We start from the raw sequence: 115343 nt of genomic DNA on the forward strand, positions 1-115343 counted from the left end.
ACAGACGGCTTTCTGATTTTAAAGTTTATGTTTGACGACCATAGCGAGTTGGTCCCACGCCTTCCCATCCCGAACAGGACCGTGAAACGACTTAGCGCCGATGATAGTGTGGATTACCCATGTGAAAGTAGGTCATCGTCAAACGCCCCATTTAAAGCCCTGATGCAAACGCATCAGGGCTTTATTCATTCTTAAAGATAGCTTTAAATATAATACACATTCATATAAACAAGCGTCCTGTAAACTTTACAGGACGCTTGTTGGTTTATAAGCCTTAATATTAAGTTGCCGTAAAGCCTTAATTACATACCATTAAAATGGGTATTAATTTTAATTGATGTAGTAAGCATATAATTCTTATAATGGAAGAATTATTATTAGGGGTGGTGTGTTATGGCTAACATAAAGAAAAATGTGTTATTAATGGTTCCGATTGTGGGGAGTGTTTTAACAATCAATATGGCCTATGCCGCTACCAGTGTTTCTATAGGTAATCAGCCATTATCTGGTATTACTATGGAATCCAAGTCTAATATTTTCTTGGCACTGTCGGTGGAATTCCCAACGGCGGGTGCTGCTTATAATGATAATCAATTGGATCCAGTAGAGTTAACGACCCGATATTGGGGGTATTTTGATCCAGCCAAATGCTATGTTGTATCAGGAACAAATACGGGTCGTTATTTTGAGCCCAAAGGCTTGGCTGTATTGAAAAGTGGCATTTATGAGTGTAATCAAGGTTCGACTACTAATGAATACAGCGGCAATGTTTTAAACTGGGCAACCATGTCGGCATTGGATGTTTACCGATCTGAAATGACAGGTGGTAATAGAGCATTAGGTGTGGGTACCAGTAATTCAGCATATGAAGATGGTGATACCAATGCTTTGACTTATTTGCGTCGCGCCAGAGTTTACGATGGTCAAAATCGAAATTCAGGTGGCTATGGCAAATTTCCTGATCGTCGTGTAGTAGTTGGGCGTGATCAAATGAAGCGTTTGGTGCCACATGATGTGATTTATAATTTGAGCGGTGGTCAGGCAAGTAGTTTGCGAACCGTTATTTTTGACAGCAAAGATTTTTATGTGACTGTAAAGCATTTGGGTCAAAATAATGCAGTGGTGAGTCGCATTACGAATCTTCCAGTGGTGGTACAAGTTTGTAAGCCGAGTTTATTAGAAAACAATTGTGTTGCTTATGCTGCTTCAGGACGCTCTAAGCCTGAAGGTTTGATGCAAAACTACCGTGATAAGATGAATTTTGCCTCTTTCGGTTATTTGAATATTGCCGGCAATAATATTAATGGTGGTGTATTGCGTTCTAAATTGGCTTCGATTGTGAATGAATACAATCAAAATACAGGGCAATTTGTGATTAATCCTTTTCCAAGCGCAGACAGCTTTGGTGCTGAGGTGACCAATAGTGGTTCTATCAATTATCTGAACAAATTTGGTGATGAAAATGGCTATAAGACCAATGACCCTGTGGCCGAACTGTATTATACGGTTTTGCGTTATATCCGTAATAAAGGCTATGTTGGTGGAAACACGCGCAGTACAGCATGGTTACCTAATAATTTAACCAAGCAGCAAAAAGACAATTTCCCAGTCATTGATTTTTTTGGTCCAAGTAACGATCCGTTTAAAAATGCCAATGGAACATTGAATCCTGATACCGTTTGTAGCCCTAATACCATTATGGTGATTGGTGATACCAATACACATGCTGATAGGGATTTGCCTGGTATGGGTCAAACTAATTCACCAACAGATGATGATATTCCTACTCCCGAGTTTATCGACAAGTTGAAGAAGGCTGAGTTGGCTTACATTGGGGCTGCGGCAAATGCTACATTTATGGACAATGCTTATAATACGGGCATGGGTTCCTCAAACAGTGGTGCTGGTTTGCCTGCTTTGGCTTATTGGGCTAATACCGAAAATGTGCGGCCTGATTTATTAAGCAATTTGCGTAAGCCATTAAATTTAAAAACCTTTATGATTGACGTTTTGGAGAATGGATCTTATAAGGCTGAGAATGGTAATGGTCCGCAATGGATTCGAAATTCTTATTATTTGGCAGGTAAATACGGTGGATTTACAGATCAAAATGGCGATAAAGTTCCCAATCGAGATCGTTTGACTGAGTGGACGAATGATACGCCGCCGGGAGATTTGAGTATTTCTCAATATACCTGGGGAACACCAAAAAACTTTGCATTAGCCAATGACCCAGATTCGATGGTGGAGGCTTTGCAAAAAGCATTTAATTCTGTTCAAGGCTCGGAAGATGCATCGCAAACCGGTGTTGCTACCAGTGTGGGTGCTGATTTGTTTGATATTGACAATGATCGCGTTGTGCGTGCGTCATATAAAGACAGTAATTGGTCTGGTGATGTAGTTGGTTTTCAATTGATGAGAGGTGGTAATGGTTCGTTGGAAGGGAATAATGCTACTGAATGGAGCGCCAATAGTTTATTGAGGGATAATAACAATCGTCGCATCTTTGCCAATAATGGTAGTGGTGTTTATGAATTTACCATTGCCAATGCAGGCCAATTCAATACGCAGTTAAATACAACCAATGCGGCTAATTTGATTGGCTATATGCGAGGTGAAACTACTAATGAAGGCAGTGCTGCTGGTCAATTACGCCCGCGAAGTGGTGATAAATTGGGTACAGTGGTGAATTCACAAGTGGTATCTATTCCAACACCTAAAGCCGCACCAACGGGCTGTACCTATGCGGATACTGCGACATTGGCTCGTACAGGTATGTATGGTTTCGCATCTAATGATGGCATGTACCATATGCTAGATGCTGATGGTCGTGAAATTTATGCTTATATTCCATCAACAGCATTGTCAAAATTAAATGCATATGCAACAAATGGTTATCAACACCAATATATCAATGATGGTTTGAGTACTTATGCTGAGGTATGTTATGCCTCTGGTGACGGTGGTGCGCGCAGTGTGGTTGTCGGTTCTACTGGCCGTGGTGGTCGTTCGATTTATGCATTAGATGTCACCAATTTATCTAATCCAGGTGCCAATAATACTTTGTGGGAATTCAGTGCAACCCATGACAGTGATTTTGGTCACTTTATAGGTAAGCCTGTTTTGACCAAAGATCGCAGCGGTAAACCTGTGGTTGTGGTGACGAGTGGTTATAATGGCAACAGTAACAATGGTTATTTGTATGTGTTAGATGTGAATAAAACCGGCTCTTGGGTAGAGGGCGTGAATTATCAAAAAATTGCTTTAGGTACTGGAGGTGTCGGTTCGCCATTTGTCTATGATGCTGATAACAATGGGATTGCGGATGCTGTGTATGTGGGTGATTTGGATGGTAAATTATGGAAGGTAAATTTGACGGCAGATAACAGTTGGGTCAAAGCATTTAACGGTTTGCCATTGTTCAGTGTTCCTAATAGTGATGCCAATAACCCAGGTACGGGTATTACGGCTACGCCATTTGTACAAGTCACCCGTGGTCGTTTGACTGTATTTTTTGGTACAGGACGCTATTTGGATGAAACTGACTTTAATTTGAGTTCGCAGAATTACGCATATGGTATTTTTGATACTGGTGAAGCGATTACCAACCCTGATACCCAGTTATTGAATCAAACCATTGATACGACACCTGTAGCAGGACGTAATGATTTGTGGTTATTGTCGAGCAATGCTTTAGAAGGCCATCATTTAGGTTGGAGAATCACTTTAAGACAAGGGCAAATGATTGTCGATCAAGCCAATGTTCAAAGCAAACGAGCTGTGTTCTTTAATGTCTTTACACCAATGCCTGCTGCCAACTGTTTGGTGACCAGTACCACGTTCTTATTGGGCGCTGATGTGCGCAGTGGTGCACAATATGAAGAGCCATTGTTTGACGTGAATCGCGATGGTGTTGTGGATGAGAATGATGCGGTAGGTGGATTTTTTCAATTAGGCGAAATGTTAGGACCTGTTGGCACGATGATCCAAACAGAAGATGGTCGAGTGTTGTATATTGTGATTGGTTCAGATGGTCAATTACATGTACTTGATTTGAATCCATTGGCAGTTCCACCAAGTAACTTGAAATACAAGCGTTTATCATGGCGTGAAATCTTCTAACGCTGCGGCAAAAAAAGCCACCTTGAAAATAGGGTGGCTTTTTGATTGCTTAAAATCTGTAAATTCAGTAAAATAGCTTGCTTCTAAGGCATGTCGACCATGCCAAAAAAGCACGTAACACAATTTTTGAACAATTGTGGGGCGTGTTTTTTTTTAGCCTCAGTTTGCCTTGCTTCAAAAGAATACAATACAAACAATATATTATGTGTTTGTGATGAATAAGAATGGAATCAAACATGACAACGACCGCTGCAATTTTGGTTTTGGCTGACGGTAGTACTTTTCATGGTCAATCGATTGGCTATGAAGGTAGTACTGTAGGTGAGGTGGTATTCAATACTGCTATGACCGGCTATCAAGAAATTTTAACTGACCCATCCTATACCAAACAAATGGTCACTTTGACCTATCCACACATTGGCAATACTGGTTGCAACAATGAAGACACTGAATCTAAAGAAGTGTATGCAGCTGGTTTGATTATTCGTGATTTGCCTATTGTGGCCAGTAATTTTCGCTCAGAAATCAATTTACAAGACTATTTAATTGCGAATAAAACCGTCGCAATTGCTGATATTGACACGCGTCGTTTGACGCGTATTTTGCGTGATAAAGGCGCACAAGCGGGCTGTATCATGACGGGTCATGATTTGGATGAAGCCAAAGCGTTGGAATTGGCAAAATCATTCGGCTCTATGGCGGGCAAAGATTTGGCTAAAGAAGTCACTTGTAACCAATCATACGAATGGACACAAGGCGAATGGACTTTGGAACAAGGCTTCACCCAGCCTGAAAGCCAGCCTTACCATGTGGTGGCGTATGATTTTGGTGTGAAAACCAATATTCTGCGTATGTTGGCTGAGCGTGGTTGTCGTTTGACTGTGGTGCCTGCACAAACGCCTGCCAAAGATGTGTTGGCTTTGAATCCAGATGGCGTGTTCTTATCTAATGGTCCAGGCGACCCTGAGCCATGTGATTATGCGATTGCGGCGATTCAAGAAATTTTGGCGACTCAAAAACCTGTATTTGGCATTTGTTTGGGTCACCAATTATTGGGTTTGGCAGTTGGTGCCAAAACACGCAAAATGGCTTTCGGTCATCATGGTGCTAACCATCCAGTACAAGACATTGATGCTGGTAAAGTGATGATTACCAGTCAGAACCATGGTTTTGAAGTGGATGAATCTAGTTTGCCTGCCAATGTGCGTGTGACGCATCGCTCGTTGTTTGATGGTTCAGTACAAGGTATTGAATTGACCAATCAAGAGGCATTCTCTTTCCAAGGTCACCCAGAGGCTAGTCCAGGTCCACATGATGTGGCTTATTTGTTTGACCGTTTTATTGCAGCTATGGCTGCGAAATAAGATAAGAGCGTCCTGTAACCATGAATACGGTGTCTGCGTTATTGGCTTTAAGTGATTATGCTTTTGTGTTGGTGAATGTGTTTGCACCCAACCATTTTGCAGGCAACCCCTTGGCGGTCTTTCCACATGCCGATGGGGTGAGCGATATGGACATGCAAGCTTTGGCCAAGCAAACGAATTTGGCTGCCACAGTGTTTGCTTTTAACAGCACTTCTGCTGCTGCCAAATTGCGTATTTTTACGCCAGATTGCGAATTGCCATTTGCAGGACACCCTGTGATTGGCGCTGCACGGGTTTTGGATCAGCTCAAACGCCTGCCCGCTCAATTTCAGTTTGAAACCGAAGCAGGGTTGGTGCAAATTGAACGTCATAAAATGCGTTATACCTTTACGTGTGCGCAAGGCAGTTGTGATGAGGTGCAAACGCAGGCAATTCCTGAATTGCTAGCGGCATTGGGCATGGATGAATTGGCTTTATCTAGCAGCCCATGTTGGGTCAATACAGGCAGCGAACAGCTTTTATTGGAAGTGAGTCAAACGGCAGTTTTAGACGGTCTGAAACCTGATGTTGAGAAATTGTCCACTTGGTTTGCACAACAAGGCAAACGTGTAGCGGTGTATTTGTGGCACGAGAAAAACCGTTATGTCAGAGTGCGTTTTTTCAGTGTGACCAAAAACCAATTGATAGAAAACATTGGAGCAGGTACAGCTTGTGCCAATTTGGGTACTTGGTGTTTGATGCAAGGCTTGAATGATGTGAATTGGAATGTGTTGCAAGGCGATTATCTAGGTCGCCCCAATCGCTTGTTCTTGCGCACAGATGAGGCCAATTGTATTCACGTCGGCGGCGAAACCATCATTGTCGGTCACGGCAGTATGAGCGTGCCACAGACTAAAAACGAGGATTATTGAGATGTTGGGTGTGGTGGATTTACCGACTTATGTCTTGGGTGTGATTGCAATTATTTTGCTACCTGGCCCCAATTCCATGTTTTGTTTGACTGTGGGCGCACAATACGGTGTTGCCAAAGGTTATCAAGCGATTGCTGCGGTCTTTTTGGGCGATTTGGTGTTGATGACATTGGCAGCTTTGGGTGCTGCATCTGTGATGGTGCAATATCCTGCTGTGTTCAATGTGGTGAAATATGTTGGTGGTGCTTACCTAGCTTATCTGAGCATTCGCATGATGATTGGTGCTGTAAAAGGTTGGATGAAACCTGCCAAGCAACTGGACGAGCCTATTGAGCCTGCTTTGTCTTCACCGAATGTCTTTGGTCGTGCTTTGATTTTGAGTTTGCTGAATCCCAAAGCGATTTTGTTTTTCATTTCTTTTTTCGTGCAGTTTGTTGACCCTAATTATCCACATCCCGTGGTGAGTTTTGCGGTGTTGGCTTCGATTTTACAAATCGTGAGTTTGACTTATTTGACAGTCTTGATTTTTGCGGGTGCGCATTTGGTGCGTTGGTTCCGCAGCCGTCAAAAAGTGGCCGCAGCAGGATTGGCATCGGTAGGTGCTTTGTTTATGAGTTTCGCAGTGAAATTGTGGACTGCCACAATTGCTTAATGAGATTTTGAAAATGTACAGGACGCTTGAAGCGTCCTGAAAGATGATAAGAGATTACTATGCCTAAACGTACCGATATAAAAACCATTTTGATCATTGGCGCAGGTCCAATTGTGATTGGTCAAGCGTGTGAGTTTGACTATTCTGGCGCACAAGCATGTAAAGCTTTGCGTGAAGAAGGTTATAAAGTGGTGTTGGTGAATTCTAATCCAGCGACCATCATGACCGATCCTGAAATGGCTGATGTGACTTACATCGAGCCGATTCGTTGGCAAACGGTTGAGCAAATCATTGCCAAAGAGCGTCCTGATGCGATTTTGCCAACAATGGGCGGTCAAACAGCATTGAACTGTGCTTTGGATTTGGCTCGCAATGGCGTGTTGGCGAAATACAATGTGGAATTGATTGGCGCAACAGAAGATGCCATCGACAAAGCCGAAGACCGTGGTCGCTTCAAATTGGCGATGGAAAAAATTGGCTTAAAATGTCCTAAATCTTTTGTGTGTCACACCATGGAAGCGGCATTGGCAGCGCAAGCAGAAGTGGCTTATCCTACTTTGATTCGTCCATCGTTCACCATGGGTGGTTCGGGTGGCGGTATTGCTTACAACAAAGAAGAATTTTTGGAAATTTGTGAGCGTGGTTTTGATGCGTCTCCAACGCACGAATTGTTGATTGAGCAATCGATTTTGGGCTGGAAAGAATACGAGATGGAAGTGGTACGCGACAAAGCGGACAACTGCATCATCATCTGTTCGATTGAAAACTTCGACCCTTGTGGTGTACACACAGGTGACTCTATCACGGTTGCGCCTGCACAAACTTTGACCGACAAAGAATACCAAATCATGCGTAACGCTTCTTTGGCGGTATTGCGTGAAATCGGTGTGGACACTGGCGGCTCTAACGTACAGTTTGCGACCAATCCTGAAACAGGCGAAATGATTGTCATCGAGATGAACCCACGCGTGTCACGTTCATCTGCTTTGGCGTCTAAAGCCACAGGTTTCCCAATTGCCAAAGTCGCTGCCAAATTGGCAGTAGGTTTTACTTTGGATGAATTGAGCAACGACATTACAGGCGGCCGTACGCCTGCGTCTTTTGAACCATCAATCGACTATGTTGTGACCAAAATCCCTCGTTTTGCATTTGAAAAATTCCCAGCAGCCGATGACCGTTTGACCACACAAATGAAATCTGTGGGCGAAGTGATGGCGATGGGTCGCACGATTCAAGAATCGATGCAAAAAGCATTGCGTGGTTTGGAAACAGGTTTGTGTGGTTTCAATCCTCGTTCGACTGACAAAGCAGAAATCATGCGCGAAGTTGCGGTGCCTGGTCCTGAGCGCATTTTGTTTGTGGCTGACGCATTCCGTATTGGCATGAGCTTGGAAGAAATTTTCGAAATCAGCAAAATCGACCCTTGGTTCTTGGCGCAATTGCGTGATTTGATTGAAGAAGAAAACAAAGTGGCGGCAGGTTCTTTGCAAGACTTGGATTATGCTAACTTGCGTCGCTTGAAACGCAAAGGCTTCTCAGACCAACGTTTGTCACAATTGTTGAACGTGTCTGAAACAGCTGTGCGTGAACACCGTCATGGTTTGAAATTGTACCCTGTGTACAAACGTGTGGACACATGTGCTGCTGAGTTTGCAACCGATACCGCTTACATGTACTCAACTTACGAAGAAGAGTGTGAAGCCAATCCAAGCGACCGCAAAAAAATCATGATTTTGGGCGGTGGTCCTAACCGTATTGGTCAAGGCATTGAGTTTGACTACTGCTGTGTGCATGCGGCTTTGGCTTTGCGTGAAAGCGGTTTTGAAACCATCATGGTTAACTGTAACCCTGAAACGGTTTCAACTGACTTTGATACTTCAGACCGCTTGTATTTCGAACCGTTGACTTTGGAAGACGTGTTGGAAATTGTGAAAGTCGAACAACCTTATGGTTTGATTGTACATTACGGTGGCCAAACACCATTGAAATTGGCGAACGCTTTGGTTGAAAACGGCGTGAACATCATTGGTACATCTGCTGACAGCATTGATGCTGCCGAAGACCGTGAACGTTTCCAACAAATCTTGAAAGATTTGGGTTTGCGTCAACCTGATAACCGCACGGCACGTACCAACGAAGAAGCGATTGTGTTGGCTGAAGAAATTGGTTATCCATTGGTCGTGCGTCCATCGTATGTATTGGGTGGTCGCGCGATGCAAGTGGTGAGCAATGCTGATGAATTAGGCCGCTACATGCGCGAAGCGGTGAGCGTGTCTAATGACAGCCCAGTGTTGTTGGATTTCTTCTTGAACAATGCTATTGAAGTGGATGTGGATTGTATTTCTGACGGTGAACAAGTGGTTATCGGTGGCATCATGCAACACATCGAACAAGCAGGCGTGCACTCTGGTGACTCAGGTTGCTCGATTCCACCTTACTCATTGCCACAAGACATTCAAGACGAAATTCGTCGCCAAACCAAAGAAATGGCTAAGGCTTTGAATGTGGTTGGTTTGATGAACGTGCAGTTTGCGGTTCAAGATGGCGTGGTGTATGTGTTGGAAGTGAATCCTCGTGCTTCTCGTACTGTGCCGTTTGTGAGTAAGGCAACAGGCGTGCCATTGGCAAAAATTGCAGCGCGCGCGATGGCTGGCATTACTTTGAATGAGCAAGAAGCCACCACAGAAGTGATTCCTGACTATTACAGCGTGAAAGAAGCAGTCTTCCCATTCATCAAATTCCCGGGTGTCGACACCATTTTAGGTCCTGAAATGCGCTCAACAGGCGAAGTGATGGGCGTGGGTGTGGATTTCTCTGAGGCGTATTTGAAAGCACAATTGGGTGCTGGTGAGCGCATTCCAACTGTGGGCAAAGTATTCTTGTCTGTGCGTGAGCAAGACAAACAATACGTGGAAAAAACCGCACGCAATTTCCAAGAATTGGGTTATGGTTTGTGTGCTACACGTGGTACAGCGGCTTATTTGAAAGAAAAAGGTTTCATCGTGCAAGTGGTGAACAAAGTCTTGGAAGGTCGCCCGCACATTGTTGACATGATTAAAAATGGCGACATTGCGGTCGTTGTGAACACCGTTTCTCACGAGGCACAATCGATTCAAGACAGCCATTCTATTCGTCGCACCGCTTTGAACAATCGTATTCCTTTGTATACGACGATTGCAGGTGGTGAAGCGATGAGTGAAGGTGTGAAATCTTTGAATGATACCGATGTGTACAGCGTTCAAGAATTGCACGCCCGTTTGCAAAAATAAGTGTTGAACTGATTTGAATCATCACAAGCGTCCTGTAAAAGTTTACAGGACGCTTTTTTCAATGGTTAAAGGAAAGATAGCATGAATGAATGGTTGGCTTTTTTGTGGGCGCCTTATCAAACTTACAGTCGTATTGAAATTTCGGTAGAAGCGTTGGCGGCGGTGTTTGGCGTGGTATCGGTATTACTGGCGCAAAGACGCCATATTTGGGTTTATCCTGTTGGTTTGGTATCGACCATTTTATACAGTTATTTGTTTTTCAAATGGGGTTTGTATGGAGAAGCTCTTATCAATGCTTATTACACCGCCATGTCGGTTTATGGTTGGATTTTATGGCGCCAACACAGTGAGCAAGACCATGTTCATGTGGCAGTGCAATGGGCTAATTTCAAAGATGCGGGCATTGGTGGCGTGATTTGGTTGTGTAGTTTCTTGTTTGTGTTGGCTATTTATTATTTCAGACCATGGATAGAAAGTGGATTTTCTGTGTGGGACATGAATCAACATAGCATACACCATTTGGGTGGCATCGATTTTTTAGATGCATCTATTGCAGCAACGTGTTTTGTGGCGATGTGGTTGCAAGCGCAGCGACGCATCAATCATTGGTATTTGTGGACCATAGCCAATGTGGTGATGGTGCCATTGATGTTTTACAAAGGTTATGGCATTACTGCTTTGCAATATATGGTGTTTGTGGTGTTGGCATGGATTGGTTTGCGTTTGTGGAAACAATCATTGCAAGCGTCCTGAAAAGATTTAAATGTTGCGCTGCAAAAATATTTTTCATTGAGTATAAATTCATTTATAAATATGTTATTTTAATTAAAAATCAAAAATTGACATATCACTGTCAATACCGACATGCTTTTTTTCAAGACTGATGGGACGTAATGAATACGCTAGACAATCAAGAAATACACTGCAAAGACGATGATCAATCTGCGGCAACCGAATTGGTGGCTATTTTGGTCGCTGTAACCAATGGACAAGCACGGGTGTTGACAACCAATCATGGCAATCATTTGCCATCAGGACCTTTGTCACCTTTGCACCGTTCTTTACAAAAAGGGGTGAAAGTTTGGGTAGAAGAACAAACGGCGCAACCTTTGGATTACGTGGAACAGTTGTACACATTTGTCGATACGGCACGTGGTTTGGAGGCGGGGCAATATTGTTTGATGGTCAGCTATTTGGGTCTGGTGAAGGAAATGGATGCCAGCAGCTTAAGTTTGGAAGCCAAATGGTTTGATTGGTATGTTTTTTTTCCATGGGAAGATAGACGCAGCCGTGAAAATGAAGCGCGTTGTAGCCATATTGTTGCGGCGTTGGATGCGTGGATAGAAGCTGCCGAAGACGAAAGCAGCCGCCAATTTCGCCAACAGCGTGTGGACATGTATTGGGGGCGTGGTGAGTGGAATTGGTCGGAAGAATTGGCTTTGCAACGCTATGAATTGATGTATGAAATTGGCTTATTACCAGAATCACCACAATTTCAAGGCGAAGAAATCCCATTTACAGGGCAAAGCATGCAAGGCGATCATCGCCGTATTTTGGCAACAGCTTTGAGTCGTTTGCGTGCGAAAATCAAATACCGTCCGTTGATTTTCGATTTGATGCCACCAACATTTACCTTGTTGCAATTGCAACAAAGCATTGAGGCTTTGGCGGGCTTATTGTTGCACAAGCCTAATTTCCGCCGCTTGATTCAACACCAAGATTTGGTTGAGCCAACAGGCGAAAGCATCATGCAAGACCGTGGTCGTCCTGCACAAATGTACCGTTTCAAACCGAATATTTTGAAAGAACGGGCTTTGGCGCGCGGTAAAATGCCTGTGAATAAGTGAATGATTGATTCAAAATGTTAGCAAACCCCAAGAGTCTATTGAAAGCGTGGTGGTAATAGCCCAAATACAATAGAGAATCAGGCGGTTTGTACAAATTAGGATGTGAGGCGGTAGGCGCAATCACATCCTATTTTTGATGGTTTGAAGAAGGGAAAAGGACAAACATGGATTTGGTCTCACGGGTACAAAGGCTACCCATAGGAAAGTTTCATTACCGTTTGTTGGTGGTAGTCGGCTTGGGTTGGATGTTCGATGCGATGGATACAGGCTTGATTGCTTTTATCATGACACGTTTGGCAGAAGATTGGCAGTTGGCACCAAGCGACAAAGGTTGGATTGTCAGCGTGGGTTTTATTGGCATGGCTTTGGGGGCAGTGATTGCCGGTGCCATTGCCGATAAAGTAGGGAGAAAAACCGTATTTGCAGGGACTTTGGTGGTTTATTCGGTGGCCACCGCTTTGTGTGGTTTGGCACCGAATCTAACGTGGTTATTGGTGTTTCGTTTTATTGTGGGCATTGGTTTGGGTGGGCAATTGCCTGTAGCGGTGACTTTGGTCAGCGAATACGTTCCTGCGCATGTACGAGGACGCTTCATTGTATTGTTGGAAAGCTTTTGGGGCTTAGGTTGGTTGGTGGCGGCTTTGATTGCTTATTTCATCATTCCCAATCACGATTGGCACACGGCTTTTTTGGTCGGTGGATTGCCTGTGTTGTATGTGTTGGTATTGTGGAAATTGGTGCCTGAATCCATTCCGTATTTAATCCATAAAGGACGCTTGGAAGAAGCGCACGCAATTGTATCCAAATTGGAAAAAGAAGCAGGCGTTGAGGTCGTGAAGACAATTGAAATTGCGCCTGTGGCTGAAAAAAAGAATATCAGTTTTGGGCAATTGTGGTCTAAAATCTTTGCTCGTCGTACTTTGATGTTGTGGTTAATTTGGTTTGGTATCGTTTACTCTTATTACGGTATTTTCACATGGTTGCCGAGCTTGTTGGTGCAAAAAGGCTATTCGATTGTGCAATCATTTGAATACACTTTGATTTTGATTTTGGCACAATTGCCAGGCTATGTCGTGGCAGCTTGGTTGGTCGAAAAATGGGGTCGTAAAACCACGTTGGCGGCATTTATGGCAGCGTGTGCGGTGTGTACATTTTTCTTCAGCAGTGCCAATTCTGAAGCGGCTATCATCACTTGGGGTTGCTTGTTGTCTTTCTTTAATTTGGGTGCTTGGGGCGTCCTGTATACCTATACGCCAGAACAATATCCAACCAATATTCGTGCTTTCGGCTCGGGTTGGGCTTCGGCTGTGGGGCGGATGGGCGGTATTTTAGCGCCTATGGTTGTCACCAGCATGATGGTATCACCCAATGGTTTTAGCAATGTGTTTATGATGTTTACAGGTGTTTTGTTTGCAGTAGCGGTGGTAGTGGCTGTGTTAGGCGAAGAAACCAAGGGACGCACTTTGGAATCTATCAGCCAATAAATACCATCATGAAAAAACGGAAAGGTCGTTAAAAATGGCGTGGATTTTTTTGCTTATCGCAGGCTTGCTAGAAGTGGTATGGGCGACATCGATGAAATATTCAGATGGTTTTAGTCGTTTGTGGCCGAGCGTGTTGACGATTGTGGCGATGATTGCCAGCTTTGCTTTGCTGTCTGCCTCGATGAAAACCTTGCCATTGGGAACGGCTTATACCATTTGGACAGGCATCGGTGCGGCGGGGGCTTTCATTGTTGGCATTTTGTTCTTAGGCGAACACTTGAGTATGATGCGTGTGTTGGCTGCTGTCTTGATAGTCAGTGGTTTGGTTTTGATGAAATTGTCTTCTTGATGGGGATATATGAAAGCGTCCTGTAATATTACAGGACGCTTTTGAATGAATTTTGTTAATCAGATAAAGCCTCTTGCTTTTGTTGCAAAGCGATTTCAGCTTGTTGGATATGGGTAATGGCGTGTAAAAACAATTCCTTGGTTTCAGGTGTTGGAATGTATGCCTGCCCTTGCTCATCATAAACTTGATAGGTAAAACCCTCTTTATTGGTTGCATCTGCATTTAGACGCATCAAAATGCGACCATCGGGCAACAAATAATCTTCGTGAGTGGCTTCGTGTTGTGCGTTGAAAAATTGTTTTTTAAACACTTCACCGCTGGCGTAATACGTTTCTTTGGTGCCAATGGCTTGTCCTTTTTGCAGATGCACCGTGGATTTTTTGCTGCCATCAGGAAAATAAAAAACCACAGTGCCATCGATAAAAGGCAATGTATCCCATTCGTATAGTCCACGTTCATCAAAAATGATAAAAGCATTGGTTTGCGGTGTGTGAGTGTGTTGGTAGAAGTCTTGCACCACCCAATAATGCTGGGCAGTTTTGCCATACAGGGTGCGTCGAAAAGCCGCTTGGTTGTTTTGGGCGGAGTATTGACCATTTTTCTGAAAATACGCCAATGTTTTTTCTTCTGTTTTGACAACTTGTTGTTTGGCATCGGGCGCAACATGGCTTTGACATGCACTTAAAGCCATGACAATCAGGCTTAACAATAAGGCTTTTGAGTACAAATAAAGCATGTTCATTCCTTTCATTGATTCACCATCATTTCAAATACCTATTTTAAGCAATGTGATTTGAAAGACAAACATTTGAGTGTCATGTTTGCTGATGGTTTCTTGATATTGACATGGCTGATTAAAATTAATCTTTTTGAGTGCAACACGATGAAAACTGATTCAAACTGCCTAAACCGGTTTTGCGTACAATGAAAAGCGTCCTGTAAAGTTTACAGGACGCTTGATAATATGTATGGATGGGGGCTTAATTGTATTTCTTTTGACCTGCTTCGCAGCTGTCTTTTTTAGAACCTTTGAATACTTGGTCTAATTGCTGATTGGCTTCGTTGAGCAGTTTGTTTTTGTCGGCGCCACTCAAATTTTGAGCACATTCTTGTTTGAGTTTGTCAGACAAAACTTTGGTTTGTTTTAATTGGTAAGCACAACGTTGTTGATAGCCTTGAGCGGTGTATAAATCACGAGCGATGTCTTGGCAATTGGCCATTGCCATTTGACTGCTACCAATCACTGCTACAGTTAAAATCGCGCTAAATAAAGCTTTCATGGATGTCTCGATGGTTAAAAATGATGGTTAATCAATGATCAAGTTAACGGCGATTGGCATATTTAGAACAAAATTGTTGTGCGCCAATACGCTGATACTCGTTTTTCAATTCATTGCTTTGTAAATTTTGCTGTTCTTGAATGGCTTCTTTGCTGCCTAAAGCTGCTTCACAAGATTGGTCATTGATGACATCTTGATAGGTTTGGCTTGCTGTGCCACCACACAATTGGCTGATGGTTAATTGAAATGAATTGGCATGAGCATAGCGTTTACAGCGGTTGGCAGGGCTGTTGGGATTGGCGATGGCTAAGGTGCTTAACGCCAATAAAGATGCCGCTAAAATCAATTGTTTCATGCGCTTATCCTCTTTAAAAACAGCAAATTTATTTAATGCTATTATACGCGACATTAATGAGCATCTAAATAAAGTTGGGTAAAAATACTATAATTCAATATTATAACGTGTACATTCAGCGATATTAAAAATACAAAAATCAATATGAAAGTGGTTGGACAATGAAGTTAATGGCAGTGTGTGTGGCGGCAATGGTGATGGTTTTAAGTGCTTGTGGTGAGCCTAAAGTCACGCCACAGCTCAAGGTACAAGATTTGGATGGTCAATATGTGACGTTGCAATCTTTGCAAGGCAAGCCAGTCGTGATCAATGTATGGGCCACGTGGTGTGCGCCTTGTCGTCGTGAAATGCCTTTATTGCAAGAGGCGCAACAACAAAATCCCGATGTGACTTTTGTGTTGATCAATCAAGGTGAAAAAGTCGATGCCATTGAACGCTATTTGGCGCAAGAACAGTTGAACTTAAAAAATGTGTGGCAAGATGAAAATTTATTGACCCAAGAGGCTTTGGGTTATCAAGCTTTGCCAAGCACGTATTTTTTGAATGCCAAAGGTCAATTGCTTGCTCAATCGGTTGGTGAGCTTGAAAAGTCACATTTAGAACAATATTTAAAAGACATTCGTTAAGTCTTATTGTAAGCGTCCTGTAAGGTTTACAGGACGCTTGTTTATGCATGGCAAGAGGATTGATTGACTGTCAAAGTGATGGTTTCTTGATTGCGAAATATATAATTAAAATGCATTTTGTAACCTGCTGCTAAAAATTTCTTGGTGTCTTTTTCAGCGCACAATTGCTGTATGGCGGCTTGTTTGTTGCTGTCTAAGCTTAATATTTGTGGCGTGATGGCTTCGCTTAAAATGGTGAAATTGTAATGAATGTCTTTACCTGTGCGTTTTAGCGAGGATATTTCCATAAAGTTGCCCGCTTGATAAGGCAGTTGTGCTTGCATGTGTTTGAGAGTGGTGTCAATTTCTTGATCGTAATTGTTGCTGTGGCTGGTTTGATTTTGTATGACTTGAGTCAGATCAGCCGATTCGGTGTCTTTGGTTTGATGGCCACAGGCGCTGATGGACAAGACTGCACAGCAGACTAAAAAAGAGAGTTTCAACATGATAAGTCCTTATTTTAAAAGCATGATAACCATCAGCTCGTTATCGTAAGGCCATGTTTTACAACCATTGTTCCAATGCAAGCAAAGCTTTTTGTTTGCCCCACCAACATGCTTCTTCAAAAACTGAATAACCAGACAAATCACTGTGAGCAAACTGCAAGCGTCCTGTATGCTTTTGCAAGGCTTGTAAACCTGTGTTGCTCAAATAATCTGGTGTCGGTACTGCCATGGCATGCCCTCGTACGGTGATGCGTGCTTGTACCATTTGGCGGCGGATGTCGACACCATAAATGCTTTCTAATTCGGCAGCGGCATGTTGGTAAATGGTTTCAGGACGGCTGTTGATGAGCCAATGGCGAACATTGGCAGGTGTGTCATGATTGAGCGCATTGTATGCGGTGAATGAAGTATACGGCGGTTGACCTCGCCACAATTCTTGATGTGTGGACACGACATAGCCCAAACCTTGCCCTTGATAGGCGACATTGTCCCAAGCCAAAGGCGTACCACTGTATTCAGCAGGCATGCCTTTAAAAATAAAATTGCTCACCAACCACGGCGCATATTCAGGCATGTGTTCGCGTGGATTAAATCCGTATTGAGAAATACCATTCACCACGCGCGCGGCAATGTACAACGGCATGGCACAAATCACCGTTTGAGCGTGCAAATACAACCAACCTTGTTGTCCATCGTAGACCAATACTTTCACGCCATCTTTGGTTTCTTCAATCTTCATGGCACTGGCATTCAAAGACACGGCTTGATGCTGAGGCGTCCTGTAAGCAGCAATATCGGGATAAGTTTGTAAGCGACAATATTGGCGTATGCGCTCGCTCAAATGGTTCAAACCATCAGACCAAGTCAATACTTGGTGGCTGTGTTCGTGTTCATCGTCCAAACGGGTGCGCGCGCAAAAATAATGCAAGCCTGCCCAAGCCGACACTTGGTGTATGCCTTGTCCATAATCATCGCGACAACAATAATCGGCATACCACAGCAAACTTTCATCGTCATAATGTTCTTGCTTGAGCCAAGTGGCAAAAACCATTTGGTCGAGTTGGCGCCATGTTTGATCCAAGCTAGAGGCGGCAAGTGGCATGGCAAACACACGTTTGTTGTCCGTACCATGTTGCAAACTCAAGCGATGCATGTGTTCAAAAAAACGTTCGCTTTGAGCGTTTTTGTGTGGCGCAATGGTGTTTTGCCAATGTTCATCAAAATACAAACGCTCGGTTGGCGCATGCACCAAAGCTTTTTCATCGTATTGACCGTCCTGAAAAACCTTTAAGTCGCGTAGCAATTCTTCGATATGAGTCGATTCGAGCGAAGGCAAAGGCAGATAATGCGCCCCCGTTGGATAATACACCTCGCCATGATGTTCGCCACGATTGTTGCCATTGCGTTCAGGACCATCGAGTAAAACATAATCGTGCATGCCATGTTTGGCAAATTGCCACGCCGCCGACAAACCCGCACCGCCGCTACCAACAATCACCGCTTTAACCTGTTTGACAGGGATGTTTTGAGGCAATGCATGCATGGCGTCGCGCATGGCATGCCCCAAAGCCATGCCGGGATAATCAATGCTAATGGGTGGCGTTTGAGGATTGAACCGACGGTAAGAGCCCAAACCAGTAGCACCAAGCAAGCCTGCACCCAATACATGTCCTAAAAAACGGCGGCGGCTGAGTTTCATCATCGTGTTGCAGCTCGCCAATCGGATTCAAAATATTCGACCAAACGTTGCGTGTTCAAATGATTGGCTTCCACGTTCAAGCGAGGCATGTCTTTGGGAAATGAAAACATTTGTGCTGTGGTTTGTGCATCTAAAAATTGTGTAGGTACTTGATAGGTTTTGGGGATGTGGAACTCGTCCTGTAGCGATGCCATCACAAAACCCCATTCACCAAAAGAAGGCACATAAGCATGGTAAGGCAAAGTTCTTAAGCCTGCCGCTTCCAAGGTGGTGACGATGCACCAAAACGCTTGTGGCGCAAAATAAGGCGAAGTCGATTGCACCACGACATTGCCGTTTGGGTTGAGATGGCGTTTGACCATGCGATACATCGGTACAGAATACAATTTGCCCAATGAAAAATTGGATGGATCAGGCAAATCGATGATAATCGCATCAAAAGTTTGGGTGGCTTGTTCTAGCCATTTGGCCGCATCGTTGTTGACGATGGTGACTTTGGGATGGTTTAAGGCGTTGGCATTGAGTTGGGTCAAGGCAGAAGAAGTGCGAAACAGCTTGGTCATTTCAGGATCCAAATCGACCAAGGTAATGTGATTGACTTGTGGGTATTTCAACACTTCGCGTGCCGCAAAACCATCGCCACCACCCAAAATCAATACATCTTTCACGGTGTTTTTTTGTTCCATAATCGGCAAAACCAAGGCTTCGTGGTAACGGGCTTCGTCAATCGACGAAAATTGCAAATTGCCGTTGATGAACAAGCGCGTGTCATTGTGCCAACGTGTGACCACCAAACGCTGGTAAGGCGAGGCGCTCGAATACACAATCGGATCGCCAAAATAACTTTGTTCGGCTTTGTAAGTGATTTGGTCTGCATACCAAAAACAACACAATAAAACCAACATGATGATGTTGCCACGAAAACGCAGGCTTTTATAAGATGGTAATTCGTGTTTGAAAATTTTGGCAGTGATTAAAGCCACGCCCACATTCAAAATACCAAACAACAAAGCGCTGCGAGCCATGCCTAATTTGGGTGCCAAAATCAATGGAAATAACAAAGACACCGCCAAGGCGCCCATGTAATCAAACGTCAGTACACGACTGACAATTTCTTTGAATTCGGCTTGATGTTGATGTAAAACCCGCATCACCAAAGGAATTTCCATACCCACAACCGTACCAACAATAATGACTAAACCATATAAAATGATGCGAAATGGCGCGGCAGAAAAACCAAACAAAACAAACAGTGCCAAAGCCGATATGCCGCCGATGATGCCGACAAGCATTTCGGTTTCAATAAAACGGGTGAGAGCATGCTCGTCTGAGATGTAGCGGGTTAAATGCGAACCGATGCCCATTGAGAACAAATACAGGCCGATGATGGTGGAAAATTGTAAGATAGAATCGCCTAACAAATAGCTGGCCAAAGCAGCCATGATGAGCTCATAGGCCAAACCACAGCTTGCGACAATGAAAACAGAGATGATTAAAGCGGGATTCACAGGTTTTTCCACCAAGAAAAGTGCAGGCATGCTAACACAAATTTTGATGTAAATAGCATGTAAAAGCGTCCTGTAAAATTAAAAATGTTTGAAAATTACGTATGATATGTTCATGTTTGGAATGATTGTTTTGTATACAATTGGATGTTTTTAGGCTACATTTAGTGCCAATATACTGAAATGGATGCAACGATGGAAATCGCAATTTGGCAATATTTACTGTATTTGAAATATTTTGGCGTCGCCTTAATCATGTTGGTGGTGTTTGCGGCGGTGTATACACGCATCACGCCGATTCGGGAATTGGCTGCCATCAAAGAAGGTAATGTGGCGTGTGCTTTGTCTTTCAGTGGGGCGCTGATAGGTTTTTGTATCACTTTGATTTCAAGCATGATGCAATCTGTTGGCATGCTCAGTTTTGTGATTTGGGGTGCTGCTGCGGCCGTGATTCAAATTTTGGTGTATTTTGTGGCGACGCGTTTGATACCAGATGCCGATGAACAATTGCGCAATAACAATGTGGCTGTGGGTATTTTGTTTTTGGGCTTGTCGGTATCCATCGGTATTTTAAATGCCGCTTCATTAAGTTAAAAGGAATGACATTATGGTTTTTAAATCCATTTTTGGCGGTGCGGATGTAGGTGGTTTCATCAAGAAACAATTCATTGATGTCATTCAATGGCCCAATCCTGAACCTGAAGTCTTAATGTGGCGTTTTCCGATTCAAGATGAGGAAATTCAAAACGGCGCTAGCTTAACAGTACGAGATTCGCAAGCGGCGATGTTTGTGGACGAAGGCGTGACAGCCGATGTATTTACAGCGGGTACTTATAAACTCACCACACAAAACTTACCCATTTTGACCAACTTGAAAAACTGGTCAAGAATGTTTGAGTCGCCGTTCAAGTCGGATGTGTATTTCTTCAATATGCGCCAACAATTGTCACGTCGTTGGGGCACGTCTCAGCCTGTCACCATTCGTGACAGTGATTTTGGTGCGGTGGCGGTGCGTGCGTTTGGCATGTATTCATTCCGTATTGCTGACCCTTCTTTGTTTTTCCGTGAAGTGACAGGCGTGACAGTAGAATATCGTGGCAATCAATTAGAAGAACAATTGCGCAATTTGGCTGTGACCAATTTGGCTTCGGCGTTTGGTACTTCAGGCATTCCATTTTTGGACATGGCGGCCAATCAAGTTGGTTTGTCACACAAAATGACAGAATTGCTGCAACCTTTGTTTGCACGCATTGGTTTGTTGCTAGAAAGCTTTACCGTTGAAAGCGTGACCTTGCCTGAAGCTTTGCAAAAACGCATGGACGAGCGCATGGGTATGGGCATTATTGGCGATATGTCACGCTATACCCAATTTCAAACTGCCCAAGCCATTCCCATGGCAGCACAAAATGAGGGTGGGATTGCAGGTATTGGCGCAGGCATTGCCGCTGGTATGGGTATGGGTAATGCCATGACTCAAGCGATGATGCCCGGTATACAACAGCCTCAAATGCCTTATCAACAGCCTTATCAACAACCAACGCTACCTCAACAAACCGCAGCAGTCGGCGCGGGTGCCGCAGCAGGTGCGGCGACGGTAGGAACAGGCGGTGGCGAAGATTTAGCGAGTAAATTGATGCAACTGAAAACTTTGTTAGACCAAGGTTTGATCAGTCAGGATGACTTTGATGCTGCCAAGGCGGAAGTCATTAAAAAAATCACGGGATAACGGTAAAGGTTCAGCGTGGCTAGTTTGTTTCATACGTCTTGTCCTCAATGTGGTGCCAATGTCGAGGTGCAATCTGCTACTGCCGTTACGGTAGTGTGCGGCTCTTGTCATTCGATGTTGGTGCGAAGCGGGGAGCAATTGGCCGCTTCAGGTCGCCATTCGGTATTGTTGCAAGACTTTTCGCCTTTGCAAGTGGGCACCAACGGTTCTTACAAAGGCATGTTGTTCACTTTGGTGGGACGCTTGCAAGTGCAATACGAAGGTGGCAGTTGGAATGAATGGCATGCTTTGTTACATGACGGGCGCAGCACGTGGTTGTCTGAGTCTGCTGATTTGTTTGTGTTTACCGAACTCGAAACCGCCGCGCAAATTGGCGAATTGCCCAAATTTGAAGACATTCAAATTGGCGCCACTTGGTTTTCTTATGGACCCAAGTCTTATGCTGTGGCAGACATCCGCGAAGCCAACCGCAGCCGTTATGCTGCGGAAGGTGAATTGCCGTATATCGTGCCTGAAAATGAAGTGGCGAAAGTGGTCGATTGTCGTAGCACCGACACTTTCATGACGTTAGACTATACCAATGACAATAAGCGGCCTGAAGTATTTATTGGGCAAGGTGTTGAATTATCGGTTTTGGGTTTGCAAAATTTGCGTACCAAAGACCAAATTCAAGAAAGTGCAGGCCGCTTAAAAGGCAGCGCACAAGGCAGTAAATGTCCCAATTGCGGTGGTACGGTGCAATGGGTGACAGGTGTGGCCACGCATGTGGTGTGTCATTATTGTCAAAGTCAGATTGATTTCAGTGCAGAACAAGCGGTTGTGGTGGAAACGCGCAACATGCGCATGGAACAAGACAACGCTTTTACATTGAATCTGGGCAGCCAAGCGACGATTATGAGGCAACAATGGTGGGTCATTGGTGCGATGAAACAATCGGAAGTGGCGGGCAATGCGGCACGTTCGACTTTGTATCCTGGTAATCAACCTAAAATCTTAGTCCCTGAGGGCGATCCTTGGTGTGAGTATTTATTGTATGCGCCTGAAAAAGGTTTTTTGTGGTTGACTGAAATGTCAGGCAATCGTTGGGCCATTGCCAAGACTTTGAATACGTGGCCACAGTTACAAATGCCTTTGCGTCCTATTAACGATAACAAGCGTCCTGTAAACTTATTGTACGATTATGGTGGACAAGTGCAATATGCCGCGGGGGCATTTTATTGGAATGTGGCACCGAAAGACGTTACATATTACACAGATTTTGGTACTGAAAAGAAAAAACTGTCAGCTGCTTTGACCGCATTTGAGCAATCTTGGTCGGCTGTGACTGAAATTCCTGCTGCGGCAGTGGCTGCATGGTTTCAAAACAATCAAATTGCCAAGCCAATGGAGTTGGGTCAAGCCAATCAATTGGCACAAAATGCCTTGCGCGTTGAGGCGAGTCATTTTAATGCTGGTGCAGGAGCTGCGGCTGTCAATACGGCTTCTAATGCCGTAGGCTCTAACAAAGCCATGATTTGGCTCTTGATTTATTTGGTCTTGAATTTTCCTGCCATGCTGATGGGTTTGATGGGGGACGGCTTATTTGGTGTCATTATTGTGACCTTGATAGTGCATTGGATTTTGAAAATGATTTTTAATAAAAATACCTGAGGTCAAATAAGGAATCAATATGAAGGGATTTTTTTCTTGGGCTGCGGTAGCATTGTTGGTTGCCAGTACCAGTATCAATTATTCTATGGTTTCTACCAGTAGCACCGCTTCAAAGTCTGGTAACAGTTCAGTGGTACGCACGCCAAGCAGTGGTGGTTGGCACAAATAAGGTTGATTTATGCAGTTAGCAGGGCAACACTGCTTACTTGATGTAAGTGGTATCGATATTGAATGGGCAAAAGATGCTGTACGCATCGAAGCTTTGCTGCGAGAAGTTGCACACGCAGCAGGAGCGACCATTATCAACAGCCATTTTCACACTTTTGGTGCGGGTGGTGGCGTCACTGGCGTTTTGCTATTAGCAGAATCTCATATCAGTATTCACACATGGCCAGAGCATGCTTATGCGGCTTTGGATATCTTTATGTGTGGGTCACATCAAATTGAATTGGCATTGTGTTTGCTTAAGAGCAAAATGCAGTCTGATTTCATTAATATCAATATGATTAATCGCGGTCTTCCAACAAACTTAAATTAATTTTTTTATGACATTAATATTTAATTAATAAGATGATTAGATGATTAGATGATTAGATGATTAATTCTTGAATAAAAACAGATGGTGATGTGAATTATATGGCCGAAATTTGACTATTTTTAATTGATTTAAGTCATATTTTGAAAAGGCTATTTTAGAAAGTTGTTTTTCAGTCAAAATGCCAATGGTTTTAAAAAATTAAATATGCATATAATATAAATTATTTGTCAATTAAAAACAATAAGTTGCATTTATTTTGGAACTTTTAAGTGCGATTTTTCAAAAGTGTTGATATGTTGTTAATGGGTAATCATCTGTAAATTATTTGATATAAATCAAATTTTTGCCTATGATTCATCGCTCTTGTATTGTTCATATATGCATAAGTTTTTCGAGCTAGAAAAATCATAAAGAATCCAAATGGCCCCATAGATGAAATGGTTGAATCCATTTTATCGAATGCCGACAAGTGTAGATTAAAAACACCCACAAAAAAATAGTAATGACACTGATGTATTGAGTGGCTAAGTGTCTTTGCTTTTTCTTGAAACTATGATTGCGTATGAATTTTAAACAAGTCTTTGTTTTTTATAAATTATGGAGTAGTCATGAAAAGTGTCTCGGGTAATGTTTATCATTTAAAGTGGAATGAGTTAACACAAGATTGGGTTGTGATTCACACAGTGGATGTGGACTCTGCTCATGGTATGACTTTATCTAAAGCATCTGTGGTTTCTGCAATGGTCATTGGTTTGGGCAGTCCTGTTGCCTATGCCTCTTCTAGTTATCAGCAAAAATCTTTATTAGAGCGTCAAGGCATTAATGGTCGTGGTGTCACGGTAGCATATTTGGATACTGGTACCAGTTTTGACAATGCCATGTTTGCATTGGGAAATCATCGCAATCAAATTACACAAGGTTTGGCGGTGAATGCGGTTGTCGCTCAAAACAGTGACGGTCGTTTGTATTTCACCGATGACATCCGAACCAGTCAGAGCGAACATGGTACTTGGATGACTTACACCATTTTAAAGCAAGCGCCTCAAGCCAATGTTTTGGTGGGCATGTTGCAAGGTGAAGGTTTTAATGGACGTTTGGAAGACTATTACAATGCAGTGGTCAAAATCTCAAGTGAGCGTCCTGTAAAAATCATTGGCACCAGTACTGCTTGGGGCAATTACAACGATGCGTTGGTGCCTTTTAATTCATACAAAAAACAATATGATCAAATCAAAGCCAATAATGCTTTGGTTGTGTCTGCGGCAGGCAATGATTGGCCAAGCACGTTTGCATATGCGCCTTTAATTGAATACACCGCTTCTATCAACAAAAATGAAGCTTTGAAGTACCAAGGGCAGTATTACGGCCATTGGATTAATGTGACCGGCCTAAATCAAACAGCGACTGATGCGGCGGATGATATTCAGCATTGTAATATCAGTATGTATTACTGTGTTGCTGCGCCACAAGGACCAGCACTGCGTGATGAGCAAGGAGATTTCTTGCGTGATGAAGCTAGCAATATTCGCTATGGTGAATATTATGGTACGTCATGGGCGGCGCCGAATGTTACAGCGATTGCAGGTTTGGTTGAGCAGCGTTATCCATGGATGAGTGCGAAGAACATATTTGAAGTGGTGCTCGGTACTGCTGATGATATTGGTGCTGCAGGCATTGACGAGCAAACAGGTTGGGGTGCGGTAAACCGTGATGCTGCCATCGGTGGTTATGGACAATTTGCTTGGGGTCAAAGTGAATTGGACATTCCCCAAGAACAAACGGCATATTTTGACAATAACATTGGCGATGACCGCTCAGTCAGTAGGGCTGCGGGTGGTTTTGATAAAAAGGGTCGCGGTGTCTTGGTGCTCAATGGCCACAATACCTATCGCGGCAACAGCAATGTGCATGCAGGTACGGTGGTGGTCAATGGTAGCAATGTGAATTCTAGTTTTCATGTTTACCAAGATGCCAATTTGGTCGTTGGAGACGTGAAAGCTTCGGTTAAAAACTTGAACAATGCAGGCCGTGTTTCTTTGGCACATGTGAACAGTGAGCTGGATGTTTTAGGCAACTATCATGGTGAAACAGGCAGTCACATGGATGTGTATGCGCATTTGTCTGTAGCAGATCAAGTACAAATGGGTTCTGTGAACATTCATGGCAATAGCAGTGGCGAGAGTGCGGTGTCTGTGCGCCAAGCGGGCGGTGCGAATGGTTTGATTGCCAATCGCCAAGCCGAAGCCGATGGTTATTTGTTGATTGCGGTCAAAGGTGATTCCAAAGCGCAGTTTAAACAAGTCGGTCGGATTACTGCAGGAGCGTATGAATACCAATTACAACGAGGCCAAACCAATGCCAATAATTGGTATTTGAAAACAGAAGTCACCAAACCTGAAACACCTGTGGCAACCAATAGTCCATTGACACCTGAAGCCGATGAGTCGTTAGATTCTCAACCACAAACGCCACCATTGCAAAACAATGGCTCTTTGACATCCAAACCAACGGAAAGTCAGCCAGCTCAACCTGAAATCGATCAATTGCAAGATACTCAACCGCAAACACCGCCAGTGCAAAACAATGGTTCTTTGGGGTCTAATTCAGTTGCCAATGAGCCTGTGCTACCACAGACAGAAAATAAGCCTAATCAGCCTGAAAGTGGTTTGGTGGAAGCGGTGCCAAATGTTACGGATACTGATACAGAGACGGTGACAGGTAATCTTGCGCAATCGAATCAGCCGAGTCAGCCAGTACCGTCTGCCATAGTTGCTACGCCTGTATACCGTCCTGAAGCGGCGACTGTCATTGGTCATCAAGTGGCAGTGCATCAATTGTTTGATATGCATACTTTGGGTGCGCGTCGCCAATTTCAGCAGCGCAATGTGAATAATTTAGGCAATCAAAAAGACGTTTGGGTGGCTTATCGCCGTGATGATGAGCATTATGATGTGGGTGGCAAACAAGTGCGTTTGGATGCGACGTATGATGCGGTGCAAACAGGCGTGAAAATCATTGGTAATGATCATTTTCAAGTGGGCGTGACTGCCGCTTATGGTCAATATGATTCACGCAGCCGCTCTAAAATTACGGTGTATGAATCCAAAGGCAAAACCACAGCTTATGCCGCTGGTGCGTATGCAGAGTATGCACAACAACCTGATTCAGGCAAAGGCTTAAAAGTGAGTAGCCAAATTTTGTGGAATCAATTTGATTATGAACTCAATGGTGAAAATGCCGCAGCGGTAAAATATGCTGCCAAAGGCGTGAGTGTGCAAAACAAAGTATCTTATGGTTTTGAACATACCAATGCCAAGGGTTCACGCTTTAGCATACAGCCACAAGTGATGGTCGATCATCACAATATCAAAGCCAATAGCGTGACTTTGAGCGATGGGACTGAGGTGAAAACCAACAATAAGGCTTTATGGCGTGTGGGTGCGGGTGTGAAAGTACAGGCCGATATGGCTGTGGGTCAGAATTCACGCATCAAACCGTATGCTGAAGTCAATGTATATCAGCAAAATCGAAATTTATCGGTTGAAATGGACCATCATCGTGTAATATTTGATGGTCAACGTAAAGTAGTAGATACGCAAGTCGGTGTAGTGGCACAAGTAGGGGCGCAAACAGAAGTTTGGGCTGGTGCTGGTATGCAATGGGGTGACTCAGGTTATCGCAAAGCCAGCGGACAGATAGGTGTTCGTTATCATTTTTAGTCGTACAATAAATTGAGCCCATCCACTGTGGGCTCAATTTACAAAAATATATATTATTAATATCATTATGAAACATTTAGATCAAGCTTCTATTTTTGTATCCATTGCTGCATATCGGGATCCACAATTGCCCACGACTGTACGGTCTTTGTTGGAAAATGCAGATCACCCAGAACGTATTTTTATTGGTATTTTTAACCAAGTACACTTACAAAAAGACAAGGATTGTCTGGTACACAACCATCCACAAGTGTTGCAACACATTTTGGACTATACAGAGGCACAAGGCGCTTGTTGGGCGCGTGGTTATGTGTGGAATAAATTGTTAGGCGACCAAGATTTTGCCTTGCAAATTGACAGTCACAGCCGTTTTGCCGAAGGTTGGGATACGACGGTTTTAAATATGTACGCCAAATTGAAGGATGAAAATGCCATCATTACCCATTATCCTATGGGTTTGGATACGGAGAAAAATTCGTTGGATCCGCAAATGTACACGTATTTTAATGTACAAAGCTTCCGCAACACCCAATTGCCTGATGTCACTTCAGGTGCGATTGATTTGCGTCACGCGCCTGAAACGTGTTCTAAAACAGCATTTGTGGCAGCAGGTTGTATGTTTGGTGCGAGCCGTATTTTCAAGCAAGTACCATATGATCCTTATATTTATTTTCATGGCGAAGAAATTACCTATGCCGCACGTTTGTGGACGCATGGTTATAATTTGTATTTACCGAATCAGCCATTTATGTGGCATGACTATAAAAATTTAAATAAACGCCCATTGCATTGGCAAGACCACAAAGAATGGCGTTTGAAAGACATGTTGGCACAACAGCGCTGTCGTCATTTGATGCGCATTAAGGCCGTTGATGACCCACGCGCATTGCAGTATTTAGAGCATTATGGCATGGGTTTTGAGCGCAGTTTGGATGAATACCAATCTTTTTCAGGCATTCATTTTAGACGTCAATTGCTCACCGAGCGAGCCAGAAGCGGTAAGCAATACGGTTGATATTGAGTCCATAAATAAGCGTCCTGTAAACTTTACAGGACGCTTATTTTGTCTGCTCAGTTGATTAGCTGTTGACTGGTGCAAAAGCTGCATCCACTGCATCGGCAAATGCTGCCAAAGATGGAAACGCCAAATCAGGTGTGACTTCGGCTTTTGGGTCAGGTGTTGCGCCCCAACCGGGTTTGTCATGGCGGCGATTGATCCAAATTGTGTCTAAATCGACGGCTTTGGCAGGAACATGGTCGTGAAATAAAGATTGCGCCACATGCAATAATTGCGCTTTTTCAACCTCTAAATCGGTAATGCGTTCCAATAAAAATTGAAAATTGCGTGCGCTTGGCTTGTAAGAACCAATGGCTTGAGCGGTATTGATTTGGTCAAAATCCACTTGCAAATGTTGGATGCTGCCGGCAACACCTTCTTCATGCACATTTGATAAAATGATGAGTTTGTAATGTTGTTTCAAACGCTGCAAAGCTTCAGCCGAATCTGCAAACGCAGGCCATTGTGGTACGGAACGTCCTAAAGCTTGGACATCGGCATCGTTAATAGGCAAATTCAAGGTTTTGGCGGTGCGGCGAAAAGCGGCCTGTAACACTTCAGGATAAGCCAAACTTGGGTACTCAGCTTCTACAGCGGCTTCGTGATCGGCATAAGCCAATAACAAAGCCTCATCATCCAAATCGGAGCCTTGTTTTTTCGCCCAAGCTGACAACACAGCGGCAATGCCTGCTTCCCAATCAATCAACGTACCGTAAACATCAAAACTCAATGCCGAGTAAGCGGTTAAATCTAACATAAACAACCTTTCTAAATGTGTGTGAAAAGTGTTGCTGCGACAAAAAAGCCCATTCATATAGAATGGGCTGAAAAAGTTTTAACCTGTGTTGCGTAAGCCTTGGGCAATGCCGTTAATCGTGCCGTGCACCAAATTCAACGTATTGGTGCGTTCAGGCTCTGCTTTGAGCTGGTGTAATAAATGAATTTGCAGCCAATTCAAAGCATTCAAAAATGGCATGCGCAACGCCAAAGAGCGAGCCAAAGAGCGATTGTGTACCAACAATTGTTGTGAGCCCAAAATGTCTGCCAAAGCTTGGCGGCTGCGTTGGTATTCTTCTTCAATCAAGCCGAAAATGACTTGTGCTTGTTCTGCATCTTGACCCAATGAAATATACGAACGGGCAATGTCCAAATCGGTTTTGGCCAATACTTGTTCCATGTTGGATAACATCGCTTGGACGAATGCCGAATGTTTGGCTTGGTGGCGTAAAATGTTCAAAGCGTCGGGATTTTGTTCGCACACGGTTTGTACGGCGGTACCAAAACCATACCAAGCGGGCAAAATCAAACGGGTTTGCGTCCAAGAGAATACCCAAGGAATCGCACGCAAATCTTGAATGCGCGCCAAGGTTTTGCGCGAAGCGGGGCGGCTGCCAATATTCAACGAGGCAATTGCTTCAATTGGTGTGATTTGTAAGAAGAAATCAATGAAACCTGAATGGGTAATCAATTGACGGTAATGCTTGAATGCTGCATCTGACAAGGCTTGCATCAATTCAGTATCAGGGTTTTCAGTGGTATGCGGCAATAAGCTCGCTTCCAAAGTTGCCGCCACAAACGCTTCTAAATTGCGCTGCGCATTGCCTTCATCGGTGTATTTGGCAGAAATGACTTCACCTTGTTCGGTAATACGAATTTGGTTTGCCACCGAGCCAACAGGTTGCGCCAAAATCGCTTGGTAAGAGGGACCACCACCACGACCCACGCTGCCACCACGACCATGGAACAAGCGCATTTTGACATTGTGTTTGGCAAATACTTCGACCAATTGCGCTTCGGCTTGGTACAAACACCATTGGCTGGTGACGTAACCGCCGTCTTTATTGCTGTCTGAGTAGCCAAGCATGATTTCTTGGCGATTGTCACGGCTTTGCAGCAAAGCTTGGTACCAAGGCAAGCCAAACAAATCGTCCATCACCACAATACAACCTTCTAAGGCTTCGATGGTTTCAAACAAAGGCACGATGTTTACGCGTGCGCTTGGTTTGCCATCATCGTCTACCGACAATAATCCCGATTCTTTCAACAACAAAGCCAAGCACAACATGTCGCTGACGGTTTCGCAGTTGGAAATAATCGATTGGTTGATGGCATTTTCACCAAAGCGGTTTTTAATCTCGTAAGCGGCCTGAAAAATCGCCAATTCACGCTGGGTTTCGGCACTGTAAGTGACAAAGCGGTTGAATAAAGGGCGTTGATTCGACAATTCACGCAGTAATACTTGGCTGCGCTGGGCATCGTCCAAACTTAAAAAATCTTCCAAACCTGCATGTTTGAACAAGTCGGCAACTGTATCTGCATGGTGTGCAGCGTGTTGGCGCAAATCCAATGGCATCAAGTAAAAACCAAACACCGATGCGGCACGAATCAATTGTTGCAAGCGACCTTGAGCCAGCAAACGGCTGCCGTTTTGTGTGAGTGAGTCGGCGATGGCTTCCAAATCTGCAATAAAATCTTCCACTTGTGCATAAGGCTCTAACAAGCCCACGCGCGAACCCAAAGTCAAACCCAATGAGCGTCCTGAAGCTACGAGGCGCGCCACCACGGTTGCAAGGGCTCTGCGATAAGGTTCTTCATGACGGGCACGTTCCAAATCAGGAGAGGCATCTGACAATGCACGCACCGCAGGGCTGACACGCACACGGCGGTCTGATAAAGGCAATTCTTTGTAGAGTTCAGCCAATTCATCACGGTAATGGTGAAAAATCACATCGGCTTGTTTTAAAAATGCAAAGCGCAAAGTATCGGCACTGACATTCGGATTACCATCGCGGTCGCCGCCAATCCAACCGCCAATATTCAAAATATTCGGCAATTGAATATCAGGATAAGCGTCCTGTAAGGTGCGTTGCATATTGCGATAAAGCTTGGGTAAGGCTTGTAAAAAACTCAAATTGAAATAACCCAAACCATTGCTGATTTCGTCTTCCACCGTGATTTTGAACCAGCGCGTTTCATTGGTTTGCCATAATGTTAGTAAAGTGGCGCGGATGTTCCATTCCAAATCTTCCAAATCGTGGTTGCTTAAGGTGCGAGAGCGTTGGTCTAAAATGGTGCGAATGTGGCGGTTGATGCCCAAAATGGTTTGGCGCTGTACTTCGGTAGGATGCGCTGTCAAAACCGCAGAAATTTGCGTTTCATTCAAAGCGTCCTGTAATTGTTGGCGGCTTAATTTGGGTTTTAAAGCCGCTACGGTGGCGCGCAAACTGCCAGAATGTTGCAAATCGCCTTCTTGTTCGTGGCTTAAGCGGCGGCGTTCGTGATGGGTATCTTCAGCGATATTGAACACTTGCGCAAACAAACTACATGCACGAATCAATTGTTCGGTTTGGGTGTCGTTCAGCGTCGGCAACCATGTTTTCAAAGTGCTTGCTGCGTCTTGTGTGCGCAATAACTCATTTACCACTTTTAAGACCGTGGCATCGGTTTCATGCTCTAAAACATGCAATAAAGCGCCACTTAAGAAAGACACATCGGCTAAAAGCGGTGCGTCTTTAGGGTTGCTGAGCAACGAGTGTAACAACATACCAACCATTCCTTTCAAAACGAATTGAGTCCTACAACTGATATCATCAAATTATTGTATTGATTTCAGTCTATTAGCATCTAAATTAGTGTGTTTTATCAAGGCTTAATTGTTAATTGTTTGAAATATTAAGGAATTTTTTTTTAAGGCAAGCACTTGAATTTGTCTATATCAGCCTTATCTCGTGCATCAGAGGTTGTTGCAAGTATTCTCATCAAATATGAAATATGAGAATGGCGCACTTATCATAGATTATGATTCAACGCGGATAATCCGCACTCGTTTATTTTGGAGAGTTACACATGGCTATTCGTCCTTTACATGACCGCATTGTTGTTAAACGTGTTGAAGCTGAAGAAAAAACCGCTTCTGGTATCGTATTGCCAGGTGCTGCGGCTGAAAAACCAGATATGGGTGAAGTTGTGGCTGTTGGCGCGGGCAAACGCAATGACAACGGCGAACGCCAAGCTTTGGATGTGAAAGTTGGCGACAAAGTGATTTTTGGTAAATATTCAGGCCAAACCGTGAAAATTGACGGTCAAGAATTGTTGGTAATGAAAGAAGACGAAGTCTTCGCTATCATGGGTTAATCATCATGGCAAAACGAGCACCTGCGGCTAAAAAAGCCGTTGTCACAGACACTGCGCCACGCCCATTACATGAAAATGAACAAACTGCGACTTCGGTCGCTGGTGAAAGCCAAGATACGTTTGTGTTTCGTTTTTGGGAGTTAGGTCAATTAGACGGTGGTAAGCAAGGCGTGGAAATTGGACATGACGGCGCGCCGATAGATTTGTTCGTTTTTGATGAGACCAATTTTGAAGCTTACAAAACAGGTCAACAGCATCAATACTTAGGTGGCTTTGGTATCACGGCGGCTCGCCATTTGTTCCAAATCCCATTCGATGGCAAATGGTTTTTGGCGGCTCGCCCAGTCAATCCGGATGACCAATACGAAGTCGCTTATCGCATTATGAATTTCAATTGAATATAGATTAATTTTTGGAGACGCACCATGGCAGCAAAAGAAGTTAAATTTGGCAACGACGCCCGTCAAAAAATGGTTGAAGGCGTAAACGTTTTGGCCAACGCAGTAAAAGTGACTTTGGGTCCTAAAGGCCGCAACGTGGTATTGGACCGTGCATTCGGTGGCCCACACATCACCAAAGACGGTGTATCTGTGGCCAAAGAAATCGAATTGAAAGACAAATTCGAAAATATGGGTGCGCAATTGGTGAAAGAAGTCGCTTCTAAAACCAACGACATCGCAGGTGACGGCACTACTACTGCAACAGTATTGGCTCAAGCGGTTGTGGCTGAAGGCATGAAATACGTGACTGCGGGCATGAATCCTATGGACTTGAAACGCGGTATCGACAAAGCGGTCAACGCTTTGGTTGAAGAATTGAAAGTGATTGCCAAACCAGTTCCAGAAAAATCAAAAGAAATTGCGCAAGTGGCGTCTATTTCTGCTAACTCTGACACTTCTATCGGCGACATCATCGCTCAAGCGATGAACGAAGTAGGCAAAGAAGGCGTGATCACTGTTGAAGATGGCAAATCTTTGGAAAACGAAGTAGAAGTGGTGAAAGGCATGCAGTTTGATCGCGGCTATTTGTCTCCTTACTTCATCAACAATGCTGAAAAACAAATCGCTGAATTGGATGCGCCATTTGTATTGTTGTACGACAAAAAAATCAGCAACATCCGCGAATTGTTGCCAGTTTTGGAACAAGTGGCTAAAACCAGCCGCCCTTTGTTGATCATCGCTGAAGACGTTGATGGCGAAGCGTTGGCAACTTTGGTGGTGAACAATATCCGTGGCATTTTGAAAACCGTTGCTGTTAAAGCACCTGGTTTCGGTGACCGTCGCAAAGCCATGTTGCAAGACATCGCGATTTTGACCGGTGGTACTGTGATTGCTGAAGAAGTAGGCTTGTCTTTGGAAAAAGCCACTTTGGAAGATTTGGGTCAAGCCAAACGCATCGAAGTGGGCAAAGAAAACACCACCGTGATTGATGGTGTGGGTGGCAAAGAAGTGGTTGACGCACGTGTGAAAGAAATCCGTCAACAAATCGAAGTTTCAACCAGCGAATACGACAAAGAAAAATTGCAAGAGCGTGTTGCCAAATTGGCAGGCGGCGTTGCAGTGATCAAAGTTGGCGCAGCAACTGAAGTTGAAATGAAAGAGAAAAAAGACCGTGTGGACGATGCGTTGCATGCGACTCGCGCTGCGGTTGAAGAAGGTGTGGTACCTGGCGGTGGCGTTGCTTTGTTGCGCGCTCGTTCGGCTTTGGTTGAATTAAAAGGTGACAACGCTGAACAAGATGCGGGTATCAAAATTGTATTGCGCGCGATTGAAGAGCCTTTGCGCCAAATCGTTCAAAACGCAGGCGACGAGCCTAGCGTGGTGGTAAACGAAGTGTTGAAAGGCGAAGGCAACTTCGGTTACAACGCTGGCACGGGCGAATACGGCGACATGTTGGAAATGGGTGTATTGGATCCTGCTAAAGTGACACGTTCTGCATTGCAACACGCAGCGTCTATCGCTAGCTTGATTTTGACCACTGATGCGATGGTAGCTGAAATCCCTGAAGACAAACCTGCAATGCCTGATATGGGTGGTATGGGTGGCATGGGCGGCATGATGTAATTCATGTAGCTATATGTTTAAAAAAACCTCGCTTAGGCGGGGTTTTTTATTTGTCAGTTATAATGCGTATTGAAAATCAAGCGTCCTGTAAGGAGAAGACAATGCAACGCAATGAATTGATGACGTGGATACACAACCAATTACAGGTCGATGTATTCAAAGATTACGCCCCCAATGGTTTGCAATTGCAAGGCAAAGCCGAGATTGGGCATATCACTTGTGCGGTGACAGCGAGCTTGGCGGCAATTGAAGCGGCAGTGGCTAATGGTTCGGATTTATTGCTTGTGCACCACGGCTGGTTTTGGAAAAGTGAACCGACAGTGATTACCGATTGGAAATTCAAACGCATTCAAACGGCGATGCAAGCAGGTTTGAACATTGCAGGCTACCATTTGCCTTTGGATGCGCATCCGCAATGGGGCAACAATGCACAATTGGCGCATGTTTTGGGTTTGAAAATGCAAGCACAATTTGGACATCAAAATTTGTTGGCGCAAGGCGTGTTACAGGACGCTTTGAGTTTGGCGGATTTTAATCAGCAAATTGAAACGGCTTTGCAGCGCCAACCTACTGTGATTGGGCGTCCTGAAAAACCAATCCAGCGTGTGGCTTGGTGTACGGGTGGGGCGCAAGGCTTTTTTCAGGACGCGATTGATGCGGGCGTGGATGCTTATATCACGGGCGAGATTTCGGAAGCGCAATACCATTTGGCGAACGAAACTGATGTGGCGTTTATTGCCGCAGGACACCATGCTACCGAGCGTTACGGCATTCAAGCTTTGGCTAGCGCGATTGAAGTTGAGTTTGGCATAGCGCATCAATTTTTTGATGAAGCCAATCCTGCTTAAGCAAAGCCTCAGTCCAATCTTCATCACACCGCTTTATGGCGGCGTTATTGGCTTGAATGTCTAAAAAAAGGAATCAACATGCGTTTGTGGCACCATGATTTGCTGCCGTATTTACCGCGCAGCCAGCTTTTAGCACAATGGCGTGAGTTAAACAGCATTTATGCCAAAGAAGACCAACATGTGTTAATCAATTATGTTTACGAATATCCGAAAGAGGATTTGTATGCATACAGTTTGATGGTGGTTGCGCAAATGCAAGCGCGAGGCTTTCAGATTCGGGCTTGGGACAAGTATGAGGCATATTTTGCAGTTTACAGGACGCTTAAACCATCGCAATTACCTCGTCAGCCTTTTGCCAAACACCATGACGGTGCATATTTGAATGTGTGTTTTTTCAATTTGTATGAAAAGTGGGTGTGTGGGCAAAAAGATTATCCTATTGAATTGTTTGAATCTTTAAAAAATTTTTGGTTGACGAAGACCGCAGCGCAAAACAGCGATAAAGAAGTTTTTTTAAACAGCTTGCTCCGAAGTATATCTTGATTGGATTCAATGGCTTAAACTCTTAAACTGGCTTTTTTGATAAAAATTTCTTATAATACAAAAGATTAACTTTTTTAGTAGGAGTGCTCTTTATTATGATGATTTTATATTCAGGTATTACTTGCCCATTTAGCCAACGTTGTCGCATCGTGTTGTTTGAAAAAGGCATGGACTTTGAAATCAAAGACGTGGACATTTTCAATAAGCCAGAAGATTTGGCTTTGATGAATCCTTACAACCAAGTACCTGTTTTGGTAGAGCGTGATTTGGTTTTGCATGAGTCTAACATCATCAATGAATACATTGATGAGCGTTTCCCACACCCTCAATTGATGCCAGCCGATCCGATTCAGCGTGCGCGTGGTCGTTTGTTCTTATACCGTTTGGAACGTGAATTGTTCAGCCATGTACAAGTGTTGGAAAATGCAGCCAGTACCAAAAAAGAGCAAGAACGCGCGCGTGATGCGTTGACTGAAGGTTTGACTTTGATTGCGCCTGTGTTTGCCAAACAAAAATACGTTTTGGGCGAAGAGTTTTCGATGATTGATGTGTCTTTGGCACCATTGTTGTGGCGTTTGGATCATTACGGTATCAAATTGGGTAAATCGGCAGCGCCTTTACTCAAATATGCAGAGCGTTTGTTCCAGCGTGATGCCTTTATTGAAGCATTGACGCCAGCTGAAAAAGCGATGCGCCGTTAAGGAAACATCATGACGACTTCAACCAAACCTTATTTGGTACGTGCTTTGTATGATTGGTGTGTGGACAATGGTTTTACGCCACACATTGCGGTTTGGGTGAACCATTACACCCAAGTGCCGCGCCAATTTGTGCAAGATGAGCAAATTATTTTGAATATCAGTCCAAGTGCCTGCAAAGGCTTGTTGATAGACAATGAGTGGATTCATTTTGAAGCACGTTTTGGTGGTAAAGCAGAAGACATTTGGATTCCTGTTGGACATGTTTTGGGCATTTTTGCACGCGAAAACAATGCGGGCATGGGTTTTGATGTGGAAGCATATGAGCCTGAAGAGGCACAACAGCCCACAGAAGAGACCACGCCTGAAATGGCATTGTTGTCCAAATCAGAACATGCAGAAGTCACAGATGCACCACATGAGGATACAGAAAAACCTGCAAGCAGTTTCTTGAAAATCGTCAAATAAGTCAAAGTCAAAGCCGCTGATTCAGCGGCTTTTTTGATGTCTGTTAAATCATTTTATAAGTGTGGTTGCAGTTTTTGCAAAGTTTCCCACGCGCTGCGTTTGATGGCAGGATTGCGCTGCATTTTAGAAGGGTGGGGAATGCGGAACAAGCGTTCGCTACCGCACCATTCTTGCAAACGTTGCCACAAGCGTTCTTGGTTTTCAGCCAATAACAATACAGGTACTTTAGGCAACAATTGCAACTCACGTTCTAAATACGAGCGACATTGCGCAGCATGGTGTTGCTTGGCGACCAATTCTAAATTCGGTGAGCATTTGATGGCACTGGTCACATACACTTGCTGCGATGTCAGACCGATGGCTTTAATCAATTTTTGCCACATTTCCATAATCTCACCACTGAGCAAATGCCCATGGATGTCATCTTCCAAAGACGGCTGCGGCAAGACCACAATCAAGCGACAATCGCTGATTTCGTGCGCAACCAACGCTTGGCGACGATTGGCAGACAAATCACACAATTGGCAATGGCGAATTTTGTGTGTCAAGCTGGTCAATGTGTCTTGGCTGTAATCGGCTTTGGTGCTGGTCGTTGGAGTTTTTGCGGCTGTGGTGGTGGTTTTGGGATTTTGATGCTGCGCTTGGGCAATGATGGCCAATAAATTGGCAGCACGTTGCGTGACTTTGCGTTGTACGGCTTCCGCTGGCACAGGCTTGGTTTGCGGTGCAGGTGTGGGTGCAGGTGTTTGGATGGGAATGGCTTGGGCAGCTTTGGGAGTAGGACGCTGCTGTAAAGCGTCCTGTAACACCGAAGTGGTCTCGATTGCTAACACAGGTGCAGCAGTAGACACAACAGTCATCGCATGCTCAGGCGCATCGCAAACATAAGCCTCATGACTGAGCCACATTGGACCTAAACCCAATGCTTGGTGCAAATGTATGTGTTGCCCACTTAACATGACCACTCCAAAATCAAAGCATCTTCACGCCCTTCGTCACAAACATAATATGCGCGGCGAATGGCAATTTGTTGAAAGCCTAAAGAGGCATAAGCGCATTGAGCGGTGCGATTGCTGGCGCGCACTTCCAAGAAAATGCGTTGGTTGTGTTGCTGCAAATAGGCAATCAATTGCTTGGCCAAACCTTGGCGGCGAAAAGTGACAGCGGTATTGATTAAATAAATTTCCGCTTCTGCAAACAAACTTTTGCTCACTAGCATAGCGACAATGTGACCATCGTGTTCTATGACATCGATGCTGTCTTGCGCTAAGCTTTGTTGCAATTGCTTGAGCGTCCATGGATGTGGGTTACAGGCCGCTTCTAATGCCGCCAATTGTGGCAAATCATCACCGTTTGCAGGGCGCATCAACATGTTTTGCGAGCAGCTTGTTCGATGGCGGTTAAGGCGACTTTGTTGCGCACATAACGCAAATGCACGGCGCTGGCGTCGGTGGCTTCAAAACGACCGCTCAAAGCCAAATTCAAATAATCAACTGCCGTTGGCATGTCTGAGCGTCCTGTAACAGGCAATTGTTCGGCATACACATTATAAGCATTGCCGATGCCTGTGGCGGTCGTGATGCCTTCAGGCAAGGCAATGTCTTGGGCTTTACCGACCATGTCTTCGCTTAAACGCGTCAAGTTTTGCGTATTGAACCAAGCATAAAATACTTCGCCCATGCGCGCATCGCTGGCAGCCAATACATACGCTTCGTTGGTTGCCAATGAAGCGATGGCTTCCAAACAGTCGATGCCGATTAAAGGCAAATTTTGTGCCAAAGCCAAACCTTGCGCTACGCCCAAACCAATACGCAAGCCCGTGAAAGCACCAGGACCTTGTGCATACACGATGCAACCTAAGTCTTGGCGACTTAAGGATGCTTGTTTTAACAAAGCGTCTAAAGCGGGTAAAATCAAGGCAGATTGTTTGGTACCGACTTCTTCATGATGTGACCATGTTTGACCTTGTGCATAAATGGCCAAAGAAAGGTAAGAAGTGGAGGTGTCTATTGCCAATACGGGGCGGGAAAAATCAGCATTCATTGCAAGTTATCAGCACTACATTAAAGACATGATTATAACAGACTCAAAACCATATATAGGCAGATTTGCACCCAGTCCTACAGGACGCTTGCACATTGGTTCATTATTGACTGCGGTGGCATCATTTTTAGATGCCCGTTCCAAGCGAGGCATTTGGTTGGTGCGCATGGAAGATTTGGATCCGCCGCGAGAAATGGCAGGCGCTGCCGACGATATTTTGCGTACTTTGGAAGCGTTTTCGTTAACGTGGGATGGGGCGGTGATGTACCAACACCAGCGCCATGCAGCGTATCAAGCTGTGTTGGAACAATTACAACAGCAAGATGTGGTGTATCCTTGTTTTTGTAGTCGCAAAGACATTGCAGCTGCCAAGCCTGTGATGGGTGTGGATGGTTGGGTGTATCCGCGTCGTTGTGAAGATGCAAGCTGGCGTATCGCCAAAGCCGACAAACAAGCTGCTTGGCGGGTGCGGGTGCCTGATGCGGTGTTCGGGTTTGACGATGCGATTGTGGGACATTATGAGCAAAATTTGGCCAAGCAAGTAGGCGATTTTGTGTTGAAACGAGCCGATGGTTGGTGGGCGTATCAATTGGCGGTGGTGGTGGACGATGCCGAGCAAGGCATGACGCATGTGGTGCGAGGACAAGATTTGTTGGTATCCACACCAAGACAATTGCATTTGCAGCAATTATTGGGTTTTTCAACACCACATTATGCACATCTGCCGTTGCTCACTAATGCAGAAGGACAAAAATGGTCTAAGCAAACCTTGGCACCTGCTTTGAATTGGTCAGCAAAAGAGGCTTTGATGAACCAAATCTTGGATATTTTGGGTTTACCCAAGCGTCCTGAAAGCCAAATGACGTGTGAGCAATTGTTACAATGGGCGACCTTGTATTGGGATATTAACCAAGTGTGTCCTGAAGCCCAAGTGGTGGTGTAAAATTGCGTCATGGAACTTGAAAGCGCGTGGGCATCTCTCATATTCTATTGAATACAAGCAAATTGATTTTTGTGTGAGGAGTGGGTAAATGAGCAAATTGGCGATGTTATTGCATGCGATCGGTCGCAATTCTGAATCCAAAGCGGCGGCCTTGGCTACTGCTGCCACAACAGGCATAGCGGTGGCTAAATTTTTAGGGCGGCGTTCGATTTATGGTGCGGTCGCTGGCGTAGGTGTGAGTTTGATTGCGAAAAAAATGGCTAAAAAAAGCTTAAAGCGCAAGCAATCTGATTCTGCCAAAGATGTCATCATAGATCATGCGCCTTTACAGCCTGATCCAAATGCGCCCAAACGCAAGCCTTAAGGATGTAACACATACAAAAAAAGCCGCCTGAATCAAGCGGCTTTTTTAGATTATCCAAATAACCAAGGAATCAAATAAGGCGCAATGGCTGCACTCAAAATGCCATTGAAAATCAAACCTAAGGTGGCGTAAGCTGCGTATTCAGGGCCTTTTTGCCAAGCGGCATTGATGCCTAATGCGTGCGACGCTGAACCCAAAGCCAAGCCTTGTGCGCTAGCGCGGCGAATGCGGGCGATTTCTAATAATTTAAAACCGATGATTTGCCCTACCAAGCCTGCAAAAATCACACCCACCGCCGTAATGGCAGGAATCGCGCCCAAGCTTTGGGTAATTTCCAAGGCAATTGGATTAGTCACGGACTTGGCAGCCAATGACAGTGCCACGATGTCGGATGCGCCAAACATTTTTGCCAGCCACACGCCTGACACCAAACCGACCATTGCACCGACAAGTTGTGAAATGGTGATAGGCAGCCACAGCTTGATGATTTTGTCGCGCCTTTGGTACAAAGGCACTGCCAAAACGACAACAGCAGGCTTGAGCCAGAACGCCACCATGTCCGCTCCAGCTTCAAAATGGCTGTAATCAATATTGAGTAATTTCAAATAAGCAATCAAGACCACTGTACAAGTCAAAATCGGTGGCAACCACACGCTGCCTGACGTTTTGCGCAGCCACAAAGCAAACTGATATACCGCCAAAATGGTGAACAACATCCACAACGGTTGGGTTAAGAAGCTCATGAACGCTCCTTAGGTGCCAATAATTGTTCTATCCAACCCACGACCCAAATCAGCAACACCGAGCTTAAGACGCTTGCGCCCAATAGTGCGAAAAAATCTCGTTGAATCAAGTCCAAATGGGTAATCAATGCCACGCAAGGTGGAATTAAAAACAAGGCCAAATGTTGCATTAAAAAGTCGGTGATGGCGGTCAATTCTTCTATTTTGACCCACTTCAATTGCAAAGCCAAAAATAACGCAATCAATCCCAAAACACTGGCAGGCAGTGGCCATTGGGTCAGATAAACAATGGCTTCTCCGACTGCCAAGGCAGCAGAAATCGCCAACAAGCCTTTAATCATGTTGCTCCTTTGTGCATGTATTGATTTTTTTATAGATAAACAAGCGTCCTGTAAACCTTACAGAACGCTTGTTTTATTTGATAAGCATAACAACTTTACCAAGAAGGTTGCAAATAAGCATCGGTGGCTGATTTCAATTGCACACCAAATTGACGACCTAATGAGTTGGAAAAACTGTCTTTAGGCGTGTAATTGACCATGTCAGGTGCTTTGAAAACATCGCGTGAAACGGTGTAAATGCTGCCAAACTCATCGACCAAACCCACTGTTTTGCCTTGTTCGCCCGTGTACACGCGTCCACTGAAAACATCAGGGTTTTCGGCATCTTTGATTTTGTTGCCACGACCTTCTTTGACTGCCGCCACAAATTGTTGGTGGATGTCGGTCAACATGTCTTGCCAAATTTGATTTTGTTCTGGGCTTTCAGGCGTGAATGGGTCACCCATGCCTTTGTTTTCGCCTGCTGTTTTCAAGCGACGCTCTACGCCCAATTTTTCCATCAAGCCTGTAAAGCCAAAACCACCTGAAATCACGCCTATGCTGCCGACCAAACTGGATGGATTGGCGTAAATTTTGTCAGCGGCGCTGGCGATGTAATAACAGCCCGATGCGCACACATCCTCCATCACCACGACAACGGGAATGTTTTTATTGGCAGCTTTCAAGCGGCGAATTTCATCGAAAGCGACTTTGGAAATGACTGGTGAACCACCGGGGCTGTTGGCACGCAAGATAATGCCTTTAACATTGGGCGATTTATAAGCCGCTTCCATGCCTTCGATGATTTTGGTGGCAGTGTCGTTGTTACTGTCTATCACGCCATCAAGGTCGATGACGGCAGTGTGTTTTTTAGCGATGGCACCAACATTTTTATTGCCGCCAGCCATCACGCTAATCAATATCAAGAACAACACCAACCAAACCGCGCGCCCCACCCATTTCCACAAGCTGGCGCGGCGGTTTTGTTTGTAAGTTTCAAGTAATAATTTTTCTAAAGTGCGTTGTTCCCAAGAACCTTGCTGCTCGGAGCCAACCTCTTTGAGTTCGCCATTGGGCAATCGAATTTTCATACTGTTTCAACTTTCAGGCCGCTTTGTAGCCAGTTCACAAAGCCTTGGAAATCATCCACCATGGCAACGTGTGGTGCGCTGAGTAAGGTTTCACGTGTATGTGCGCCACACAAAACAGCAACTGCATCGCAGCCTGCATTGTGTGCCATCCATAAATCATGGGTCGTATCGCCTATCATCAAACAATCTTTGGGTTCTAAACCCAATTCATCACACAAGCTTAAAATCATGTCGGGTGATGGTTTGGAAGCACATTCGTCTACGGTGCGAGTGGCTAAGAAAAAGCCTTGATTCAAGCCGACTTCTTGTAGTGCTCGGTCTAAACCACGGCGGCTTTTGCCTGTGGCTACGGTGAGCCAATAGTCTTGGCGCAAGCTGGGCAATAAGGCTTTGGCGTCTTCAAACAAACGCATGGTATTGTCAGGATGTAAAAAGCGGCGTTTGTAAGCTTCGGCCAAGTTTTGCAATTGCAGTTCGCTGGCTGTCGGTGCCAAATATGCCATGGCTTTGGGCAATGCCAAGCCAATGATGTGTTGGGCGGCTTCATTCGATGGTGGCGGCAAATCATTGTCTTGAAAAGCGGCCTGAACGGCTTGGACGATTGTCGAAGTGGAGTCTGCTAAAGTGCCATCCCAATCAAAGATTAAGGCTTGATACGGTTTGTTCATTGCTCAAAGTTTCCAAAAACTGTTTCAAAGGTTTGGGTAAAGGTGCCAATAAATGCAAAGGCTCATCGGTCATTGGATGGGTAAATTTCAATTGATGTGCATGTAAAAACATCCGTTTTAAACCCAATTTTTGCAATTGACGATTGGCATCATAATCGCCATAGCGTTCATCTGCCGCAATTGGGCAGCCTTGAGATTGCATGTGTACGCGAATTTGGTGGGTGCGCCCTGTTTTCAATACCGCACGCATTAACGAGGCTTGACCCATGTTTTGAGGCAAGGCAAATGTTTTTAAAACATCGAAGACAGTATGTGCAAATTGACCATCGGCAGACACGCGCACCATTTTCTCGCCTTGTGCACCTGTGTATTTGAACAAAGGTTCTTTGACATGGCGAATTTTGTCTGGCCATAAGCTCATCCCCAAAGCGATATAGCTTTTGTAAGGGTGATGGTCACGCAACAATTCGTGTAATTTCACCAGACAAGAGCGTTTCTTGGCAATCATCAGCAAACCAGATGTGTCTTTGTCCAGACGGTGTACCAATTCCAAATAGCGTGCTTCAGGACGGGCTTGGCGCATTTGCTCAATCACACCAAAATTCACGCCACTGCCACCATGTACAGCCACGCCTGAAGGTTTGTTGATGACCAATAACCAGTCATCTTCATACACAATTTCAAACTCTTTGGCGGGTATAGATTTTTGATTTGATGTGTCATTTTTCACGGCGATGCGCACAGGAGGGATGCGAACGACATCGCCATCGACCAAACGGGTAGTGGCTTGAGCACGTTTTTTATTCACCCGTACTTCACCAGCACGAATGATGCGTTGGATGTGGCTTTTAGGGACGCCTTTGAGAATTTTAATTAAAAAATTGTCCAAGCGCTGACCGGCGTCCTCGTCACCTATGGTTAAAAAATTAACTAAGTCTTTGCTTATTGAAACCATCTTGCTTATAATCTTTCAGCTTGTTCGTGATAGACCTTTTTAAAACAAAATCAAAATCACAAACGGCTGTGTATTTTGAGGGCATGATAGTCATGTGTCTTCAAAAGGCGAAATTACCATTCGTCAGGCATGTTGTTAATGCGTGGCGAAACATTGATGTTAACGTATTTAAATATAAACAACAATCAATGCACTCGAATCAGCCTCTGTCGCATCTGTAACCAGTAGATGTGATTTAAGTAATTAAGTTTGACCCCTTAAGTATTTGTTTTTTCTGCTCGTAAGACGCGTCGCGCAGATGTGAGGAATCAACAAGCTTAAGCAAATAAGAAGACGGTAACCAGTTAGATTCACAAAGCGGTCGTAGATCTTCGCTTTTATGTCAACTGACACTTTAGCGCATTGCGCATTGATCTTTTAGGTGGAACTTCTTCAGGTATGGTGCTAAAAGCCATTGTCAAATACTGATTGCGTGTGCCTCGTGAGTGCATAAAACGAGGTTTTTCTTATGAAAAGAATGTTATTCAATGCAACTCAAGCCGAAGAGCTAAGGGTTGCTATTGTCGACGGTCAAAATCTGGTTGACTTGGAAATCGAGACTCTCGGTAAAGAGCAACGCAAAGGCAATATCTACAAGGGTATCATCACCCGCATCGAGCCATCTTTAGAGGCTTGTTTCATTGATTATGGTACTGACCGCCACGGTTTTTTACCCTTCAAAGAAGTTTCCCGTTCGTATTTCAAAGGTTATGAAGGTGGTCGTGCTCGCATTCAAGATGTTTTGACCGAGGGTCAAGAAGTCATTGTGCAAGTGGAAAAAGACGAGCGTGGCAACAAAGGTGCTGCTTTAACCACATTCATCAGCTTGGCAGGTCGTTATTTGGTGTTGATGCCTAACAATCCTCGTGGTGGCGGTGTTTCTCGTCGCATTGAAGGGGATGAGCGTCAAGAACTCAAAGCAGCGATGGCAGACTTAGACATTCCTCAAGGCATGAGCTTGATTGCGCGTACCGCAGGTATTGGTCGCAGCACCGAAGAATTGCAATGGGATTTAAACTATTTATTGCGCTTGTGGGAATTGATTGCCCAAGCCGGTGAAGAACACCACGACCCGTATTTGTTGTACTTGGAAAGCTCGCTGGTCATTCGTGCCATTCGAGATTATTTCAAAGGTGACATTGGTGAAGTGTTGGTAGACACTGCCGAAGTGCATGAAGAAGTGTCTCAATTTATGTCTTATGTGATGCCGAATAATTTGCATCGCGTCAAACGCTACGAAGACAGCATTCCACTGTTCAGTCGGTTCCAAATCGAACACCAAATTGAAACGGCTTTCTCGCGTGAAGTACGTTTGCCTTCAGGTGGTGCGATTGTGATTGACCATACTGAGGCTTTGGTTTCAGTCGACGTCAATTCTGCGCGCTCAACCAAGGGTGCAGACATTGAAGACACGGCATTCAAAACCAACCGAGAAGCGGCAGAAGAAATTGCCCGTCAATTGCGTTTGCGTGACATTGGTGGTTTGGTGGTGATCGACTTCATCGACATGGAAAACCCGAAAAACCAACGCGATGTAGAAGCAACTTTGCGCGATGCGTTGCGTTTAGACCGTGCTCGTGTACAAATGGGCAAATTGTCTAAGTTTGGTTTGTTGGAATTGTCACGTCAGCGTTTACAACCTTCATTAGGTGAATCTACACATGCCGCGTGTCCACGCTGTGGTGGTACGGGTGTGATTCGTGGTGTGGAATCTTCTGCACTGCATATTTTGCGCATCATTCAAGAAGAAGCAATGAAAGACAACACAGGGGCTGTGCATGCACAAGTACCTGTGGATGTGGCGACTTTCTTATTGAATGAAAAGCGTTCGGAATTGTTCGGCATTGAAGAGCGTTTGGATGTGAATGTGGTGATGATTCCAAGCACCCAATTGCAAACGCCTAATTACAAAATCGAACGTATCCGCATTGACGACGCCATCGAAGACGATGTGCCGAGTTACCGCAAAGTGGATGCAGAGCCAGAAGCAGCACCGATTTTAAGCACAGCACAAAAAGCCAAGATCCAAAAACCAGAACCAGCGGTGAAAGGTGTTCGCCATGACGAGCCTGCGCCGGAAAGTAAGTCTAAGACTGAAGAACCTAAAAAAGGTGGTTTCTGGGCCAATTTGGTAGCTTGGTTCAAAGGTTTGTTCAGTGGCCCTAAAACTGAAGAACCACAACCTGCGGCCGCAGCAAGCACGCCTCGACAAAACACGGCGTCGTCTGCACAGACTACTCATAGACCGCAAAAGAAGCGCCACCAACAGCGCCGTCAACAACCTCGCCGCGATGACGACATCGACGAGATTGAAACCATCCGTCCTGAAGCGGATATTCCTGTAGACATAGAGCCAAAACCAGCTCAAGGGCATCAAAAACGTCGCCAAAATCGTCGCCACCAAGGTGAGTTGACGTCGGCACAGCAAATGACCCAAGAGCCTGTGGTTGAGTCATCTTCAGCGCCGATTGCGCCAGAGACCAACGATGTGGCTACTACGGAAACCCGTACTCAGGGCAATAATCGTCGTCGCAATCAACGCCAGAAATCGCAGCCGCATCCAGAGATGACACAAGGCGCGACAGAGGCGAAAAACCAAAGTAACAATGAAAAACCTTTGGTGATTCATTTGAATGGTGAGCCTGGAGCAGAACCAGCTCAACTGGCTAAGGGCAACAACAAGCAACGTCAAGCGCGTCCGCCACGCAATGACCGTCCTGTACGTGCCAAAGATGTGATGCGTCGCATCAATGTGAAGCAAATTGCAGGTCGTGTGCGCAGTACTGCTTATACGGTATTGGTGGATGAAGGTTTGATTGTGCCAAAAGCTGCGCGCCGTCAAGAACCGCCGCGTGTACAAGCCCATTCAGGTGAAATCAATATCACTGAGATTGTGCACCATGTGCAAGATGTGGCTGCTGATGTGTTGGGCTTGCCAAAATCGGCGCCTATTGACGTTGTTAAAGCCAAACCGCAGCGTCCTGAAAAGCCAAAACCAACAGAGGCAACTGTGAGCGTCGCACCTGCAACGCCTGTGGTTGAGGTAGCGCAAGCACCTGTGGCTGAAAAAGCGGCAGAAGTGGCTAAAATCGTTTTGCCTAGTATCACTGCTGTGGTTTTAGACATCGAAGCAGTCGCGTCGCAAATTGATTTGGGTGGCTTACAATGGGTACAAACAGAGGCTGCTTTGGTAAAAGATTGGACGATGACACCTAAAGAAGTGACTGGTTTGCGTCGTTCGGATTTGCCGCAAGTGGTTGAAGCAGAAGCCATTGCGCCTGAGCAAATGCAGCTGATTGAAACCAAGTCTGAATTTTTATAAAAAATTCACTATAAAGCGTTAAAAAATGCTTGACGAGCATTATAACTAACATTATAATGCTTAGCTATTCCCTGATAGCTCAGTCGGTAGAGCGACGGACTGTTAATCCGCAGGTCCCTGGTTCGAGCCCAGGTCGGGGAGCCAAATTTAAAAGCCCAGCTTCTAGCTGGGCTTTTTTACGTTTGTCTAAAATTGTCATGATTTAAAGCTTGGTCATGTAGCCTAAAAATTTACAGGGCGCTGGTAAAAAGCGGCCTGTAAATTGAATGGTTATCTTAAATTTTATAATTCTCCAACGACGCTGAGATGTTGCATCTTTTGTCCCATAGGAATACTCAAAACGGTTTGTCCATCTTGTTCTGACAAATTGCACCAGTCAATCAAATGATAAAATGCATGGCGCATGATTTTGGCTTCTAAACCAAAGCGAATCGGCACATACGGTTGGATTTGTCCTTGATAATCACGCAAAATCAAACCATGTTCCGCATTCAAAATGATTTTGTCTTGGTGTGTAGTGATGCATTCGATGTATTGTCCATCTGCCAGCGTTAACAAGTTCACATCTTCAATGAACAAAGGCACGTCTTCCACGCAGATGCCGATTTTTTCGACGGGCGTTTTTAAAAAATACTCATCACCTTCCCGCCATAAAACCGAAGCAAACAAATCAATCAAACCTTGTCGGGTCATTTGTCTGCCCTCGTGCCACCATTGTCCGTTGGCTTTGATGATTAAATCCATATTGCCACAAAATGGGGGATGCCATTGATCAACGGGGGGTATGCGTTTTTCGGTTTGGGTTTGGCTGAGATAAGCGGCAGTTTGTTGTAAATTCATAAAAACCCATTTCACAAAGTAGGTTATGCTCAAGGCGTAATATTTTTTAATCCAATCAGGATAAGCCACCAGCGTCCTGAAAGCAATGCAAAGGACATACATGGATTCATTGACTCAATTGCTCACAGGTGCGGTCATTGCTGCCGCTATCGTTCCTCGTCGCCATCGACGGGCAGCATTGGCTGCAGGCGCGGCTTTGGGAACCTTGCCTGACTTGGACGTGATTCCATTAAATTTGTTAAATGACAATCCTGTCATCAAAATGACAGTGCATCGCAGCATTTCACACAGTTTATTGCTGTTGCCATTGGTCGCAATATTGATTTGGTGGTTTTGTCGCAGCAGAGTCGGCTCACGCACATCTGAAGCGCCTAAACGTTGGTTTTGGGCGATTTTTTTGGCATTGGTCACGCATCCTATTTTAGATTGTTTCAATGTTTATGGTACATGGCTCTTTTGGCCGTTTGGTGAACAAACGATTATGTGGGGCAATATGTTTGTGATTGACCCCATGTTTACTTTGCCGTTGTTGTTCGGTGCATTGTGGGCGTGGTTATGGCCACAAGCTTGGGTGAGTCAAAAAATATTGCTCAGCAGTTTGGCACTCAGTGGTTTGTATTTGGCTTGGAGCTTGGCGGCGCAAATGTATGTGTGGCAAAAAGTGGATGCTCAATTAAGCCAAATGCGTTTGGATGCTGCACCACGTTTGATTGGTGCCACGCCTTTGAACACTTTGCTATGGCAAGTGGTGGTGCAAACGCCTGATGGCGTGCTCAGTGGGGACTATTCTTTGTTACAGGACGCTGCTGATCAGCCCATTGCATGGGTTAAAGTCGAGAGTGATGTTGTAGCACTCAAAGCCGCCGAGCATTGGCAATCGGTACAGCGTTTGCAGCGTTTCAATCAAGGTTTTCAAATTGCGACGGTGCAGGATAATCAGTTAATCATCAGTGATGTGCGCATGGGACGTTACCCGAATTACACGTTTAATTTTGTCGTAGGGCAGTGGCAAAATGGACAATGGCAAGAATTAGCAATGCCAGTACAAAAACAAACTCGTGCGGATGTGCCACAAGAATGGGCGTATTTGAAACAGCGCATTTGGGGTATTCATTAAAGCATTCATATTGGCTTTGGTAAGATGAATGATTGGTGAATAGTAGGGCATGTTGCCAAATAAAAAAGCGTCCTGTAAACATTTACAGGACGCTTCATCATTCAAAAAGCATTATTCAACAGTTACAGATTTGGCCAAATTGCGAGGCTTGTCGACGTCGGTACCACGCGCCAAAGCAGTATGGTATGACAACAATTGCACCGGAATGGTGTGCAAAATCGGTGACAATACGCCGACATGACGTGGGGTGCGAATGACGTGTACACCTTCGGAAGCATTGAAATTGCTGTCTAAATCGGTAAACACAAACAATTCACCGCCACGCGCGCTGACTTCTTGCATATTGGCTTTGACTTTGTCGAGCAATTTGTCGTGCGGTGCAATCACAACCACAGGCATATTTTCGTCTACCAAAGCCAACGGACCGTGTTTTAATTCGCCCGCAGGATATGCTTCGGCGTGGATGTAAGTGATTTCTTTGAGTTTCAAAGCACCTTCCAAAGCCACAGGATAATGAATGCCACGACCTAAGAACAATGCGTCAGATTTTTTGGCAAATTGCTGTGCCCAAGTGACGATTTGTGGCTCTAAATTCAAAGCGTGTTGAATGTCGCCCGGCAATTGGCGCAATTGTTCCACATAATCGTGTTGCTGTTGCTCATTCACATGACCACGCAAAACGCCTAAAGTTACAGACAAGCCAAACAAAGCCACCAATTGCGTGGTGAAGGCTTTGGTCGATGCCACGCCAATTTCAGCACCTGCACGCGTGTAAAACACCAATTCGCTTTCGCGTGGCAAAGCGCTTTCCATCACGTTACAAATCGACAAACTGTGGGTGTGACCCAAAGATTGTGCGTATTTCAACGCTTCCATTGTGTCCAAAGTTTCGCCTGATTGGGAAATGGTCACCACCAATTGTTTTGGATTGGCAATCACGTCACGGTAGCGGTATTCACTGGCAATTTCGATGTCGGTTGGAATTTTGGCGATGCTTTCTAACCAATATTTGGCGGTCAAGCCTGCGTAATAGGAGGTGCCGCACGCCAAAATTTTGATGCTGTCGATTTCAGCAAACACTTCGGCAGCTTTTTCGCCAAAAATTTCAGGACGAAACACATCATTGATCAATACTTCAGCAGTATCTGCAATGGCTTTTGGCTGCTCGTGGATTTCTTTTTGCATGAAGTGGTTGTAAAGACCCAACTCCAATGATGCCAAAGACAATTCCGAAACGCGCACAGTACGCTCGGCAACTTGGCGGTTTTTGTCAACCAAGATATCGATGCCATTGGTTGATAATTTAGCAATGTCGCCATCTTCTAAAAACACCACGCGGCGCGTTTGAGAAATCACTGCCGATACGTCAGAGGCGATAAAGGTTTCGTTTTCACCCAAAGCCACCAACAATGGACAACCCATGCGGGCTGTAATCAATTGGTCTTGCTTGTCAGTAGCAATCACGCCAATGGCATAAGCACCATGAAAATGTTGACAAGCGGCCTGTACCGCAGCGAACAAATCACCTTGTGCAGCATGGGTGTATTCGTAATGAATGGCATGGGCGATGACTTCAGTATCGGTTTGTGAGGTGAACTCATAACCCAAAGCTTGCAAGCGTTCACGTTCGGTTTCAAAGTTTTCAATGATGCCGTTGTGAACCACTGCAATCAAGCCGCCTGAGATGTGAGGATGGGCATTCGGTTCTGTCACGCCGCCATGGGTTGCCCAGCGCGTATGACCGATACCCAACAAGCCATTCAAACCGACTTCTTGTGCTGCTTCTTCCATCAAAGCCACACGACCTGTACGGCGCACACGTTCAATGCTGTTGCCTGTATTGACGGCAATGCCAGAAGAGTCGTAACCACGGTATTCTAGGCGTTTTAAGCCATCAACTAAAAATTCCACCACATTGGTGTCTTGGCGAATGGCGCCAACAATGCCACACATAGCTGTATTCCTTAAAATTTTTTGAATGATTCAAGTAAGATGGGGTTATTTGTTTTGTTTTTCAGGACGCTTCCAATTGGCAATATTGGTTTGGCGTGCACGACCGATGCTCAAATGGTTTTCTGGGCAATCTTTGGTAATCACGCTGCCTGCGCCTGTGGTCACTAAGTTGTGGATGGTGACAGGTGCCACCAACATCGAACCTGAACCGATACGAACATGGTCACCGATGGTGGTTTTGAATTTGTTCACACCATCGTAATTGCAAGTAATTGTACCTGCACCGATGTTAGATTGGGTGCCAATTTGGGCATCGCCAATATAACTTAAATGGTTGACTTTAGAGCCGTTGCCAATTTGGCTGTTTTTCACTTCGACAAAATTGCCAATGTGAACATCGTTGCCTAATTGTGCATTAGGGCGCAAGCGTGCAAATGGGCCAATGCGAGCATCTGTGCCGACAACGCAATCGCTTAAATGGCTAAATGGTGCGATTTGGCAGCCTGAACCAATGGTAGCATTGTTCAAAACGCAGTTGGCACCAATGTGAACATCATCGCCTAAGACGCAATCGCCTTCGATAACGACATTGACATCAATGATGCAGTCTAAACCATGTTGCAAAGTGCCACGCAAATCAAAACGATTAGGATCGCGCAACGTGATGCCCGCGGTCATCAAAGCTTTCGCTTGTTCTGCTTGGTAAATGCGTTCGATTTCAGCCAATTGCAATTTGTTGTTGATGCCTGCAGCCAAATGGCTTGCACGCACAGTCATGCCATGTACGGTGACACCGTCTTGCACTGCCAGTGCAATCACATCGGTCAAATAATATTCGCCTTGGGCATTGCTGTTTTGTAAGGTGTTGAGCCATTTTTCCAATTTGGCATTGGGCAAAACCAAAATACCAGTATTGATTTCTTGAATTTGTTTTTGGTTGGCATCGGCATCTTTTTCCTCGACAATGGCACAAATACCTTGCTCATTGCGAATGATGCGACCATAGCCTTGCGGCTGCTCTAAAACATCGGTCAACAAACCGACTTCATTGCCTGCCAAATCCAACAATTGTTTTAAAGTGGCTGCATCGGTCAAAGGGACATCACCATATAAAATCAAAGTTTTGCCATCTTTGGGTAAATGAGGCAAAGCGCATTTTACCGCATGACCTGTACCCAATTGTTGGTCTTGGATAACCCAAGTCACAGGGCTCTGGATTTGGTCTTGTACCAATTCTTTGCCATGACCAATGACTACTTGTATAGATGCAGGTTGTAGCGATTGAGCTGTATTGATGACGTGTTGTACCAATGGTATCCCACCGATTTGATGTAACACTTTAGGAAGTTTGGAATACATGCGGGTGCCTTTGCCCGCAGCTAAAATCACAATATGTAGCAAGTCATTCATATACAGCACTTTATGGTTGTTTAATATTTAAATATGAGAAATTGATAGGATGGATTTTATGGCCAAGTCACACGCTCAGAAGCTTGCATCTGATTGGCATGAGTCATTGTATGGCGTACAGGACGGTATTGGTTGTAATTCATATTGGATGAATAAGTACCATCTTCATAATAGACTGCTTGAGACGCTGAGTGATTGGCGCGAAAACCCGTGCTACCATCGTCTTTAGTATAGGTGTTCCAGCTACAGCCACTAAGACATGCCAATAAAGTAATGTATAAGAAAATTCTGTATTTTTGCATAAATGTGCCCTGTAACTGCAATCTGTGAACCTTGGATAAGAGATTAAACAATCTAAAATCAGTGGTTATTGGGGTTGTTTGTATGAAATATATCAGTATCATGACATATTTTAGGTCGGTTCGTTAAGTGTCTTGGTATGGTTTTACTATGGCTAAAAACATTTCAGTGAGATGGAAAGATATATTTTTTTCTGCTGTGGATTAAATGCCTATATAAATTAATATCATAAAAGCTTTTTTGTTTGGTTTAGATTGCCATAATCTTTTAAAGAAGACATTTCAATATGCTCAATCTGGTGAGTCATAATAGGGAATTTACTTTATAAAATGATTTCATCATACTGGACCCAGTATAAAAGCAATATTCTTGGTGTTAAATGAATATGAAAACAGATTCAATATTGAATAACGAATGCATTTTTAATAATATTTTCAAGTAGGCAAACCACGATGAAAAAAATATGGACAATATCTATGGCAGCTTGCGCCATATTGTTGGGCGCATGTACTAGCCCACATTTGGTGACAGATGCATCAGGTAATGCTTGTCATCTGAATTATACAGAAGTTAAAGCGCAATTTGGTGAGCATTTTGCCAGACCGTGTGGGCTGGATTTGGAGTCCAGTGAGAATATTTTGCGCGTCAATCAAGAGCCTAAAGCGGTCACATTAATGGCCGATCCTCATTCTTTTGATGCCACTCATGGTATTTATACCCGTCAAGGTATCGATGAGCGCAGTCAATATTATTGGATGCTGCCATATTCTATGATGAATACCCATGGTGTTACACATTCTGCCAATATTTTGGAAGCTCGCTGGCACAATCAAGCCCGAGATGAGGTGCGTTTGTTTGTATATGACAAAGCTCAAAAAGACATGAGCAGCATCCAATTTGAAGTTGATGGGGCGGTGGTTTTAAATCAAGTGGCTACTTGGCCAGCGGAGCAAATCGATGGCAATGACAATCGTCAGTTGTCAAAGCAATATTTTGATGTGCCTTATGCAGTATTAAAACACATGGCACAAGCCCACCAAGCGAATGTGGTGTTGGGTTTTAGTGATGGCTCGGCTGAAACTTTGGTATTGGTACAGCAAGGTGAGCCTTCGAATGCTTCTGCAGGTTTGCGTCGCCTTTTTAATGCTATTGAAACCCGTTAAAAAAATCGGAATCAAGTCGATTTTGGATGCTTGAGCGATATTCAAGATATTTAAAGTGTTCACTAAAATGACATTTTTGAATGTGATTGAAAAATGCAAATATTAAATTTGAATTTTTTGATGAAACAGATGTCTGTCGGTACATTATTTATCTTGAATATCCGAACGTATTTTTCGTGTATTCAAGCACAAAAAAGAGATAAAAATGCAAATTAGCCGATTTACCGATTTGGGTTTGAAGGTTTTAATCTATCTTAGTTACCATAATATGCCCAGTACGACTATTGCGCGCATCGCAGATGATTTACAGGTTTCAAAAAATCATTTGGTCAAAGTGGTACATTTTATGGGGCAGCAGCAATGGTTGGTTACCATGCGTGGTAAATATGGTGGGATTGCCTTGGCAAGATTGCCGCAAGAGTATTTTTTGGGTGAATTGATTCGGCATTTAGAAAAAAAATATCAGCAAGAATCCATGCAAATGCGCTTAAGCGAGGTGGAATGTGGTGTTTTGCCGATGTTGCATTGTTTGCCTGAAGTGTTTCAAGAATCCTTAGAAATGTTTTATCAAAGTTTGAATCGCTATAATCTAGCGGATTTGAATCCTGCTCAATACAATGGTTTGCGTTTGAGAGCATGAAGATTGTGAGAGGGTAGTATGTTCTATAAATGTATGGGTTTGACATTAAGCTTGTTGTGCGCCAATCATGTTTTGGCAGCAGATGTACATTACAATATGGTCAATTTACAGGACGCTGCACAAGTGCAAGTGTCGCAAAATCAATTGACTGTGGTGTTGGCAATCGAATCCAAAGCCGATCAGCGTGATGCTGCCAGTCGTGACAATACGCTCAAACTGAACCGTGTATTACAAGCCATACAAGCACAAGGCGTGAAAGGTGAGTTGCTCAATCGTTCGGTCAATCAGCAATACGAATACACCAACCAATCTCATCAAGCGCGTGGTTGGATGGATGTGGCAAAAGTTCAGATTTACAGTGAAGACAGTGCCAAAATCAATCAATTGGTGGCTGCGGTACAAAAAGAGGCACGTTTGGAGTCGCAGCAATACGGCTTGACGACTGCGCTCAAACGCCAATATGTGTTGCAAGCGACCGAAGAAGCGGTGGCGAATTTTCAGCAACAAGCTCAGCAAGTGACCCAAAACCTTGGCGGCAAGCGTTATCGCATTGTCGAATTGAATATTGGTGAGGCGGGGCAATATGAAATGCAGCCACGCATGATGATGGCAAAAGGCGCCATGGCAGCAGATGCGGCACCTGTGGCGATGGATATGCCGGGTGAAACCAGCATACGCGTACAAGTCAGTGGCAAAATCCAAATACATTGATTGGTTAAAATGAGCGTCCTGTAAATGTTACAGGACGCTTTTGTATATGGAACTTGCATATATTAAAACGCCATAGCTTAGATTGAATTGGCCGATAGTGGTGTGGATGGTGGTTTGCGGTAGTATTGAAATTCAGGCGATTGCCTACATTTGAAATACCATTGAATGACGAGATAAAGAAAGTACACCATGTCAGAGAATGTTTTGTTGCAATTGCACGATGAACCACGTTATGACGCTATTGAAACGGCTTTGATTGCGCCTGCGATGAAGCAAGCCATGACAGAAGCACAAGCGGCTATCGAGGCTTTGAAGGCACAAGAGGCGGTCACTTGGGACAATACTGTGACCCGTTTGACCGATATCACTGAAACAGTGGGGCGCATTTGGGGTGTGGTGTCACATTTGAACTCGGTGGTCGATACGCCACAATTGCGCACGGTTTACAATGAATTGATGCCTGAAGTGACGCAGTTTTTCACAGCGATGTCTTTGGATATTCAATTGTATGAACGCTTTAAAACGATAGCAGCAAGCGAAGCATTTGCACAATTAACCGCAGCACAGCAAAAAAAATTGAACAATGATTTGCGTGATTTTGTGTTGTCTGGTGCAGAATTGAATGCCGAAGACCAACAAATTTTTGCTGCTTTGCAAACCGAAAGCGCGCAATTGTCTGCGCAATTCAGTCAAAATTTGATGGATGCTACCGATGCGTTTGCTTTGTATTTTGATGATGCGAGCGAATTGGCAGGTTTGCCAGAAGATACTTTGGCGATGTTTGCAGCTGGCGCACAAGCGGAAGGCAAAACAGGTTACAAAATTGGTTTGCAAATCCCACATTATTTGGCGGTGATGCAATACGCAGACAACCGTGATTTGCGTGAAAAAATGTACCAAGCATACGTGACGCGTGCGAGTGATTTGGGCGATGCCAAATTGGACAACAGCGCCAATATTCAACGCATTTTGGAAATTGCCACACAGGAAGCCAAATTATTGGGTTTTGATAATTATGCCCAATTGTCATTGGCAACCAAAATGGCAGATACGCCTGAACAAGTCATCACATTCTTGCGTGATTTGGCGGCCAAAGCCCGTCCATTTGCCGAGCAAGACAAAGCGGAAGTGTATGCGTTTGCCAAAGAGCAATTGAATCTTGACAATCCGCAGCCTTGGGATTTGACTTATATCAGTGAGAAATTGCGTGAAGCCAAATATTCATTTTCAGAACAAGAAGTGAAACAATACTTTCCGGTGAGCAAAGTTTTGGCGGGTTTGTTTGCGCAGATTGATACTTTGTATGGCATCACTTTTGCGCCAAAAACTGTCCCAACTTGGCATAAAGACGTGCGTTATTATGAATTGATGCGCGATGGCAAAGTGTTCGGTGGCGTGTATATGGATTTGTTTGCACGCGAAGGCAAGCGTGGCGGCGCGTGGATGAATGATTACCGTGGTCGCCGTGAATTGGCAGAAGGTGTGCAAACGCCGATTGCCTATTTGGTCTGCAATTTCACTCCGCCTGTGAATGGCAAAGAGTCGCGTTTGACGCATGACGAGATTTTGACCATGTTCCATGAAATGGGTCACGGTTTACACCATTTGTTGACCAAAGTAGATGAATTGGGCGTGTCAGGTATCAATGGCGTGGAGTGGGATGCGGTAGAGTTGCCGAGCCAATTCATGGAAAATTTTGTGTGGGAATTGGATGTCTTGTCAGGCATGAGCGAGCATGAACAAACGGGCGAAGCTTTGCCAAAAGCTTTGTATGACAAAATGATTGCTGCGAAAAACTTCCAAAGCGGCCTGCAAACTTTGCGTCAAATTGAATTTGGTTTGTTTGACATGATGATTTACGAGCAAGGCGCTTCTGAAACTTGGATGCAAGTGTTGGCGGATGTGCGTGCTGAAGTTGCTGTTTTGCCAACGATGCCATACAACCGTTTTGCGCACAGTTTTGGTCATATTTTTGCAGGCGGTTATTCTGCGGGCTATTACAGCTATAAATGGGCAGAGTTGTTGTCGGCAGATGCTTACAGCGCATTTGAAGAAACGGATGATGTGGCAGCGATGGGACAGAAGTTTTGGCAAGAGGTTTTGGCAGTGGGCGGCAGTCGCGATGCGATGACTTCGTTCAAGGCTTTCCGAGGTCGAGAACCACAAATTGATGCCTTATTGCGTCATAGTGGTATGTTAGTTGGTGAAGCTGCGTAAGAACGGTATTAACTTAGTCTTAAAAGTGCTATTGTGCGCGCAATAGCACTTTTTTATGGCTTAAAAATTCATGGAACATTTACAAGTTTTCAAAATTATCATTGCGCTGATGGTGTTGATCAATCCTTTGAGCGCAGCCCCTATTTTTTTAAGTCTGACGCCGTATAATTCTGCACGCGAACGTCGTAAAATTGCCCAAACAGCCTCTTTGACTGTGGTGATTGCCATTGCCTTGTTTACGATTTTGGGCGACATGATTTTGAAGGTGTTGAATATTAGCATCGGCTCATTTCAGGTCGGTGGCGGTATTTTGATTTTGCTCATTGCCATTGCGATGATGAATGCCCAACCCAACCCAACCAAACACAATCCCGAAGAAGCACAAGAAGCTGGTACGCGTAACAATATTGCCGTTGTGCCTTTGGCAATTCCAATGTTGATTGGACCTGGTTCAATTTCAACGGTGATTATTTATTCATCGACAGCAAGCAGCTGGTGGGGCAAGGCGGAAATTATCATTGCAGGCGCAGTGGTGGCTTGCGTGTGTTATGCAGGTATGTTGGCAGCCACACAATTAAGTAAATTATTGGGTGCTACTGGCATTAATATTATTAATCGCATTATGGGCATGGTATTGGCTGCGGTGTCGATTGAAATTATTGCAGGCGGCCTGAAGAATTTATTCCCTAATTTATTTGCTTAGTTTTCAATTGTTTTGATGTTAATTGAAAACTAATTGTTACATTGTGCTTGACAGCTTTGAAAATCTTGTTTAATATGCACATCTTTCTTGGGTCGTTAGCTCAGCCGGTAGAGCAGCGGACTTTTAATCCGTTGGTCGTTGGTTCGAATCCAACACGACCCACCAAGAATTTAGATTGATTAACCAGAGCAGTCAATCAGTCAGTTTTACCGGGGTCGTTAGCTCAGCCGGTAGAGCAGCGGACTTTTAATCCGTTGGTCGTTGGTTCGAATCCAACACGACCCACCAAAATCAAAAAAGCCTGTCGAAAGACGGGCTTTTTTGTATCTTGAATTTAAAGCGTCCTGTAAATATTCTGTGTTTCTGTGCATAGGAGTGATGATGTCTACCAAACAAATCCCGATGAAAAATGGTGTAGGTGCCAGTTGCGTGGTCATTTCTGCTTTGCCTGTGGCGGATATGACGGTTTTGGATTACTTTAGCCAACGTTTTGAGCATGTGTCTTTGGCTCAATGGCAGCAGCGCTTTGAGCAAGGTGAGGTGGTGGATGCTCAAGCTCAAGCCATTTTGCCAAATGCGTTGTTGGCTGATTTTTTAACTCAGAAAATTTTTTATTATCGCCATGTTCCCAACGAGGTCGCTATTCCATTTGAAGCCAGTATCGTGTACGAAAATGAGCACATTGTGGTGGCAGACAAACCCCATTTTTTGCCTGTGATGCCCGGTGGCCAATATTTGCATGAGACCTTGTTGGTGCGTTTGCGCATGCAATTGAATTATCCTGATTTAACGCCTGTGCACCGCATAGACAGGGAAACGGCAGGCTTGGTGTTGTTGGTGAAAAATGCATCTGTGCGTGGCGCGTATCAGGCTTTGTTTCGGGAGCGATTGGTAGAAAAACAATATGAAGCGATTGCCAAATGGCGGCCTGAATACCATTTTCCTTTTGAACATGCGTCACGTTTGGCTGAAAACGGTGATTTTTTTCGCATGGCTGAAGTGGAAGGTATGGCTAATGCCACGACAATATTGGATGTATTACAGCACAATGATGAATGGGCGCATTATGTGTTAAAGCCGATTACAGGTAAGCGCCATCAATTGCGTGTACACATGGCTGCGTTGGGCATGCCTATTTTGAATGATGGTTTTTACCCTCAAGCCAAGCCAATGTCGATGCAAGATTATGCGCAACCTTTGCAGTTATTGGCTAAGAAAATGGCGTTTATCGATCCTGTTACACAAGAAAAGTTTGATTTTTATTCTCAGCTGTCATTGTGGAACATTCATGAGATTTATTTGACTTAGTGAGTTGTTTTTATAAAAATTTAATGACAATATAGTGATAGAGGGAATGAAGGTTCATCACCAAACACACAAGGAGAATGCCAATGAAATTGGTTATGTTAAGCCAAGACACTGTTGAGGCCAGTGAACCATTTTTGCCTGCACAAGAAAAAATTGTATCAGGTCATCCGCAACAACAAGTTTGGCAGCATTACAGCAACCAAGGTCGTGTTTTTCATGCGGGCGTGTGGCAATCAGACATTGGTAAGTGGAATGTCAATTACACTGAAGAAGAGTATTGTCATATTTTAGAAGGTGTTAGCGTAGTGACGGATACATTTGGAACCTCAACCATTTTGAAAGTAGGCGATCATTTTGTGGTGCCAGCAGGATTTAATGGCACTTGGGAAGTGGTGGAGCCAACGAAAAAAATCTATGTGGTGTATGAGGAAAGTGTGGCAGAGTCTTAAAATGCCTAAGGCTTTTTAACAGGCTTTTACTGCAAAGCGCTCTGTTTTAGGGCGCTTTTATTGTGGGTGCAGAGAAGTTGGGTGTACGCAGGGTCAGAAAATCCGTTAAAATAATGCGTTAATAATTCAGGCGTCCTGTAAACTTTACAGGACGCATCTTTAACTAGGAAGCACCATGAGCGAACAAGCAAACAATCCGGTGGAAACCGAACATTTAGATGAAAACCAAATCATGGCTTTGCGCCGTGAAAAGTTGCATGCCTTGCAAGAAAGCGGCAATGCTTATCCAAACGATTTTCGTCGTGACGCTTTTGCAGGCGATTTGCAAAATGAATACGAAGCAGTGGATAAGGAAGGCTTGGTAGAGAAGGCTGTCAAGGTTAAGGTCGTTGGTCGGATGATGCTCAAGCGCAATATGGGTAAAGCCAGTTTTGCGACCATTCAAGACGTTTCTGGTCAAATTCAGTTGTACATCAACAACCAAGGTGTGGGCGAAGACGTCCATGACGATTTCAAACATTGGGACTTGGGTGACATCATCGCTTGTGAAGGCGAATTGATGAAAACCAATCACGGTGAATTGACGGTTCGTGCAGCAACTTTGCGTTTGTTGACCAAATCATTGCGTCCATTGCCTGACAAACACAAAGGGTTGGCCGACCAAGAAGCGAAATACCGCCAACGTTATGTGGATTTGATTACCAATACCGATTCGCGTGACACTTTCATCAAACGCAGTCAAATTGTGCAAACTGTACGCAATTTTATGGCGTCTGAGCGTTATTTGGAAGTGGAAACTCCGATGATGCACCCAATTCCAGGCGGCGCAACAGCCAAACCATTCGTGACCCATCACAATGCTTTGGACATGCAATTGTTTTTGCGTGTGGCGCCTGAGTTGTATTTGAAACGTTTGGTAGTCGGTGGTTTGGAACGTGTTTACGAAATCAACCGCAATTTCCGTAATGAAGGTATGTCAACGCGTCACAATCCAGAATTCACGATGATGGAATTTTATGAAGCGTATGCCGATTACACTCGTATGATGGATTTGACCGAGCAAGTGATTCGTGCGGCGTCCGAAGCGGTTAATGGTAGCAGCGTGGTGACTTATGGTGACAAAGAAGTGGATTTGTCAAAACCATTTGCACGTTTGACAATTGTTGAAGCCATCAAAGCACACAACCCACAATATTCTGACGAACAATTGCAAGACACTGAATGGTTGAAAGCCGAAATCAAAAAACACGGTGGCAAATTGCCGATGGCTGGTGGTTTGGGTTCGTTGCAATTGGCGTTGTTTGAAGAAGTGGCTGAGAGCAAATTGTGGCAGCCAACTTTCATCGTGGATTATCCTGTGGAAGTGTCGCCTTTGGCACGCAAATCAGATACCAATCCTGAAATCACCGAGCGTTTTGAATTGTTCGTGGTCGGTCGTGAGTTGGCCAATGGTTATTCAGAATTGAATGATTCAGAAGACCAAGCCGCACGCTTCCAAGCGCAAGTAGCACAATTGGCAGCAGGCGATGATGAAGCGATGCATTTTGATGCTGATTACATCCGCGCGATGGAATTCGGTTTGCCACCAACAGGTGGTTGTGGCATCGGCATTGACCGTTTGGTGATGTTGTTGACCAACGCACCTAGCATTCGTGATGTGATTTTGTTCCCACAAATGCGCCGCGAAATCTAAAAGCGTCCTGTCATGATAAAAAAGCCCTGTTTAAAAACAGGGCTTTTTGTTGTGAAAAGAAAACACTGTGTTATTCAGTTTTTTCTTTGATGGCGGTGGCTGTATTGTTCACGCCTTCTTTGGCTTGTTGACCTGCTTGACGTGCTGCTGCAGTGGCATCATCTGCCAGTTCTTTGGTTTCTTGTTTTACATTTTCAGTGGCGTTGCTGGTGGCTGTTGCTGCTTTGTCCACTTCAGTTTCCACTTTGTTACCAGCTTTTTCAGCTGCTTGATTGGCTTCTTGGACTGCATTTTCTGCGCCTTGTTTTAAATCTTTGCCCGCTTCTTTGGTATCTTGTACGGCACTATTAACCGTTTCAGATGCTTTATCTTTGGTTTCAGAAGAACAAGCGGCTACAGCGAATACGGCTGCCAAAGGCAATAACCAAAATTTCATATGAGACTCCTTTTGTGGGAATGATATTGTAAGAATATGAGAGTTTGTTTTGTACGATATGTCTCTTAGAGTAAGAGACTAAATAATAGGTTGCAGATTGTACAGTGAAGAATTGGTGAAAATTGTAGTTGTTGCAATGCATCAATTACTTAGTTATGATGATTTCGTCATAACCTAATTGCTTGAATTATTAAAATTAAATACATTGTTTGATTAACTGCTTCAGCTTGAGGAGGTTTGTATGTTGGGAATAAACGATTGGATGCGATTGTGGGGTTTGGATCCTAAGACGGGTTGGCCTGTGGTGTGGTCTGTGTGGTGGCCTTGGATGCAATCGACTGGTGCATTTAAGGCGCAGAGCGAAATGAATGTAGCAGCGGATTTGCCATATATTGAGCCAGTTGAATGTGTCGATCCATCTGTGTTTCAGATAGAGGCTGCATCTGAAAAGGATTTGGATGAGCTTGATACTCAGATTGGGTTGGCTGTTGCACCCACGGCAGAGCCTGTCAAAAAAGCAGTATCACGCAAACGTGCGCCTAAAGCCAACAGTACGCAAACACCTTTGGATTTGGGTGTTGCGGCAGTGAAGACCAAACCGATTGCCAAAAATACACGGGCGAAAAAAAAGCCAGTGGCAGCGATAACGCCTGTTATTTCAGAGCCGATAGTGCCTGTGCAAAAAACGACAGCCATCGCAGAAGAGGTGTTGATGCAAGACGAGCCTAAAAAACTGGAGGCACCTGTTTTGATGGAAGTCGATGAGGTTTCGAGTTTGGAAAACGTGGTTAAACTATCGGTTGAGCAAGCACAAAATGCAGCGCAACAAATTGTTGCAGAATCTACTTTGATTGAAAAATAACTGTGTTTTTCATGATAAAAGCGTCCTGTAAAAGTTTACAGGACGCTTTTATGCTTATAAAAACGGTGTTAAACCAAAATAGCACCAAGGTCATCGCTGGTTTTGAAAATGGCTAAAATGCCTTCGATGATGCCAACCACGCCAGGAATAAAAGTCCAGCTAAATAGCAAATACAATAATCCCATCCAAAAGCGTCCTGCACAAAATTTGTGTATGCCCAATGAGCCGAAGAACAAAGCAATAAAAATGTATAAGGCTTTGTTACAAGTATGAGGGTGATAGGCTGCGTATGAATGCATGGCGTTGAATACCGTCCTTGGAAATGTCAAAAATCTAGCGTATAGATGGGATTGGATTGTGATATTTCAATAGATTGATGCAGCTGGGTTGATTTTTTGTAAGCGTGGGCTGAAGCGTTTCAGTCCTTGTTCGCAAATAAAACCATCCAAAGCCTCATCGTGTGCTTCATTGGGAATGTGTGGACATTGTTGTATGGCAAAACCGATGCCGAGGCGCAAAGGTTGATAGGTGCGACAAAAAGACAAACTGGTATCGTAAAAGCCGCCGCCTTGACCCATGCGTATTCCTCTGGCATCGACACCCACTAAGGGCATTAATATGATGTCTAAATGTTCTATGCGACATTTTTGACCTTCGTATTGCAAAATATTCATCACACGATGGCTGTGTTTTTTTGATGCAGGGTAAGGCGTAAACCACAAGCGTCTTTGACCTTTTTGGATATAAGGCGTGTATAGCTGGCAACCTTGTTTTAAAGCGTCCTGAACCACACCGCTCAAATTCAATTCGCTGCCTACTGCCAAATAAAAGCCAATTTTTTTACCCCGTTTGAGCCATGGCTTGATGAAACGGCGTATTTGTTGTTGTGCTCGCTGGCGTTGCGCTGGCGACAGACTTAAACGCTGACGGCGCAATTGACGGCGAATCTCGGTTTTGCTTGCTGAGGTCATTGTTGCATTCCACTTTCATGATGAATAAAGGGGTAAAAATGTGATGAGATGATCTTGAGTTCCATCAGAGCCCTGAATGTTTACAGGCCGCTTGGGTTAAAGTGTGTTATTTTTGTCTGAAAAATGAATCAAAACAAGCCAGTGTCGCTCAAATCTATTGCGCCTGCATTGCAAGTCAATTTTAAAGATTGTATAATATGCGCCGCTTTTGTCTTAATTTGAAGGCAAAGCGAAAACTTATATTGACTGCCCACATCATGCGTCAAAGGGTGCTCTTTTTAAAGAGTTCTTTCGTCATGGTGTTAGTCTTAACCCTTTGAGGAAATTATTATGTCACACGTGACTATGCGTCAAATGTTGGAAGCTGGTGTTCACTTCGGTCACCAAACTCGTTACTGGAACCCTAAAATGGCTGAGTACATTTTCGGTGCACGTAACAAAATCCATATCGTGAACTTGGAAAAAACTTTGCCGATGTTCACTGAAGCTCAAGACTTTGTACGTCGTTTGTCTGCTAACAAAGGTACTGTGTTGTTCGTAGGTACTAAACGTCAAGCACGTGAAATCGTTCAAGAAGAAGCTATCCGCGCTGGTGCTCCTTTTGTTGATCACCGCTGGTTGGGTGGTATGTTGACTAACTACAAAACAGTTAAGCAATCTATCAAACGCTTGGAAGACAAATTGGTCGTGTTGGAAGGCGCTGAACAAAGCGGCTTGAACAAAAAAGAATTGTTGGATTTGCAACGCGAAGTAGATAAATTGCAACGCTCTTTGGGCGGTATCAAAGACATGAAAGGCTTGCCTGACGCTATCTTTGTTATCGACACTGGTTACCAAAAAGGTACTATCGTTGAAGCTCAAAAATTGGGTATTCCAGTAATCGCTGTTGTCGATACTAACAACAGCCCAGAAGGCGTTAAATACGTTGTTCCTGGTAACGATGACTCTGCTAAAGCGATTCGTTTGTACTGCCGTGGTATTGCTGATGCAATCTTGGAAGGTAAAGCACAATCTTTGCAAGAACTTCAAGCTGCTGCTTCTGAAGCACAAGCTGGTGAGTAATCAGTACTGATTGCAAATCATAAGAAAGGGGCGGCTCTCGCTCCTTTTTTTAAATTCAGGCCGCCTCTATGAATTTGGGCGTCCTGAAAAAATGAATACTTTTAAAGGAATGAACAATGGCTACAATTACCGCTAAAATGGTTGGTGACTTGCGTGCAGCTACTGGCTTGGGCATGATGGAATGCAAAAAAGCTTTGGTAGAAGCAGAAGGTAATTTCGAAAAAGCTGAAGAAATCTTACGCATCAAATCTGGCGCGAAAGCTGGCAAATTGGCTGGTCGTACTGCTGCTGAAGGCATCATCGTAAGTGCTATCAATGGTCAAGTAGGCGCGTTGGTAGAAATCAACTGTGAAACTGACTTCGTTGCTAAAGACGACAGCTTCAAAGCTTTTGCACAAGCTGTTGCTGAAGCGGTTGTGGCTGGTAACCCAGCTGACGTGGCTGCTTTGGCTGACGTGGCTTCAGGTGAAACCACTGTTGAAGAATTGCGTAAAGCTGTGATCGCTAAATTGGGCGAAAACATCACTGTACGTCGTTTCGTTCGTTACAACACTGAAAACCAATTGGTTGCTTACATGCACGGCGCGAAAATCGGCGTATTGGTAGACTTCGCTGGTGACGCTGAAGTGGCTCGCCAAGTGGCAATGCACATCGCTGCAGCTCGTCCACAGTGCGTATCTGCAGATCAAGTAGATCCTGAGTTGATCGCTAAAGAACGTCACATCTACGAAGAGCAAGCAGCCCAAGAAGGCAAACCTGCTGCAATCGTAGCGAAAATGGTTGAAGGCCGTGTGCGCAAATACTTGGCTGAAGTGACTTTGTTGGGTCAACAATTTGTGATGAACCCTGATGTGACTGTTGAAAAATTGTTGCAAGAGAAAAACACTTCTGTTGCTGCATTCACTGCTTACCACGTAGGTGAAGGCATTGAAAAAGCTGTTGTAGATTACGCTGCTGAAGTGGCTGCTGCTGCTAAGGTATAAGCTGATTGAAGCTTGCAACACCCTGATTCTTGGAATCAGGGTGTTTTTTTAAGTAAAAATTACCCTAATTGAGTGCAGTTGGTTTGTCAGCAATGAGTGATTGCTTTAACATTCTGCCTCAGCTTAACGTTCTTTCGTTTATTACGACTATATAAAAGGTATCATCATGGCTGAAGTCAACAATCTTCCTTACAAACGCATTTTGGTTAAATTATCTGGCGAGGCATTGATGGGTCAGGATGCATTTGGCATCAACCGTGACACCATTATGCAAATTGTTGCACAAATTAAAACTGTGGTGGACATGGGCGTTCAGGTCGCTGTTGTGATTGGCGGCGGTAATATTTTCCGTGGTATGGCACAGTCAGCCAAAGGTATGGAACGTGCAACAGCCGATTACATGGGCATGTTGGCAACAGTAATGAATGCATTGGCTTTGAAAGAAGCGTTTGAATCTATTGGTGTGAAAGCACGTGTGCAATCTGCTTTGAGCATGCAACAAATTGCTGAAACTTATACTCGTGGCAAAGCCATGCAGTATTTGGAAGAAGGCAAAGTGGTGATTTTTGGTGCGGGTACGGGCAATCCATTTTTCACAACTGATACTGCTGCTGCTTTGCGTGGTATCGAAATGAACTGTGATATTATGTTAAAAGCAACCAATGTTGATGGTGTGTATACGGACGACCCTAAGAAAAATCCAGAGGCTGTGCGTTACCAAACTGTCACATTTGACGAAGCCATCCAAAAAAACTTAAAAGTCATGGATGCGACTGCTTTTGCATTGTGCCGTGAACAAAAAATGAACATCAAAGTGTTCGGTATTTTCAAAGACGGTGCATTAAAACGTGTGGTTGAAGGTGAAGACGAAGGTACTTTGGTACATATTTAAGCATCGCTTGCCTACAATCCAAATGAATTTGAGAAGGTTTAAATAATGATTAATGAAATCCAAAAAAGCGCTGAAAGCAAAATGCAAAAGTCGCTGGAAGTGTTGAAAAACAATTTGTCTAAAGTGCGTACAGGCCGCGCTCACACTGGTTTATTGGATCAAGTGAATGTAGATTATTATGGCTCTCCAGTTTCTGTGAGCCAAGTTGCCAATATCACTTTGTTGGATGCGCGTACCATTGGTGTGAAGCCTTTTGAAAGCAAAATGGCTGCGCCTATTGAAAAAGCGATTCGCGATTCTGATTTGGGTTTGAATCCATCTTCTATGGGTGATTTGATTCGTGTACCGATGCCGATGTTGACTGAAGAGCGCCGCAAAGATTTGATTAAAATTGTGCGTGCAGAGGCGGAAGAAGGTCGTGTGGCTTTGCGCAACGTGCGCCGTGACGCTAATAATGACTTCAAAACTTTGTTAAAAGACAAAGAAGTTTCTGAAGACGATGCACGTCGTGGTGAAGATTTGATTCAAAAATTGACTGATAAATATGTTGCTGAAGTAGATAAAACATTGGCTGCTAAAGAAGCAGATTTGATGGCAATTTAATTTGAGGTTGATATGAGTGCAGACAGCACCGATACGCAACGCTTGATTCCCCGTCACATTGCCATCATTATGGATGGCAATGGTCGGTGGGCAAAAAAGCGTTTTATGCCACGAGTAATGGGGCATAAGCAAGGCGTTGATGCTTTAGAAGAGACAGTTAAAAACTGCCATGACTTGGGTGTGGAATGCTTGACAGTTTTTGCATTTTCCACTGAAAACTGGCGTCGACCTGCGGATGAAGTGGGTTTTTTAATGAGCTTGTTTTTAAAGTCTTTGAAAAAACAAATTTTGCGTTTGCACAATAAGAACATCCGCTTGCGTTTGATTGGTAGGCGCGACCGTTTGGGTGATGCAATTTGTCAAAGTATTGAAGAAGCCGAGCAATTAACAGCCCATAATACCGGCATGGTGTTTGCCATTGCAGTTGATTATGGTGGTCAGACTGATATTGTGGCTGCTGCGAATGCGGCCATTGCCAGTGGTAAGACAGTTTTGACTGAGGAAGACATTCAGAGTCACTTGGCTTTAAATGATATGCCTATGCCGGATTTGTTCATTCGTACAGGTGGTGAAACTCGTATCAGCAATTTTTTATTGTGGCAATTGGCCTATTCTGAATTGTATTTTACCGATACGTTATGGCCTGATTTTAACGCAGCCGCTTTGAATCAGGCGATTGACTCTTTTGGTCAACGTGAACGTCGTTTTGGACAAACCAGCGAACAATTACCTGTTGAAAAGCAGCGAGGTTAATTTTATGTTAAAACAGCGCATTTTAACGGCTTTGGTATTGATTCCGTTAATGGTCATTATGCTGTTTGGCGCTGGTGAAACCACATGGTTGTGGTTTTCTGGCGCCATTGCTATTTTGGCTTTGTGGGAATATACCCGGATGGTGGATATTAAAGGTTTAAGCCAAAAAATATATTTAGGTTTAACGGCATTATTCGGTTTATTCACCGTTCAAGTGGATGAATTAGCGGGATTTTGGCAAATTGTGATTTTGGCTTTTTGGTTGCTTATCGTGCCATTGTCATTGAAAAAACGCCAAAAAATAGTCTCGAGCTGGAAAAAATATGCTTTAGGTTTAATGCTAATGTTGCCATTTTGGGCGGCATTGGTTAATTTGCGTGGTTTTGGCACTTCAAGCGATGCGTGGCATTTACTGTGTGTAATGATGTTGGTATGGATTGCAGACACAGGTGCTTATTTTGTCGGTAAAAATTTCGGCAAGCGTAAACTGGCACCGACAGTGAGTCCTGGCAAAAGTGTTGAAGGCGCATTAGGCGGTATGGCATGTGTGTTGGTATATGTGACTTTTGCGCATGGAGCATTGTTGGATTTTCCATCTGGTATGGTAGCCTCTTGGATTTTGGCAGCATTCTTAACTGCCATCAGCATACAAGGGGATTTGTTTGAATCCATGTTAAAGCGTTTAGCCGGCGTGAAAGACAGCAGTGCTTTGCTGCCGGGACACGGTGGTGTGTTTGATCGCGTAGATTCATTGATTGCCGTTTTGAGTGTTTATTGGGTAGTGAGTCAGTGGGGCTTATGAAACAAATAATCAGTATTTTAGGTGCCACAGGCAGTATCGGTGACAGTACTTTGGATTTGGTACGTCGTCATCCAAATCAGTATGAAGTTTTTGCTTTATCAGGCAATACTCAGTGGCAAAAATTATTGCAATTGTGTATTGAGTTTCAGCCTCGTTATGTTGTGGTGATGGATGGGGATGTGGCTTTGCAGTTAGAGCAAGGTTTACAGGCCGCTTCTGTAACGACTGAAGTTTTGGTTGGACAAGAAGGTTTGTGTGCGGTTGCGGCTGCCACTGAAGTGACTGTGGTGATGGCTGCGATTGTGGGGGCGGCAGGATTGTTGTCGGCAATGGCAGCAGCCAAAGCTGGCAAAACCATTTTATTGGCCAATAAAGAAACTTTGGTGGTTGCAGGTGCGTTGTTCATGGATACGGTGCGTGAAAATGGCGCACGTGTCTTGCCTGTGGACAGTGAACACAATGCCGTTTATCAAGTGTTGCCAGAGGCTTTGACTCAGCAAGGTCAGGCGATAACACAGTCTTTAGAAGATTTTGGCATTCAAGGCATTATTTTGACTGCTTCAGGCGGCCCATTTTGGCAACGTGATATTGCGAGTATGTCCAACATCACGCCTCAAGAAGCGGTGAAACATCCCAATTGGTCTATGGGACAGAAAATTTCTGTTGATTCTGCTTCTATGATGAATAAGGGCTTGGAATTGATTGAGGCACGTTGGTTATTCAATGCCAAGCCACATCAATTGAGTGCTGTGATTCATCCACAAAGCGTGATTCACAGTATGGTACGTTATCAAGATGGTTCTGTTTTGGCGCAATTGGGTACACCTGATATGCGCACTCCTATTGCTCAGTGTATGGGTTTGGGGCAGCGCATTGAGTCAGGCGTGAAGCCTTTGGATTTCATGACAGTCGGTCAATTGACTTTTGCTGAACCGGACTTGAATCGCTTTCCATGTTTGCGTTTGGCTATGGCCGCATTGAGCAGTGGCGGTGATGCGCCATGCGTCCTGAATGCTGCCAATGAGATTGCTGTTGCGGCATTTTTACAACAAAAAATCAGTTTTACAGACATTGCACAAGTGGTTGAACGTGTTTTAGAACAAATGGATATTAGTATTAGCGGTGATGTTGATGCACTGTTAATGAAAGATGCTTGGGCGCGTCGCGTGGCACAAGAAATTTTATCTACGGTGTAAAGTGAGGTGGTGTCATGACTGGCTTGATTTATTTGGCTGCTTTTGTGGTGGCAATTTTGATATTGGTCAGCTTGCATGAGTTAGGTCATTATGTTGTGGCACGTTTGTGTGGCGTGAAAGTGGTGCGCTTTAGCGTGGGTTTTGGTAAACCATTTTTTATCAAAAAACGCGGAGACACTGAATGGTGTTTGGCGCCGATTCCATTGGGCGGCTATGTCAAAATGGTGGACACGCGCGAAGGTGAAGTGGCGGAAAAAGATTTACCGTATGCTTTTGACAAGCAAACACCATTAAAACGCATGGCGATTGTAGTGGCGGGGCCTTTGGTCAATTTGTTGTTAGCCGTTTTATTGTATGCTGCCAGTTTTTCGATTTTTGGTGTGACTGAGGTTAAACCGTGGGTTGGTACCGTGGCGCACAACACCTTGGCCGAGCGTGCAGGTTTCGAAGTTGGTGATCAGATTCAATCTGTGAATGGCAAAGCTGTTGCTGAGTGGATGGATGCGCAAACTGAAATGACTTTGGGTTTACAGGCCGGTAATGTGTTGGTGACTGTTAAAGATGCACAAGGTCAAGCGCAAACCCGTACTATTGTGGCGCAAGGTGAACCTGAAGCGGTAGAACAAGCGGCGCAAGGTCAAGGCATTGGTTTGATGCCGATGAAAATCAGTTCGGCTATTGGACAAGTGGTGGACGGTTCTCCTGCTCAAGCGGCAGGATTGCAAGCGGGTGACATTGTGACGCATGTCGATGGTCAAGCGATTGCCAATTGGAATGCTTGGGTGGCTGTGATACAAAATAGCCCGGGTAAAAATTTATTGTTGGATGTGAATCGACAAGGGCAGAATGTGCAATTGTCTTTGCGTCCAAATTCTGAAGATACGGGTTCACGTTTGGTGGGTAAAGCAGGTGTCGCACCCTCCATGGACCAAGCTTGGACCGAGCAAGTGCGAGTGAAGCGCGATGTTGGTGTGCTTGAAGGCATCGATTTAGCAGCAACGCGCACTTGGGATTATTCTATTTTAACCTTGAAGTTTTTTGGCAAGATGCTCATCGGTGAGGCATCTATCAAAAGTATTTCAGGACCTGTAACCATTGGTGAAATTGCCGGCAAATCTGCCATGATGGGCTGGGAAGCTTACATTCAATTTTTGGCCATTATCAGCATCAGTTTGGGTGTGATGAATTTATTGCCAATTCCAGTGTTGGATGGCGGTCATTTGGTGTATTACTTCATCGAGTGGGTACGTGGTAAACCTTTAAGCCAGTATGTACAGCTTATGGGTTTGAAAATTGGTTTGTGCATCATGGGTTTGTTTATGCTCGTGGCCTTCTTTAACGATTTCACGCGAATTTTTGGATAAGTCTTTATGAAATTAAAATTAATTGCTGCCAGTATTGTTGGTTTAACTCTCTCTACAGCGGCTTGGGCAGTGGACCCATTTACGATTCAAGACATTCGTATTGAAGGCTTGCAACGTACGGAGCCAGCAACGGTATTTAGTTATTTGCCTGTTCAAGTGGGTGATCGCTTTAATCAAGCACAAGCACAAGCCATGATTAAAGACTTGTATGCCACAGGTTTTTTTGATGATGTGCAAATCGAAACCATGGGCAACCAAGTTTTGCTTACGGTGGTTGAGCGTCCTGTCATCACTGATTTGCGCGTTAGCGGTGGCAAAGTCATCAAAAATGACATGATTCGTACCAACTTACAAAACTTTGGTTTGGCAACGTCACAAACATTCAATGAAGTGACGATGGCGCAAGCTGTGGAAGGCTTGAAGCGTGAATATGCCAATCGTGGTAAATACGAAGCGACGGTGACACCTAAAGTGACCCGTTTAGATCGCAATCGTGTTGAAGTTGAATTGGTCATCAATGAAGGTGAAACCACCACAATCGAAAATATTGATTTTGAAGGCAATAACGAGTTTTCAGATCGTACTTTGCGCAATCAATTAAGCCATACTGAAGCGAGTATGTTCTCATGGTTTCGTAAATCCAATCGTTTTTCACAAGACAAAATGCCTGCGGATTTGGAAAGCTTGAGCGATTTTTACCAAAATCGTGGCTATTTTGATTTTAAAGTAGTCGATGCCAAAGTCGAGCCTAATCCAGCCAATAAAACCGAACTGAATATGTTAATCAGCGTGGATGAAGGTCAACGCTATCGTTTCGGGCAAATAGACATTGCTGGCGACTTTAAAGATGTGTCGGAAGAAGAATTGAAGGCTTTGAATAAAATCAAAGCAGGTAAAATTTATGAACGTACCAAAGTGATGGATTTGGTGCGCAGTGTCCAATCGACTATGGGCACACATGGTTATGCTTATACTGCGGTTGAAGTGCAGCCTCGTCCAAATGCAGCTGAAGGTACGGTTGACTTTACTTTGATGGTACAGCCCGGTCGCAAAATTTACGTGAATCAAATCAATTTATCGGGCAACAATAAAACCCGTGATGAAGTGGTGCGTCGTGAATTGCGTCAAATGGAAAGTGCGGTTTATAACCAACAAAAAATCAACCGTTCTAAAGAGCGTATAGAGTTATTGGGCTATTTTGACAATGTGCAAGTGGATGCGACGCCCGTACCAGAGTCACCAGATGAGGTGAATTTGGATGTGAGTATGTCTGAACGCTCAACAGGTTCGGTAGATTTGTCTTTGGGTTATGTACAGGACGATGGCGTGGTATTGTCTGCGGGTATTGCTCAAGAGAATTTGTTTGGTACGGGTAAAGCGGCAAGCTTGCGTTTGTCTAACAGCAGTTCATCTAAAGCCGCTGCCTTGTCGTTTACCGATCCTTATTTTACAGCCGATGGCGTGAGCTTAGGTTATGACGTGTTCTATCGTGAATACGATGCGCGTGAAGCGGAAGTCAGCAATTATAAAACCACCACTATGGGTGCTGGTATTCGTATGGGTGTCCCTGTGACCGAGTACGACCGTGTGAACTTTGGTTTCACACCTGAGTGGATGAATCTTGATTTGTATGAAGGTGCACCAGCTCGTTATCAAAACTTTGTTAACGAACATGGTGACAGCGTGTTGACCTTAAAAGGCAATATCGGTTGGGGCCGTAACAAAACCGACAGCGCTTTGTGGCCAACTCGCGGTTATATCATGCGTGCCAACTTAGAAGCTGGCTTACCGGGCGGTGATTTGCAATACTACAAATTGACTCATGGTCAAACATGGTTCTTCCCATTAAGCCGTAATTTTACTTTGATGTTAAATGGTGAAGTCGGTTATGCAAATGGTTATGGCAGTACCAGCGAGTTGCCATTCTTCCAAAACTTCTATGGCGGTGGTTTGGGTTCGGTACGTGGTTTTCAAAGCAGCAGCTTAGGCCCGAAAGAGTTGAATTCATATGACAATGATTACGACTTTTTAGGTGGTAATAAAAAAGCTGTTGCCAATGCCGAGTTGTTGTTCCCATTGCCAGGTATCAAAGACCAACGTTCTGTGCGCTTGAGTTTGTTTGCAGATGCCGGCTCTATTTGGGATGGTAAAACATATCAGCGTCAAAATGGTGGTTCATACACCAGCTCATTTAGTGAGGAAATGCGTTACTCAGCAGGTGCTGCCTTTACTTGGTTGTCACCAATGGGACCATTGAAGTTCAGTTATGCATACCCATTGAACAATAAAGACAGTGATGAGTTGCAGCGCTTCCAATTCCAGTTGGGTACAACCTTCTAGAAAATTCAGAGGTACACATGCGCTTCATGTTACAAAAAGCAAGTGTAGCGTTATTGTTGATGGCGACAGCATCGGCCAGTTGGGCTGATGCTGTGCAAAAAATTGGATTCATGGATGCCGAAAGAGTCTACCGTGAATCCAAAGATGCACAACAAATCAACAATAAGTTGCAAAAAGAATTCAGTTCACAGTTTGAGCAATTACAACGTTTAGAAGTACAAGGCTTTGAGTTGCAAAAAAAAATGCTGACTGTACGCATGAGTGAACAAGAGCGTCAACGCCAGCAAGCCAAAATGGCCAGCCTGAACAAGCAATATTTGGAATTAAAGCGTACGACCGATGAGGAATATCAGTTACGCCGCAATGAAGAATTTGCTTCGATGCAGATTAAGGCCAATAAAGCTTTGGTGGAGTTGGCTAAGCAAGGAAATTATGATGTGATTGTCAAAGACGTTGTGTATGTACGTTCCGAGTTTGACATCACCGATCAATTGATTCAAATTTTAAATCGCCGTTAATTATGAAATTATCAGACATCGTGGCGCAACTAGGTGGTGAGTTGTTTGGTTCAGACCGTGAGGTCGAGCAACTTTCACCATTAGAAAGCGCCCATTCTCAAGCCATTGCCTTTTTAAGCAATCCCAAATACCAATCTCAATTACACAGTACGCAAGCTGCGGCTGTCATTGTGCATCATAAAATCACCGATGTGCCTGAGCATTTGAGCATCATTCGAACGGATGACCCTTATTTGTATTTTGCCCAATTGGCATGGTTGTTCCATCCTCGTGCGCAGGCTACAGGCCGCATTCATCCTACTGCTGTGGTGGATGACAGTGCTCAAATTCCTGCCAGTTGTGAAATTGGTGCGCATGCTTATATTGGTGCTCAGACGGTTTTGGGTGAAAACTGCCGCATTTTGGCAGGTGCTGTTGTGGAACACGATTGTGTTTTAGGTGAGTCTTGTGTGATTCATCCGAATGCAACGATTTACCATGGTTGCACTTTGGGCAATCGCGTGGAAATTCATTCAGGTACTGTGATTGGTGGTGATGGTTTTGGTTATGCCCCAGTAAAAACCGATGGTTCATGGTTTAAAATTCCCCAAACAGGTGGTGTGACTTTGGACGATGATGTCGAAATTGGTTCTAATTCCACTGTCGACCGTGGTGCCATGGAAGACACTCGTATTGGCAAAGGCAGCAAAATCGACAATTTCGTACAAATTGCTCACAATTGCCAAGTTGGTGAACACACTGTGATAGCGTCCTGTACGGGTATTTCTGGCAGTACCAAAATTGGCAACCATGTTGTGATTGCTGGTGGCGTGGGTATGGCAGGGCATTTGACCATTGCGGACAAAACCTTTATTGGTGGCGGCACCAACATTACCAAATCCATTACAGAAGCAGGGCATTATGCCTCTGTGTATCCGATGCAAACGTTCAAAGATTGGAGTAAAAACGCCGTCTATATTCGCCGTTTGTCCGACATGAACAACCGCATCAAACAACTTGATCAACAGCTTACTACATTGCTCAGTGACAAGCATTCTTAAGAAGGATTTTTTACGCATGACCGAATTTGCATTGCCGATTGAAGCGCGCACTTTACAAACTTTATTGCCACACCGTTACCCATTTTTGTTGCTTGATCGAGTGATTGCATTTGAAGCCAATCAAACTTTGACAGCTATTAAAAACGTCACCATGAATGAGCCTTTTTTCCAAGGTCATTTCCCGGAATTTCCAGTGATGCCAGGTGTCTTAATTACTGAAGCCTTGGCACAAGCTTGTGGTACTTTGGCCATTTTGTCCGAAGGCGGTCGCAACGAAGACGAAATTTATTTCTTTGCTGGTATTGATAATGCACGCTTTAAACGCCAAGTGATTCCAGGTGATCAATTGGTATTTGAAGTGGAATTGGTACAAAGCAAACGTGGTATTGGCAAATTCAAAGCTGTGGCCAAAGTAGATGGGCAAGTGGCAGCTGAAGCTGAAATCATGTGCGCCAAACGCAAAGTGGGTTAGATAGGTTTAACATGACAGCAACAAATATTCATCCGCAGGCGATTGTTCACCCTCATGCGCAATTGGCAGAAGGCGTGAGCGTGGGTCCTTTCTCGGTCATTGGTCCTAATGTGAGTATCGGTGCAGGTACACAAATTGCCTCACATGTGGTGATTGAAGGCCATACAAGCATTGGACAAAATAACCGCATTTTTCAATATACCTCTCTGGGTGCGCAGCCGCAAGATAAAAAATACCGTGATGAACCAACCAAATTAATCATTGGTGACAACAATACCATTCGTGAATTTGTGACATTCAATACAGGTACGGTGACTGGTATTGGTGAAACCCGTTTGGGTAACGATAACTGGATTATGGCGTATGTGCATTTGGCGCACGATTGCGTGGTGGGCAACCACACCATTTTTGCCAACAATGCATCCTTAGCAGGTCATGTGACCATTGGCGATTGGGTGATTTTGGGTGGTTATTCTTTGGTACATCAATTTTGTATCTTGGGAGACTATTCAATGACGGCATTTGCAGCAGGCGTGCACAAAGACGTGCCACCGTATGTGATGGCGGCAGGTTATCGCGCTGAGCCTAAAGGTTTGAATACTGAGGGCATGCGTCGTCGTGGTATGAATCCTGAGCAAATTGCACGTGTGCAACATGTCTACAAAATTTTGTACCGCCAAGGCTTATCATATGCTGATGCCAAAGCGCAAATTTTGGAATTGGCGCAAAGCCAAGACGAAGTGCAAGTGTTTGCCGATTTCTTTGCCGAATCCACACGCGGCGTGATTCGTTAAGTTGGGCATTATTGGATTTGAGCGTCCTGTAAACATTTACAGGACGCTTTTTTATGGCATGTGCTGATAGGGTTTAAATCTTGAGTGATTGGCAGGCAGCATGAACAATCGGTTACAATTTTCATCTGACTAGGGAATTTGCTGATGAGATGAGTGCGTAATAGTATGGTGTGAATCTTACAGGACGCTATTGACCTTTTTTACACGACAGACATTTGAAAAAAGAACAGCATCATGACACAAACAATTTATCAACATCGAGGCTTTAGTGCTTTTTTGAGTGCGAGGGTGATGGCGGTATTGGCGACACAAATTCAAGCCGTCGTGGTGGCGTGGCAAGTCTATGATTTGACGCGTGACCCTATGGCTTTGGCTTGGGTGGGTTTGGCACAATTTTTACCAATGTTGATTTTGGTGTTGCCTGCGGGGGATTGGGTGGATCGTTTTCATCGCAAAACCATTTTGGCAGTCAGTTGGAGTGTGGCATTGTTGTGTTCTGTGGCGTTGTGGTGGTTGTCGGGACATGGGCAAGCTGGGGTGAATGGGATTTATGCAGTTTTATTGGTGTATGGATGCAGCCGTGCTTTTTCAGGACCTGCTATGCAAAGCTTATTGCCGCAAATTGTGCCGCGAGACAAATTGCCACAGGCTTTGGCAACCAATTCAATGTTAATGCGCAGTGCTGCCATTGGTGGACCTTTAGTCGGTGGTTTTTTGTATGCCTATGGTGGCGCTTCAGTGACGTATGCAGTGTGTGCAGTTTGTTTTTTCTTGGGAATATTGTTGTTGCAACGGGTGGTTTTGTTTGACCCTGAAGCGGTTGAAAAAGCCATTTTAGCAGCTCACCAATCCACTGATTCGATGGTATTGCGTGTTAAAGAAGGCATGCATTTTATTCGCCATCATCCTGTGGTATTGGGTTCGATTTCTTTGGATTTGTTTGCGGTTTTGCTCGGTGGCGTGGTGGCATTGTTGCCCATTTATGCGCAAGAAGTATTGCATACGGATGCCACTGGCTTAGGAATTTTACGCAGCTCAATGGCCATTGGCGAAGTTGCTTGTGGTTTGTATTTGAGCCGTAAACCGTTTGATCGCAATATTGGGCGCAATTTGTTTGTTGCCGTGACGGTGTTTGGCGTTGCGAATTTGGTGTTTGCTTTTTCAACTTGGTTTTGGTTGTCGTGTGCGGCTTTGCTTGTGGCGGGCATGGCGGATATGGTCAGTGTGTATGTACGCAGTGCGATGATACAGCTGTCTACACCTGATTCCATGCGTGGGCGGGTCAATTCGGTGAACATGTTGTTTGTCAGTTCTTCCAACGAATTGGGTGAGTTTCGGGCAGGCAGCAGCGCGGCTTTGGTGGGGGCGGTACCTGCGGCGGTGTTGGGTGGCGTGTGTACTTTGGTGGTGGTGGGCTTGTGGCAAAAGTGGTTCCCACCGTTGCGCCATGCTGACCGTTTTAGCGATGTGGAAAAAACCAATTAAGGCGTTTGGCATAGACAGATGTGTGAGACGATGTGAAGCACTTTGGTGTACAAACAAGCGTCCTGTAAATTTGTGCAAGGCATATGGGTGTGGAACAACGATGTGAGCAGACAATTTTGGCTTCGTTTCGGTATGTTTGGTTAAATTCAGTTAAAATGGCGGATTATTGATTTGATGGTATTTGCATGAGCTCAAAACGACTACTGACAGTGGCTTTGATTGCGGGAGAGGCTTCTGGAGATTTACTTGGCGCACATTTGATTGAGGCTGTGAAGCAGCACTATCCCAATTGTCGTTTTGTGGGCATTGCAGGACCGTTGATGCAAAAAGCAGGCTGTGAGAGTTTGTATCCGCAAGAGGCATTGGCGGTGCGTGGTTTTGTCGAAGTGGTCAAGCGTTTGCCGAGCATCTTGAAAATCCGCAATGGGGTGGTGAGTCAGTTAAAACAAATGCGTCCTGATGTGTTCATTGGCATTGATGCGCCTGACTTTAATTTGGGCGTGGCTGAAAAACTCAAAGCCGCAGGCATTCCGACCATTCATTATGTGAGTCCATCGGTATGGGCATGGCGACGTGAGCGGGTGAACAAGATTGTGCATCAAGTCAATCGGGTGTTGTGTTTGTTTCCGATGGAACCACAATTGTATCGTGATGCAGGCGGCAAAGCCGATTTTGTAGGACACCCTTTGGCGCAAACATTGCCTTTGCAGCCAGATCAAGAAGCGGCGCGCCGCCAATTGAAATTGGAAGAAGCCGAGCAGGTGATTACCATCATGCCCGGTAGCCGTGTCAGTGAAATCGATTATATGGCGCCGATTTTTTTGGAAACAGTGCCGCTGATTTTGCGTGAATATCCGAATGCACAGTTTTTGATTCCTGCCGCTACCACGGCCACGCGTGAGCGTTTGGTCAAAATGCTGGAGAGTGAATATTATAAACGTTTGCCGATTCGGGTGATGTCAGCGCATGCTACTTTGGCTTGTGTGGCATCGGATGTGGTGTTGGTTGCCAGTGGTACAGCCACATTGGAAGTGGCTTTGTGCAAGCGTCCGATGGTGATTTCTTACAAAATATCCGCGCTCACTTATCGGATGGTCAAACACAAAATCAAAGTACCGCATGTGGGTTTGCCGAATATTTTATTGGGCAAAGGCGTGGTACCTGAATTGTTGCAACATGATGCGACACCGCACAAATTGGCAGGTGCTGTGATTCATTGGTTGAATCATCCTGAGCAAGTGCAAGCTTTACAGGACGACTTTACTCAATTGCACCAAACATTGCAGCTCAATACCGATGAATTGGCAGCCAAAGCGGTGCTGGAAGAAGCCAAGGTGGTGTGGTGAGTATTTGGATTACTGGGGTGGATGAAGCAGGGCGTGGTCCTTTGGTGGGCAGTGTGTTTGCTGCGGCAGTGATTTTGCCTGAAAACTATGATTTGCCGTATTTGACCGATAGCAAAAAATTGACTGAAGCGCGCCGTGATGTGTTGGCGCCATTGATTCAAGAACAAGCTGTGGCTTGGTGTGTGGCGTCGGCAAATGTGGCAGAAATTGAAAGCCTGAATATTTTACATGCCACTATGTTGGCGATGACACGTGCGGTGCAAGGCTTGCAAGTGGTGCCGCAAGAGGTGTTGATTGATGGCAATCGTGTGCCCAAAGACATGCCGTATGCGGCGCGTGCGATTGTCAAAGGCGATTTGAGCGAGCCTGTGATTTCAGCAGCATCGGTGTTGGCGAAAACCGCGCGCGATGCCCAAATGTATGCGTTGGATGTTTTGCATCCGCAATATGGTTTTGCCCGACACAAAGGTTATGGAACGCCTGAACATTTGGCGGCATTGAATCAATATGGCGTTTTAAAAGAGCATCGCGTTGGTTTCAAACCCATCAAAGACATGGTGCAGCGTGATTTGTTTGGATCAAGATGAAGGCGGCCTGTAAGGATAGAAATGGAAGAGTTGTCGGTTTGGGAGGCATTGTTGTTGGCGGCGGGTTTGGGAATACAACCTGTGGGCGCAGAGCCGCCATCGAGCGCGCTGAAGCAGCATTTGCTGCGACCTGCTCGTGAGGCCTTTGTCTTGCAGTCCCAAGCACAATTGCGGCAGTTTCGATGGGATGCACAAGCAGCCGATTTACAGGACGCTTTAAAACAACGTCAAGCTCAAGTGGCTTTGCCCAAATACCAATTCACTTCTGTGCAAGTTCAGGCTGTCGATGTGGTGGGGCCGGGCATGACCAATCATTTGTCTTTGTCGTTTCAAACTGAAAAAATGCCGCAACAATCGGCATGGCTGATCAAAGGTCAAACTCAATTGAGTTTGTTTGGTAAGGAAATTCAAGGTCATGGTGAAACTGTGTGGTATCCGAGTTTGGGTGGCGTACAAGGTTGGAATGACAGCACTATCGATTCTGAGCGGTGGCGTTTCAAACAGGTTTCTCAGTGGATTTTTCCCTTGCCAGATGGCTCATTGCCACGACATTTTACGGTGCAAACCCAAACCGAAAATCGCTCTTTAACGGCTTTGGCCCGTGCTAAAATTGATACCAATGATTTGCAATGTCAAAGCAGCGAGCCTTATTTAGGTCGCCAAGTACATGCCAATATCAAAGGCAAGGTGCAACAAGTCACTTGTCAGCGTTTACTGAATGGTGAACCTATTTTTGAAACCGATGTGTTGTATTTGATGGATTATCAATACCATTTACCGACGGGCGATTATTTTGCAGGCCGCCGCTGGCAGTGGCAAGTGACCGAATTCACCGGCACATAAACCACTAAAAAGCCTTGTCTATGACAAGGCTTTTTTTATTGCTGGTTTAACACCACAGATAAAATCCCTGCGGCAATCAATGGTCCAACGGGCACGCCTTTAAACACTGCCACGCCTAAGATGGTGCCGAGCAACAAGCCTGTGACCAAAATAGGCTGTCCACTCATTAAACCCACGCCACGACCACCCAACCATGCCACAAACACACCGACGACAATGGCGGCAATCATTTGCCAATTGGTCAAAATTGCCATCAAGCTTGGGATTTTCAAGCTTCCTGAAGCAATCGGTGCCAACACGCCTATGGTCAAAATGATGATGCCGACGTTCAAGCCATTTTTTTGTAAAAACGGCAAATATTGCGCCAAGGCCGTTTGTTGAAACAATAACAAAACACAAGCGGCGATGGTAATAGAACTGTTTTGGCTTAATACACCCAAGCCAATCAAAGCCACCAAAACCATAGAGCTGCTGTTAAATTGCAATACAGACATACACGCATTCTGAATTCAAAAACAAGATGATACCAAGGCGTCCTGTAATAAAACAGTGTCGCAGCATCATAGCTGCTGTTCAGCTTGATACTGCTCTAAGGCATTGGGCTTAAGCAGGTGGATTGAATGCGTCTGTACTTTCCAATAATTCAATAGCAAATGCATTGTTAGGCACAATTTTGACCCGATACAATTTTTGAAAACCTTCAGCGAGGGTGGGCAGTTGTAATTGGCGTAATTTGGCTTTGATGCCAACCACAGGAATTTTGGCTTTGCCTGCGCGTTGTTCGTTGCGTTTGAGCGTGGATTTCAAATCGGTGTCAAAATAATAACTGACAATTTCATAACCTGCCGCTTGGGCAAGTGGAATGTAGCGTGAACGTTCTTCGATGGATGGATTGGTATTGTCGATGACGATTTTGGTTTTGGATGCGATGGCGGCTTCAAAAATGACCGATTCACGGTGGCGGGTTTTGAGCATGTCCAAATTAATGCGCAAATGGCTGTGGTAAAAATAGCGTTGGTAAAACGTCGATTTGCCCGCTGCGGGAATGCCTGTGAAAATAATCAATTGCATGAATGCCCTTTATGAAATGCTTGGATGGGCAAATATTAAACCTTAATGTGAATGACACACAAAATAAAAAAGCGTCCTGTCAGTTTTACAGGACGCTTGAATCATTCAAATCGCGCTTAGCGAGAATATGCCCAATCGCGTACACAATCGGCAATCAATTGTGGGCCTTGGAAAATCATGCCGCTGTAAATTTGCACCGCTTGCACACCCAAACGTTTTTTGGTGACCGCATCTTGTCCTGAAACAATGCCGCCCACACCAATCACAGGTACTTTGCCATCGAGTGCATGTACCAAATGTTGCAACACATATTCGCTTTGTGCGCGCACAGGCAAGCCCGACAAGCCGCCTGCTTCTTGTGCCAATGGATGATTGCCCAAAATGGATTTGTCGATGGTGGTGTTGGTGGCAATCACGCCGTCCATTTCCACTTGAGTCACCACTTCGGCAATCGCTGCGATTTCTTCTAAATTCAAATCAGGCGCAATTTTCACCGCCAAAGGCACATAACGACCGCGTTGTTGGTGGAGTTTGGCTTGCTCTTCTTTTAAGGTCGACAATAGTTTGGTCAATTCGTCTTCGCTTTGCAAGGCGCGCAAATTTTTGGTGTTAGGCGAAGAAATATTGACGGTAATATAGCTGGCGTGATCATAGACTTTGGTCAAGCAAGTCAAATAATCGTCCACCGCATTTTCAATCGGTGTGGTGGCGTTTTTACCAATATTGATGCCCAAGATGCCGCGGTATTGTGCACGTTTGACATTTTCAATCAATATATCCACGCCTTGGTTGTTAAAACCCATGCGATTGATGATGGCTTGGTATTCAGGTAAACGGAACAAACGTGGTTTGGGATTGCCGTCTTGTGGGCGTGGTGTGATGGTGCCAATTTCGATAAAGCCAAAACCCAAAGCCGCCAATGCATCAATGTATTCACCGTTTTTGTCCAAGCCTGCCGCCAAACCCACAGGATTGGACAAAGACAAACCCATTAAAGTAGAGGGACATGGAATGACTTTGGGTGTGAAGCGCTTGAGCAAACCGTGGCGGTGGGCTTTTTGCAATTGTTCTAAAGTCAAATGGTGGGCTTTTTCAGCATCAAATTGGAATAATAACGGTTTGAGTAAGGAATACATACAAGGCGGCCTGAAAAACAATCTATCGGAGCCGCCATTATAAGCGATGTGGGTTTATTTGGACTTGTGTTTTTTGGCTCTAGGGTGGGTGGCATCATACACTTCGGACAAATGGCTGAAATCCAAAGAAGTGTAAATTTGCGTGGTCGAGAGTTGTTTGTGTCCTAATAATTCTTGTACTGCGCGAATATTGTGTGAGTTTTGCAAAACGTGTGAAGCATAGCTATGGCGCAACATGTGCGGGCTCAAATAGCGATCGGCTTGCTGTTTTTGTGCCCAAATGTCCAAACGAATTTGAATTTGACGGGTGCCAATGCGTTTGCCTAAGCGTGAAGTGAACAAAGCGGTTTCATCGGCGGCTGCTTGGCGTATCGGCAAATAGGCTTCTATCGCCAAACGGGCTTTTAAGCCAAGCGGCACTTGGCGCTGATGATGGCCTTTGCCGATGACGGTGACCCAACCTGCTTCCAATTGTACATCTTGTACATTCAAATCCCGCAATTCGCTCAAGCGCAAACCACAACCATACAATACTTCAAACATGGCTTGATCACGGATACCCATGGCGTCATCGTGTTGTTCACCGTGTGCAAACCATTGATTTAAAGGTTCGGCAGCAATGGCTTTGGGCAAGCGTTTGGGCGCTTTGGGCGCATTCAAGCCATCACCAATATCGGTTTGCCAATGTTCAAATTGGCGCAAATGAATGATGTATTGTTTCCAAACGCTGATTTTACGAGCCAAACTGCGCGCACTCAGACCTCGTTGGCTCAAACGCATCAAGACTTGGCGTAGATGTTGGGCGGTTAACCGTTCTTGTGCCGAATGGTTTTCAGCCAAAATGTCGAGCAATTGTTGTAAATCACGTTGGTAAGCGGTGATGGACATCGCCGATAAATTGCGTTGGCGCATGCGTTCTAAAAAGGCATCGATGTGGTTACCAAATTCGGCTAACGTGTAAGTGGCGGTCATGGTACGGCCTTAGGCTGTGCAATGTCTTATTGTGGCACGGTGTCACCGAATCAACAAATTTATACAGGACGCTGCTTGGATATAAGCAAGCGTCCTGTAAGCTTTATGCAAACAAATTTTTGAAAGCTTCAGGTGTCGGTGTGACCGTTTGTGCATCATAATCAAAAAACACCATGCCATTTTGGATGCGTGCAATGGCTTTTTGGTCGTCCGCGTGTTCAAAAATATAAACCAAAGTAAAACCTGCACGACCAATATGGGTCACACTGACATGGACGTTCAATACATCGGCGTAAAACGCTTGGCTTAAAAATTGAATCGCTGCATCTGCCATGATTAAGCCAGCGCCTTCGATGTTCATTTCACTGTAAGAAAAATGCATTAAAAAGCGCAAACGTGCTTCATGTGCCATGCGTAAAAAAGCATCGTTGCTGACGTGGTTGCCATAATTGATGTCGCCAATTTGAGCGGTCAATTGGGTGGTGAAATGGATGGTTTCAGGGATGTCAATTTTGATGCGACTCATGCAACATACTCCAATGTGTGTGTATGAAAAAGTTTGTGGTAATCTTAAGTCATGATAGTCGCAGAATGAGGGAGGTGGGAAATGTTGTATACAAACATTTTGGTTCCTTTTGATGACAGCGAAGCGGCATTGGCTGGCTTAAAAGAAGCATGTCGGATAGGTTTGCACACGGGTGCGGTATTGCACATTGTTCATGTGATTGATTTGGCACAATTTGCTTGGTCGGGCGCTACTTATTTGCATACGGATGAATTGGCGATTGCCAGCTCGGATGTGAGCAAAAGCATTTTCAAACGCTCGGAAAGCATTGTGGCAGAATTCCCCAATTTAAATACACATTGCACGGTTTTAGAAGCGGTTGGTGAGAAAGTGGCTTCTTTGTTGGTGCACAAATTGGAGGAGTGGGAATGTGATTTGGTGGTGATGGGAACACATGGCTTTAGCGGTGTGAAGCATTTGCTCATGGGTTCGGTGGCGCAAGATGTGATTCGTCAAGCTGGCGTGCCTGTGACCGTGATTCGTGTTGCCAGTTAAATTCAACAATCATCTTATCAAGCGTCCTGTAAAGTTTACAGGACGCTTGTGGTTTTAAGCTTGTTGGGTCGATGGTTTGATATGGGCTGTGGGTTTTTGCAAAGCGTTTAACACAGACGAAACCAAAATCAAGCCAATACCAACAAATTGGATCGCCACCAATGGCTCTTTTAATAAAAAAGCCGCCAACAATACTGCCGTCACAGGCTCAAAAATGGTCAAAGTTTGGGCTCGGGTAGCAGGCATCCATGTCAAAGCTTTGGTGTACAAAGCATATGGCAATAAAGTGCTGAATAAAGCAATGCCCAAAATCACCGCGACCAAATTCCATGAAAAATGGTGGTTTAAATGGGCAATGGCTTGATGAAAAATGGGCGTGGCGCTCATGATGATGCCGCTGATGAGGACGCTGCTGTACAAAACCAAAACGGGAGGATTGTTGTTAATGGCTTTTTTGCCCAAAACGCCATAACAAGAATAACAAAATCCTGATGCTAAGCCATAAACAATGCCCATAGGATTAATTGGTTCTTGGCTGTTCAAACACAATGCCACACCGATGACGGTTAAGCAGGTCAAACCAATGCCCAATGCGGTTAATTGCTCATCTAGCAATAAACGCGCGAGGAGCAAACTCCAAATGGGGGCGGTATAGAGCAAAGCCACGGCCAAAGCCACGCCAATTTGTTGGACGGCTAAAAAGAAAAATACCGTCATCATCATCACACCAAACACCGATTGTAAGGTGAGCATGGGCAATTGTTTCAATTGGAATTGGCGCAAACTTTTGAGAAACAAAGGGCTGATTGCCAATAAAAAAACTGCTGCTGTGGTCACACGCAAGCTGGCTACTTCCAAGCCTGAAAAGCCTGCTTGATTGAGTTTGGTGCCAAATAAACCAATAAAACCCCAGCAAGTGGCTGCCAATATAACCAAAATACAGCCTAAAGCATAATGTTGTCGCATGCGAATCAATAATGGTTGTCACAAAGAGATTTGCACTATGCCATAAGCCAGACCGATATGAAATGCCAATATGTGAAAAACAGAAATTTCAAAAAGAATGTGTTGGCAGAAGAAAGCTGTGTAAGTAGTTTAGACGTAAAAAAAAGAGCATTCTGCTGAATGCTCTTTTTTATATAATAGTGGTCGGGGCGGTGGGATTCGAACTCACGACCCTCTGCTCCCAAAGCAGATGCGCTAACCAGGCTGCGCTACGCCCCGACGGTAAACTGGGGTGGCTAATGGGGCTCGAACCCACGACAACCGGAATCACAATCCGGGGCTCTACCAACTGAGCTATAGCCACCGTAAAACGGTGTTTCAACGAAAATCGTTGAATCAAAATAAGTGGTCGGGGCGGTGGGATTCGAACTCACGACCCTCTGCTCCCAAAGCAGATGCGCTAACCAGGCTGCGCTACGCCCCGACTGTAAGGCAATCAAAAACGCCCATCAGGACGTTTTTGTAAAACTGGGGTGGCTAATGGGGCTCGAACCCACGACAACCGGAATCACAATCCGGGGCTCTACCAACTGAGCTATAGCCACCATAAAACTTTTTATTCTTGGTGCGCCCGACAGGACTCGAACCTGTAACCCCCGGCTTAGAAGGCCGGTGCTCTATCCGGTTGAGCTACGGGCGCTCTAGTGAGAACTGTCGATGCTACTGTATTCTGTGGTCGGGGCGGTGGGATTCGAACTCACGACCCTCTGCTCCCAAAGCAGATGCGCTAACCAGGCTGCGCTACGCCCCGACTGAGAAGGCAAACTATACGCACCTGTTTAAAAAGTGTCAATACATATTGTGGTTTTTATGGGGGTGATTTTGCATATCATTTTGAAACTTAATTAAATTTAAATTTAATTAGGCATATGGTTTGATTAGATATAAATGTATTTTATGAATTTGCTGAAAAAACAGTGAAATATCGAATTGAAAACCATATTCAAGGTGCGAGGATGTCGAAAAAATGGCAAAATGTCGTTTTTGCGTTAAGGCGCCACTTGCGCCATTAAGAAAGAAAACTCATGAGTGCGACTTTGATTGACGGTAAAGCAATATCACAAGATTTATTGGTACAAGTAGGCGCCAAAGTAGACGAGCGTTTGGCGCAAGGCAAGCGTGCACCCTGTTTGGCTGTGGTATTGGTTGGGGACGATGCCGCCAGTGCTGTGTATGTGAACAATAAGAAAAAAGCTTGCGAAAAAGTGGGTATCAAATCTTTGTCATACGAATATGGCAGCGATTTTACGCAAGAACAATTGCTGGCTTTGGTTGATGAGCTGAATGCAGACGATAATGTTGATGGCATTTTGGTGCAATTGCCGTTACCAAAACACTTGGATGTGCAAGAAATCATTGAACGCATTCGTCCTGACAAAGATGTAGACGGTTTCCATCCTTATAACGTGGGTCGTTTGGCGGTGAAAATGCCATTGATGCGTCCTTGCACCCCGCGTGGTGTGATGATTATGTTAGAAGCGGTGGGCGTGGATGTGATGGGCAAAGATGTGGTGATTGTTGGTGCGTCTAACATTGTGGGTCGTCCTCAAGCTTTGGAGATGTTGCTGTCGCGCGCTACTGTCACTGTTTGTCATTCTAAAACCCGTGATTTGGCGGCAACCGTTGGTCGTGCTGATATTGTGGTGGCAGGCGTGGGCATTCCTAATTTCATCAAAGGTGAGTGGATCAAAGAAGGTGCAGTGGTGATTGATGTGGGTATTAACCGTTTGGATACAGGCAAATTGTGTGGTGACGTTGAGTTTGCCGTGGCCAAAGAACGCGCGGGCATGATTACACCTGTTCCGGGTGGTGTCGGTCCGATGACGATTGCCACTTTGATGCAAAATACTTTGGATGCTTGCCAATTGCACGATTAATCGGCATGATGCACAAAAAAAGCTTTCAGGTATTCTGAAAGCTTTTTATTTTTGAATTCGTCCTTATTTGAATGACTCTTTTTAATAGACAGAATACATTGATGAATCAGTTTTTTAGTGACATGTTGAACGCTTTGCGTTTGCGTTTTCGCCCTTTGGAAGATTACCGTTATTCACCGATGGTTTATGTGGTGATTTTATTGTTGTGCGGCATCAGTTCGGCAGCGATGATGCAATGGGGTTTTGATGCGGAACCTGATTATCCATTAAAATTCACTAACACCACATCATTGGTGGCTTTTTCAGTGTGTTTGGTGGTGTTGCAATGGTTGAGTTTGAGTACGGTTTTGTCCAAACTTTTGAGTGGCATGGCAAAAAAACCTGTACCGCTTAAAGGCTATATGCTGATGACGCAAGCATTTGCAATGTTTGGCGTGTGTTTTTTATATTTGCCTAAAGAATGGATGATTGTGGCATCTGCCTTCCAAATGTGGACATTTTGGATACAATTGTATGGCTTGTTCTTTGTGGCGGTGCCTGAAGTGAGCGGTTGGAAAATCTTGTTGTCTTACATTGCCTCTTATGGCGTGTTTTGCTTGATGATGGTGGCTGTGGGTGCGATTTTCTTGATGACAGGACAACTGGACGACACTTTGTTGCAACAAGAAATGCAACGAGTGTTGCAAGAGCAGCAACAAAGCAAATAAAACCAAATTTAGAGAGGTTGAAGCGTCCTGTAATGAGTTACAGGACGCTTTTTTAGCATTTAATTGATGGTGACCGTGTTGGTATCAATACTGTGTAAATGTTGTAACCATGCGGACAAAGCTGCAAAATCTGCCTCAAAATCAGGTTGAATCACGCTGATTTGTGACCATTGTTGGGCTTTGAGATAAGCGCTTTGATTGTGCAAAAACAAGCCGTTTAATGGCGCATTGAGCGTATAAAGAGCGGGCAATTGAAAATTGATGGCAGTCGGATAAGCTTGTGTTTTTAAAGCATAGGCTTGCAATGGTTTATGTTTCAATACCATTTGCAAGCGCTGGTGCAATTGTTCGAAACGCTGTGGATAGGCTTCTAAAGCATAAGCCAAATTGGCGAGCAAATAAACGGGTAAAGTAAACGGCGTTTGGTGGTGGTATTGGTTCAAATCGGTGTAACTGGTATGTGCATGCGGATGAGGAGTAGGGTTTTGTTGGTAAAACACCCAGCTTAAACCTGCCAAGGCACCAATGGCTTTGCCTGATGTGGCGCTGGCAAAATCCACTTGTGTCAATGAAAACGGCAGCGCGCCAAATGATGAAATGCAATCGACTGCTAAGGTATGTGGCTGTTTGTGTTTGTTTTGGACAAACATGTCCAAATCATTCAAATGACCACACGATGTTTCGCCATGAACACAGGCAACCCAAGCGCAGTTTTGGCTTAAAACATCCAATGTTTCAGCGGTAAAAGATTCGCCCCAAGCGACATTGTAAGTCTCAAACACCAATCCCAAAGCCTGTGCTTGTTGTTGCAGGCGTTGTCCAAATTCGCCATTGCTGCAGATTAAGCCTTTTTGTGTGCCATGCCGTTGTTGCAATTGCTGCAACATGACAGCGTTTGCCAAGGTGCCGCTGCCTAACAACAAGGCCACATGTTGCGCTTGGCTTAAGCTTAATAATGTTTGGGTGACTTGTTTGTGCAAATGTACAAATGTACTGCTGCGGTGCGAGACATCAGTATGAGTTAACGCGTGGGTTTGTTGGACGGGACCGGGATAAAAAATATGCGCTTGTTTGGGCAGGCGTTCAAACAATAGGTGTGCTTTGTCTGCAGTCAAAACCATAGGCACAAAACGGGCTTGTTCGCTGCCGACTTCGGGCGCAAACGCTTCAAAACCAATTTTGCGATACAGTTTTTGCTGGCGTGTGGTGCCTGAAATCACGCAAGCGCTGTAATCTTGGTCGAGCAAATAATGGTACATCGCTTGAATCAAATGGAAGAAAGCCAAGCTGTGGCGGTATTCAGGTTCCATCGCCAATAAGCGCAATTCACACAGTTTGCGGCTTTGTTCTGGGTTTAATAAGGCTTCAACCGCCCCGATTTTTTTGTCCAATGAAAACGGTCTTTGATCGCGAAACGCCAACATGGCAATGATGTTTTCATCTTGATAACACAGTAAATAAGTATTTTGTTCATGAAACGCATCGGTGAGGCTGTGATGGGCATTGTGTGAATGTTGCGGGATTTCTTCGACAAAAGTTTGGTAATTCAAGCGCGCAATCGCTGCAAATTCGGCTTTGGTATGGGCAATTTTGCAATGGTACATGGTGGCTGCCATTCACATTCAATCGGAATGTTTGCAGATTATCATCTTTGCAATGCAACACAAGCAATCTAGCAGGTTTGGCAGGGGTTACAGTGGTGATTACAACAGTATTGGCATAAAAATATATGCATAAAAAAGCGTCCTGTAAGGGTTTACAGGACGCTTGTGAGAGTGGTTAATCCGAATTTTTAGATTTTTTCCAAACAATACAAAGAGGTAATTTCTTCAGAGCGTGCCGTGTATAAAGGGTCATTGGGGTTTTGTGCTTTGGCATGTTCTGGTTTGGCATCGTGTTTGGCAATGAGGCGCAATTGGGCTGCGGCTATCCAATCAGACAAATCATTTGGTTTGCGCAAGCCGATACGTTCGGCCAAATCCGACATAATCAGCCAAGCTTGACCATTCTCATTCAAACGTTCTGTGACACCGTTTAAAAAGCTTTTGAGCATGTGGCTGTCCGCATCGTACAAAGCTGTTTCGATGATAGAGCTGGGTTTGGCAGGCAACCAAGGCGGGTTACACACAATCAAATCCGCTTTGCCAGCGGGAAACAAATCTTGTTCGTGTAATTGAATGTGTTGGTCGATGTGTAAGCGTTCAAAGTTGGCTTGGGCAGCGGCGATGGCAGTGGGGTTGGTATCGGTAGCGATGATATTTTTGAGGCCACGCTTGGCCAATAAGGCTGCCAATACGCCTGAACCTGTGCCGATGTCCCATGCATTGTGGCAATGTTGAGGCAAAGCGGCCTGTAACATCAATTCCAAATATTCACCACGCAGCGGTGAAAATACGCCAAATGGCACATGAATGTGTTGTTCATCCAAAGCCTTAATTGCCACACCTTTTTGATGCCATTGCTCGGCCCCGATATAGCCTAACAAAGCTTGCAAAGAAATCAAGACAGGTTCGGTATTGTCAAAGCCAAAAGCTTGTTTACAGGCCGCTTGAATATTGGGCGCTCGTGGTAAAGTCAATTGCCAATTCGGTTGGACAATCACACACAAATGGCTGAGCAAATGGCTTTTTTGCTGTTGCTGCATGCGGTGTTTGTGAAAGCTTTCTAACAAAGTGTCGCCAGTTTTGGCGGCTTTGTTCAAACGTCGCTTTGCTGCATCCAATAAGGCTTTGGCTTGGTGGTAATCGCCATGCCAAATGGTGGCGGTTTTTGCACGCCATAAAGGTAGGGCTTTGTCAGCTGACAAAGCTTGGCTTTTGTCTAAGTCGGTCAAATGCAGTGGTGGTTTGTTGGTGTTATGACTGAGCCAAGTCAAAGTTTGACCATTGTGGTCAAAAACATGGCGACATAAAGACAAATTAATGTGATTTTTGGACATTGTGTATAAAAAATTCCAAACAGAGGTGGTTTTGACAATAATTTTTTCAAATAAGACTTGATTTTGTCCAAAATTGCTCTACAATAGCAACTAATCTTGCTGTTTGAGCTGTTTTAATCAATAATTTTAGACAAAAGGTCTAGTATGCAACTGGATATTGCTCGTTTAATCGACTACTTTGGTGGAGTGAATGCCTTGGCAGCCGCTTGGAAACAACATTATCCCACAGAGGTGGTGTCGACTGCAGCCATTTACAAATGGCGGGCGCGTTCTTCTTTGCCTCTTGGACAATTGCAAAAATTGACGGTGCTTGCCCAAGCACAAGGTCGACCTTTGGACTTGAATGCATTCATACAACACCAACCTCATTTGGAGCGTACCAATATGTCCAGCAACAACCGCGTTATCATTTTTGATACTACTTTGCGCGATGGTGAGCAATCGCCTGGCGCAGCCATGACCAAAGAAGAAAAAATTCGTATCGCGCGCCAGTTGGAAAAATTAGGTGTGGATGTGATTGAAGCAGGTTTTGCAGCGGCAAGTCCGGGTGATTTTGATGCCATCAATACGATTGCCAAAACGATTACCAAATCAACTGTGTGTTCTTTGTCTCGTGCTAATGAGCGTGATGTGCGTGCGGCAGGTGAAGCGATTGCGCCTGCATCTAAAAAACGCATTCACACGTTTATTGCGACCAGCCCATTGCACATGGAACACAAATTGAAAATGTCGCCTGACCAAGTGCGTGAAGCGGCGGTTAAGGCGGTTAAAATTGCATGTGAATATACCGATGATGTGGAGTTCTCATGTGAAGATGCTTTGCGTTCAGACATTGATTTCTTGGTGCAAATTTGTGGCGATGTGATTGCCGCAGGTGCGACCACGATTAATATTCCTGATACGGTGGGTTATGCCATTCCATTCCAAACTGAAAATTTCTTCCGCGAATTGATCACTCGCACAGTTGGCGGTGACAAAGTGATTTGGTCAGCCCATTGCCACGATGACTTGGGTTTGTCTGTGTCTAACTCATTGGCAGCGGTGATGGGTGGTGCGCGCCAAGTGGAATGTACGATTAATGGTTTGGGTGAACGTGCGGGCAATGCCAGCATGGAAGAAATTGTGATGGCATTGAAAACCCGTCACGATGTGTTTGGCTTGGAAACTGGCATCGACACCACACAAATTGTACCAACGTCTAAATTGGTATCGACCATTACTGGTTATCCTGTGCAGCCGAATAAGGCAATTGTGGGTGCAAATGCGTTTGCACACGAATCTGGCATACATCAAGATGGCATTTTGAAATGTCGTGAAACTTACGAAATTATGTCAGCGGAATCTGTGGGTTGGACTGCTAACCGTTTGACTTTGGGTAAATTGTCAGGTCGCAATGCCTTCAAAACCAAATTGGCTGAATTGGGCATTCAATTGGAAAGCGAAGAAGCATTGAATTCTGCGTTTGCGCGCTTTAAAGAATTGGCCGATAAAAAACGTGAAATCTTTGATGAAGATTTGCATGCTTTGGTATCGGACGAGTTGATCAGCATTACCCCAGACCGCTACAAATATTTGTCGCTGAAAATCCAAACTGAGACCGGTGAGCTGCCACAAGCAGAAATCGTGATGAGTGAACAAGGACAAGAACACCGTGCCACAAGCCAAGGTTCGGGTCCTGTGGATGCGGTCTTCAAAGCCATTGAATCGATTGCACCGAGCGAAGCGCAATTGCAATTGTATTCGGTCAATGCCATTACTGAAGGTACCGAGAGCCAAGGCGAAGTCACTGTGCGTTTGTCGCGTGAAGGTGTTATCGTCAATGGTCAAGGTGCAGATACGGATGTGATTGTTGCCAGTGCCAAAGCGTATATTTCGGCATTGAACAAATTGAACAAGCCTAATGAGCGTATCAAAGCGCAGGGCAATATTTAAATAAAAATATTTAAATCAAATAATAAGTAGAAGAGAGGCAAAGCGTCCTGTAAATCATTTACAGGACGCTTTTTTATGTTGAATTTTTTCAAATGGTTTTTAAGCAACGAAAGAGCAACTCATGGCTTCTAAGTCGTTATTTATCGCATGCAAAGTGTCCAATTTGTGATGAGCATCAATGTGCATCGCTTGCTCAAACAGCCAATCTAGCATGTGTACGGCTTGAGCATGCAGATGAGATTGGTCGCAAATAGGACATTTTGTCAGTGCAGCTGCATCTTGAGATATGGCATTTTCATGATGAATAGGGCTGCGCCATTGGCAATCAGGACAGGTCAATTGGTAGCTGGAAGAGGGCAGATGCATCATTATGGTTCTCCTTCTTATTATTCATTTTTTTGATTTGGGCAATCAGAATTTTGGTACTGATGAAACTTATTTATACAGAAAAAATGCTTTTTAAGTAAAGCAAAATGTTTTAATTAACCTTTTGTTATATAAGTATTTAATTTGAATATAATAATTTAATGTATGAATGAAAGTATTTGATAGAAGTTGATTTTTGGGTGTATGGATTCGTAGGTGGTTGATTCAACTAACAACAAAAGGGATGAGCGTTGTTTTGGTCGATATTTTGTGGTTGAGCAAATATGAAATAAATTTTTGGATTAACCCAAAAAAAAACAAGCGTCCTGTCAATATTGACAGGACGCTTGTCGATTTATTACAACAATGACATAAAAGTCAGTTTAAATCAGGACTCACAATGATTTTGACAGCAGATTCATTATTGTGTATCAAAGTTTCAAAACCTTTGCTGATTAAATCATTTAAACCAATGCGTTGGGTGATGAAAGGTTCTAAATCGATTTTGCCAGCCTCTACCAATTTGATGGTTTCTTGATGGTCGTTGCAATACGCGATGGTGCCGCGCACATCCAATTCTTTCATTACCACGCTGTGGACGTTGACGCTGGCAGGATGGCTCCAAATTGATACAATCACAATCACGCCTGTGGGTTTGATGGCATCGACCAATTGGTCCAAGACTTTATTCACGCTGCTGCATTCAAATGCGACATCTGCGCCTTTATCTTGGGTCAATTTTTTCACGGCATCGACCACATCGACTTCAGATGGGTCTAAAACATAATCGGCAACGCCTGAGCTTAACGCCTTTTCTTTGCGCTTAGCGCTCAGCTCCGTCATGATGATTGTCAAGCCTTTGGCTTTCAAAATCGCACCCAATAACAAACCGATGGGACCTGCGCCACCAATCAATGCCACGTCACCAGCTTGAGCACCACTGCGCACAAATGCATGGTGACCAACAGACAAAGGCTCAATCAAAGCGGCCTGATCTAATGGAATGTGATTGGCGATGGGATGTACCCAACGGCGTTTGACAGCGATTTTTTCAGACAAACCGCCACCATGACCACCCAAACCAATAAAATTCATATCTTTAGACAAATGGTAATGGTCGCCCACACTTGTTGGCACGTCATCGGCAATAATATAGGGTTCTACCACCACGTGTTGACCGATTTCAATGTCGTCCACGCCTTCGCCCACTGCATATACCACACCTGAGAATTCATGACCCATGGTAATGGGTGCAGATTCGCCTGAAATGGGATGTGGATGACCGCAAGGTGGAATGAAAATAGGACCTTCCATAAATTCATGTAAATCGGTACCACAAATGCCGCACCAAGCCACTTTTACTCCCACGGTGCCTGGGGCGACAACAGGTTCAGGAATGTCCTCGATGCGGATGTCACCACGGTCATAAAAACGGGCTGCTTTCATTTTCAAATCCTTTGATGTGAGTATTACAGTGGTTGATTTTAAAATCAATAAGATAGAAAAGATTAGCTTGATATAGGTTGATTGGTTTTAATGTAAATCAAATATGCCATTAGTTTTTTATTTGATTTTATATAAATAAAAAAACAAGCTTGATTTTCAAGCTTGTTTTGAAAAATATCAGGTCGCCATTTTTCGACTTTGTTTGTAAAAACGCCACCAAAAAAATACTCGCCACAAACAGATTATGGCACAAGCAATCATGCTCAAAGCGGTTATCAAATAACGCAAATTGTCTAAAGAAATGACCCAATGCCCTTGTAGCAACTGCCAGACAGTCATGCTAAAGCCATACAACGCCGGCAAGCTGAATGCTAAGGTCAAAAACAAACCTAAGAGGCGAAATGGTCCTAAGGCATAAGCCTGATTTTGGCTCATGGCTTTATTCAGTTGTAACAATATGACCAATGAAAAAGTGATGATGACAACCATACCAGCGTTCACCATGACTTGTAGCCAGTTGAAAGCCACGTCAGGGACTGCGGTGAGAACATTGGGGGCCGTAGTATGGGTACTGTTCAAGCTTTGGAAAATGTTCAATCCCAAGCCAAACCAAATATCCAATAAAACCACGATTATGGGCAATGCTGTCAATCTTCCGAGCACTGTTTTATTCCTAATTTAATAATTTCAATAGTGTAATCATCTGTGACGGTTTTGGATAGTTTGCATCATTTTTTTATGGCTAAGGTGTTGACAGTAAGGTGTTTAAAACGTATGTTTCAAACACTTGTTTTAATTGTTTTGAATGCCATGAGCCAAATAGACAGCCTTACCATAGAGAAAATCCTGATCACGGCAGAAGAACATTTTGCGGTGCATGGTTATTTTGCTACTTCAATGCGCCAATTGACACGAGAAGCCGAAGTCAATGTGGCCGCGGTGCACTACCATTTTGGCAGTAAAGACAGTTTGTTTTTAGCAGTCTTAAAGCGCCGTATTGCGCCATTTGTGGCTATGGTGCTGGACAATATGCAGCAAAAAATTGAACAAAAGCAATTGGTAAAAGCGGAAGATTTGGTACAGGCTTTTGTGGATGTGTGTTTGTTTTATGCGCGTGAATACGAGCGTGGGGCGGTTTTAGTGACGCGTTTGGTCTCACGTTTAATGCTAGATGAATACAAAACATTCCGTGAGCAATTGGCACAAGAATATGTAGATGTAATTGAAAAAATATTGCATTGGTTTGAACAAGCATTGCCTCATTTAGATAAAGAAACTGTCCGTTGGCGCATGCACATTGCATTGAGTACTTTGTTTAACAGTTTTGCAGGTAATGATGTATTGAAGGCTTTGGCTCGTCGTGAGTGGGTCAATGCTAAAAATCCAGAGCAGGTAGCACGCTTCGTGGTGCCGTTTGTGGTGGCAGGTTTAACGGCACCTTGAGGTGCGGTTTCATTTTTAGGAGAGAATCGTCATGTTAAGTTTAGGCTTGATGCTGCTGTTGGGTGGGATTGTAGCTTACATGCGTGCTAAAGGTTGGATGATTGCTTTGGCTGCGTTTGTAGGTGCCCTCATTGGCGGCTGTTATTGGTTGGCATTGTTGCCATTGGTGGTTGGTTTGGTGTTCTGTTTGCCGGTGGTACAGAATATATACATGCCAAAAGTATTTAGCATGTTCAAAAAAGTGACACCACCAATGTCAGAAACCGAGCAAGAAGCTATCAATGCAGGTACGGTTTGGTGGGATGGCGAATTGTTTTCAGGCAAACCTGATTATCAAAAATTGCTGAATTATCCAAATCCACAATTGACTGCTGAAGAGCAAGCATTTATTGATGGCCCAGTAGAAGTGTTGTGCAATATGCTCAATGATTGGCAAATTAATCATGAGTTGAAGGATTTGCCGCAAGAAGCTTGGGATTTCATCAAAGAGCAAGGTTTCTTGGGCATGATTGTTAAAAAACAATACGGTGGTTTGGAGTTTTCCAATTACGCCCATGCCAAAGTTGTGACTAAAATTGCGACCCGTTGTGGCAGTGCTGCGGTAACTGTGATGGTGCCGAACTCTTTGGGTCCTGGTGAATTGTTGCAACATTATGGTACTGACGCGCAAAAAGATTATTATTTGCCACGTTTGGCCAAAGGCGTAGACATTCCATGTTTTGCTTTGACCAGTCCGTCTGCAGGTTCGGACGCTGGTGGTATTCCTGACTTTGGTGTGGTGACTCGAGGTTCTTACATAGACCCTCGCACAGGTGAGCGCCATGAAGATGTTTTGGGTGTGCGCGTGTCTTGGGAAAAACGTTGGATTACTTTGGCACCTGTGGCAACAGTTTTGGGTTTGGCATTCAAAATGTACGATCCTGATGGTTTGTTGGGTGAGAAAAAAGACATTGGTATCACTTGTGCATTGGTTCCCGCTGAGTATGAGGGCGTGAATATTGGTCGCCGTCATTGGCCATCAGGCAGTGCATTCATGAATGGTCCTACTTGGGGTGCTGATGTGTTCATTCCGTTGGATTGGATTATCGGTGGCGTGGCGTATGCTGGTCGTGGTTGGCAGATGCTGGTTGAATGTTTGTCTGTGGGTCGTTGCATTTCTTTGCCAGCGAATTCAGTTGCAGGCGGTTTGGCCACATCTTATACCACCAGCTTGTATTCTCGTATTCGTGACCAATTCGGTTTGCCAATTGGTAAATTTGAAGGTGTAGACGAAGCTTTGGCGCGCATTATCAGCAATACTTATCAAATGGAAGCCTCACAAGACTTGGCTTTGACAGGTTTGGATATTGGTGAAAAACCTAGCGTGATTTCAGCGATGTTGAAATACCACAATACTGAGCGTTTGCGCAAAGTTTTGAATGACGCAATGGACATTCATGGTGGTCGTACTGTGGTGCAAGGTCCACGCAACTATCTGGTAGCGGCTTACCAAGCGATTCCAATTGCCATTACCGTAGAAGGTGCCAACATTTTGACCCGTAGCTTGATGATTTTCGGTCAAGGTGCAATTCGCAGCCATCCTTATGTATTGCGTGAAATGATGGCGGCAACCAACAATGATGCGTCTGCCTTCAATCAAGCATTCACCAAACATGTGCATTTTGTCATGACCAATATTGTACGCAGTTTTTGGTTGAGTTTGACCAATGGTTGCTTGAGCAGTTCACCTCGTAAAGGTGTGGTCGCACCTTACTACAAGCAAATGAATCGCTTGGCAGCTAACTTTGCTTTGCTCACTGATATGTGCATGTTCAGCTTGGGTGGCTCGTTGAAATTCCGAGAAAAATTGTCTGCTCGTTTGGGTGATGTTGCTTCTAATTTGTACATCTGTTCAGCCGTCCTGAAACGATTCGAGCGTGATGGCTCACCTAAGTCTGATGAAGCTGTGATGCAATATGCAGCACAACAAGCTTTGTATGATGCACAAGTGGCGATGGATGGTGTGTTGAAAAACTTGCCTAACCGTCCGATTGCTTGGATTTTGCGTGTATTGACCATGCCAGCGGGGCACAATATTGATGCTCCTAGTGACAAATTGGGCAGCAAAGTGGCCAATGAAATGATGAAAGGCGATGAGGCTTTGAATCGCTTGACTCGTTTTATGTTCAAACCCCAAGACGAACAAGATCCAATTGGTGTTTTAGCGCCAGCACATGCTGCGGTTTTGGCAGCAGAAGCGGCTGAAAAGAAAGTGCGCAAATTGGAACGTGACAATCAATTGTCTGCGGCATCTCCAGCGTTGCGTTTGCAAGAAGCATTGGATAGCGCTTTCATTACCCAGCAAGAATACGATTTGATTGTGCGCTCGCGCCAGTTAAAACGCCAAGTGGTGATGGTGGATGATTTTGATATGCAACTTGAGCAACATGATGATAAATTGTTAGAGCGTCACGTTTTCTAAGTCGTTAAACCCATACTGGCTTACTAATTATGCTAAGTGAGTCAGTATGATTTATCTAAACAAATGGGTTAAAAAATATACAATGACGACCCTTTATGTTGTTACAGGCATTTGCCTCGGAGAAAATAGAGTATGAAACAACACTTCCTCACTACCGTAAAAATTTCCAGTGTTTTGATTTTGGCGGGATTGACTGCACAAGCACATGCTTCTGGTTATCATTTTGGTACGCAGTCTGTCAGTGCACAATCCACTGCTAACTCATCAGCTGCAGAAGCGGCAGATCCATCGACTATCTTTTATAACCCTGCGGGTTTGACTAAATTGCCAGGCACACAAGCGACCATCAATTTGAATGTCGTTTTTCCTAGTATTAAAGTTGATGATGCCAAAGGTTATTACCCTACCAATCCAGATGGTTCACCAACTGATGGTACTGTGGGAAAAGGTGAGCGTATCAGTGGTTTTAATTCAGATAAAATTGACCCAGGCCCGACGTTTGCCCCTCATTTTTATGCTTCTCATCAAGTCAATGATCGTGTGAGTGTGGGTATTGGTGGTTTCGTGCCGTTCGGCTCAGGTACTGAATACGAACATAATTCGGTTTTGCGTTATAACTTGAATGAGTTGGGCTTACAAACCATAGCGATTCAACCAACTGTGGCATTCAAATTGAATGACAATCACTCGTTTGGTATTGGCTTGGTGGCGCAGCATACCACTGCTGAATTGCGTCAATATGCCAACTTTGGACCTGCATTGCGAGCAGGATTGGCTGAGAGTTCGACACAGGCGGCAGCTGGTTTAATGCAATTGAATGCGGGTATCGCACAATTGAATGGCGGTATTGCTCAATATGATACTGGTATTGCTCAAGCGGAAGCTGGCATTACTCAATTACAAGCGGCTTTGCAAGCCAATCCAAACAGTGCTCAATTACAAGCGCAATTAGAAGGCACTCAACAAGCACGCGATAAAGCTGTGGCAGAGCGCACCGCTTTGCAAACGCAGCTTGCAGGCGTTACGAAACAGCAACAAACGGTAACGGCACAAAAACAAGCTGTAGATGGTCAATTGGCCAATATGAGTGCCAGTGGTAATGGTGATGCTGATGGTTATGCCAAAGTCAAAGGTGATGATTGGGGTTTTGGTTATAACTTGGCATGGATGTGGGACATCAACGAGTCAGTTCGTGTGGGTGTGAACTACCGTTCTAAAGTTGAACACGATTTGAAAGGCGATGCTGAATGGATTTTGGTTGGTCAGTCTTTTCAAAATCCCAACTTAGGTAGTACTTTGTCACAGCAAATTCGCGACCGTGGTTACAAAGCCAAAGAAGATGCCAGTGTGAAAATTGTCACTCCTGAGTCATTGTCTTTACATGGTATGTGGAAAGCCAATCCAAAATGGAATGTGTTTGCCGATGCAACATGGACGCGTCACTCTCGTTTCAATCAAGCCATCTTACAGTTCGGCAATTTGAAAACAGTGACCACTGCACAAACGGGCGATGAAGACGCTGCAACTGCAGGTTCACAATCTAGTAAAACCCGCTTGTATCCAAACTGGAAAGACACGTGGAAAGTTGGTGTGGGTGCATCTTATCAATACAGTGAGCCATTGCAATTGCGTTTTGGTATGGCTTACGACCAATCACCTGTACGCGATTCAAGTTTCCGCATGAGTACTTTGCCAGACAATGATCGTATTTGGTTCTCTTTGGGTGCGAAATACGACATCAACAAGCAAAACACTGTGAACTTTGCATACAGCTATATTCATATCAAAAATTCCGATGCAATCGTGAATGGTTATGGTACAGGCGATCGTAATGCGTATGCACAAGCCAACGTGAGCAGTAAAACCGATGGTACGGCCAAATTCAAAAGCAATGGTCAAATCTTAGGTGTTCAATACACTTACCGTTTTTAATTAATCAAGCAAAGTGCGGATGGGCTTGCCCATCTGCACCTGATTCATAACCCTGTTCGTAAAAAAGAGGTTTTCTTATGTCATCAAACAAGCTCGTGGTACGCAAAGTAGCCGTGTTGGGCGCAGGTGTCATGGGTGCGCAAATTGCCGCTCATTTGGCTAATGCCAAAGTACCAACCGTGTTATTTGATTTACCAGCCAAAGAAGGTCCAAAAAATGCCATCGTTGAAAAAGCTTTGGCTGCGTTGAAAAAACAAAAACCAGCGCCTTTGGCCAGCAAAACTGCGATTGAATACATTCAAGCCGCCAATTATGACGATGATTTGGCGTTGTTGTCTGAGTGTGATTTGGTGATTGAAGCAGTGGCTGAGCGCTTAGACATCAAAGAAAATTTGTACAGCAAAGTGGCACCGTATTTGGGTGAAAAAACCATTTTTGCGACCAATACTTCAGGCTTGTCGATTGAAACATTGGCAGGCGTGTTTTCTAAAGAATTGAAAGACCGTTTTTGCGGTGTGCATTTCTTCAATCCGCCACGCTATATGCATTTGGTAGAATTGATTGCATGCCAAGAAACCGATGCTGCGGTATTGGACAATTTAGAGCGTTTCTTGGTGTCGACCTTAGGCAAAGGCGTGGTTCGCGCTAAAGATACGCCTAACTTCGTTGCCAACCGTATTGGCGTGTTCTCGATGCTCGCGACGATGGCCAATGCTGCGCAATATGGTTTGCGTTTTGATGTGGTCGACGATTTGACGGGCGCGCGTTTGGGTCGCCCAAAATCTGCTACATTCCGTACCGCTGACGTGGTGGGTTTGGACACGTTTGCACACGTTGCTAAAACCATGCAAGACCATTTACAGGCTGATCCTTGGCACGCGCATTTTGGTTTGCCAACTTGGTTGACAGGCTTGATTGAAAAAGGTGCTTTGGGTGCGAAAACCAAAGCAGGTATTTTCAAAAAAGAAGGCAAGCGCATTTTTGTATTGGATGCTAACAGCGGCGAATACGTGGCTTCGAATGAAAAAGCCGACAAAGAAGTCACTGAACTTTTGAAAGCGGCAACTTGGGGCGAAAAATTGGCGGCACTTCGTGCATCTGAACACCCACAAGCACAATTTTTGTGGGCGTGCATGCGTGATGTGTTCCATTACATCGCCGTTCATGCCAAAGACATCGCTCACAATGCCCGTGACATCGATTTTGCGATTCGTTGGGGCTTCGGTTGGGACATGGGTCCATTTGAAATTTGGCAAGCCGCTGGCTGGACGCAAGTGGCTAAATGGGTAGCAGAAGACATTGCCGCTGGTAAAACGTTGAGCAGCGAGCCGTTGCCTGAATGGGTATTAGACGGTCGTGAAGGCGTACATTCAGATGCTGGCAGCTTGAATTTCTCTAGCTTGGAAGCCGAAGGCCGCAGCCAATTGGACGTTTACAAACGCCAATATTTGCCAGCGAAATTGTTTGGAGAATCTCCAAAAGCATTGGGCGAAACCGTGTTCAAAACCGATGCGATTCACGCGTTCACTTTGGACGGTGAAGTATTGGTGATTGAAAATACCAACAAAAATCGTGCGATTAGCCGCGAAGTGTTGGAAGGCATCAATCAAGCCATTGATGTTGCCGAAGAGCGTTTCTCGTCTTTGGTGATTTGGGCACCTGAAGCACCGTTCTCAGTCGGTGCAGATTTGAAATCGATGATGCCAGCGTTTGCCACAGGTGATTTGCAAGCCATCGAAGATATGGTCAAATTGTTCCAAGACACCTCGATGCGCTTGCGTTACAGCCACATTCCAACCGTTTCTGCGGTGCAAGGTTTTGCTTTTGGTGGCGGTTGTGAGTTTGTATTGCATTCAAACAAAGTCGTGGCGGCATTGGAGTCTTACATCGGTTTGGTGGAAGTGGGCGTGGGCTTGATTCCAGCAGGCGGCGGCAGCAAAGATTTTGCATTGAAAGCGGCGCGTGCGAGCCAAGGCGATTTGTTAGCGGCCTTAAAAGACCGTTACATGAATTTGGCGATGGCGAAAGTGGCAACAAGTGCTTTGGAAGCCAAAGAATTGGGCTATTTGAATGAAGATGCGGTCGTGGTATTCAATGCGTATGAATTGTTGTTTGTCGCTTTGAACGAAGCGCGCGCATTGGCCGCTTCTGGCTGGCGTCCTGAAATTCAGCAAAAATTTGCTGTGGCAGGTCGCACCGGTGCCGCTTCGATTAAAGGCCAATTGGTGAACATGAAAGAGGGCGGCTTCATCAGCGAATACGACATGTATTTGGGCAGCCAAATTGCCGACGTGATGACCGGTGGCGATGTGGACGCAGGTACGATTGTCGATGAACAATGGATTTTGGATTTAGAACGCAAAGTGTTCGTGTCTTTGTTGCAACAAGAGAAAACCTTGGAGCGCATCGAGAACATGATGTCTACTGGTAAACCATTGCGCAACTGATGCCTTTAAGCGTCCTGTAAAGGTTTACAGGACGCTTAAAAAACGAATTTGGAGATAGTTAAATGACTCAATTGAGAGATGCTTATATTGTTGCGGCAACCCGTACACCAGTTGGCAAAGCCCCACGCGGTATGTTGCGCACGACCCGTCCTGACGACATGTTGGCGCACGTGATCAAAAGTGTGATTGCACAAGTGCCTGAATTTGATTTGCGCGACATCAACGATGTGGTGGCAGGCTGTGCTTTCCCTGAAGCGGAACAAGGCTTGAACATGGCACGTATTGGCGTGTTGCTCGCTGGTTTGCCTAACACCGTTGGCGGTATCACCATTAACCGCTATTGTTCATCAGGCGTGAATGCCTTGCAAATGGCGGCTGACCGCATTCGCACAGGTGAAGCTGACATCACCATCGCCGCAGGCGTGGAATCCATGTCGATGATTCCGATGATGGGCAACAAAGTCGCTTTGAACCCTGCTATTTTTGAAAAAGATGAAAACATTGCGATTGCTTATGGCATGGGTTTGACCGCTGAAAATGTTGCAAATCAATGGAATATTTCGCGCGAAGACCAAGATGCTTTTGCTGTGGAAAGCCATCGCCGTGCTTTAGAAGCGATTGCACAAGGTAAATTCAAAGCTGAAATCAGTCCGATTGAAGCGATTTACCGTTCTGCCAATTTGCAAACGCGTGAAGCGCAAATTGTGCGCAAATTGTTAGACACCGATGAAGGTCCACGTGCAGGCACTTCTTTGGAAGGTTTGGCGAAATTGCGTCCTGTATTTGCGGCCAAAGGCTCTGTGACTGCGGGCAACTCTTCACAAATGTCCGACGGCGCAGGTGCGTTGTTAGTGTGTTCGGAAGAAGCTATGAAGCGTTACGGTTTCACGCCATTGGCGCGTTATGATGGTTTTGCGGTGCGTGGTGTGCCGGCTGAAATCATGGGCATTGGCCCTAAAGAAGCGATTCCTGCGGTATTGAAGTCTTCAGGCCGCTCTTTGGCTGACATCAAATGGATGGAGTTGAACGAAGCGTTTGCTGCGCAAGCGTTGGCAGTGATTCGCGATTTGGAATTGGACACGCAAATTGTCAATCCAAATGGCGGCGCGATTGCTTTGGGTCATCCGTTGGGCGCCACTGGTGCCATTCGTGCAGCGACTGTGATTCACGGTATGCGAGGTCGTGGTGAAACAGGTTATGGCATGGTGACGATGTGTATCGGCACAGGCATGGGTGCGGCAGGTTTGATTGAAGTTTTGTAATTGTAAAGTTTGATTCCCGTTTGCCCTCTTGAGAATTCGAGAGGGTTTTTTTATGCGTGTGTGATAAAAAATTGGCAGGAAAAAGACACTCAAATCAGTTGGAATCCAGTGCATTTTAAAATTTCTGTTGCCATTGCAATGAATAGGGCTGTCTTGAAACGTTTGTTATGAATTTTGAATAATATATTGAGTGAGGATGTGGCTAAAGTGCAGTATTCAAACTGAGTATAAATGTTTATAGATTTGAATTATTGAAGAAAAATAAGTGATTTGGTAAGTCAGTTGGCATTCTGATTATGATGAAATTAATTATTTATATATTCATTATTGTTTCACTTGTCGAAACAGTAATTTGACTGGTGAAATTTATTTTGCATTGTATCTTGATTTCTTGATGTGGTTATGAGAGGCTTTTATAGAAAATAGGATGCAAGATCAAACCTCAAACCGCGCTTTACAGGTCGCCTTTAGGTGTTTTGAAAGCGTTGTTGTCAGACACACAACTTATCATAGTTAGGATATGCAATGAACAAGACTGAAATTACCCAACGTCGTCAAGCAGCCACCGCTCGTGGCGTGGGCATCATGTGCGATTTCTACATCGAAAAAGCCAAAAATGCAGAGTTGTGGGATACCGATGGCAATCGTTATATTGACTTTGCAGGTGGTATTGGTGTGTTGAATACTGGTCATTTGCATCCTAAAGTGCAAGCAGCCGTGGCAGAGCAATTGAACAAATTCAGTCACACTTGTTATCAAGTTGTGCCTTACGAAAGTTATACTTTGGCAGCAGAGCGCATCAATGCCAAAGCGCCTGTTAACGGCACAGCCAAAACATTCTTCTTAACGACTGGTGCAGAAGCAGTAGAAAACGCAGTGAAAGTAGCGCGTTCTTATACAGGCCGCCCAGGCGTGATTTCTTTCCAAAGTGGTTACCACGGTCGTACCAATTTGACTTTGGGCATGACGGGCAAAGTGGCTCCGTACAAATTGGGCTTTGGTCCATTCCCAGCAGACATCGTGCACGCACAATACCCAAATCCATTGTACGGCGTGAGTTCAGAAGACGCTTTGGCCAGCTTGAAATTGCAATTCAAAACCACGATTGACCCAAAACAAGTGGCTGCCATCATCATCGAGCCGATTCAAGGTGAAGGCGGTTTCAACGTCACGCCATTTGATTTCTTGCAAGGCTTGCGCGATTTGTGTGATGAACACGGCATTGTGTTGATTTTTGACGAAGTACAAACAGGCTTTGCACGTACGGGTACTTTGTTTGCAACCGAGCAAACGGGTGTGAAGCCTGATTTGATTACCATGGCCAAATCTTTGGCAGGTGGTTTCCCGATTTCTGGCGTGGTAGGCAAGGCTGAAATCATCGATGCACCTGCTGCAGGCGGCTTGGGTGGCACTTACGCAGGCAGCCCATTGGGTTTGGCGGCTGTTTTGGCGGTGTTGGATGTCATTGAAGAAGAAAAATTGTGCGAACGCTCACAACAATTGGGCGACCAATTGCGTGCACGATTGGAAAGCTTGCAAGAAGCAGTACCACAAATTCGCGTGGTACGTGGTTTGGGCGGTATGATTGCGGTTGAATTCATGAAGCCAGATACCAACGAACACGATCCAGAATTCACCAAACGTGCGCAAACACACGCTTTGGAAAACGGTTTGATTTTGCTCACTTGCGGTATGTATTACAACGTAATGCGCTTCTTATTCCCAGTAACGATTGAAGACGAAGTGTTTGCAGAAGCATTAGACACATTGGAAGCTGCTTTGAAATATGCAGCGACTCAAGCAGCGACTGCTTAATTCCCATTGCGCCAAAAGGCGTCCTGTAACTTACAGGGCGCCTTATTGATATCAAAATATACGAAGGATGATTCAGTATGACTCAAGCAGCAGACATTGCATTGCAATTGAAAGACAGCGCTTTATTCAAAAACCAATCTTATATTAATGGTGAATGGTTGGATGCCGACAGTGGCGAAACCGTTGAAGTGACCAATCCTGCTAATGGTGAAGTCATTGGTACTGTGCCGCAAATGGGTCAAGCAGAAGCGGATCGTGCCGTTACTGCGGCATCTGCGGCATTGAATGCGTGGAAAAACAAATCAGCCAAAGAACGCAGCCAAATCTTGCGCAAATGGTTTGATTTGATGATGGAACACCAAGAAGATTTGGGTAAAATCTTGACCATCGAACAAGGCAAACCTTTGTCAGAAGCCAAAGGCGAAATCGCTTATGGCGCCTCTTACATTGAATGGTATGCCGAAGAAGGCAAGCGTATTTATGGTGACATTATCCCATCATTGGGCTTGGACAAACGCATTTTGGTTACCAAACAGCCCATTGGCGTGTGTGCCGCCATTACGCCTTGGAATTTCCCGAATGCGATGATTACACGCAAAGCTGCGCCAGCTTTGGCAGCAGGTTGTACATTTGTGGTGCGTCCTGCATCGCAAACACCGTTTTCGGCTTTGGCCATTGCTGAATTGGCAGACCGTGCAGGCATTCCTAAAGGTGTGTTCAACGTGTTAACAGGCAGTTCTAGCCAAATTGGCCAAGTGTTGACCAAAGACGACCGTGTGAAAAAATTCAGCTTCACAGGTTCCACTGAGGTCGGTCGCAAACTGATTGAACAATGTGCATCTACGGTGAAAAAAGTATCGATGGAATTGGGCGGCAATGCACCATTTATCGTGTTCAATGATGCTGATTTGGATGCGGCAGTGGAAGGCGCGATGATTTGCAAATTCCGCAATGCAGGTCAAACTTGCGTGTGCGCGAACCGTATTTACGTTCAAAGCGGCGTATATGACCAATTTGTCGCGAAATTCAAAGCAGCCGTAGAAAAATTGTCTATTGGTAGCGGTTTGGAAGCGGGTGTGAATTTTGGTCCTGTGATTGATGCCAATGCAGTGAAAAAAGTGGAAGAGCATATTGCTGATGCCACGAGCAAAGGCGCGAAAGTCGAAATCGGTGGTCAGCCACACGCATTGGGCGGTTTGTTCTTTGAACCGACCATTGTGACGGGTGCGACTCAAGAAATGCAATTTGCCAAAGACGAGACGTTTGGTCCATTGGCACCTGTGTTTAAGTTTGAAACTGAAGCAGAAGTATTAGAGTGGGCGAACGATACCGAGTTTGGTTTGGCGTCTTACTTCTATACTCGCGATATTGGCCGCATTGTGCGCGTGTCTGAAGGTTTGGAATACGGCATGGTGGCGTTGAATACGGGCATTTTGTCTAACGAAGCCGCACCATTTGGTGGCGTGAAACAATCTGGCTTGGGTCGTGAAGGTTCGAAATACGGCATTGAAGATTATGTTGAAGTGAAATATGTATTGTTGGCAGGCTTGGACAAGTAATTCATTTTCATAGCATATTCAAAAGCGTCCTGTAACTTACAGGACGCTTTTTTGTCATGAGTGTAAACATGCTTGTACCTCGTAATGGAATTTACAATCGCTCATGCGGGTGGATTTTTCGGTGAAGAATGCTGCAAATTCATTTTCTCGATAGTGTGAATCCAAGGCTGTGAAGCTTAAAATTAAGCCTTGGTCTGAGTCTTCAAATGGGGCTAAATGTAGTTTTTTTTGTGCATTGATGGGCAAATCGGACAGCAAACACACATCCAACAACATCAACACATGATTGATGGAAATAAAACAAATGACTTTGCCCAGTACATGGGTGATGCCGATGTTGATGCTTAAAGGCGAGGTCAATAAGGCCGAAACTTCTGTATGGCTATCTGTATGTAATTGGTATTGTTTTAAAACGGCTTCTGGCAAATTGGGATTTTTTATATTGTGTAAGAGTTTGGTGGCAATAGGATGTTGTAAAAAATCTTCTCCCAAGTAAGCGGTGAATAAACCCAATGACAAACGCGATAAAAAACGGGTGGCTTCTTGGATGGTGGGTTTGTTTTCAAAGCTTAATGAAACTTGGTTTTGTAATGGTAATAAGGCTTGGAATGGATGTTGGCAATTGGATTGCCATATGCATTTGGCTTGATAAGGCTTTAATTGCTTATTCAGTTGCTGTTGTAATATACGCCATGATTTGGATGCAGTGTCTGTGTTTTTGGGCGGGCTCACATGAATCAACAATGTCATTTTTTGAATGTGCTCAAATTGTTTGCGCACCGATTTTGCGGCTAAAACAATGTCTTCTATGCTCACTTGTTGAATGGTTTGAGGATTAAAAAACAAATACATGGTCGAAGATTGGGCGGACTTTGGCGATGCTGTATGGGATTCTGACTCTACATGACGATGGCGTTTTTGCCAGAATAAAAGATGGTGTGAGTAGGCGTGGTATTCGATGCATTCATCGTTTGGAATGTGATTTTCTAAACTGGGATATTGCTTGAAATCTAGTATTTCAGGTGTGGGCGTTGTTTGATTGAATATTTTGAGCATTTCCGTTTGTAATAAATAAGAATGTAAAAAGGGTTCGTCTATTTGTTTGCTTAAAAGATGATGACAATCGTCACACAATGCCACATGCCTGAGTTTATTGGCACTGTGAGTGCCGCCTAAAGCCATGGGTATGACTGCTTCTGTGAGCGTGGGCTTGTTTTGCTCTTGGCAGATATAACAAGCTTTGTGGAAATGATTCAACATGGTTAATCCTTTGGGTTTTGTAATTGATATGGATATTTTTAAATGCAATGTGAATTTTATCTTGTCTTTTTAAGAGATTGACTTTAATCAAATAAGTTGCTTATTTGTTGAAATTCTAGTCAAATCATAGGTATAAGTAGCAATAAGTGTGCTGTAGGAAAGGTGCAGAATGCTGATAAGGTGCCGTATGAAAATGTCTTGATGGATGTATAAAACTGTATTTTCGTATGGATTTTTTTAATGTGTTTTAGGGTGCTTGGCTTTCACAGGTTTTTTCTTGGGTTTTAGAATGGGATGTTTGTTTTTGGTTAAACGTTACAAATAAGTTGTTCTAAAAATAGCTGGATTAAGTAAAAACTCACCAACCGTTGTAAGGCTTACTTGCAATGAAATAGGTGTATGACGTGCCGTCACGATGAGAAAGAGGTGAAACATGTTGGAAAATATCAAAAGGCTTTCCGAGAAAAGCAAATTAGACACTCAATTGCAAGAAGCCCGTCAAGTGCGCAGCAGGGCGGTTCAATCGGTATTGGAAACTTATTTAGAACATCAAAAAAGGGTGTTAATGCAGGCTTTGAATCAACATGGTTTTGAGGTGGTGGTATTTGAAAACCAGCGGGTGATTAAGGCGGAAATTGGCAGTTTGATGTTGCGCTTTCAATTGCCTGATTTGGGAACACGTTATTTGGGTGCTTTGTCGGTATTGGAATTGTCGGTACACAATGGCACACGGCGCAAAGAGTTTAAAATTTTCATTAAATTGAACCAAACAGAGCAGAAAAACAATGTGCCGATTTTGGTGAAAGATCAAGATGCGAATATGGTGATGGATGCCATTGCAGCGTATCGTGATTTAAGCCATGTCAAAGAAGAAAATTTGGTGTCGCAATTGTTTGAAATCCCGATTTTGGCGGCAACGCCTTTGGGTGTGGACAATTGGGATAAATTAACCGATGTGGCTTTAAGCAAATGCTAAAGCCATAGCATTAATCCTTTTATAATGAATGCCATCAAGCGTCCTGTAAATATTTACAGGACGCTTTGTCATACTTTTGATGGTTTAAATGCATCTCTTATTGCGGGAAATACAATGAAGCGAGGACACGGAGTCTTTGCTATAATTGCCTTCACAATATCTATTTGAAGTGTCTGATTTTGAGTCGACAATCTACCGCCAAAATCCGCGTGGATGGGCAGCCGATGTTTGTTTTGTCTAGCAGCCCGTGGCGCGAATCCAGCTTGGCTTTGGAAGTGTTTAGCCGAGATTATGGGCGTTTGTCCTTGATTGCTCGGAGTGCTCGCAAACGACAAAGTGATTTGCGTGGTGTGTTGATGCCGTTTGTACCTTTACAGGCCGCTTGGTTTGGTCAAAATGAACATTACACTTTGCATACCGCACAATGGTTAGGTGGTTGGGCACAGCCTACAGGACAGGCTTTGATGAGTGCTTGGTATGTGAATGAATTGTTGCTCAAATTGACTGCGCGCGAAGATGCGATGCCGCATTTGTATCAAGGTCTGTGTGAGGTGATGCAGGCTTTGAGTTTCAATCAACAGACTGCCCAAGCCTTGCGTCAATTTGAATGGTGCTTATTGCAAAGCTTGGGCGTGGCACCTGATTTGCGCCAAGATGAGCATGAGCAAGCATTGGATGCACACAGCCAATATTGGATGCGTCCTGAAAATGCACCATTTAAAATCGGTTCGGATGCTCGTATCAATCACATGCGTGATGCAGTTGTGGTAACGGGCGCGACTTTATTGGCATTGCAAGGACAAACACCTTGGAGCGATGTCGCCCACAAAGAGGCTTTGCGTTTGAATCGCAGCCTCATTCAATTTCGATTGCCGCAAGGCTTGCACAGCCGTGATGTTTTGCAGCAATTACAACAATGGAAACAAGACCTCAACCTTCATTTGTAGGAGTCAGTATGTTATTAGGTGTCAATATCGACCACGTAGCGACTTTGCGCAATGCGCGTGGAACCACTTATCCTAGCCCGTTGGAAGCGGCTTTGTTGGCGGAAACGCATGGTGCGGATTTGATTACTTTGCATTTGCGTGAAGACCGTCGTCATATCAAAGATGCGGATGTGGCGTTGATTAAGCAAGTGTTGAAAACCCGCATGAATTTGGAAATGGCATTGACCGAAGAGATGTTGGCGCATGCTTTGGTTATTCAACCTGAAGATGTGTGTTTGGTGCCTGAAAAGCGGGAAGAGGTGACCACAGAAGGCGGTCTGGATGTGGTTGGGCAGCGTAAAAAAGTCGCTAAATATGTGAAAAAACTCAAAGAAGCAGGTATTCGTGTGTCTTTGTTCATTGATGCTGATGCCGATCAAATCATTGCCGCGCATGAAGTTGGCGCGCCTGTGATTGAATTGCATACGGGCGCTTATGCCGATGCTGACAATCATGAAAAACAAGCTTATGAATTGGCACGCATTGCTGCAGGGGCGGAATTGGCGGCGGAATTGGGTTTGGTGGTCAATGCAGGACATGGCTTGAACATTCACAATGTTACACCGATTGCGCAATTGTCACACATTCGTGAATTGAATATTGGTCATGCTTTGATTGCACAATCGGTATTTTTGGGCTTGCCTGAAGCCATTCGACAAATGAAAGAAGTGATGCACCGCGCACGTACTTTGGCAGCGATTCAAGAAGGGTAATGGTTGTAATGATTTATGGTATTGGTACGGATATGGTGGATGTAAAACGCATCGAGCGTTTGTATGAACAATACAAAGATGCGTTTGCTTTGAAAATTTTATCGCGCTTGGAATATTTGGAATGGCAAAGCCATCCGCAGCCTGTGGCATTTTTGGCCAAGCGTTTTGCTGCCAAAGAAGCAGTGAGCAAAGCTTTGAATACGGGTCTGCGCTCGCCTGTGAGTTTGGCTAATATTGGCGTGGTACATGATGCATTGGGCAAGCCTGAATTGTGGTTTGATGAATCTTTGCAAATTTGGTTGGACGAACGAGGTGTCAAGAATGTGCATGTGAGTTTTACCGATGAAGCACATTATTGTTTGGCATTTGTGGTGGCAGAAAAATGAGTGTGAAGTTGACCCATGTGGTTGCGGCGGTGATTTTGAATGAGCGTGGCGAATTTTTATTAAGCTCGCGTCCTGAAGGTAAGGCATATGCTGGATTTTGGGAATTTGCAGGCGGTAAAGTGGAAGCAGGTGAAACCGAATTGGCGGCTTTACAGCGTGAATTGCACGAAGAGCTCGGCATTCAAATTGCTGCTGCGACACCGTGGTTGACCAAAACGTATCGCTATGAACATGCGCATGTGTATTTGCGTTTTTTCCGTGTATTGCCGCAGCAATGGCAAGGCGAGATTCAATGTCGTGAGCAGCAACAATATTCATGGCAACAAGCAGGACGTTTTGATGTGGAGCCGATGTTGCCTGCCAATGGCCCGATTTTGCGTGCTTTGAGTTTGCCTTGGTTGTTAAAAGGGCGTCCTGAAAGCGGTTGGCGTGGTCAAAATGGTGTGGGTGAGGTGTGGATGGCGTTTGATGTGGCCGCTGATGTGGTTTTACACACAAATATGCACTTGCCTACTGTCCAAACAGAAACTTTACATTTGCTGCCTTGGTCTGTGTCTGCGCAAGAATGTGCGGGGGATGGTTGGTGGTGGCGTCCTGTTGCTTTGTCAGATATTGAGACGTTGTGTGTTCAATTGCGCAAGCGTCCTGTAGACATGCCTATGGTGGTTTTGCTTGATGAACATTTAATGAATCAGGCATCGATACTGCAAGACTTGGGTGTGCATGTGGCTGTGACAATGGCAGAGGATACGGCATGAAAAAACATGTATTGTTATTGATTGCCATTGTTATTGTGGCAGCGATTATGGCAAAAATCATTGCGGTGGTGGCGTTTACCGATACCAAGACTGTTCAAGCTTTGGATGCGCCACAAATCACATGCGAGCTGGAAAAAAATTGCGTTTTGGATGCGCAAACCCAAGTGAAAAGTTTGGAGCGTTTGCGTTTGAATCAACCATTTCATGTGGTGTTGCAATCGAATACACCTGTTGAAGAAGTGTCTGTGAGTTTCAGTATGACGGACATGGAAATTGGTTATAACCGTTATAAATTAACGACTGAAGATGGCAAAACATGGAAAACGGAAATCAAACTGCCATTTTGTACACTCAGTCGTGCCGATTACATTGCCACATGGCGTGTGGGTGGGCGCAAATATGAAAGTTTGTTGAATGTCACTGATTAATGTGGGCAAGCTGGTTTTGCATTACAATGAGGCTGAATTCACCATCTTGATACAAAAGGAATTGTCATGATTGCAAAAAAAATCTTGGAAGAAATTTCGTCTAAATTGGGCGATACCATTGCACAAAGTCCTGCCAAAGACATCGAAAAAAACGTCAAAACCTTGATGGGTTCGGCTTTTAATCGCATGGATTTGGTGACGCGTGAAGAGTTTGATATTCAGCAACAAGTGTTGATCAAAACCCGTGAAATGTTGGGTAAATTAGAACAACGTGTGGCTCAATTGGAAGCGGCGCAAGGTTTGACTCAAGTGGAAACGGCAGCTTCGGTAGATACGGCATCTGCTGAAGCTGAAGCGTCTGTGACAGAGGACAAAGCCGCTTCATAAAAGGAGTCTGACATGTCGTTGGCAATGGTGTATTCGAGGGCTTTGACTGGAATGAACGCACCTTTGGTGGAGGTAGAAGCCCACTTAGCCAACGGCTTGCCTGCTTTTAATTTGGTTGGCTTGCCAGACACGGAAGTCAAAGAAAGTCGTGAGCGCGTTCGTGCTGCGATTGTACAATCAGGATTTGAATTTCCTACCAAAAAAATCACGGTCAATTTGGCACCTGCTGATTTGCCCAAAGATTCAGGTCGCTTTGATTTGCCGATTGCGATTGCCATTTTGTTGGC

108 protein-coding genes, 9 tRNA genes and 1 rRNA gene (1 of these 118 running past the window's edge) are annotated in these 115343 nt (G+C 44.5%); 77 read left to right on the forward strand and 41 right to left on the reverse strand.

What is annotated here, in order from left to right:
- Window positions 1–30 precede the first annotated feature (30 nt).
- The 10 genes from rrf to sugE all read left to right on the forward strand — a co-directional run bounded on the left by rrf (window position 31) and on the right by sugE (window position 13998).
- Window positions 31–144: ribosomal RNA gene (gene rrf, locus H150_RS0106170) — 5S ribosomal RNA — on the forward strand.
- 249 nt (window positions 145–393) lie between these two features.
- Entirely contained in the window at window positions 394–4122 is a 3729-nt protein-coding gene (locus H150_RS0106175) for a pilus assembly protein (protein WP_019958186.1), read from the forward strand.
- 236 nt (window positions 4123–4358) lie between these two features.
- Window positions 4359–5486, forward strand: a complete 1128-nt coding sequence (gene carA / locus H150_RS0106180) for a glutamine-hydrolyzing carbamoyl-phosphate synthase small subunit (RefSeq protein ID WP_040755735.1) — start codon at window positions 4359–4361, stop codon at window positions 5484–5486.
- Window positions 5487–5506: 20 nt separating this feature from the next.
- Window positions 5507–6397: a PhzF family phenazine biosynthesis protein gene (locus tag H150_RS0106185; protein WP_019958188.1), complete on the forward strand. Its 891-nt coding sequence runs from the start codon at window positions 5507–5509 to the stop codon at window positions 6395–6397.
- Between the two features lies 1 nt (window position 6398).
- The gene (gene leuE / locus H150_RS0106190) at window positions 6399–7049 is read left to right on the forward strand and encodes a leucine efflux protein LeuE (RefSeq protein WP_019958189.1); all 651 of its coding nucleotides are present in this window, start codon (window positions 6399–6401) and stop codon (window positions 7047–7049) included.
- Between the two features lie 59 nt (window positions 7050–7108).
- Window positions 7109–10318: a carbamoyl-phosphate synthase large subunit gene (gene carB / locus H150_RS0106195; RefSeq protein ID WP_019958190.1), complete on the forward strand. Its 3210-nt coding sequence runs from the start codon at window positions 7109–7111 to the stop codon at window positions 10316–10318.
- Window positions 10319–10399: 81 nt separating this feature from the next.
- The gene (gene pnuC / locus H150_RS0106200) at window positions 10400–11071 is read left to right on the forward strand and encodes a nicotinamide riboside transporter PnuC (protein WP_019958191.1); all 672 of its coding nucleotides are present in this window, start codon (window positions 10400–10402) and stop codon (window positions 11069–11071) included.
- A gap of 140 nt (window positions 11072–11211) precedes the next feature.
- On the forward strand, window positions 11212–12165 hold the full coding sequence (locus H150_RS0106205) for an NUDIX hydrolase (RefSeq protein ID WP_019958192.1): 954 nt from the start codon (window positions 11212–11214) through the stop codon (window positions 12163–12165).
- 164 nt (window positions 12166–12329) lie between these two features.
- Window positions 12330–13649 carry a niacin transporter NiaP gene (niaP, locus tag H150_RS0106210; RefSeq protein WP_026353525.1) on the forward strand — a complete coding sequence of 440 codons (1320 nt, stop codon included), beginning with the start codon at window positions 12330–12332 and terminating at the stop codon, window positions 13647–13649.
- A gap of 34 nt (window positions 13650–13683) precedes the next feature.
- The gene (gene sugE / locus H150_RS0106215; RefSeq protein WP_019958194.1) at window positions 13684–13998 is read left to right on the forward strand and encodes a quaternary ammonium compound efflux SMR transporter SugE; all 315 of its coding nucleotides are present in this window, start codon (window positions 13684–13686) and stop codon (window positions 13996–13998) included.
- A 55-nt stretch (window positions 13999–14053) separates the two neighbouring features.
- Here sugE and H150_RS0106220 read toward each other — a convergent pair whose 3' ends face one another.
- From H150_RS0106220 to H150_RS0106230, 3 genes are all read right to left on the reverse strand, one after another.
- Window positions 14054–14734: a toxin-antitoxin system YwqK family antitoxin gene (locus tag H150_RS0106220; protein ID WP_026353526.1), complete on the reverse strand. Its 681-nt coding sequence runs from the start codon at window positions 14732–14734 to the stop codon at window positions 14054–14056.
- A gap of 244 nt (window positions 14735–14978) precedes the next feature.
- The gene (locus H150_RS0106225; RefSeq protein WP_019958196.1) at window positions 14979–15278 is read right to left on the reverse strand and encodes a hypothetical protein; all 300 of its coding nucleotides are present in this window, start codon (window positions 15276–15278) and stop codon (window positions 14979–14981) included.
- Window positions 15279–15321: 43 nt separating this feature from the next.
- Window positions 15322–15633 (reverse strand): hypothetical protein, encoded by a 312-nt coding sequence (locus H150_RS0106230; protein WP_019958197.1) that lies wholly within the window; start codon window positions 15631–15633, stop codon window positions 15322–15324.
- Between the two features lie 161 nt (window positions 15634–15794).
- On the opposite strand from H150_RS0106230, the gene H150_RS13890 reads away from it, so the two are divergent.
- Window positions 15795–16259 (forward strand): TlpA family protein disulfide reductase, encoded by a 465-nt coding sequence (locus H150_RS13890; RefSeq protein ID WP_081619554.1) that lies wholly within the window; start codon window positions 15795–15797, stop codon window positions 16257–16259.
- 41 nt (window positions 16260–16300) lie between these two features.
- Here the strand turns inward: H150_RS13890 and H150_RS0106240 are convergent, their stop codons facing one another.
- From H150_RS0106240 to H150_RS0106250, 3 genes are read right to left on the reverse strand one after another with little or no spacing between them, the layout of a single operon-like run.
- A complete protein-coding gene (locus tag H150_RS0106240; protein ID WP_019958199.1) occupies window positions 16301–16744 on the reverse strand; it encodes a hypothetical protein in 444 nt (147 codons plus the stop codon).
- 58 nt (window positions 16745–16802) lie between these two features.
- Entirely contained in the window at window positions 16803–18446 is a 1644-nt protein-coding gene (locus tag H150_RS0106245; protein ID WP_019958200.1) for an FAD-dependent oxidoreductase, read from the reverse strand.
- Window positions 18443–19981 (reverse strand): polyamine aminopropyltransferase, encoded by a 1539-nt coding sequence (locus H150_RS0106250; RefSeq protein ID WP_019958201.1) that lies wholly within the window; start codon window positions 19979–19981, stop codon window positions 18443–18445. The genes H150_RS0106245 and H150_RS0106250 overlap by 4 nt, the downstream gene beginning before the upstream one ends.
- Window positions 19982–20143: 162 nt before the next feature.
- On the opposite strand from H150_RS0106250, the gene H150_RS0106255 reads away from it, so the two are divergent.
- From H150_RS0106255 to H150_RS0106285, 7 genes are all read left to right on the forward strand, one after another.
- On the forward strand, window positions 20144–20542 hold the full coding sequence (locus H150_RS0106255) for a DUF350 domain-containing protein (protein WP_019958202.1): 399 nt from the start codon (window positions 20144–20146) through the stop codon (window positions 20540–20542).
- A 13-nt stretch (window positions 20543–20555) separates the two neighbouring features.
- Window positions 20556–21674 (forward strand): SPFH domain-containing protein, encoded by a 1119-nt coding sequence (locus H150_RS0106260; protein ID WP_019958203.1) that lies wholly within the window; start codon window positions 20556–20558, stop codon window positions 21672–21674.
- Window positions 21675–21689: 15 nt separating this feature from the next.
- Window positions 21690–23324 (forward strand): DUF4178 domain-containing protein, encoded by a 1635-nt coding sequence (locus H150_RS13895; RefSeq protein ID WP_019958204.1) that lies wholly within the window; start codon window positions 21690–21692, stop codon window positions 23322–23324.
- A 19-nt stretch (window positions 23325–23343) separates the two neighbouring features.
- Window positions 23344–23493 (forward strand): hypothetical protein, encoded by a 150-nt coding sequence (locus tag H150_RS15100; RefSeq protein ID WP_019958205.1) that lies wholly within the window; start codon window positions 23344–23346, stop codon window positions 23491–23493.
- 9 nt (window positions 23494–23502) lie between these two features.
- Window positions 23503–23862 (forward strand): adenosylmethionine decarboxylase, encoded by a 360-nt coding sequence (speD, locus tag H150_RS0106275; RefSeq protein WP_019958206.1) that lies wholly within the window; start codon window positions 23503–23505, stop codon window positions 23860–23862.
- Window positions 23863–24470: 608 nt separating this feature from the next.
- Window positions 24471–27581, forward strand: coding sequence for an autotransporter outer membrane beta-barrel domain-containing protein (locus H150_RS0106280; protein WP_019958207.1), 3111 nt, complete (start codon window positions 24471–24473; stop codon window positions 27579–27581).
- Window positions 27582–27648: 67 nt separating this feature from the next.
- A complete protein-coding gene (locus tag H150_RS0106285; RefSeq protein ID WP_019958208.1) occupies window positions 27649–28596 on the forward strand; it encodes a GlcNAc-transferase family protein in 948 nt (315 codons plus the stop codon).
- Window positions 28597–28660: 64 nt separating this feature from the next.
- Here H150_RS0106285 and H150_RS0106290 read toward each other — a convergent pair whose 3' ends face one another.
- On the reverse strand, window positions 28661–29395 hold the full coding sequence (locus H150_RS0106290) for an HAD-IA family hydrolase (RefSeq protein ID WP_019958209.1): 735 nt from the start codon (window positions 29393–29395) through the stop codon (window positions 28661–28663).
- A gap of 78 nt (window positions 29396–29473) precedes the next feature.
- Complete coding sequence (gene ppc, locus H150_RS0106295) at window positions 29474–32182, reverse strand: phosphoenolpyruvate carboxylase (protein ID WP_019958210.1); 2709 nt, start codon at window positions 32180–32182, stop codon at window positions 29474–29476.
- A 302-nt stretch (window positions 32183–32484) separates the two neighbouring features.
- On the opposite strand from ppc, the gene groES reads away from it, so the two are divergent.
- The 7 genes from groES to H150_RS0106330 all read left to right on the forward strand — a co-directional run bounded on the left by groES (window position 32485) and on the right by H150_RS0106330 (window position 37392).
- On the forward strand, window positions 32485–32772 hold the full coding sequence (gene groES / locus H150_RS0106300) for a co-chaperone GroES (protein ID WP_019958211.1): 288 nt from the start codon (window positions 32485–32487) through the stop codon (window positions 32770–32772).
- A 5-nt stretch (window positions 32773–32777) separates the two neighbouring features.
- Entirely contained in the window at window positions 32778–33170 is a 393-nt protein-coding gene (locus tag H150_RS0106305) for a DUF1883 domain-containing protein (RefSeq protein WP_019958212.1), read from the forward strand.
- Between the two features lie 27 nt (window positions 33171–33197).
- Window positions 33198–34835 carry a chaperonin GroEL gene (groL, locus tag H150_RS0106310; protein WP_019958213.1) on the forward strand — a complete coding sequence of 546 codons (1638 nt, stop codon included), beginning with the start codon at window positions 33198–33200 and terminating at the stop codon, window positions 34833–34835.
- A 101-nt stretch (window positions 34836–34936) separates the two neighbouring features.
- A complete protein-coding gene (locus H150_RS0106315; RefSeq protein WP_019958214.1) occupies window positions 34937–35683 on the forward strand; it encodes a Nif3-like dinuclear metal center hexameric protein in 747 nt (248 codons plus the stop codon).
- Window positions 35684–35761: 78 nt separating this feature from the next.
- Complete coding sequence (locus H150_RS0106320; RefSeq protein ID WP_019958215.1) at window positions 35762–36226, forward strand: pyrimidine dimer DNA glycosylase/endonuclease V; 465 nt, start codon at window positions 35762–35764, stop codon at window positions 36224–36226.
- A 95-nt stretch (window positions 36227–36321) separates the two neighbouring features.
- Window positions 36322–36927, forward strand: a complete 606-nt coding sequence (locus H150_RS0106325) for a glutathione S-transferase N-terminal domain-containing protein (RefSeq protein WP_019958216.1) — start codon at window positions 36322–36324, stop codon at window positions 36925–36927.
- A gap of 9 nt (window positions 36928–36936) precedes the next feature.
- Window positions 36937–37392 carry a ClpXP protease specificity-enhancing factor gene (locus H150_RS0106330; RefSeq protein WP_019958217.1) on the forward strand — a complete coding sequence of 152 codons (456 nt, stop codon included), beginning with the start codon at window positions 36937–36939 and terminating at the stop codon, window positions 37390–37392.
- 53 nt (window positions 37393–37445) lie between these two features.
- Here H150_RS0106330 and H150_RS0106335 read toward each other — a convergent pair whose 3' ends face one another.
- The 3 genes from H150_RS0106335 to tsaB are packed head-to-tail and all read right to left on the reverse strand — an operon-like array spanning window position 37446 to window position 39435.
- A complete protein-coding gene (locus H150_RS0106335; RefSeq protein WP_019958218.1) occupies window positions 37446–38351 on the reverse strand; it encodes a uracil-DNA glycosylase family protein in 906 nt (301 codons plus the stop codon).
- The gene (locus H150_RS0106340; protein WP_019958219.1) at window positions 38345–38764 is read right to left on the reverse strand and encodes a GNAT family N-acetyltransferase; all 420 of its coding nucleotides are present in this window, start codon (window positions 38762–38764) and stop codon (window positions 38345–38347) included. Before H150_RS0106340 ends, H150_RS0106335 begins: the two co-directional genes overlap by 7 nt.
- Entirely contained in the window at window positions 38758–39435 is a 678-nt protein-coding gene (tsaB, locus tag H150_RS0106345) for a tRNA (adenosine(37)-N6)-threonylcarbamoyltransferase complex dimerization subunit type 1 TsaB (protein WP_019958220.1), read from the reverse strand. The genes H150_RS0106340 and tsaB overlap by 7 nt, the downstream gene beginning before the upstream one ends.
- A 28-nt stretch (window positions 39436–39463) precedes the next feature.
- Here tsaB and gluQRS point away from each other — a divergent pair, with 28 nt between their 5' ends.
- Complete coding sequence (gluQRS, locus tag H150_RS0106350; protein ID WP_040755737.1) at window positions 39464–40378, forward strand: tRNA glutamyl-Q(34) synthetase GluQRS; 915 nt, start codon at window positions 39464–39466, stop codon at window positions 40376–40378.
- An 88-nt stretch (window positions 40379–40466) separates the two neighbouring features.
- Window positions 40467–40742: a hypothetical protein gene (locus tag H150_RS0106355; protein ID WP_019958222.1), complete on the forward strand. Its 276-nt coding sequence runs from the start codon at window positions 40467–40469 to the stop codon at window positions 40740–40742.
- A gap of 50 nt (window positions 40743–40792) precedes the next feature.
- Here the strand turns inward: H150_RS0106355 and H150_RS0106360 are convergent, their stop codons facing one another.
- The 5 genes from H150_RS0106360 to H150_RS0106380 form a co-directional block, all read right to left on the reverse strand.
- Window positions 40793–41485: an LrgB family protein gene (locus H150_RS0106360; RefSeq protein WP_019958223.1), complete on the reverse strand. Its 693-nt coding sequence runs from the start codon at window positions 41483–41485 to the stop codon at window positions 40793–40795.
- Window positions 41482–41826 (reverse strand): CidA/LrgA family protein, encoded by a 345-nt coding sequence (locus tag H150_RS0106365; protein ID WP_019958224.1) that lies wholly within the window; start codon window positions 41824–41826, stop codon window positions 41482–41484. The genes H150_RS0106360 and H150_RS0106365 overlap by 4 nt, the downstream gene beginning before the upstream one ends.
- A 95-nt stretch (window positions 41827–41921) precedes the next feature.
- On the reverse strand, window positions 41922–42896 hold the full coding sequence (gene sppA, locus H150_RS0106370) for a signal peptide peptidase SppA (RefSeq protein ID WP_019958225.1): 975 nt from the start codon (window positions 42894–42896) through the stop codon (window positions 41922–41924).
- The gene (locus H150_RS0106375; protein WP_019958226.1) at window positions 42893–43564 is read right to left on the reverse strand and encodes an HAD-IA family hydrolase; all 672 of its coding nucleotides are present in this window, start codon (window positions 43562–43564) and stop codon (window positions 42893–42895) included. Before H150_RS0106375 ends, sppA begins: the two co-directional genes overlap by 4 nt.
- Complete coding sequence (locus H150_RS0106380; RefSeq protein ID WP_019958227.1) at window positions 43533–44519, reverse strand: RluA family pseudouridine synthase; 987 nt, start codon at window positions 44517–44519, stop codon at window positions 43533–43535. Before H150_RS0106380 ends, H150_RS0106375 begins: the two co-directional genes overlap by 32 nt.
- 508 nt (window positions 44520–45027) lie before the next feature.
- Between H150_RS0106380 and H150_RS0106385 the strand changes: the two genes are divergently transcribed.
- A complete protein-coding gene (locus H150_RS0106385; RefSeq protein ID WP_026353531.1) occupies window positions 45028–47880 on the forward strand; it encodes an Rne/Rng family ribonuclease in 2853 nt (950 codons plus the stop codon).
- 68 nt (window positions 47881–47948) lie between these two features.
- Window positions 47949–48024 (forward strand) — tRNA-Asn (locus H150_RS0106390).
- Window positions 48025–48162: 138 nt separating this feature from the next.
- On the opposite strand, the gene H150_RS0106395 is transcribed toward H150_RS0106390, so the two are convergent.
- The gene (locus tag H150_RS0106395) at window positions 48163–48720 is read right to left on the reverse strand and encodes a DUF1285 domain-containing protein (RefSeq protein ID WP_051083009.1); all 558 of its coding nucleotides are present in this window, start codon (window positions 48718–48720) and stop codon (window positions 48163–48165) included.
- Between the two features lie 100 nt (window positions 48721–48820).
- Between H150_RS0106395 and H150_RS13900 the strand changes: the two genes are divergently transcribed.
- Window positions 48821–49837 (forward strand): metal-dependent hydrolase, encoded by a 1017-nt coding sequence (locus tag H150_RS13900; RefSeq protein WP_019958230.1) that lies wholly within the window; start codon window positions 48821–48823, stop codon window positions 49835–49837.
- A 111-nt stretch (window positions 49838–49948) separates the two neighbouring features.
- Here H150_RS13900 and glmS read toward each other — a convergent pair whose 3' ends face one another.
- The 3 genes from glmS to H150_RS0106415 are packed head-to-tail and all read right to left on the reverse strand — an operon-like array spanning window position 49949 to window position 53502.
- On the reverse strand, window positions 49949–51790 hold the full coding sequence (gene glmS / locus H150_RS0106405; protein ID WP_019958231.1) for a glutamine--fructose-6-phosphate transaminase (isomerizing): 1842 nt from the start codon (window positions 51788–51790) through the stop codon (window positions 49949–49951).
- Window positions 51791–51835: 45 nt separating this feature from the next.
- Complete coding sequence (gene glmU / locus H150_RS0106410) at window positions 51836–53200, reverse strand: bifunctional UDP-N-acetylglucosamine diphosphorylase/glucosamine-1-phosphate N-acetyltransferase GlmU (protein WP_019958232.1); 1365 nt, start codon at window positions 53198–53200, stop codon at window positions 51836–51838.
- Window positions 53201–53256: 56 nt separating this feature from the next.
- Complete coding sequence (locus H150_RS0106415; RefSeq protein WP_019958233.1) at window positions 53257–53502, reverse strand: hypothetical protein; 246 nt, start codon at window positions 53500–53502, stop codon at window positions 53257–53259.
- Window positions 53503–53952: 450 nt separating this feature from the next.
- Here H150_RS0106415 and H150_RS0106420 point away from each other — a divergent pair, with 450 nt between their 5' ends.
- The 10 genes from H150_RS0106420 to lysS all read left to right on the forward strand — a co-directional run bounded on the left by H150_RS0106420 (window position 53953) and on the right by lysS (window position 62384).
- A complete protein-coding gene (locus tag H150_RS0106420) occupies window positions 53953–54663 on the forward strand; it encodes a hypothetical protein (RefSeq protein ID WP_169708869.1) in 711 nt (236 codons plus the stop codon).
- Window positions 54664–54868: 205 nt separating this feature from the next.
- Window positions 54869–55303 carry an RrF2 family transcriptional regulator gene (locus tag H150_RS0106425; protein WP_026353532.1) on the forward strand — a complete coding sequence of 145 codons (435 nt, stop codon included), beginning with the start codon at window positions 54869–54871 and terminating at the stop codon, window positions 55301–55303.
- Window positions 55304–55321: 18 nt separating this feature from the next.
- Window positions 55322–56014: an SIMPL domain-containing protein gene (locus H150_RS0106430; protein ID WP_081619555.1), complete on the forward strand. Its 693-nt coding sequence runs from the start codon at window positions 55322–55324 to the stop codon at window positions 56012–56014.
- A gap of 189 nt (window positions 56015–56203) precedes the next feature.
- A complete protein-coding gene (locus H150_RS0106435; protein ID WP_019958237.1) occupies window positions 56204–58231 on the forward strand; it encodes a M3 family metallopeptidase in 2028 nt (675 codons plus the stop codon).
- A 70-nt stretch (window positions 58232–58301) separates the two neighbouring features.
- Window positions 58302–58934 carry a MarC family protein gene (locus tag H150_RS0106440; protein WP_019958238.1) on the forward strand — a complete coding sequence of 211 codons (633 nt, stop codon included), beginning with the start codon at window positions 58302–58304 and terminating at the stop codon, window positions 58932–58934.
- A gap of 89 nt (window positions 58935–59023) precedes the next feature.
- Window positions 59024–59099, forward strand: a tRNA-Lys gene (locus tag H150_RS0106445).
- 47 nt (window positions 59100–59146) lie between these two features.
- Window positions 59147–59222: transfer RNA gene (locus H150_RS0106450), tRNA-Lys, on the forward strand.
- A 93-nt stretch (window positions 59223–59315) separates the two neighbouring features.
- Window positions 59316–60242, forward strand: coding sequence for a pseudouridine synthase (locus H150_RS0106455; RefSeq protein ID WP_019958239.1), 927 nt, complete (start codon window positions 59316–59318; stop codon window positions 60240–60242).
- An 83-nt stretch (window positions 60243–60325) separates the two neighbouring features.
- Window positions 60326–60691 carry a cupin domain-containing protein gene (locus H150_RS0106460; RefSeq protein ID WP_019958240.1) on the forward strand — a complete coding sequence of 122 codons (366 nt, stop codon included), beginning with the start codon at window positions 60326–60328 and terminating at the stop codon, window positions 60689–60691.
- A 175-nt stretch (window positions 60692–60866) separates the two neighbouring features.
- On the forward strand, window positions 60867–62384 hold the full coding sequence (gene lysS, locus H150_RS0106465) for a lysine--tRNA ligase (protein ID WP_019958241.1): 1518 nt from the start codon (window positions 60867–60869) through the stop codon (window positions 62382–62384).
- A 70-nt stretch (window positions 62385–62454) separates the two neighbouring features.
- Here the strand turns inward: lysS and H150_RS0106470 are convergent, their stop codons facing one another.
- Window positions 62455–62820: a hypothetical protein gene (locus H150_RS0106470; RefSeq protein WP_019958242.1), complete on the reverse strand. Its 366-nt coding sequence runs from the start codon at window positions 62818–62820 to the stop codon at window positions 62455–62457.
- Between the two features lie 241 nt (window positions 62821–63061).
- Between H150_RS0106470 and H150_RS0106475 the strand changes: the two genes are divergently transcribed.
- Window positions 63062–63682, forward strand: a complete 621-nt coding sequence (locus H150_RS0106475; protein WP_019958243.1) for a hypothetical protein — start codon at window positions 63062–63064, stop codon at window positions 63680–63682.
- Window positions 63683–63750: 68 nt separating this feature from the next.
- Here the strand turns inward: H150_RS0106475 and H150_RS13905 are convergent, their stop codons facing one another.
- On the reverse strand, window positions 63751–63981 hold the full coding sequence (locus H150_RS13905; protein ID WP_019958244.1) for a TM2 domain-containing protein: 231 nt from the start codon (window positions 63979–63981) through the stop codon (window positions 63751–63753).
- Window positions 63982–64047: 66 nt separating this feature from the next.
- Window positions 64048–64653, reverse strand: coding sequence for a 5-formyltetrahydrofolate cyclo-ligase (locus H150_RS0106485; RefSeq protein ID WP_019958245.1), 606 nt, complete (start codon window positions 64651–64653; stop codon window positions 64048–64050).
- A gap of 330 nt (window positions 64654–64983) precedes the next feature.
- Between H150_RS0106485 and rpsB the strand changes: the two genes are divergently transcribed.
- The 17 genes from rpsB (at window position 64984) to H150_RS0106570 (ending at window position 81733) form a co-directional block, all read left to right on the forward strand.
- Window positions 64984–65715 carry a 30S ribosomal protein S2 gene (rpsB, locus tag H150_RS0106490; RefSeq protein ID WP_019958246.1) on the forward strand — a complete coding sequence of 244 codons (732 nt, stop codon included), beginning with the start codon at window positions 64984–64986 and terminating at the stop codon, window positions 65713–65715.
- 116 nt (window positions 65716–65831) lie between these two features.
- Window positions 65832–66698, forward strand: coding sequence for a translation elongation factor Ts (gene tsf, locus H150_RS0106495; RefSeq protein WP_019958247.1), 867 nt, complete (start codon window positions 65832–65834; stop codon window positions 66696–66698).
- A gap of 166 nt (window positions 66699–66864) precedes the next feature.
- On the forward strand, window positions 66865–67590 hold the full coding sequence (gene pyrH, locus H150_RS0106500; protein ID WP_019958248.1) for a UMP kinase: 726 nt from the start codon (window positions 66865–66867) through the stop codon (window positions 67588–67590).
- Window positions 67591–67635: 45 nt separating this feature from the next.
- Window positions 67636–68193 carry a ribosome recycling factor gene (gene frr / locus H150_RS0106505; protein ID WP_019958249.1) on the forward strand — a complete coding sequence of 186 codons (558 nt, stop codon included), beginning with the start codon at window positions 67636–67638 and terminating at the stop codon, window positions 68191–68193.
- Window positions 68194–68205: 12 nt separating this feature from the next.
- A complete protein-coding gene (locus H150_RS0106510; protein ID WP_019958250.1) occupies window positions 68206–68946 on the forward strand; it encodes an undecaprenyl pyrophosphate synthase in 741 nt (246 codons plus the stop codon).
- Between the two features lie 4 nt (window positions 68947–68950).
- Window positions 68951–69748, forward strand: a complete 798-nt coding sequence (locus H150_RS0106515; RefSeq protein ID WP_019958251.1) for a phosphatidate cytidylyltransferase — start codon at window positions 68951–68953, stop codon at window positions 69746–69748.
- On the forward strand, window positions 69745–70944 hold the full coding sequence (gene ispC, locus H150_RS0106520) for a 1-deoxy-D-xylulose-5-phosphate reductoisomerase (protein ID WP_019958252.1): 1200 nt from the start codon (window positions 69745–69747) through the stop codon (window positions 70942–70944). Before H150_RS0106515 ends, ispC begins: the two co-directional genes overlap by 4 nt.
- 23 nt (window positions 70945–70967) lie before the next feature.
- The gene (rseP, locus tag H150_RS0106525) at window positions 70968–72308 is read left to right on the forward strand and encodes an RIP metalloprotease RseP (RefSeq protein ID WP_155970473.1); all 1341 of its coding nucleotides are present in this window, start codon (window positions 70968–70970) and stop codon (window positions 72306–72308) included.
- 6 nt (window positions 72309–72314) lie between these two features.
- A complete protein-coding gene (gene bamA / locus H150_RS0106530) occupies window positions 72315–74648 on the forward strand; it encodes an outer membrane protein assembly factor BamA (protein ID WP_019958254.1) in 2334 nt (777 codons plus the stop codon).
- A gap of 26 nt (window positions 74649–74674) precedes the next feature.
- Complete coding sequence (locus tag H150_RS0106535) at window positions 74675–75166, forward strand: OmpH/Skp family outer membrane protein (RefSeq protein WP_169708870.1); 492 nt, start codon at window positions 74675–74677, stop codon at window positions 75164–75166.
- Between the two features lie 2 nt (window positions 75167–75168).
- Window positions 75169–76206 (forward strand): UDP-3-O-(3-hydroxymyristoyl)glucosamine N-acyltransferase, encoded by a 1038-nt coding sequence (gene lpxD, locus H150_RS0106540; RefSeq protein WP_019958256.1) that lies wholly within the window; start codon window positions 75169–75171, stop codon window positions 76204–76206.
- A gap of 16 nt (window positions 76207–76222) precedes the next feature.
- A complete protein-coding gene (gene fabZ / locus H150_RS0106545; RefSeq protein ID WP_019958257.1) occupies window positions 76223–76678 on the forward strand; it encodes a 3-hydroxyacyl-ACP dehydratase FabZ in 456 nt (151 codons plus the stop codon).
- A gap of 11 nt (window positions 76679–76689) precedes the next feature.
- Window positions 76690–77472 (forward strand): acyl-ACP--UDP-N-acetylglucosamine O-acyltransferase, encoded by a 783-nt coding sequence (gene lpxA / locus H150_RS0106550; RefSeq protein ID WP_019958258.1) that lies wholly within the window; start codon window positions 76690–76692, stop codon window positions 77470–77472.
- Window positions 77473–77706: 234 nt separating this feature from the next.
- On the forward strand, window positions 77707–78957 hold the full coding sequence (locus H150_RS0106555) for an MFS transporter (RefSeq protein ID WP_019958259.1): 1251 nt from the start codon (window positions 77707–77709) through the stop codon (window positions 78955–78957).
- A gap of 185 nt (window positions 78958–79142) precedes the next feature.
- Window positions 79143–80303 carry a lipid-A-disaccharide synthase gene (gene lpxB / locus H150_RS0106560; protein ID WP_019958260.1) on the forward strand — a complete coding sequence of 387 codons (1161 nt, stop codon included), beginning with the start codon at window positions 79143–79145 and terminating at the stop codon, window positions 80301–80303.
- A complete protein-coding gene (gene rnhB, locus H150_RS0106565) occupies window positions 80297–80890 on the forward strand; it encodes a ribonuclease HII (protein WP_019958261.1) in 594 nt (197 codons plus the stop codon). The genes lpxB and rnhB overlap by 7 nt, the downstream gene beginning before the upstream one ends.
- A gap of 21 nt (window positions 80891–80911) precedes the next feature.
- Window positions 80912–81733: a hypothetical protein gene (locus H150_RS0106570; protein WP_019958262.1), complete on the forward strand. Its 822-nt coding sequence runs from the start codon at window positions 80912–80914 to the stop codon at window positions 81731–81733.
- 35 nt (window positions 81734–81768) lie between these two features.
- Here the strand turns inward: H150_RS0106570 and H150_RS0106575 are convergent, their stop codons facing one another.
- The 5 genes from H150_RS0106575 to H150_RS0106595 form a co-directional block, all read right to left on the reverse strand.
- Window positions 81769–82218, reverse strand: a complete 450-nt coding sequence (locus H150_RS0106575; protein WP_425316055.1) for a DUF441 domain-containing protein — start codon at window positions 82216–82218, stop codon at window positions 81769–81771.
- Window positions 82219–82336: 118 nt separating this feature from the next.
- Window positions 82337–82804 (reverse strand): AAA family ATPase, encoded by a 468-nt coding sequence (locus tag H150_RS0106580; RefSeq protein ID WP_019958264.1) that lies wholly within the window; start codon window positions 82802–82804, stop codon window positions 82337–82339.
- 116 nt (window positions 82805–82920) lie between these two features.
- Window positions 82921–83940, reverse strand: coding sequence for a quinone-dependent dihydroorotate dehydrogenase (locus H150_RS0106585; RefSeq protein WP_019958265.1), 1020 nt, complete (start codon window positions 83938–83940; stop codon window positions 82921–82923).
- A 54-nt stretch (window positions 83941–83994) separates the two neighbouring features.
- Window positions 83995–84912 (reverse strand): tyrosine-type recombinase/integrase, encoded by a 918-nt coding sequence (locus H150_RS0106590; RefSeq protein WP_019958266.1) that lies wholly within the window; start codon window positions 84910–84912, stop codon window positions 83995–83997.
- 103 nt (window positions 84913–85015) lie between these two features.
- The gene (locus tag H150_RS0106595) at window positions 85016–85438 is read right to left on the reverse strand and encodes an acyl-CoA thioesterase (RefSeq protein WP_019958267.1); all 423 of its coding nucleotides are present in this window, start codon (window positions 85436–85438) and stop codon (window positions 85016–85018) included.
- A gap of 81 nt (window positions 85439–85519) precedes the next feature.
- Here H150_RS0106595 and H150_RS0106600 point away from each other — a divergent pair, with 81 nt between their 5' ends.
- Complete coding sequence (locus tag H150_RS0106600; RefSeq protein ID WP_019958268.1) at window positions 85520–85972, forward strand: universal stress protein; 453 nt, start codon at window positions 85520–85522, stop codon at window positions 85970–85972.
- 54 nt (window positions 85973–86026) lie between these two features.
- Here H150_RS0106600 and H150_RS0106605 read toward each other — a convergent pair whose 3' ends face one another.
- The 7 genes from H150_RS0106605 to H150_RS0106635 form a co-directional block, all read right to left on the reverse strand.
- Entirely contained in the window at window positions 86027–86938 is a 912-nt protein-coding gene (locus tag H150_RS0106605) for an EamA family transporter (RefSeq protein ID WP_019958269.1), read from the reverse strand.
- 180 nt (window positions 86939–87118) lie between these two features.
- A tRNA-Pro gene (locus H150_RS0106610) sits at window positions 87119–87196 on the reverse strand.
- 9 nt (window positions 87197–87205) lie between these two features.
- A tRNA-His gene (locus H150_RS0106615) sits at window positions 87206–87281 on the reverse strand.
- 42 nt (window positions 87282–87323) lie between these two features.
- A tRNA-Pro gene (locus H150_RS0106620) sits at window positions 87324–87401 on the reverse strand.
- Between the two features lie 45 nt (window positions 87402–87446).
- Window positions 87447–87522: transfer RNA gene (locus H150_RS0106625), tRNA-His, on the reverse strand.
- Between the two features lie 18 nt (window positions 87523–87540).
- Window positions 87541–87617: transfer RNA gene (locus H150_RS0106630), tRNA-Arg, on the reverse strand.
- 33 nt (window positions 87618–87650) lie between these two features.
- Window positions 87651–87728, reverse strand: a tRNA-Pro gene (locus H150_RS0106635).
- 274 nt (window positions 87729–88002) lie between these two features.
- Here H150_RS0106635 and folD point away from each other — a divergent pair.
- Entirely contained in the window at window positions 88003–88854 is an 852-nt protein-coding gene (gene folD, locus H150_RS0106640; protein WP_019958270.1) for a bifunctional methylenetetrahydrofolate dehydrogenase/methenyltetrahydrofolate cyclohydrolase FolD, read from the forward strand.
- A gap of 101 nt (window positions 88855–88955) precedes the next feature.
- On the forward strand, window positions 88956–89561 hold the full coding sequence (locus H150_RS0106645) for a hypothetical protein (protein WP_026353539.1): 606 nt from the start codon (window positions 88956–88958) through the stop codon (window positions 89559–89561).
- A 59-nt stretch (window positions 89562–89620) separates the two neighbouring features.
- On the opposite strand, the gene H150_RS0106650 is transcribed toward H150_RS0106645, so the two are convergent.
- Together H150_RS0106650 and H150_RS0106655 are read right to left on the reverse strand one after the other, a co-directional pair.
- Window positions 89621–91177, reverse strand: a complete 1557-nt coding sequence (locus H150_RS0106650) for an aminotransferase class V-fold PLP-dependent enzyme (protein ID WP_019958272.1) — start codon at window positions 91175–91177, stop codon at window positions 89621–89623.
- Between the two features lie 176 nt (window positions 91178–91353).
- Window positions 91354–92499: a 50S ribosomal protein L11 methyltransferase gene (locus H150_RS0106655; RefSeq protein ID WP_019958273.1), complete on the reverse strand. Its 1146-nt coding sequence runs from the start codon at window positions 92497–92499 to the stop codon at window positions 91354–91356.
- A gap of 144 nt (window positions 92500–92643) precedes the next feature.
- On the opposite strand from H150_RS0106655, the gene H150_RS0106660 reads away from it, so the two are divergent.
- On the forward strand, window positions 92644–94431 hold the full coding sequence (locus H150_RS0106660) for a 2-isopropylmalate synthase (protein WP_019958274.1): 1788 nt from the start codon (window positions 92644–92646) through the stop codon (window positions 94429–94431).
- Window positions 94432–94530: 99 nt separating this feature from the next.
- Here the strand turns inward: H150_RS0106660 and H150_RS0106665 are convergent, their stop codons facing one another.
- The 3 genes from H150_RS0106665 to H150_RS0106680 form a co-directional block, all read right to left on the reverse strand.
- Window positions 94531–94800, reverse strand: a complete 270-nt coding sequence (locus tag H150_RS0106665; protein WP_019958275.1) for a hypothetical protein — start codon at window positions 94798–94800, stop codon at window positions 94531–94533.
- Window positions 94801–95175: 375 nt separating this feature from the next.
- On the reverse strand, window positions 95176–96243 hold the full coding sequence (locus H150_RS0106675; protein WP_019958277.1) for a 2,3-butanediol dehydrogenase: 1068 nt from the start codon (window positions 96241–96243) through the stop codon (window positions 95176–95178).
- Window positions 96244–96420: 177 nt separating this feature from the next.
- Window positions 96421–96906 carry a hypothetical protein gene (locus tag H150_RS0106680; protein ID WP_040755742.1) on the reverse strand — a complete coding sequence of 162 codons (486 nt, stop codon included), beginning with the start codon at window positions 96904–96906 and terminating at the stop codon, window positions 96421–96423.
- Between the two features lie 111 nt (window positions 96907–97017).
- Here H150_RS0106680 and H150_RS0106685 point away from each other — a divergent pair, with 111 nt between their 5' ends.
- The 7 genes from H150_RS0106685 to H150_RS0106715 all read left to right on the forward strand — a co-directional run bounded on the left by H150_RS0106685 (window position 97018) and on the right by H150_RS0106715 (window position 109162).
- Window positions 97018–97686 carry a TetR/AcrR family transcriptional regulator gene (locus H150_RS0106685; protein WP_019958279.1) on the forward strand — a complete coding sequence of 223 codons (669 nt, stop codon included), beginning with the start codon at window positions 97018–97020 and terminating at the stop codon, window positions 97684–97686.
- A 31-nt stretch (window positions 97687–97717) separates the two neighbouring features.
- On the forward strand, window positions 97718–100147 hold the full coding sequence (locus H150_RS0106690; RefSeq protein ID WP_019958280.1) for an acyl-CoA dehydrogenase: 2430 nt from the start codon (window positions 97718–97720) through the stop codon (window positions 100145–100147).
- A gap of 132 nt (window positions 100148–100279) precedes the next feature.
- Window positions 100280–102079, forward strand: a complete 1800-nt coding sequence (locus H150_RS15270) for an OmpP1/FadL family transporter (protein WP_019958281.1) — start codon at window positions 100280–100282, stop codon at window positions 102077–102079.
- A 77-nt stretch (window positions 102080–102156) separates the two neighbouring features.
- Window positions 102157–104526, forward strand: a complete 2370-nt coding sequence (locus H150_RS0106700; RefSeq protein WP_019958282.1) for a 3-hydroxyacyl-CoA dehydrogenase/enoyl-CoA hydratase family protein — start codon at window positions 102157–102159, stop codon at window positions 104524–104526.
- A gap of 62 nt (window positions 104527–104588) precedes the next feature.
- Window positions 104589–105788, forward strand: coding sequence for an acetyl-CoA C-acyltransferase (locus H150_RS0106705; RefSeq protein WP_019958283.1), 1200 nt, complete (start codon window positions 104589–104591; stop codon window positions 105786–105788).
- Between the two features lie 525 nt (window positions 105789–106313).
- Window positions 106314–107603 carry a 4-aminobutyrate--2-oxoglutarate transaminase gene (gabT, locus tag H150_RS0106710; protein WP_019958284.1) on the forward strand — a complete coding sequence of 430 codons (1290 nt, stop codon included), beginning with the start codon at window positions 106314–106316 and terminating at the stop codon, window positions 107601–107603.
- A 77-nt stretch (window positions 107604–107680) separates the two neighbouring features.
- The gene (locus H150_RS0106715; RefSeq protein WP_019958285.1) at window positions 107681–109162 is read left to right on the forward strand and encodes an NAD-dependent succinate-semialdehyde dehydrogenase; all 1482 of its coding nucleotides are present in this window, start codon (window positions 107681–107683) and stop codon (window positions 109160–109162) included.
- Window positions 109163–109216: 54 nt separating this feature from the next.
- On the opposite strand, the gene H150_RS0106720 is transcribed toward H150_RS0106715, so the two are convergent.
- On the reverse strand, window positions 109217–110422 hold the full coding sequence (locus H150_RS0106720; RefSeq protein WP_019958286.1) for an HNH endonuclease: 1206 nt from the start codon (window positions 110420–110422) through the stop codon (window positions 109217–109219).
- Between the two features lie 433 nt (window positions 110423–110855).
- On the opposite strand from H150_RS0106720, the gene H150_RS0106725 reads away from it, so the two are divergent.
- The 8 genes from H150_RS0106725 to H150_RS0106765 all read left to right on the forward strand — a co-directional run.
- Window positions 110856–111398: a hypothetical protein gene (locus H150_RS0106725; protein WP_019958287.1), complete on the forward strand. Its 543-nt coding sequence runs from the start codon at window positions 110856–110858 to the stop codon at window positions 111396–111398.
- Window positions 111399–111622: 224 nt separating this feature from the next.
- Entirely contained in the window at window positions 111623–112345 is a 723-nt protein-coding gene (gene recO, locus H150_RS0106730; protein WP_019958288.1) for a DNA repair protein RecO, read from the forward strand.
- An 8-nt stretch (window positions 112346–112353) separates the two neighbouring features.
- Window positions 112354–113097, forward strand: a complete 744-nt coding sequence (gene pdxJ / locus H150_RS0106735) for a pyridoxine 5'-phosphate synthase (RefSeq protein WP_019958289.1) — start codon at window positions 112354–112356, stop codon at window positions 113095–113097.
- A gap of 8 nt (window positions 113098–113105) precedes the next feature.
- Complete coding sequence (gene acpS, locus H150_RS0106740) at window positions 113106–113483, forward strand: holo-ACP synthase (RefSeq protein ID WP_026353545.1); 378 nt, start codon at window positions 113106–113108, stop codon at window positions 113481–113483.
- Complete coding sequence (locus tag H150_RS0106745; protein ID WP_019958291.1) at window positions 113480–114241, forward strand: NUDIX domain-containing protein; 762 nt, start codon at window positions 113480–113482, stop codon at window positions 114239–114241. The genes acpS and H150_RS0106745 overlap by 4 nt, the downstream gene beginning before the upstream one ends.
- Window positions 114238–114669: a hypothetical protein gene (locus H150_RS0106750; protein WP_019958292.1), complete on the forward strand. Its 432-nt coding sequence runs from the start codon at window positions 114238–114240 to the stop codon at window positions 114667–114669. The genes H150_RS0106745 and H150_RS0106750 overlap by 4 nt, the downstream gene beginning before the upstream one ends.
- 66 nt (window positions 114670–114735) lie before the next feature.
- The gene (locus H150_RS0106760) at window positions 114736–115056 is read left to right on the forward strand and encodes an accessory factor UbiK family protein (protein WP_019958293.1); all 321 of its coding nucleotides are present in this window, start codon (window positions 114736–114738) and stop codon (window positions 115054–115056) included.
- Between the two features lie 12 nt (window positions 115057–115068).
- On the forward strand, window positions 115069–115343 hold the 5' portion of the coding sequence (locus tag H150_RS0106765) for a YifB family Mg chelatase-like AAA ATPase (protein WP_019958294.1). It continues 1240 nt past the right edge of the window; 275 of the gene's 1515 nt are visible here — the first part of the coding sequence; its start codon is at window positions 115069–115071; the stop codon falls past the right edge of the window.

The sequence above is a fragment of the Vitreoscilla stercoraria DSM 513 genome, assembly GCF_000382305.1.
GTDB lineage: Bacteria > Pseudomonadota > Gammaproteobacteria > Burkholderiales > Neisseriaceae > Vitreoscilla > Vitreoscilla stercoraria.

Coding starts and splice junctions, on each gene's coding strand:
- H150_RS0106395 (WP_051083009.1), bottom strand. CDS start 48,720: ATGAATTTACAACAAACTGCCGCTTATCTCAGCCAAACCCAAACCGAA.
- H150_RS0106535 (WP_169708870.1), top strand. CDS start 74,675: ATGTTACAAAAAGCAAGTGTAGCGTTATTGTTGATGGCGACAGCATCG.
- H150_RS0106255 (WP_019958202.1), top strand. CDS start 20,144: ATGGAAATCGCAATTTGGCAATATTTACTGTATTTGAAATATTTTGGC.
- ispC (WP_019958252.1), top strand. CDS start 69,745: ATGAAACAAATAATCAGTATTTTAGGTGCCACAGGCAGTATCGGTGAC.
- H150_RS0106245 (WP_019958200.1), bottom strand. CDS start 18,446: ATGATGAAACTCAGCCGCCGCCGTTTTTTAGGACATGTATTGGGTGCA.
- speD (WP_019958206.1), top strand. CDS start 23,503: ATGCAGTTAGCAGGGCAACACTGCTTACTTGATGTAAGTGGTATCGAT.
- fabZ (WP_019958257.1), top strand. CDS start 76,223: ATGACCGAATTTGCATTGCCGATTGAAGCGCGCACTTTACAAACTTTA.
- H150_RS0106360 (WP_019958223.1), bottom strand. CDS start 41,485: ATGAGCTTCTTAACCCAACCGTTGTGGATGTTGTTCACCATTTTGGCG.
- H150_RS0106580 (WP_019958264.1), bottom strand. CDS start 82,804: ATGCAATTGATTATTTTCACAGGCATTCCCGCAGCGGGCAAATCGACG.
- H150_RS0106700 (WP_019958282.1), top strand. CDS start 102,157: ATGTCATCAAACAAGCTCGTGGTACGCAAAGTAGCCGTGTTGGGCGCA.
- H150_RS0106685 (WP_019958279.1), top strand. CDS start 97,018: ATGTTTCAAACACTTGTTTTAATTGTTTTGAATGCCATGAGCCAAATA.
- H150_RS0106280 (WP_019958207.1), top strand. CDS start 24,471: ATGAAAAGTGTCTCGGGTAATGTTTATCATTTAAAGTGGAATGAGTTA.
- H150_RS13900 (WP_019958230.1), top strand. CDS start 48,821: ATGGATTCATTGACTCAATTGCTCACAGGTGCGGTCATTGCTGCCGCT.
- H150_RS0106760 (WP_019958293.1), top strand. CDS start 114,736: ATGATTGCAAAAAAAATCTTGGAAGAAATTTCGTCTAAATTGGGCGAT.
- glmU (WP_019958232.1), bottom strand. CDS start 53,200: ATGAATGACTTGCTACATATTGTGATTTTAGCTGCGGGCAAAGGCACC.
- bamA (WP_019958254.1), top strand. CDS start 72,315: ATGAAATTAAAATTAATTGCTGCCAGTATTGTTGGTTTAACTCTCTCT.
- H150_RS0106220 (WP_026353526.1), bottom strand. CDS start 14,734: ATGCTTTATTTGTACTCAAAAGCCTTATTGTTAAGCCTGATTGTCATG.
- folD (WP_019958270.1), top strand. CDS start 88,003: ATGAGTGCGACTTTGATTGACGGTAAAGCAATATCACAAGATTTATTG.
- H150_RS0106650 (WP_019958272.1), bottom strand. CDS start 91,177: ATGGCAGCCACCATGTACCATTGCAAAATTGCCCATACCAAAGCCGAA.
- H150_RS0106750 (WP_019958292.1), top strand. CDS start 114,238: ATGAAAAAACATGTATTGTTATTGATTGCCATTGTTATTGTGGCAGCG.
- tsaB (WP_019958220.1), bottom strand. CDS start 39,435: ATGAATGCTGATTTTTCCCGCCCCGTATTGGCAATAGACACCTCCACT.
- H150_RS0106515 (WP_019958251.1), top strand. CDS start 68,951: ATGTTAAAACAGCGCATTTTAACGGCTTTGGTATTGATTCCGTTAATG.
- H150_RS0106745 (WP_019958291.1), top strand. CDS start 113,480: ATGAGTGTGAAGTTGACCCATGTGGTTGCGGCGGTGATTTTGAATGAG.
- H150_RS0106440 (WP_019958238.1), top strand. CDS start 58,302: ATGGAACATTTACAAGTTTTCAAAATTATCATTGCGCTGATGGTGTTG.
- H150_RS0106320 (WP_019958215.1), top strand. CDS start 35,762: ATGCGTTTGTGGCACCATGATTTGCTGCCGTATTTACCGCGCAGCCAG.
- carB (WP_019958190.1), top strand. CDS start 7,109: ATGCCTAAACGTACCGATATAAAAACCATTTTGATCATTGGCGCAGGT.
- H150_RS0106365 (WP_019958224.1), bottom strand. CDS start 41,826: ATGATTAAAGGCTTGTTGGCGATTTCTGCTGCCTTGGCAGTCGGAGAA.
- H150_RS0106665 (WP_019958275.1), bottom strand. CDS start 94,800: ATGATGCATCTGCCCTCTTCCAGCTACCAATTGACCTGTCCTGATTGC.
- H150_RS15270 (WP_019958281.1), top strand. CDS start 100,280: ATGAAACAACACTTCCTCACTACCGTAAAAATTTCCAGTGTTTTGATT.
- tsf (WP_019958247.1), top strand. CDS start 65,832: ATGGCTACAATTACCGCTAAAATGGTTGGTGACTTGCGTGCAGCTACT.
- H150_RS0106605 (WP_019958269.1), bottom strand. CDS start 86,938: ATGCGACAACATTATGCTTTAGGCTGTATTTTGGTTATATTGGCAGCC.
- H150_RS0106470 (WP_019958242.1), bottom strand. CDS start 62,820: ATGAAATTTTGGTTATTGCCTTTGGCAGCCGTATTCGCTGTAGCCGCT.
- H150_RS13905 (WP_019958244.1), bottom strand. CDS start 63,981: ATGCATTCATACGCAGCCTATCACCCTCATACTTGTAACAAAGCCTTA.
- H150_RS0106315 (WP_019958214.1), top strand. CDS start 34,937: ATGCAACGCAATGAATTGATGACGTGGATACACAACCAATTACAGGTC.
- H150_RS0106645 (WP_026353539.1), top strand. CDS start 88,956: ATGAATCAGTTTTTTAGTGACATGTTGAACGCTTTGCGTTTGCGTTTT.
- H150_RS0106305 (WP_019958212.1), top strand. CDS start 32,778: ATGGCAAAACGAGCACCTGCGGCTAAAAAAGCCGTTGTCACAGACACT.
- H150_RS0106355 (WP_019958222.1), top strand. CDS start 40,467: ATGAGCAAATTGGCGATGTTATTGCATGCGATCGGTCGCAATTCTGAA.
- H150_RS0106585 (WP_019958265.1), bottom strand. CDS start 83,940: ATGTATTCCTTACTCAAACCGTTATTATTCCAATTTGATGCTGAAAAA.
- pyrH (WP_019958248.1), top strand. CDS start 66,865: ATGGCTGAAGTCAACAATCTTCCTTACAAACGCATTTTGGTTAAATTA.
- H150_RS0106175 (WP_019958186.1), top strand. CDS start 394: ATGGCTAACATAAAGAAAAATGTGTTATTAATGGTTCCGATTGTGGGG.
- H150_RS0106385 (WP_026353531.1), top strand. CDS start 45,028: ATGAAAAGAATGTTATTCAATGCAACTCAAGCCGAAGAGCTAAGGGTT.
- H150_RS0106250 (WP_019958201.1), bottom strand. CDS start 19,981: ATGCCTGCACTTTTCTTGGTGGAAAAACCTGTGAATCCCGCTTTAATC.
- pnuC (WP_019958191.1), top strand. CDS start 10,400: ATGAATGAATGGTTGGCTTTTTTGTGGGCGCCTTATCAAACTTACAGT.
- acpS (WP_026353545.1), top strand. CDS start 113,106: ATGATTTATGGTATTGGTACGGATATGGTGGATGTAAAACGCATCGAG.
- H150_RS0106675 (WP_019958277.1), bottom strand. CDS start 96,243: ATGAAAGCAGCCCGTTTTTATGACCGTGGTGACATCCGCATCGAGGAC.
- H150_RS0106590 (WP_019958266.1), bottom strand. CDS start 84,912: ATGACCGCCACTTACACGTTAGCCGAATTTGGTAACCACATCGATGCC.
- H150_RS0106655 (WP_019958273.1), bottom strand. CDS start 92,499: ATGTCCAAAAATCACATTAATTTGTCTTTATGTCGCCATGTTTTTGAC.
- H150_RS0106375 (WP_019958226.1), bottom strand. CDS start 43,564: ATGAACAAACCGTATCAAGCCTTAATCTTTGATTGGGATGGCACTTTA.
- H150_RS0106660 (WP_019958274.1), top strand. CDS start 92,644: ATGCAACTGGATATTGCTCGTTTAATCGACTACTTTGGTGGAGTGAAT.
- H150_RS0106335 (WP_019958218.1), bottom strand. CDS start 38,351: ATGTTAAGTGGGCAACACATACATTTGCACCAAGCATTGGGTTTAGGT.
- H150_RS0106425 (WP_026353532.1), top strand. CDS start 54,869: ATGCAAATTAGCCGATTTACCGATTTGGGTTTGAAGGTTTTAATCTAT.
- H150_RS0106185 (WP_019958188.1), top strand. CDS start 5,507: ATGAATACGGTGTCTGCGTTATTGGCTTTAAGTGATTATGCTTTTGTG.
- pdxJ (WP_019958289.1), top strand. CDS start 112,354: ATGTTATTAGGTGTCAATATCGACCACGTAGCGACTTTGCGCAATGCG.
- H150_RS0106325 (WP_019958216.1), top strand. CDS start 36,322: ATGATGATTTTATATTCAGGTATTACTTGCCCATTTAGCCAACGTTGT.
- H150_RS0106600 (WP_019958268.1), top strand. CDS start 85,520: ATGTTGTATACAAACATTTTGGTTCCTTTTGATGACAGCGAAGCGGCA.
- ppc (WP_019958210.1), bottom strand. CDS start 32,182: ATGTTGTTACACTCGTTGCTCAGCAACCCTAAAGACGCACCGCTTTTA.
- gluQRS (WP_040755737.1), top strand. CDS start 39,464: ATGATTATAACAGACTCAAAACCATATATAGGCAGATTTGCACCCAGT.
- H150_RS0106415 (WP_019958233.1), bottom strand. CDS start 53,502: ATGCAAAAATACAGAATTTTCTTATACATTACTTTATTGGCATGTCTT.
- lpxA (WP_019958258.1), top strand. CDS start 76,690: ATGACAGCAACAAATATTCATCCGCAGGCGATTGTTCACCCTCATGCG.
- carA (WP_040755735.1), top strand. CDS start 4,359: ATGACAACGACCGCTGCAATTTTGGTTTTGGCTGACGGTAGTACTTTT.
- H150_RS0106690 (WP_019958280.1), top strand. CDS start 97,718: ATGTTAAGTTTAGGCTTGATGCTGCTGTTGGGTGGGATTGTAGCTTAC.
- H150_RS13890 (WP_081619554.1), top strand. CDS start 15,795: ATGAAGTTAATGGCAGTGTGTGTGGCGGCAATGGTGATGGTTTTAAGT.
- H150_RS0106725 (WP_019958287.1), top strand. CDS start 110,856: ATGTTGGAAAATATCAAAAGGCTTTCCGAGAAAAGCAAATTAGACACT.
- H150_RS0106380 (WP_019958227.1), bottom strand. CDS start 44,519: ATGGTTTCAATAAGCAAAGACTTAGTTAATTTTTTAACCATAGGTGAC.
- H150_RS0106705 (WP_019958283.1), top strand. CDS start 104,589: ATGACTCAATTGAGAGATGCTTATATTGTTGCGGCAACCCGTACACCA.
- H150_RS0106230 (WP_019958197.1), bottom strand. CDS start 15,633: ATGAAACAATTGATTTTAGCGGCATCTTTATTGGCGTTAAGCACCTTA.
- H150_RS0106430 (WP_081619555.1), top strand. CDS start 55,322: ATGTTCTATAAATGTATGGGTTTGACATTAAGCTTGTTGTGCGCCAAT.
- leuE (WP_019958189.1), top strand. CDS start 6,399: ATGTTGGGTGTGGTGGATTTACCGACTTATGTCTTGGGTGTGATTGCA.
- H150_RS0106720 (WP_019958286.1), bottom strand. CDS start 110,422: ATGTTGAATCATTTCCACAAAGCTTGTTATATCTGCCAAGAGCAAAAC.
- gabT (WP_019958284.1), top strand. CDS start 106,314: ATGAACAAGACTGAAATTACCCAACGTCGTCAAGCAGCCACCGCTCGT.
- H150_RS0106240 (WP_019958199.1), bottom strand. CDS start 16,744: ATGTTGAAACTCTCTTTTTTAGTCTGCTGTGCAGTCTTGTCCATCAGC.
- groES (WP_019958211.1), top strand. CDS start 32,485: ATGGCTATTCGTCCTTTACATGACCGCATTGTTGTTAAACGTGTTGAA.
- H150_RS0106570 (WP_019958262.1), top strand. CDS start 80,912: ATGGAAGAGTTGTCGGTTTGGGAGGCATTGTTGTTGGCGGCGGGTTTG.
- niaP (WP_026353525.1), top strand. CDS start 12,330: ATGGATTTGGTCTCACGGGTACAAAGGCTACCCATAGGAAAGTTTCAT.
- H150_RS0106435 (WP_019958237.1), top strand. CDS start 56,204: ATGTCAGAGAATGTTTTGTTGCAATTGCACGATGAACCACGTTATGAC.
- H150_RS0106475 (WP_019958243.1), top strand. CDS start 63,062: ATGTTGGGAATAAACGATTGGATGCGATTGTGGGGTTTGGATCCTAAG.
- recO (WP_019958288.1), top strand. CDS start 111,623: ATGTTTGTTTTGTCTAGCAGCCCGTGGCGCGAATCCAGCTTGGCTTTG.
- sugE (WP_019958194.1), top strand. CDS start 13,684: ATGGCGTGGATTTTTTTGCTTATCGCAGGCTTGCTAGAAGTGGTATGG.
- H150_RS0106460 (WP_019958240.1), top strand. CDS start 60,326: ATGAAATTGGTTATGTTAAGCCAAGACACTGTTGAGGCCAGTGAACCA.
- H150_RS0106340 (WP_019958219.1), bottom strand. CDS start 38,764: ATGTTGATGCGCCCTGCAAACGGTGATGATTTGCCACAATTGGCGGCA.
- glmS (WP_019958231.1), bottom strand. CDS start 51,790: ATGTGTGGCATTGTTGGCGCCATTCGCCAAGACACCAATGTGGTGGAA.
- frr (WP_019958249.1), top strand. CDS start 67,636: ATGATTAATGAAATCCAAAAAAGCGCTGAAAGCAAAATGCAAAAGTCG.
- H150_RS0106225 (WP_019958196.1), bottom strand. CDS start 15,278: ATGAAAGCTTTATTTAGCGCGATTTTAACTGTAGCAGTGATTGGTAGC.
- H150_RS0106715 (WP_019958285.1), top strand. CDS start 107,681: ATGACTCAAGCAGCAGACATTGCATTGCAATTGAAAGACAGCGCTTTA.
- H150_RS0106595 (WP_019958267.1), bottom strand. CDS start 85,438: ATGAGTCGCATCAAAATTGACATCCCTGAAACCATCCATTTCACCACC.
- H150_RS0106290 (WP_019958209.1), bottom strand. CDS start 29,395: ATGTTAGATTTAACCGCTTACTCGGCATTGAGTTTTGATGTTTACGGT.
- H150_RS0106485 (WP_019958245.1), bottom strand. CDS start 64,653: ATGACCTCAGCAAGCAAAACCGAGATTCGCCGTCAATTGCGCCGTCAG.
- H150_RS0106330 (WP_019958217.1), top strand. CDS start 36,937: ATGACGACTTCAACCAAACCTTATTTGGTACGTGCTTTGTATGATTGG.
- lpxB (WP_019958260.1), top strand. CDS start 79,143: ATGAGCTCAAAACGACTACTGACAGTGGCTTTGATTGCGGGAGAGGCT.
- H150_RS0106260 (WP_019958203.1), top strand. CDS start 20,556: ATGGTTTTTAAATCCATTTTTGGCGGTGCGGATGTAGGTGGTTTCATC.
- groL (WP_019958213.1), top strand. CDS start 33,198: ATGGCAGCAAAAGAAGTTAAATTTGGCAACGACGCCCGTCAAAAAATG.
- H150_RS15100 (WP_019958205.1), top strand. CDS start 23,344: ATGAAGGGATTTTTTTCTTGGGCTGCGGTAGCATTGTTGGTTGCCAGT.
- H150_RS0106285 (WP_019958208.1), top strand. CDS start 27,649: ATGAAACATTTAGATCAAGCTTCTATTTTTGTATCCATTGCTGCATAT.
- lysS (WP_019958241.1), top strand. CDS start 60,867: ATGAGCGAACAAGCAAACAATCCGGTGGAAACCGAACATTTAGATGAA.
- H150_RS0106205 (WP_019958192.1), top strand. CDS start 11,212: ATGAATACGCTAGACAATCAAGAAATACACTGCAAAGACGATGATCAA.
- lpxD (WP_019958256.1), top strand. CDS start 75,169: ATGAAATTATCAGACATCGTGGCGCAACTAGGTGGTGAGTTGTTTGGT.
- H150_RS0106555 (WP_019958259.1), top strand. CDS start 77,707: ATGACACAAACAATTTATCAACATCGAGGCTTTAGTGCTTTTTTGAGT.
- H150_RS0106455 (WP_019958239.1), top strand. CDS start 59,316: ATGTCTACCAAACAAATCCCGATGAAAAATGGTGTAGGTGCCAGTTGC.
- rpsB (WP_019958246.1), top strand. CDS start 64,984: ATGTCACACGTGACTATGCGTCAAATGTTGGAAGCTGGTGTTCACTTC.
- H150_RS0106420 (WP_169708869.1), top strand. CDS start 53,953: ATGAAAAAAATATGGACAATATCTATGGCAGCTTGCGCCATATTGTTG.
- H150_RS0106510 (WP_019958250.1), top strand. CDS start 68,206: ATGAGTGCAGACAGCACCGATACGCAACGCTTGATTCCCCGTCACATT.
- sppA (WP_019958225.1), bottom strand. CDS start 42,896: ATGAAAATTCGATTGCCCAATGGCGAACTCAAAGAGGTTGGCTCCGAG.